Origin of the sequence: Endozoicomonas sp. ALC013 (assembly GCF_049310205.1) — a bacterium.
Taxonomy (GTDB): domain Bacteria; phylum Pseudomonadota; class Gammaproteobacteria; order Pseudomonadales; family Endozoicomonadaceae; genus Endozoicomonas.
The window spans coordinates 1-112,616 of sequence record NZ_JBLYNS010000002.1 but is presented as its reverse complement, the minus strand read 5'-3'; the positions used below and the strand labels follow the sequence as shown (position 1 = coordinate 112,616).

Below are 112,616 nucleotides of genomic sequence, written 5' to 3'. Positions count from 1 at the left end.
ATGCCTGACTCTTCACTGAATATTTTCACCACGTTCAGAAGGGCCAATCGTCTGTTCAGATGATAAACGGCATCGGATTAATAATCTGGAAAATAACAGCTTGAATCTTACCGTGACAGATCAACGTCGTTTGTTTCTGATCATTCCGGTCATTAAATTTATAATATTTTCGTCGTAAAAAAGCTCTCGGAATTTTTCTTTACCAGCAACAGCTATTTATATTGAATTATTGTTTATTCTTTTTCCCCAGGCTTTTTCCACCATTTACCAATACGGCTGTTTTATGAATCCCGTTGGCTGTTACTCTTATCCTGTATCTACTGATACTTCAGGGTCATTCAGTGATGATGAGTGTTCCATTTGCAAAGAGGATTTCCATGGCCGTAGTGTGGTACCCGTTATCGTCAAAACCAAATGCGGGCACAGGTTTGATCTGGACTGTATTTCGAGATGGCTCGGTTCCGGATTCGGGCAAGGGACCTGTTGCATTTGTCGCCAGGCAGTGTTACCGCTGGTACGGGAGGCCGGTGCCTGTGTTTATGAGGACTCACCCTTCTGCGAAGCCCTTCCACTGCAAGCCTGTCGTAATGGTGATGTCGAGAAATTAGCCGCGCTTTTGAGGCTGGATCCCGGCATTGCCCGGAAAACGTTCAGGTCTGCTATTACAGGGCGGCCAGTTGATCTAATGATCGTCGCTGCCCAGAACAATAACGCCGCCTGCCTGAAAGCCCTGATGGCTGCGGGGGCGGATCCCAACACGGTCCGGTCTGCGGATGGTGCCACCCCTCTGTTAATCGCTGCCCAGGATAATGACACCGCCTGCCTGCAAGCCCTGATGGCTGGGGGGGCGGATATCAACGCCACCTTGGCTTCGGGTGCCACAGCACTGTTCATCGCTGCCTGTCACAATAGCATCGCTTGCCTGCGCCTCCTGATCACTGCCGGGGCGAAACTCAATGCCGCTCAGGGTCCGGAGGGTGCCACCCCGCTGTACATTGCTGCCCAGAAAAATAACATCGCCTGCCTGCAAGCCCTGATCACTGATGGGGCGGATCTCAATGCTGCCCTGAATACAGGTGTTACCCCGCTGTTCATCGCTGCCCAGAAGAATCACATCGCCTGCCTGCGAGCCCTGATTACTGCCGGGGCAGAGCTTGATGTCGCCAGAACTTCAGATGGTATCACCCCGTTGTTGATTGCTGCCCAGCAGAATAGCATCGCCTGCCTGAGAGCCCTGATCACCGCAGGGGCAAAGCTCAATGCCGCCATGACTTCGGGTGCCACCTCGCTATTCACCGCTGCCCAGCATAATTACATCGCCTGCCTGCAAGCCCTGATCGATGCCGGGGCCGATCTCAACGCCGCCCGGGCTTCGAATACCACACCGCTGTTTATCGCTGCCGAGAACAATCACATCACCTGCCTGCAAGCCCTGATCCTTGCCGGGGCGGATCTCAATGCCGCCCGGACTTCGGGGGCCACCCCACTGTTCATCGCTGTCCAGAAAAATAGCATCGCCTGTCTGCAAGCCCTGATCACTGCCGGGGCAGATTTCAACGCCGCCCTGAATTCGGGCACCACCCCGCTGTTCATTGCTGCCCAGGACAATCACATCGCCTGCCTGAAAGCCCTGATCACTGCCGGGGCGAAGCTGAACACCGCCCGAAATACCGATGGTGCTACCCCGCTGTACATTGCTGCCCAGCACAATAACGTCAACTGCCTGCTAGTCCTGCTCATTGCCGGGGCAGATCCCAACATTGCCTGCACGGATGATGGGGCGACCCCACTTTACATCGCGGCCCAGGACAATAACATCACCTGCCTGCAAGCCCTGATCTCAGGAGGGGCGGATCCCAACATTGCCTGCACGGATGATGGGAGTACTCCGCTGATGGTCGCTGCCGAGGCCAATCACATCGCCTGCCTGCAAGCCCTGATTGCGGCAGGGGCAGATCTCAACGCCCGGACTACGGATGGTGCCACTGCGCTCTCCATCGCTGCCGAAAACAATAATATCGCCTGCCTGCAAGCCCTGAGCGCAGCCCTGGCCAGGAAGGAAGACTGAGAGTAGGCTCCCGGAGGCAGCATCAAGCCAGCCTGTGTTCCCAGCGCCTTTAAACAGTTGTTATTGCATTGAATTTTTTTGTTTATTGTTCATCTAACCCTGTCACTGATTAACACATGCGGGTGTTTGCTCTATGGATGTCACTCCCGATTATTCATCCTCCGTTCCCATGGAGGTCTCCGGGTCGTCGGATGAGGTTTCTGGTGCCAATGGACATGGGGCTTTTCATGGCCGTGACGCAGTACCCGTGTTCGTAAATACCCGGTGCGGGCACCGCTTTGACCTGGATCGTGTTTCCAGGGATTTTGCCAGAGAACTGGTCGGGACACGTAAGTGCGCGGCTTGTCAGAAGAATCCGATGCCTCTGGTGAATGAGCATACCGGTGAATATTACCGGGACGAACACTTCCCTGATCCGATATTTTTTTACGCCTGTATTCGTGGGGATCAGTCTTTGATTCGTTCCCGGTTGCTCCAGGGGGTTAATGTTAATGTTCCTATGGAGCATGACTTAACCGCCCTGATATGGGCATCCCAGAACGGGCACCTTGAGATTGCAAGGCTGCTGATCGACAGCGGTGCTGACGTCAATGCCGTTACGGACAAAGGCATCACAGCCCTGATGTCGGCATCCCTGATCGGGTGCCGGGAGATCGCCAACCTGCTGATCAACAACAGAGCTGACATCAATGCCGTTACCAACAAAGGCTCCACTGCCCTGATGCTGGCAGCCAGCAGGGGGCACCGGGAGATCATCGTACTGCTGATGGACAGGGGAGCTGAGCTCAATGTCTGCCGGAGCAATGCCGACAATCTCAATGGCTGGACAGCCCTGATGTCGGCATCCGATAACGGGCACGTGGAAGCTGCCAGGCTAATGATCAATAGGGGGGCTAAGGTTAATGCCGTTATGGAAAATGGCTCCACAGCCCTGATGTTGGCATCCGGAAACGGGCATTGCGAGACCGCTGAGTTGCTGATCGACAATGGTTCCGAGGTCAATGCCGTTATGGATGATGGTTCAACAGCCCTGAAGCTGGCAGCCAATAACGGCTACCGTAAGGTTGCCAGGCTGCTGATCGGCAACGGCGCAGACGTCAATGCCTGTGCAGACAATGGCTTGACTGTCCTGATGTCGGCATCCCTGTACGGCAAGCCTGATGTCGCTGAACTGCTGATTGACCACGATGCTGAGGTCAATGCTGTCAGTGAAGATGGCTTGACTGCCCTGATGTTGGCATCCCGGTATGGGCATCTGGAGATTGCCCGGCTGCTGATCGGCAGGTTCGCTGATGTTAAAGCCAGGATGGATGATGGTACCAATGCCGTGATATTTGCAGCCAGTAACCGACATTGGGAGATCGTTAAACTGCTGGTCAACAGCGGTGCTGAGGTCAACGACAGTACGGACAATGGCTTGACTGTCCTGATGTCGGCATCCTGGTGCGGACAGTGGGAGGTCGCCGCGCTGCTGATCCACAAAGGTGCAGATGTCAGTGCCAGGGTGGATAATGGCTTGACTGCTCTGATGTCGGCATCCCAGAGTGGACACCGGGATGTCGCCGTGCTGTTGATTGGCAGCGGTGCTGATGTCAATGCCACTATGACAGATGGTTCCACTGCTTTGATGTTGGCAGCAGAGAGCGGGTGGAGTGAGGTCGCGGAGTTGTTGATCGAAAGTGGCGCTGAGGTCGATGCCGTAACTGACAATGGCTTGACTGCCCTGATGTCGGCATCGGAGAACGGGCAGCGGGAGGTCGCCAGGCTGTTGATTGTCAGGGGAGCTGAGGTTAATGCCAGTATGACTGATGGCATCAATGCCTTGATGTTGGCAGCCATGAAAGGGCAGTTGGGCACCACAGAACTGCTGATCAGCAGGGGTGCCGAAGTCAACGCCAGTAACGACGATGACTTAACAGCCCTGATGATTGCGGCCCGGAGCGGCTTCAGTGACATTGTCTGGTTGCTGATCGACAAGGGCGCGTCTGTCAATGTCTGTATGCCCGACGGTTTCACTTCTCTGATGTTGGCATCCCGGAATGGGCATCTGGAGGTTGCCCGGCTGCTGATTGCTAACAACTCTGAAATCGATGTTGCCATGGATGATGGTTCCACTGCCCTGATGTTTGCCTGCGAGAAAGGACACCGGGAGGTTGCCAGGTTGCTGATTGACCGGGGCGCTGACGTCAATGTCGTTATGGACACTGGCCTCACTGCCCTGATGTTTGCATCTCAGAATGGACACGTGGAGATTGTCAGGCTGTTGATCGACAGGGGGGCTGAGGTCGATGTTGTGTTAAAAAATGGTACCACCGCCCTTATGTTGGCGTCCCTGCACGGGCGGCGTGAGGTCGTCGAGCTGCTGATCGACATCGGCACTGAGGTCAATGTTGCCAGGAACGATGGTTTTACTGCCTTGATGTCGGCATGCGAGAGAGGCTATCGGGATGTTGCCGGGCTGTTGATCGACAGTGACGCCAAGGTCAATGTCCGCATGGGAAATGGTGCCACTGCCCTGATGTTTGCATCCCGGAATGGACACGTGGAGACTGTCAGGCTGTTGCTCGACAAGGGCGCTGAGCTCAATGCCAGTACCGACAATGGCGTCACTGCCCTGATTTTGGCAGCACAGAACAGGCAGCGGGAGGTTGTCGAACTGCTGATCAAAGTCTTGATACGGGAGGGGATAGGATAAAATACGATTTCATTCGGTCAGCTACTCGCCGGGCGACTCACCCTCATTTTCCTGCTCTTTAATTTCCTGTACCCAGCGGAATACTTCGGCAACGGGCTCAATCAGCTCGCCGGGAATAAAATCGGCAATGTTTAAATGAAACAGGGCATGCGCCAGTGGTACGTTTTCAAGAACAGGGATGCCTTCTTTTTCAGCAATTTTGATAATAAACCGGGCATGACCACCACGACCTTTAACCGTGACAACAGGCAGTGGCGTCTTACCCTGGCGGTACTGCAAACCAATGGCCAGATGGGTCGGGTTTTTAATAACAACGTCTGATTTGCCGGTGTTTTCTGCCTGGTTGAGTATTTCCTGATGAATTTCCTTCCGCTTGCCTTTAATTTCCGGGCTACCTTCACTCTCTTTATGTTCCCGTTTGACTTCATCCTTGCTCATCCGGTTCTGCTTCATAAAGTTGTAGCGCTCAAACATATAGTCGAGAATCGCAATAATCACGAAAGCAACCATGGCGTAGAGCAGCAGCTTTTTTATCAGATGGGCAGCGACCGGTAAAATGCATGAAGTGCCGCAATAGGGCATGTCAACCATGTCGCCCACACTGCTGTAAATGACGTAATACACAACAAATGACAGAAACAGGATTTTGATCACCGACTTGAAAAACTCCATAAGGTTTTTCATGGCGAAAATCTTTTTCAAGCCGCCAACCGGGCTGATTTTTCCAATATCCGGTTTAATGCCTTCAGGCGCAAACAGCAGGCCAAACTGCATGACGTTGCCGATAATGGCAGAAAACATGGAGACGGCGACCAGGGGAATCAGCAGGTCCATGGTTAAACTGAGAATACCGTGGGTAACGATTTTGAAAGAGACTTCAAAGGGTTCGTTGTAGCTCAACGTGGGAAACACCACCATCTGCTTGATCTTGTCAATAAAGGTGTCACTCATGTACCAGAGTGTTGCCAGTACCGCGATAAGGTTAAAGGTGCCGGATACTTCTTTACTTTTGGCGACCTGGCCCTTTTGCCGTGCATCACGGAGTTTTTTGGGGGTGGGCTGTTCGGTTTTTTCTGCACTCATTTCCAGATCACTCCCAATGATTCAAACATCTCAGGGATTCCCATCATGTGCTTTTGGGATAATTCCAGAATGGTTCCGATGTAAACCACCAGGATAGCAAGGGCAACACCGGATTTAATGGGCATGGCCAGGATGAACACGTTCAGCTGGGGAGCCGCCCGGCTGATCAGGGCAATGCCAAATTCGGTGATGAACATGCAGATGATGACCGGCGCAGAGAGCCACATGGACAGTTTGATAATCAGGTCAAACTGGCCAAGGAAAAACGTCACCGCTTCCTGATTGATATTTGGGAAGTAGCTGAATACCGGCCAGACCTGATAGGTGAGCATCATGCTTTCCAGCATCAATAGAAACAGCCCACTGGTCATGATCATGGCAATAAAGGCCTGGCTGAACAGGATGCCCATCGGGGAGGTTTCTGCGCCGGAAAACGGGTTGAGGGTACTGGCCATGGAAGCACCCCGCTGGTTATCAATAAAAAAACCGGCGGCTTCCATTGCCCAGAATGGGATCGCCAGGACGAAACCCATGATGGCACCGATAAAGACTTCTTTGATCACGATGCCACCGGTGTCGTAGATTGTCAGTGTTTCGTCGGGTTTGGTCTCAGACAGCATGGGGTGCATGAACAGCACCAGGCTCATGCAGATGCCGTTGCGAATCATGGACCCACCAAGGTTCCGCTTGTGCAGCATAGGCAGAACGGTAAACATGGCAACGATGCGAGGCATCCCCATTGACAGGATGTAAAACCACTCTTTCAGATCATCAATGGGCAGGATCATGGTCAGAGCCTTTCGAACATATCCATCACGGCCACTGAGAAGTTATAAACCTCGATGCCCATCCAGCGGGATGTCAGGAAGATACTGATAATGACCGCGACGAGTTTGAAGGCAAATGGCAGTGTCTGTTCCTGAATCTGGGTCAGTGCCTGAATCAAACTGATCAGCAGGCCAACCGCCGATGCCGCGATAATAGGAGGCATGGACAGTAACAGTGTCAGCCAGAGTGCCTGGGCTGTGAGTGTCAGTATATGCGGGTCATGCATAACTTAGCACCAGTCCGTGGATTAGCCGGGTCCAGCCATCCAGCAGTACGAACAGCAAGAGCTTGAAGGGCAGGGATATGGTCATGGGTGACACCATCATCATACCCATAGCGAGAAGGATGTTAGAGACGATCAGGTCAATAACGATAAACGGCAAATAGAGCAGAAAGCCAATCTCGAAGGCCTTGGTCAGTTCAGTGATACAGTAGGATGGCATCAGAACTATCAGGTCATCTGCGCTCAGTTGTGCCTGGTACGCCTTTGGCCACAATATTCTTGCGGTTTTCAGAAAGAAGTTTCTTTCCCGCTCCGTGGTATTTTTTTTCAGGAAGTCCCGATAGGGGGCTATCAGCAGCTCGATGTTATTCATCAGCTCTCTACTGTCTTCACCCTGAAAGCTGATGTTCTCCTCTTGCGCGATATCCCATGCCTCAAAACCTACCGGTGCCATGATGTAAAGCGTCAGGATAATGGCCAGGGCATTCATGGCGATATTGGGAGGAATCTGCTGCAGACCGGTAGCGTTTCTGAGAATGGAAAATACCACCACCAGTTTCAGGAAGGATGTACCCATCACCGCAAGAAAGGGCACCAGCGCCATCAGCGCCAGTGGGATCATCAGATAAAATGGACTGGTGAGAGTTATTGCGCCGCTTTCCATAGTCGCCTTTTCCAGTCTCAGAGTATGAACAAGAGACTTTATTGTTTAGGTAGTCAGTCAGTCGACAATTCTGGTAATACGTGCACCCAGTCGATTATTTATTTGTACCAGCTGGCACTCGGCAATCAATTTGCCGCCGGCACGAACCTTAACCGGTTGTTCGATGGGACGATCCAGCTCAAACACATGGCCAGGCTGAAGAGACTGGACTTCCTGTGCGGTGAACTGCTGTCGCCCCACTTCGAATACCAGGTCAATCTCAATATCTGACAGGTCGATAGGCTCCTGTTCATGATGCATTTGATCGTCTTCCATTGAGTCCATCCTGTGCTTGATGGTGATGTGAGAACCCTCTGCTTCCCCGATGAAAGCCGTATCCGGGTTCACTCTGATAATCAGCTGCTGCCCGGTGACGTGGTAATTAAAAAATACAATGTCACCGACACCCAGGGCGCTGGTTTCCTCTTTAGACAGTTTTGCCCGTCCAAGTTCAAGACCTGCCCAGATAGGTATATCGGTGGATTGCTCCCGGATATGAGTGGGCAGCAGTTTGAGCAGCTCAAAAACAATGGGCGTGCTTTCCAGGTAAATGGGGTACTGCGTACCGCCTATCCGGATATTCATCGCCAGTTCTGCATGCTTTGATTTATCTTTATTCGGTGCCAGGTCAGTAAACTGGATGGCAATACCAAGCCCCTGCATCAGATGCTCCAGCAGGGTTTGCAGCCTGTTTCCCAGAGCGGCCAGCATCAAGTCTTTTGGCAGTTTCAGCAGTATCTTGCTGTTCAGATTGTCCGGCATGATCAGGTCAATGAAGGCACTGCCGGTGTACAGAGAAACGGGCTGGTGATTGATTTCCAGCTGCATGCAGATAGCAGGCATGGTTTCCGGGGCAATACTGCCCAGGGATATGTCCCACCTGTCCTCATTAACCGGCAGTGCAAGCTCTGTCTGGCGGTTGCTGAGGATTTGGCCAAGCAGCAGCTGCGACGGTGAGACAGAGGGTAGATCAAGAGTTTCTGCTGCCATGGTTCAACCTATGCCCGGTCGTTTCTGGAAGAGTTCTGGTCGTTATCATCTTCTGCCGCATACTGGTTACGGGAGCGACCATCACTGTCCTGGTTATCGCCACCTGACATATTGATATTTACCTGAACCTTGTCGTTGGAGAATCGCTCAGCCAGCATTTTCTGCAGGTTGGCTTCATGCTGGGCCAGAAAGTTTCCGGCTTCTGCTGATGTGGTGTTCATGGTGACTGTCAACTCGCCACCGTGTCTCTGGATTCTGATCTCGGTACCCGGCAGCACATTGTCTTTCAGGGAAATGCGAACCTCTGCCCCATTCACCGCATCCTTGGCAGACACCTGTATTTGATCGGCCATCTTCTGAAGTGCAGCTTCAACTTCTTTCACGCTGCTGGCCTGCTGGATCTCACGAATCTGGGTCTGAAGCTGGGTATCGGCTTTAATTGGGTTCTGGGCGTTATTGACCATGACCTGCTCAGAGGCGTCTTCGCGGGTATTCTTGAACATATTCTCATTGTTTTTCTCTTCCTGAGAACCTTCGCGAGAACCTTTTTCCTGGCGTCCCCTGATGGCATTCTTAGAGTTTTTGTTCCGCTCGGCCAGCAGGCTTTCCAGACTTTCCAGGCTTTGCTCCTTATCGCCACCCGTTTTTTTCTCTTTGCCACGCTTTTCTTTTGCCATGCGATCCGCAAAGTCGTTAGCCTGCTTATCGGATACATTGCGACTTTGCTGGTTAGCATCATTCTGTTGCGGGGGTGGAGTTGGCTGAGTGTTGGTTTGATTCACGCCGTGTGTTGACATGATGGTTAACTCCTATTCCTTGGATTTGACGGTAAATTCTTCCATTTCCAGATCTTCAAGACGTTTGGCTTCTTTCTCAGCCTCTTCATCCTGTACCTTGCAGAACTCCTCAAACTTCTCCACAGCCATCTTGGCTTTAAAGTGAGCCTGTCTCGCTTCTTCCAGGACCTGCTCCGCTTTGACTACCTGTTGTTGTGCTTCTACCACCCGTTTTTCTGCATCGGCAATGGCCTGTTCCAGGGAGGCATCTTTCTCCCGTAACATGGCAACTTTCTGCTTCAACAGATCCAGATCATGCTGCTGAACACTTGTGTTCATAATGTTATCGTATAGCCGCTGTTCTTCTTGACTGCGCCATACAACATACTCTTCCAGATCCTTTTGACGTTGTGCCACTTCCTGCTTGCGTTGTTCGACCTCCTGATGGGCGAGATCCAGCTCATGCTGACAGCGCTTCACCTCCCGTTCAGCCGATTCCTCCCGTATATTTTTAACCTTCAGCAGATCATGCAGCATCTTCTCAGTAACCTACGATTTGCTGTAGTTGGGCAATTGTCTGGTCGAGGGGCATCAGTTCATCCGTTCTCTGCTTGAGAAAAGAGCGGATGGTTTCAATTTTCTGAATCGCCTCGTCGGCCAGTGGGTCAGCCCCCTGTTTGTATTCCCCGACTTTTACCAGTAATTCAATATCTTCATATTTGGACATCAGGGCTCTTGCCCGACTGACCGCCGCCCGGTGGTCTTCGGTAGTAATGGCATTCATCACACGGCTGGCACTGGCCAGCACATCAATGGCCGGGTAGTGCCCGGATGCGGCCAGCTTTCGGGAGAGAATGATATGACCATCAAGAATCGAGCGTGTTTCATCCGCTACCGGCTCGGTCATGTCATCCCCTTCAACCAGCACGGTATAGAGTGCCGTAATAGAGCCTACATCTGACATCCCGGTGCGCTCCATCAGCTTGGGAAGGGTGGCAAATACCGAAGGCGGGAAACCCCGACGGGTCGGTGGTTCTCCGGCGGCCAGTCCGATCTCACGCTGGGCACGGGCAAAACGGGTGACAGAGTCCATAAGCAGAAGAACCCGTTTGCCTTTATCACGAAAAAACTCAGCAACGGCTGTTGCAGTGTAAGCGGCTTTGGAACGCTCCATGGAGGACTTGTCGGAGGTCGCCACAATAATAACCGATTTCTTAACCCCCTCCGGGCCAAGGTCGTGCTCGATAAACTCCCGCAGCTCCCGCCCCCGTTCACCGATCAGGGCCAGTACGGTGACATCCACTTCCGCTCCCTTGACCAGCATGGACAACAGGGTACTCTTACCACCACCGGCCGCTGCAAAGATCCCCATTCTCTGCCCTTCACCACAGGTTAGAACGCCATCAATGGCTTTAACGCCCAGGGGAATGGGGTGGTCAATAATTCTTCGGGTCATGGGGTCGGGGGCATCGGTATAAACCGGGTAATGAGCTTCAGGCTCAATGCCATCAAATGCGTCAGGGTTTAATGGGTTGCCCATACCGTCCAGCACATGCCCCAGCAGGTGAGGGCCAACGGCTACGTGGTGTACTTTGCCGGTTGGAATAACTTCAGTGGTGGAGGAGATCCCCATAATTTCACCCAGGGGGGATAGTACCGTCTCATGTCCCTGGAAACCGACCACTTCGGCGTATGAGTTCCGGTCGCTGTCATCAGGGTTATTGGGGGATACCAGCTCACAGAGCTCACCGATTTTGACACCAGGCACCGCCGCTTTGATGATCATGCCCTGAACTTCAGTAACACGGCCACGAATATCAATCAGCCTGCCGCTTTCCACGGTGCTTTGCAGCGCATTGGTGAGATAGTTAAAAGTTTGAGCCAACTTGATGCCTCCATTATTTTTCTTGCTATGGATATGCTGCTATCGAGATCCTTCTGCTTTCCATGCTCGGTAAATGCAGCATTACCTGCCCTGACAGCATGGAGTTATTATCCAGACGCGGCAGAGTATAGTTGCTCTACTCAATACGTGGCTGAAAAACCGGATAAAGGATTCCCGAATCCATTACAGGCTGCTATTTTTCTTTTCGGCCTGATGATTTCGAGCTGAAATGGTGTTGGTAAAATAAATGCAGCGAAATAAAAGAAGGGCTGTGAAAGCCCTTCATGGTATTGGGTATTTTGGGAGTTACACCATCATTCCCATATCGCCGGGGCCTCCGGGGGCTCCTCCGGGACCACTCTGGGGGCGGGGAGGGGTGGATGTTGAAGAAGTCTGGTCCTGCTTGGACTCATCCAGTTCACTGACACACCATTCCAGAGTGTTGACGAACTTTTCCAGGGTGGACTCGAATAAACCGTAATCGCAGGAAGCCTGCAGGGAGCGAATCAGCAGTACTTCAGTTTTGTCATGGTTCAAGGCCAGAAAGGCACCCTGCATACTATGGTGCTGGAGGTTCAGTGAACACATTTTTTCCAGCAGTGTGGTTTTCTCCGGACTGTCATGGGTAATCATGGGTCGAACAGAAGCAACAAATACCAGCGCCTCATCATCTTCCAGATACTCCATGTTCACGATCAGGGTGTCGTCAAAACACAACCCGCAGGCATCGTGTTCGTTTAATTTGAGTTCTCCCAGGCCGATGCTCTGGGCAAAGTGTTGTAGATGCTGTTCTACATTCTGCTTGAAAGACATCAGGCCCTTCCCTCCAGTGATTTATTTTTCATAATTGAGCAATTTATTTTTGATAGGCTATTTATAGCTTAGACACTATATATAGCTCAGACATTCGCCATGGGAAAAAATTCCATAGATTTAATCGGCGGATTGTCACATTTCATAAAAAGCTGAAATAAATTCGCCAATCAAGGGATGAAAAGCCTGCCGTTTTACTTCATGATGCAAAATCGCTCAAGATTGTCAGGTTTGGTAGATAGTTTGTGATTGATGACACCATTTGGATGAAAGAAGCCCTGCTGGAAGCTGATAAAGGCCGTACCCTGGGCGAGGTGCCCGTCGGTGCTGTCGTGGTTAAGGAGGGTCAGATCATCGCCCGGGCGTGTAATCAACCTATTTCATCCTGTAATCCCGTTGCTCATGCTGAAATTCTGGTACTTCAGTCAGCGGCTGCAGCCATTGGCAACTACCGTCTGCTGGATTGTGATCTCTATGTTACGCTGGAGCCCTGCACCATGTGTGCAGGTGCGATTGTCCACAGTCGGATTCGTCGCCTGATCTACGGTGCAACAGAACCCAAGGCCGGTGCCATTGTCAGTGCCGCAAGGGTTCTTGAACAGCCTCAGATGAACCACCGGGTAGAGGTTACCGGAGGTGTCCTTCAAGATGAATGCAGTGGGATGATCAGCGAGTTTTTTCGTTTTCGCCGTCAGCAAATTCGTGAACAGCGGGGAAAGCAGCCTTTTGTTGATAAATAGCCTGTGACTGCTGGTTTCCGAAGGCTGGTTTCGATTATTATAGGCAGCCTTTGAATATCCCCCTGAGTTGAGAGGCTAAAGCATAAGGGCTGGCTGTAATCCAATCAGGAAGTGGCCACTCATCCGGGCTTCCTGATGTTTATTATTAGCTCACCCAGGCTGTAGCTCCTCACTAGCTGTTAATTGGCCCGAGGACAGACCAGAACATGCTGATACTGCGTGGCACCCCTGCACTTTCCCAGTTCCGCCGTCAAAAGTTGCTTGCTCAGCTGCAGAGCCGAGTGCCAGAGATCTCCTGTGTTGTTGCTGAATTCCAGCATTATGTGAAAATCCAGTCGTCCTGTGCACAAGGTCTGAGTGAGAGGCAGTCTGATATTCTGGCCAGACTATTGACTTACGGCCCAAAGATTCAACAGATAGAACCTGACAGCTTTTCTTCCTGGGCAGAATTTCTGGTGGTTCCCCGTCCGGGCACGATTTCCCCCTGGTCCAGTAAAGCATCCGATATTGCTCACAATTGTGGCCTCGGTATGATCCAGCGAATCGAGCGAGGCGTTCGGTTTTTGGTGTTTGCGGATACCCGTTTATCAGAAGATCAGGAAGCACGGATTGCAGATTTGCTCCATGACCGGATGACCCAGGCTGTCTTCCGTGATGAGGGTGAAATTACCAAACTGTTTGCTGTGGCCGAGCCAGCCCCGATGACTACTGTGTCCATTCTGGAAGGCGGCAGAGAGGCACTGGCTGCGGCTAATCTTTCCCTGGGCCTGGCTCTGGCTGAGGATGAAATCGACTATCTGATAGAGAGCTATCAAAAACTCGAACGGGATCCTACGGATGTTGAGTTGATGATGTTTGCCCAGGCGAACTCGGAACACTGTCGGCATAAAATTTTTAATGCTTCCTGGAGTATTGATGGTGAAGAGCAGGACCTTTCCCTGTTCAAGATGATCCGAAATACTCACGCCCTGCACAGTGAAGGGGTGCTGTCAGCTTATAAAGATAACGCCTCGGTTATTGAAGGTTTTCACGCAAAACGGTTTTACCCGGAATCTGATAGCCGTGAATATGGTTTCAATGAGGACGATATTCATATCCTCATGAAGGTAGAAACCCACAACCACCCGACGGCCATCGCACCCTGGGCGGGAGCCGCCACCGGTTCTGGTGGTGAAATTCGTGATGAAGGTGCCACCGGTAAGGGATCCAGGCCCAAGGCCGGTCTGACCGGATTCACCGTATCTAACCTGAACATTCCAGGCTATCAACAGCCCTGGGAACAGGATTATGGCAAGCCAGGCCGCATTGTCTCGCCGCTGGAAATCATGATCGAAGGCCCATTAGGCGGTGCCGGTTTTAATAATGAGTTTGGTCGTCCAAACCTGTGTGGCTATTTTCGTACCTTTGAGGCCAGCGTCAAAGGCGTTGCAGGCTATGAGGTTCGTGGCTATCACAAGCCCATTATGCTGGCCGGTGGTCTTGGCAATATCAAAGCTGAACACGTTGAAAAAGGGGAGATCCCGGTGGGTGCCAGGCTGATTGTCCTGGGCGGTCCTGCCATGCAGATTGGCCTGGGTGGTGGCGCGGCCTCTTCCATGACATCGGGTGAAGGTCAGGAAGACCTGGACTTTGCCAGTGTGCAACGAGACAACCCGGAAATGGAGCGTCGATGCCAGGAGGTGATCGACCGTTGCTGGCAGCAGGGGGACAGGAACCCCATCGCATTTATTCACGATGTGGGGGCCGGTGGTCTCTCCAACGCACTGCCTGAACTCGTCAGTGATGGTGGCCGGGGCGGTCACTTCCAGTTGCGTGCCATTCATAATGATGAACCGGGCATGTCGCCGCTGGCGCTCTGGTGTAATGAGTCCCAGGAACGTTATGTGATGGCGGTGGCTGCAGAAGACCTTCCCCGCTTCGAGGAGGTCTGTCAGCAGGAGCGTTGCCCTTATGCCGTGGTAGGTGAGGCGACCCAAGAGCAGCGGCTGCTGCTGGATGACAGCCACTTCAATAATCACCCGGTGGATATGCCGCTGGATGTGCTGCTGGGTAAACCACCCAGGATGCACCGTGAGATTCAACGTCAGTCCTTCGAGCGTGATCCCCTGGACCTGACCGACATCAAGCTGCTGGAAGCGATGGAGCGGGTATTAAAACTGCCATCCGTTGCCAGCAAGAACTTCCTGATCACCATTGGCGACCGAACCATTACCGGTCTGGTTAATCGTGACCAGATGGTGGGCCCCTGGCAGGTGCCTGTGGCAGACTGCGCGGTGACCGCAACGGCTTTTCAGGGCTATACCGGCGAAGCCATGTCCATGGGGGAACGCACACCGCTTGCCCTGATCAATGCTCCTGCTTCCGGGCGCATGGCGATTGGCGAGGCGATCACCAATATCTCTGCTGCCCGTATTGGTAAAATCGGCGATATCAAACTGTCGGCCAACTGGATGGCCGCAGCAGGTCATCCCGGTGAAGATGAAAACCTGTTTGATACGGTTAAGGCCGTGGGTATGGAGCTTTGCCCGGCACTGGGTATTGCTATTCCGGTGGGTAAAGACTCCATGTCCATGAGCACCCAATGGCAGGAAAATGGGGAAGATAAGCGTGTCACTTCACCACTGTCGCTGGTTATCTCGGCATTCGCCCCGGTTCGGGATATTCGCAAGACGGTGACGCCTCAACTGAGGACGGATCAGGGTAATACTGATCTGCTGTTGATTGACCTTGGCCGTGATCACAACCGACTGGGTGGTTCAGCACTGGCCCAGGTCTATGGTCAGTTAGGTGACTCGGCACCGGATGTTAACTCTCCGGAAGATCTGAAAGGATTCTTTAATGCCATTCAGGAACTGATGGATAAAGACCTGCTGCTGGCCTACCACGACCGCTCCGACGGTGGCCTGTTTACCACCCTGATTGAGATGGCGTTTGCTGGCCATACCGGTATTGCGGTTGATCTGGATAAGCTGGCTGGCAACAAGTCCATGGTTCTGCCAGCTCTGTTTAATGAAGAGCTGGGTGCGGTTATCCAGGTGCGCCACCGCGAGAAAGGCCTTGTTAAGGATATCCTGGCTCAGCATGGTCTTGCTGCCTGTTCTCACGCCATCGGTACCCTGGCTGCTGGCCAGCGGGTATCGTTCCGGTTCAATGGAGCCGAGCTGGTCAGTGAAAGCCGGATCAAGTTCCAGCGCTGGTGGGCAGAAACCAGTTATCGCATTCAGGCGCTGCGGGACAATGCCGAGTGTGCACGACAGGAGTTCGATAACCTGCTGGATGATCATGATGACGGGCTTCATGCCTCCCTGCCTTACGATATCTCTCTGGATGTGGCGGCTCCCTATATCAACACCGGTGTTCGTCCAGCCATGGCCATTTTGCGGGAGCAGGGTGTCAATGGTCAGGTAGAAATGGCGGCGGCCTTTGACCGGGCTGGTTTCAAAACAGTTGATGTGCACATGAGTGATATCCTGTCCGGTCGACGTACTCTGGATGAATTTACAGGTCTGGTGGCCTGTGGTGGCTTCTCTTATGGGGATGTTCTGGGAGCCGGAGAAGGCTGGGCCAAGTCGATTCTCTTTAATGAACAGGCCCGTGATCAGTTTGCCCGCTTCTTCGATCGTCGCGACAGTTTTGCCTTGGGTGTATGCAACGGCTGTCAGATGCTCTCCAATCTGCATGACCTGATTCCCGGTGCTGACTACTGGCCTCACTTTGTCCGCAACCAGTCTGAGCAGTTTGAGGCCCGGGTGGCGATGGTTAAGGTTCAGAAGAGCCACTCAATCCTCTTCCGGGGGATGGAGGGTGCCCGTATGCCAATTGCTGTCGCTCATGGGGAAGGGCATGCCGAGTTTGCCGATCCGTCTCACCTGGAGCGGCTGGCGAACAGTGGTCAGGTGTCTTTGCAGTTTGTGGATAACCAGGGCAGGCCCACCACACGTTATCCCTACAACCCCAACGGCTCGGTGCAGGGAATTACTGGCCTGACCTCTGCCGATGGTCGGGTTACCATTATGATGCCCCATCCTGAGCGGGTATTCCGTACAGTTCAAAACAGCTGGCACCCAGAACACTGGGGTGAAGATGCACCGTTGATGAGAATGTTCCGCAACGCACGGGTCTGGGTCGGTTAACAGGAAAGGTCTTTCCTGTTTTCCCAAAAGGAGTTAACGACATGAATTTGAGACGCTATTGGGCCATATTGCCCCTCACTTTTGCCGCTCTGCTGTCAGGGTGTATGACGGACAGCACAGGGACAACCTATTCAAGCAGTGAGGCCCGGAGAATCCAGCAGGTCAGTTTTGGCACTGTTTCCGAGCTGCAATATGTAACACTGGAAGGCACTGAAGGTGCTGTGGGTACTGTGGCCGGTGCGGCCATTGGTGGTATTGCAGGATCCAGTGTTGGCGGTGGCAGAGGCAGTGATATTGCCGCTATCCTGGGCGGAGTTGCCGGTGGTGTGCTGGGGAGCAGGGCTGAAAAACAGCTGACCACACAGCAGGGTATTGAGATGACCATTCGGCTTGATAGTGGAAAATATATTTCAGTGGTTCAGGAGGTTGACTCAAAAGCGCCTATGCAGGTGGGTGATGCGGTGAAGATTTTGACGCAGGGTAACACGACTCGGGTTGTTCGAATGCGATAGTTTGATGGAGCGGGGCTCGTCTCCGCTCTTGAATAAGTTTTGGAGGCTTTCCGGCTATGGGTGAGGATGGGCATGAGTAACAAGACAATTGCAGTAGTGCTGGCGGCTCTTCTGGCTCTGGGTGTGACTGGCTGGTTTTTGCTGGCTAAAAAGGATGAGCCTGAACCATTGCCCGTAACGGAAGTCATTCCGATACAGCAGGAGGTCATAGACACGCCGGTGGAAGAGCCTGCTTACTCTCCGGGCATCGAATTTGACGAGTCTTCCGAAGAAACCCGAATCATCCTGAAAACGCCGGATAACGGAGAGTTGAGCAACCTGCTTTCGGAAAAAGTGCTTCGTGACGACAAGGTAGTGGACAAGCCTGCAACCGGAAAATGATGAAAGTGTGAGACATATCTCACATTTTTTCGCGTAATCACTGCTATTGCCATCACGAGTGTATTGATAACGTAAACCTTGCATGGATGCACTTGTCACACGGATGTGACCCCGCCAGCTCTGCTGGTGGGTTTTATTTCTCTTCTTAACTTCCCTTTCCTCCGAACTATTCCTCCCTTCGAACCACGGTTATCAGGACTGGTTGCAAAGCCACTGTCATTTTTTTACTGTGTGGCAAGAAAAGTAAACCTTCATAAATGTTTCATAGTGGTGTGTTAGCTGCACTGGGCTCCGCCTCGGTTAGCAGCCAGACAGAGGTAAGTGATGCCTTTATTAATAGAGCCGGAGATGCTGGCTACCCTGTTGAACGACCAACATCTGCTGGTTCTGGATGCTCGATTCAGTCTCGCCGACCCGAAACAGGGACGGGTGATGTATCACCAGGGACATATTCCGGGAGCGCTCCATGCTGATCTTGAAGCAGATCTCTCCGGTTTGATTATTCCCGGTAAAACTGGCAGGCATCCACTGCCCGAGTCGGCAGACTGGCAGGCAACACTCCGTCGTTGGGGAATGGATAAGCACTCTCAGGTCGTTGTTTATGATGATGGCGGTCATGCCATGGCCGCCAGGGCCTGGTGGCTGTTACGTTGGGCGGGTATCTCTCAGGCTATGATTCTGCATGGCGGCATGAAAGCCTGGCAGGCGGGCCGTTATCCTGTGACTAACGATGTGTCTGAAGTGGCAGAAACTCAGGCTGATTTTACCACGGGACATATGCCAACGGTTTCAGCGCAGGATCTTATGGCGCAGATAGAAACTGAAGATAGCCTTAGTTATAAACTGATTGATGCCAGGGCTTATGAGCGATTCCGTGGAGAAGAAGAAACCCTGGACTCGCAGGCTGGGCACATTCCCGGGGCGGTATGCCATCCATTCGCCAAAAACCTGGATGAAGATGGCCGCTTTCTTTCAGCGGATCACTTGCGGGAGCTATTTACTGCACTGGTTGGCGACGACTCCCGGCCTGTCTTCTACTGTGGCTCCGGTGTTACCGCCTGTCACAATATTTTTGCCATGGAGCTTGCGGGTTTGTCGGGTGCCACACTGTACCCCGGCTCATGGAGCGAATGGATAACAGACCCCCTGCATCCTGTCGCCAGAGGCCAATAGCTTCGTGTCATTCAGAGTAACCCACGGGATTTTATCGGGCTCAGCTCACGGATGTGTTTCTGCTGAGCCAGCCTGCCAACAATCTGATGCTGACTGGTAAAACCGGAAACGCACATCTTGATTTCATACTGATCTTTTTTGCTGTTCAGCTCAGCAACAAAACTTTTCAGGTGTAACCCGTTCTCGCTGCTGCACTGGAGAATTTGTTCAAGGCTGCCGGGATCACTGGTGGTGATCAGTCGAAGGTTCAACTCGTTCACGCTGTCATTTCCTGTCAGTGGCAAATGGTCATAAAAAAGCCCCCGGACCGGTTAGGGTGCGGGGGCTCGTTTCTGCTTTTCAGCTATCCACGATAACCCCCCCGGAGCATCATAATGGTGCCGGGTTTCATGGTAATCATGGCAAGCAGTGAAGAATTCATAGCGATAAGTAAGTATGCGTATTGTTGTTCGGTCAAAACTTATAACAAACCAGATAGGGTTTGTAAAGTCTTAAGTTCGGCTAATCAGCGATAATTCTTGATATATCTTCCATAATTATTCATGGGAAAACCTCTCAGCCTTGATGATGTATTCAGGTAGAATGACTGTTTTTAGCGAGTGTGAAAGAGCTGGTGACTTAATGAATTCATGGACTGTTGATAGCTGGAGACATATGCCGTTGCTCCAGCTGCCGGAATATCCCGACCAGGAAAAATTGAGCCGGGTTGAACAGGAGCTGGCTGCCATGCCACCGCTGGTTTTTGCGGGTGAAGTGAATGAGTTGAGAAACCGTCTGGCAGAAGCGACCGAAGGCAGAGCATTTCTGCTGCAGGGGGGAGACTGTGCAGAAAGCTTCCTGGAGTTCTCGGCTAATAACATCCGTGACACGTTTAAAGTCATGATGCAGATGGCGGTGGTGCTCACCTTTGGTGCTGCCTGCCCGGTGATCAAGGTAGGGCGTTTGGCCGGCCAATTTGCCAAGCCAAGAACTTCTGGCACTGAAACCATCAATGGTGTTGAATTGCCGATCTATCGCGGTGATATCATTAACGGCACCGAGTTTACCCCGGCGGCTCGTAATCCGGACCCCCAGAGAATGCTGCAGGCCTATCACCAGGCTGCTTCCACCCTGAACCTGCTGCGAGCTTTTGCCCAGGGTGGCCTGGCCTCTCTGGAACAGGTGCATGCCTGGAATCTGGACTTTGTTGCAAACAGCCCACAGACTGATCAATACCGCAACATGGCTGACCGAATTGATGAATCGCTGGATTTCATGAGAGCCTGTGGCATCTCAGCAGAGCATTCGTCCACCATCCGAGAAACCGCATTTTATACCTCCCATGAAGCGTTGTTGCTGCCTTACGAACAGGCGCTGACCCGCCGTGATAGCCTGTCCGGTAACTGGTATGACTGCTCAGCCCATATGCTCTGGGTGGGTGACCGAACCCGTCAGGTCGATGGTGGTCATGTTGAGTTTGTCCGTGGTATTCAAAACCCGATTGGTTTGAAAGCAGGCCCAACCCTGCCACCGGATGACCTGATTCGACTGATTGACCGGATCAACCCGGAGAATATTCCCGGCAAATTGAACATCATTGTCCGCATGGGGGCTGACAACCTGGAGAAAGGCCTGCCGCCACTGCTGAAAGCGGTTCAGCGTGAAGGGCGCAATGTGCTCTGGAGCTGTGATCCAATGCACGGGAATACCTACAAGGCCAGCAATGGTTATAAAACCCGCGAAGTATCAAAAATTCTCTCAGAAGTTGAGCAGTTCTTCGCGGCCCATCGCGCCGAGGGAACCTATGCCGGTGGCGTTCACTTTGAAATGACCGGTCAGAATGTGACGGAGTGTGTCGGTGGTGCCAATGCCGTGACGGAAGATCATCTGGGCAATCGTTATCATACCCACTGTGATCCTCGCCTGAATGCCGATCAGGCGCTGGAGCTGGCATTTCTGATTGCTGATACCTTGAAAAAGTGCCGTAAATTGAGAGATAGTGCATAGCTGAGGCTCAATCACGAAAGACCGCATTAGCATCATCCGGTGATATTACGACATTAGCTCTGGATGCCACTGTTAATGCGGCTAACATATTCCGTTTAACCAGCAAGTTTAAAAAATAGACATGGTTTACTGATAGCTGTTGACTTATCGTTCAAAAACAATATGATAGGTTTCATCTGACGGGGTATAGCGCAGTCTGGTAGCGCGCCTGCTTTGGGAGCAGGATGTCGGGAGTTCGAATCTCTCTACCCCGACCATATTTCCTTTCCTTACTTCTCTTCTTAAAGCTTCATTGAATTCTTCTCTGCTGCCATTGACAGTTTCGTCTGCATGTCTAGAATAGCTCTGGCTTCGGCGTGTAGCGCAGCCTGGTAGCGCATTTCGTTCGGGACGAAAGGGTCGGAGGTTCGAATCCTCTCACGCCGACCAGTGAAACCAAGGGCTTACAGCACTTAAATATAAAAATATGTTTATGCGAGGCGGGTTTGAGAACAAAAATGAGAACAAAACAAGTGTTTTACTGGGCCAGTGTAGCTTATTTCGACCCTTTGATTTTCGGTGCTTTGCGGATATAAACTTTTCTTCCTTCCTCGGTCTTGTGACCAGAAAACTGTCCTTCGTGATCTGAAACTCCTTTGGCTTTCATGTCGTGAAAAGTAAAACGTTCTTCAGGTGTGATTTTGCCAGCTGCAACGCGACGACGCATGCAGTCTTTAAAGCGACCGGCAAATTTTTGCGGCTCAATGGGTGAACCGTCAGGCTCATGAAAAAGATACTGACTGTTTTTATTAGTGCAGATGGATTTCACCATGGCTACGGCCGTTCGGAGTCTGCGATTCCAGAGTGTGATTTCTGAGATACTGCCTTTTGCTCTTTTGAGGTATACACCTTCTTTAAGCAGGTCGTCATAAGTCAGGGCAAAAATTTCTATTTCCCTTGCCCGACACTGATAGGCTATTTCCATGGCTGCTCTATAAAGAGGCTTCATAGTGCGACGAACTTTTCTGTAGAGCTCGTCTGTAATGTAGAAAGTCCTGGGCTCTTCCTCAAAATTTGGAACTTCTTTAGCGGGATTTTGCCGGGGGGCATCTTCGTACTCCAATACTCCCCATGACCAGGCCGCACTTATAAATGTTTTGATCTGATTGCGGGTCGGATTGCCTTTGAAGGTTTTCAAAAGGCGTAACAGCATGGCTGGAGTTATATTGTTCAGGAGAATATCACCAAACCGGGCGCCATTGTTTGGCCCTCGTCTGTCAATAATTTTTGGGTAGTAAACTTCTTTCCGATTGTGGCGGGTCGATTTGCCCAGTTTTTTGAATTTTTCGCTATCCATATAGGCAGAGAGTAACCATTCAATCGTTTTGGCGCGGGCCTCTTTAATCTGATTCAGTAGCTGATAAATCTTACCCTCAGGCATATCTGGGGAGCCAAGAATAAGACGTTTGCCTCTTTTTGGCTTACCGTTAATGCAACCCAAGTACGGCCAATATACCAATTTGTTGCGATAGACATAGACGTCTGTTGGGTAGCGCCTTTTTTTAGTGCTACTCATCCCCAAGCCTGCCCGTTCTGGTTGTTATTATGCAGGCAATGGTTGATTGCGTTCAGGGTTGTGCAAATGCTCCCCCCACGGCCACGGAAATAGACAATATTGTTGATCTGCAAAAAGTTCAGCAGATCTGCCTGACGTTTAAATTTGCTCCAGAGCATAAGCTGCTCTTCGGTGATGAGTTCACTTGAAGGCAGGTTGGGGCTGTTACCCGTTACAGCTACTGCTGTGTCACTCATATGAACCTCCATGTTCATGTTTTATAGAAATAGGAGGCGCAAAAACAGAATCTAGTCTCTTCCAGAGTCTTTTGATAACATCCTTCAGAGGCTTACTGTTTGCATCTTTATTGGTGCGCCTCAGCCCTTGGAACTGGTGGTTTCTCGGGGCGTCTGAGAGTTTGTTGGTTTAGTCCTGTGTAAACAAACCTGAAAAAATCCCTTGCCATTGGTTTTTCCGATTTTAAGGGTTTTATTGCTTCCTTGGTCTCTATTATCCCTTTTTTTTAGGGTTATGTCAAGTATTTGAGGGGAATTCTGTCTTGTGAGCGACTATTATCCTACGTATAGGAGGTTTCCTGACTTCTTCAGCTTCAAGTCACGTCTTGAGTACGTCCTTGGTGGCCGTAGACTTTATCCTTGGGCATCGGCCATTGGTGTTTCAAAGGGCGCAGCAGAGAAAATGCAAAAGGATGTTGTTCCCGGGTCAGAGATACTGCGTGTCGTTCATCTCCGCGAAGGTGTAGAGCTGACTTGGCTGGTTACTGGAAGTGGAAGACCTTTTTGTATAAATACAGCGTTGGATACTGATGACCTGAACAAAATGGTCAATTTAAATTTGCTGAAAAATTTGAACAAAAGCATTGTTCATCTTTGTCATGATGGACTACAGATAGTTGTGGCAGTGGGAACTCGCAGTAGTTATATCTATAAAGAGAACACAATAAAGTACAGGCGCTGGGAGATGTATTCCGGTCGTTTTTCCCGGAAGTTGGCTGAAACATTAATTTATCATTTTTCCAGTGATGAGGCGGATAGCAAAGAAAATGGTTGGTTTTGCTCACATATTCCAAGCGATAAGCTAACAAGTATTATCAGGGGTGAGCAAGGTGCGTTACACCTCTTCGGTGATAATGATAAACTTAAGCCTTCACTTCAAATTCAGCCGATTGATGATATGGAGCTGATGCTGGGTTCGTTGCTCAGCCAGCTGTCTGAGCAGCGTTCCTCATCAAACGAAAAAAACATCTATGGTGACTTATTGAAGCAAGTGATGATTTGTGTGGATGATTATTGTCGAGAAGACTCAATTCATTTGGATATTGATCAGCAAGCAAAAATTTACACATCAATCTATAACCACTGCCAGCGTACCGGTGAATCCCCGTATTCGGTGGGTTTAAACCTTCTGCCAACACTTTTGGATATTGTGTAGATGCATAACTCCAGACCTGATCTGACAGTGATCGAAATTTCAAAATGGATCTTGTCATCAAGCAAAAAGAATATAAGGCTTAGTACGTGACGTTCTGGAATGAATGCTTGGTTTTGCTTGCCCAAATGACAAATATTGCAGTTGACAATTTGTAGAGGCATATTCTGAATAGTCATTACGCAACGCAGTCATCTGTAATCTTCTTAAGAGGTGAGCGGTGAAGCTTGATGATAAATGCAGTAAGCATTTTATTTATCGCTCGCTCATTGAGTGCGGTGAAACCTGTCAGTCTTTGGGTATTTCCAATCTGCCGTTAGATAGTGCCAGTTGGGATGCACTTGCCGCATTGGCGCGAGAGTTATTGGATCCAGTCGTCGAACGCTTTGGTGAAATCACGCTCACCTATGGTTTCTGTTCTCCTGAGTTGGCTATAGTAAGAAAACGATTGGCAAGCGCCAATCATCAAATAGCCGCTATTTACCCGAGTCTTGATCAACATGCCTGCTATGAACTCAATCAAAAAAAGGAAAGGGTTTGTACTCGCGGTGGCGCTGCCTGTGATTTTCTTGTTCCGGATATCTCATCTCTGGAGATAAGTTTGTGGATTGCAGAACACCTGCCATTTGATCGCCTCTATTTTTATGCCCCAGACAGGCCCATACACTTGAGCTATAACAGCAGTGGAGGTTGCCAGCAGGTTTCAGTGATGCAGCCCAGGAAGGCGGGGCGTGGTTATGTTCCCGCTACAATGACTGCAACGAGGTTTCTGGAGCGCTTTGGTAATGAATCATGAGCAATGGTTGTCATCAATTCAGGAGCTGAGTGTTGGTAAGGTTTTACCAAAGGCAGTCTATATTCACTATGACGCATTGGCCGAGGCATCGCCAGCACTTGCAACATTCATTAGCCGTCAAGCGTCACTGGTTGGCCTTAATGAAGATGACTGGAATATTGTTCGTCTCCACAAGGATGCTTTTAAAGTCACTCTGCTTAGCTACCCTGCATTTATTGATGATGCCTACCCCTGCTTGCATAAAAGTACCGGTATCAATCTGGCCGGAGATCAAATAAAAAGCACCGATTTCTCCAGATCCCTCAATCCGCCGATTTTGCACAGAAAAGAGAACATGGTGCTAACTTCCCACCCGGACTATGAGGATTTCTGTGAGATCACGCGCGAGGGAGAAGAGGCTGGATTGTATGAAAACACCAGAATAATCGGTTTCAAACAGGGCTGGGAGACATTAATTCGGGAGAAGGGTTATGCATTAGTCGATGGTCGTTTGTTTCGCCAAGCATCAGTCGATGCTAGTGAGAGTCCCCCCCATAAGGTTGATCGTCACAAAACAGCGTTGAGTCGGGATGCATTCTCTGCTCCGATGAAAATGCTGGCCAGGCACGGCTTTTTAAACGGTGAGTATTCTGTTTTTGACTATGGGTGTGGCCATGGTGATGATCTCACTGAACTATCGGCCCACGGGATAACATGCTCTGGCTGGGATCCTAACTGGCGGCCTGATGGTACCAGGAAAGCGGGAGACTTGGTTAATCTGGGTTATGTTATCAATGTCATTGAAAATTTGCAGGAGCGGGTAGAGGCTGTTCAGGGAGCATGGCAGTTAACGAAAAAATTACTGGTTGCTTCGGCAATGATTGCCAGTGAAAGGCATATCAATAAATTCAAACCATTTAAAGACGGTGTACTCACTTCCCGCAACACCTTTCAAAAATATTACAGCCAGAATGAACTCCAGATCTTCCTTGAGCAAATTCTGGATGAAGAACCTATTGCTGTAGCTCCCGGAATCTTCTTTATATTTAAGGATAAAGATGAAGAGCAGTTATATCTGTCAAACAGGCAGCGACGCCAGAGCCGTTGGAAGCAGCTGGTACATAAAAGTGTTCGTATCCCTAAGAGACAACAGCTTCTTGAGGCGAACAGGACGTTATTTGAGAGCTTTTGGCAGTGTACTCTTGAGCTGGGTCGCTTGCCTGTTGCCGAGGAGTTTGCAGAAAGTGAACAGCTGGTAGCCGTGATCGGTTCCCCGAAAAAGGCGTTTAAGTTTCTTAGGGAGGAATTTAATACCGACGAGTTGCTGCAAGCTGAAAGAGAGCGTAAAGAGGATCTGAGAGTTTATTTTGCTTTGCAACAGTTCAATAAAAAACGGGTATACAGGCATATGCCTGATCAGTTGAAGAGAGATATCAAGGCTTTCTTTGGGGATTATAAGCGTGCGCAGGAAGAATCCAGAGAATTACTCTTTTCTATCGCACAACCGGAGCTGATTTATAATGCCTGTATTCTGGCGCATCAAGAGTTACCCGCCTCGCTTTATGAAGAGAACCACTCACTGACATTACACAGTAAATTTATTAATCATTTGCCGTCTGTTTTACGAGTCTATGTTGGCTGTGCTGCCCAGCTGTTTGCTGACACGGATGGGGTCGATCTGGTAAAGATTCATATCCGCTCCGGAAAACTCTCCCTGATGGTTTACGAAGGCTTTGACTCTCAGCCATTACCAATGCTAATGGAGCGTATCAAAATAAATTTGCGATCTCGACATGTGGACTTTTTTGACTACGGGTACAGTGAGTATGAACCTCAGCCATTGTATTGGAAGTCTTATCTTATCGATGAATCCTTTACCGATTACAGTAGGCAGAAAAGTTTTGATCAGCGGTTGGCCCGCCTTAATTTACCGGGTATGGATGGTTATGGACTCTCCACAGATGACCTACGAGAAGTTTTGCTCCATGGGTTTGGTTTGAAGGTGCAAGGATATCGTTTCTTTAAAGTCTCGTAATTTATAGCCGATTGAGAGCTGCACTCCTGATTCACTCAGAAGTGCAGGGCAGCTTTCTACAGCAACTGTAACCCCGATATAGTGCGCAAAATTTGCGCTTTGCTTGTATCAATAATGTCGGGATTGGTTTTAATGGACAGGAGGTGTTTTTCTTTCTCTCCAAGGAAGTATGAAATTCGCTCTGCATTAGCCCCTGAGGGATGTGGCATGCCTGATAGTAGCTGTTGTTCTCTTAAAACTTCCCGTTTTACCAGGTACCGCAGCACTTCTTCGACCTTTGAACCCAGTGGAATAAACAGAGTTTCAGGGCTAAGCTGCTGCACTTCGTTAGCAAGGCAGTCGTCGACCATTTGCTTCAATATTGGTGTCTTCAGCATGCTTGGGGTGCCGCTGTAATTTTTACCATTAACGAATATCGGATAGCGCAGTGCTGAGGTGTAATGGACCAGATCTTTTCGAGAGCCGAAAAGATCTGCAGCGCTTTGGATTCCCAGTTTTTCAGGTAATCCAATGTTATCAAGCATGCGGATCAGGTTGGCTCTCATTGGGCCGCCAAAACTAGCCGTCTCTTTAGCGGCAAGCTTTGCATTCGTCAGTGAGTGACCGTTATTAAGTTTTGCCTTGGCTTCTTCCAGAGCCAGTACAGCTTGTTGCATTCCGGGGGTGATACCACAGATAACAACCTTCGCCTGTTTGTTGATGTAATCAAAAGGCGCGTAATAGCTGCTTAATTTACCGGTATCAAACAATTTCAGGCTTTCTGGAAGGGTCCCTTTTTTTTCGATATTGATATTTTTTAACGTGTTAGAAAACTGTTCAAAATTGATATCGTACATATATCTTTCCTGATTTTAATTTATTGCTGATCAGTTAATAAGTGGTTTTCAATGGTCTTGTTTTATGTCCAGCTGTAATGACGTAATCATGTACGCCTCTGACACAATAGGTATTGCTTGCCTTGCTGAGTATTTTTAACAGTTTTTTGGTTTTTTTAATCAACCTGTCCAGCTCTTTATGAGGGATTTGTTGTATGTATGTTCCCCCATGTTGGTGGCCTTCCATAGCCACCATATCCATAATATCCAGCAACTCTGCCCTGATAGCCCGCTGTTGCATTCTTTTTTGAGCGTGAGTGGTTATCATGGTTCTCCCTACCATTGACTCCGGGTTTACGATTTGAGTGCTTTCAAGACATCCTGCAAATCGCCATAAGTATGGATTTCAACTTTATAGAGATCTTCATAGGCCAGTTCTTGGTACTTCTTTAAACCACTGTGTCGCCCATACTTGCCAGACTGATCCAAGTCTTTTTTCAAATACCGTTTTTTGGGTAAAGACAGGTGTTCACCGGCTATTACCGGAAGCCAGAAATACTGGGTTTTCAGATTATGTTCATGGGTGAACGTATATTTCCCTGATGTATAACCATTCATTTTTGCATTTTGTTTCCCTTGCTGAAGGGCGTGACTTTCAATCCAGTCACACTCTTGAATAGTTTTTGTTATCAGCTCTGCTGTGGCGGGCAATTCAGCACTCACGGGCTCTTTTTTGCGCAACTTTTCGAACTCCTCGTCCTCTGGTAGCTCAGTTAAAAGGCAACGAGACAATTGATTGATTAGCCAGTCCGGTTTTATGTCCAGTAACAACGCCAGATTGAGTGCATTTTGAGACGAGAACCAGGCAAGCAGCGTGTCTTCATCTGGACTTTTCCAAAACAGGTCAAATGCTGTCTGACGATTTGTTGTAATCGTTTCCCGGAGCTGGTCAAAAGTAACCAGAGGGCTGCTATGAGGATTGGCAAACGCTTGCAGCCATAATTTGAACTGAAGACCTGTTGATGGGTCTTCCCGACAAGGATCGCCCCGACGAAACTGAGTGGCCTTAAACGTCCCCATCGCTTTTTGCCAGTGAATGACATCATCAACTCTATAGAGGTTATCTTTAAACGGTTTGAGCCGTGCCCTACCCTCGGCATACATAGCGTTACGAATGGTGTCTTCTTTCTTATTTTCCAGTAATGCTACCTGGCGACGGTTTAACACACCTTCACTGGCATGGGGAAGAAACTTCCAATGAACATTAACTTCTATATCCCCTGCCGCTTCATCAATAACCAGACGCGCATGGATCAATTCATACAGGCTTTGTAATTTGAGAAATTTATCCTTGCTATGTGTATAGGTATAACAGCACTGTAGGTAGAGGGGCACTTCCATCTCGCACATATCGATAAACAGGGGAATCTTTTCATCCATATCCCCTCCCAGCCACACTGCATCAGTCGCATACGCATAAAGGTCATTTATAAGGCAGTGGTCTGACTCTTCGTACAGAAGCTGTTTCATCTTCTGCACATTTTCATGATTGGTGTTTAGCCACATCTGATCCAGCAATAGATCATTGAGCTCACGGGTGATATCCATAGCCTCATCACGGCCAATTAATGTAGGCATAGCTTAACTCTCTGAATTATATTTCGCCATAATGCATGCATATTGTCGTGCCATAATGCAAAAAAGTAAAGCGCATTTTTAATGCATCGTTTCTGTGAGTAAGGTTGCGAATAAATTTCACTCTATTCAAACGGCTCAAGCATGCCGATAGATCATTTTTCGAATATAAAATGAGATGAAGTATGAACAGTAGCTACTCCGAACTTTCTGCGCAGGAAGTCAGCAGGCTGCAACGTATTAGCCAGATAAATCTATTGATGAACTGAGAGTACTCCACAATGTTATGAAAAAACTCGAGGTTCCATCATCAAGGAATATGGCTGCCACTATCCTTGATGCAGTGGGGAATGAGCTTGAACACCGTAATATTCCGGGAATGATTGCGACCTTTGAAAAACGCAACCCCGGTGGCCTTTTATGGGGACTGTCAGGCTGAAGAAGAACGTAACCATAAGGTTCATGCTTGTGAGCAATTTCAGGCATTGTTAGGAAGGTCTGGGTATGAGCAATTGCTCAGCTCTGGAGAGTATACGGAGCTGTTCCATCGAATAGCCCAGTTAGTAGGTCTGACCAATTTTATTCAAGGCAATTTTGAGAAGCCTGTCTTTCTGGACACTATAAAAGAAAACTCACCTGTATTTTCGCTTGAGTTGTACCATTTTTTATGGGGGGAAATGCCTGTCACAGCGCTTTGATCATTTTGTATCAATTCTTAAAACACAGAACATAAGAAAATGGTCATATACGACATATCTTCTGTTTCTATCTGACCCTGAAAACCAGATGTTTGTTTAGCCAGAGATGATAAAAAAATGTCTTGATATATCAGGTTACCCAGTCCGTTATGATGCAACTCCTTCTTATGAGCTTTACGAAAAAATTCTGGATTTCAGTCAATGGCTCAAAAGCAAAATAAGCCCGCTGAGACCACGAGATATGATAGATGTTCATTCATTTATGTGGCATATGGCGCCAACGGGAAAGTATAGCGAAGAATAAATACCCAACTGGAGAGGCCGGAAGCAGGCTTACTCAAGTAAAAACTTTCGTTCTTCTCCAGTTCTCAAGTCTATAAGTATCACTTGTTGGTTGTTATACGCCTTAAAAATTCCGGAAACACCTCGAAATTGAACGGCCTTACCGATCCATGTAGCGGAGTTAGTCTTTATCTGTTGCTCGCTCAGCCCAGCTACCGATTGATACTGTTGGCGTTCTTTAGAAAGAAAGCGAATTTTCCTGAACGTATCTTCGGCACAGTCACCCTCAGAAAGTGTTAGCACCAGTCTCGCTTTTGCCCGACTGAGGGCAACGTTAATCAGTGATTTCTGGAATTGAAAGAAGTTATGCCGCCCATCAACCGGATCAAAAAGAACTGTGTCGTATTCAGCCCCTTGGGAACGGTGAATCGTACTGACATTCACTGTGCCCAAATTCTCTTTCTTCAGAACATTTTTGATCAAGGCCCGCTGGGCTCTGAAAGGCGTTAGCACAACACAGTTCTTTCGCTCTTCAGGCAATAAGGATTTCAAATAGTCACACAGAGTCAAGGCTGACTCGTGACGAATCGGGCCGTTGTACTTTTGTGACCATTTAAAGTCTTGAGATACCTCAAGAATGGTGACAGGGGATTCACCGGCAACCTTGTCCCGTGCCGCTTGCCACTCACGGTTAGCTTTGGCGTCATCGGCAACTCGCAGTACGCCGTCATAAAATATTTGGGAGATCAGCTGGCTGATGGGCTCGGCCATTCGCGACTGCTCATCCAACAGGCAGCAGCATTCTGCACTTTTCCGATAATACTTAAACATGGATTGGCCAAGCCACTCTCTGGCCAGTTGCGCCTTGGAAATACAGATAGGAGACAGCTGTTTGTAGTCTCCGGCAAAAAGACAATGTTTGCCTAATGGCATCAGGGCCAGTGCGTAAGGAATCCCGACTTGGCTGGCTTCGTCAAAAACGATCAAGTCGTATTCTATCTGCTGAAGCTCTTCAAAAGTAAACGCGGCACGGGTAGTGGTTTGAGCCGCCAGCTGGTTATTTTTCAGCAACAGCAATGAGTGTGCCTTAATCTTTTTTCTTAATGCATCCCGGGCTTGTCGCCAGAAAGCATAATCTTTAACGTTTTCCTTTGGTGGTTCTTCCAGTTCCAGCTGCCTGAGTTCATCCAGAAGTTTCTTGTCAGCAGCGGGTATCAGATGCTCCCTGTTTTTAAAATGTCCGGCCCTGAAATTGTTACCCAGGCGAATTGTACGATTTCGTGCAATATTGGCAGCGGCAGCATAAGGCGATTTTTCGGAGGTTAGCTGAGCCAAAGCGTTATCAACGGAAACCAGGGCAAGGTCAACAGCTGTATTGGTGGAGCTGAGCAGCAGAACCTTTTTCTCCGGGTGCTGAACCATAAAGCTGGCCAGCAGTGCACCCAGAGTATAGGTCTTACCGGAACCGGGCGGTCCCCATAAAAAGGAAATGGGCCAGCCGAGCTGCTGGAATATTGCTTTCTGCCCTTTTCGTAATAAAGGAAAGGCAGCAGGGGAAACATCGATAGTTTCTGACTTTGCTTCTGGTGTACGGGCCTGTTTCAGCCAAAGGATACAACGTTCTGCCCAGCTGCTTTTCCAGATATCAATAATGGCATCGATATATCTGGGGAGATAAATAAAGATCGCTTCCTCTTTTTCTGGTGGTGGGGCGGTACAGAAACGAAGGTGGATTTGTTGCTCCTCCGGAAGTACTGCCAGGATATCGGCCTGGCCATTGGCGCCACCTTTCACTGGCCACCAGACTTTCGCGCCTTCAAGGCTCTCATCGATAGTTGTGTTGATAGAGTCATTGGGCTTGATGGTTAATACCCAGAATACATCCACTTTCTCCCGCTTCAGAATCTGGAAACGAATCTTTTTGGGGATGGCTTCTGCCTCTAATCTTAGAGCCTCACGAATGCCAGCAACGGTTGGCAGTGCTGCTGACGGAGTGGAATTACCTTCACTGGCCGTAACATTCTGCCGCTGTTGGTGTTTTACTTGCCGCTCCTTGCGTAGCTTTTCCCTCAGACTAATATCTGACCCGAACTCTCTTGTTGTTGGTGCTGTAGCGTCTTTCACTTCAGGGATGTTTCTAACATCTGAGGGTTCTTCAGCCAGTCCCCATAAACCGCTGGCAAGTACAAAATCATCAGAATTACTTAGAAACAAGGCCAGCTGTTTACGCTTCAAACCCGTGGCAAGGGCCAGGTCCTTAAGATCCTTTGGTCCTGCCTGTAATGCCTTTTTAATAATACTTGCATCCATGAGCGTAGAGATCCGTCAGCAATGTGTTCAGTGGTTACCGGGCGATGGAAACTTCCAGGTTTGCGGCAGTACGGGACAGGCGTGAGCCGCTGTACTGTTTCTGTGTAGCCTGACGATTGATGACATTCTTGCGAGCGCCACCGATAGATACAGCCAACTGGTTATACTCCTGGGCCAGAAGGTCGCTTTCGTCTTCTATCCATTGCGGAACATGGGGGGTAGGCGAAGATCTGTTCAGCGAAATACCGTGAATATAAACCTGTCCTCTGGTTAACTCCTGCAGCATAGGCATATTGGCCCCACCTCCGGTAATAGTGACGCTGATGGATCCTTGCTGGCTATCCGTCAGCCAGGATGGATCAATCGAATCGAGAACGCGCATAAAGGTATCTTGCAGGTCCTTGGCAAAAGCACGGATTTCTGGCAGGTTGATAAAGCTCTCAAGAGAAATATCACCGGCGGAGCCATCAAAAAGATAATATTCCAGCGTTTTCTCTTTGAAGAGCCGCTCCTTCATGCTACGGATTTTCAGCTTCATGTCATGAACAATCGCTTTATAGTCCGGATGGCTGACGGTAATGCTGGCCTGCTTGAGTAGGGTGGACATCAAAACCTGGTCGACATAATCTCCCGCCTTATTAAGGCTAATGGCAGAACCGTCCACTTCTATTGCCTGATAACGCTGTTGTTTAGCATCTACATTCATTTGGAACAGCGTAAAGTCGGTAGTGCCCGCACCCACATCAATCACAACCATCAGGGCTTTACTGGTAACGGAAGAGTCTGGACTTATCCGACTGGAGATAACGGCCAGCGGTTCGGTAACAGAGCCATCAACCAGAAAACGTGGTAATTGAGGCAGTTTCAGAATTTGTTGCCAGGCGGAAGTCGCTTTATTGACAGGAATACCTTCATACCACTCGTCACTAAAGGTATCGCCGAGAATCTGTGCGCGAGCCAGATAGGTGGCAAGCTCTTTTTCAACCCAGGCCTTACGGCTATCAGGGAAGCAAGGCATGGCATAACGGCGCAAGGTGTAAGGGAGCAGGTCGTATTCCGCCATCGCCGTTTGATCGATCAGGTCAGTAACATAGGCTAAATAAAATGAGATCAGTGCACCAACGGAGAAACTGACGCCAGCAGGGCAGAATGGTTCAGCAATAACTGTATCCAGGCACTCCTCTTCCGGATGGCTCATCATATAAGATTTCAGGGAGTCAAAACGGGCATGTGCAGCCGTACCTCTCTCTTCCAGACTGCGGTCAATGGCTTTCTGGCCAAAGTAAATGCGGTCGTCCAATCCTATGTAAACAGAAGAAACGACAGGGAACATATAATTTTCCTGCCCGGCTTCTTTACCCAGGGGTAATGGTTGAACCTCTTCATAACCATCATCCCTGGTGACCATACAGGCTTTGGAAAGTGCAGTACCAAAGTCGATGCACAGGTAGGTTGTGCCATTGTCGGCAGTATCAATAAGCGTGCTTTGCAGTTCCAGCTTTACTGAGTTGTCACCGTCTTCTTGTAGGACGATTGCTTCTTCAGGCTTTTCTTCCGGAGCAATGGTGCTTTCAACCTCAGAGTCTTCACCAAAATTGAAGTCAAAGTGGTATTCTTCAATTGCGCTTTGCTGATGTTCATGCTCAATAGTGGCTGGCTGATGTGGTGACTCTTGTGGCGTGGAACCGTTTTCAAATTGTTCAAGGCTGCCTTGCAAGGCAGCATACTCGGCATTGGTGATAATGCCGGGCAATCGCTTCTGGCCGGTAACACCATCAATCTCAATACGGGCGATCAAATTGCTGATTAACAGCTGCCAATCCTGATGGCTCATAAGTCTTCTCCTGATTCCATCGCTTCAACCAGTGCCTTGCGCACAATGGCAGTTTTCTGTCCATCCTTTCGTTCAACGGCAGGACGCAGGACCCGTACTTTTCGAGTGCCGGCTTTATGACCGCCAGTAACCTCATGCTCCGCTGCCTGATACTCCAGAACATCATTGATCTGACCTTTTGCCTTGAGATTCCGGGTTGTCACCAGTTGGCGCACAGTCATCAAGATCTCTTTATTAGCATTCAGCAGGTATTTAACCTGACCCGCAGCCCCGGGATTGAACATTTGCAAGGTAGGCAGGGCATCGTCTGAAAACACTTTCAAACGGGGTGAAAGCAGACCCGCCTGTAGTAATAAATCAGCCGTCAGGTTATCGGTCTGCTGTTCAATACTTCGGTTTTTCAGGTCTTCTGTTTTGCTATTCTGAGCTTTTACCACGCCGGCCCTGGTCAGCCACTCGTGGAGATCAGAAGGGATATCCGGGTGCTGTTCAACCACACGGCTTAACGATTTCTGGGCATTATCGCGGTTACCCTGAATCTGAATAAAACAATCCATCATATCCCGATCAGCACGGCCAAAGCGGGCCAGCAGAATTAACGCTTCTTCTATATCGTTATTCAGCAGCCTGGCCGCGTTGGACTCGCTGCAATAACTTAACCAGTCTTCGGCTTTAAACCAGCTTTTTATCTTGGTCAGTGAGGCATAGCTGGTGGCTTCAACCACCACAGAAAAGTGTGATCGCAGATACGTTTGCAGCAGGGAAATAGCCGCATCCGCAGCAGGCCAGCGATCGGTCGTCTGGCTGGCTGTCAGATGACTGAATGTTTTGCCAATAAATCGGGAGAGTGTTACACCGGCAGCATTCCCGGCTGGCAGTGAACGCTGTTTTAGAATGTCATCAACACAGTTAAACAGTCGTCGAAACCGGTTGCTGAGTGAAGACTCCGAAAGCAGCCTGGTGCTACCATCCTTCTGGCACTCTTCAATGAACGCCTGGCAGCCCTGATACAGTGTTGCAAATGCTGCTTTCAGGTTATTGGAGTAATTGAAAATCAGCCCAACCAGCTCTGTTCTGACACGCTCTCCGGTCTCTTCACGGATCGCTTCATAGGCGGCAAAGGGTAGAAATTCCTCCGGTTCAAACCACTCCAGTGATTTGGCGACATAGAAACGCTGATCTGCATCACTCAGTGTGGAAAGAGACCCTTCTAATGGAATTTGCAGTTTCTGCAGCATTTTCCCGATGATAGGGCTGACAGACTTGGTAACACTGGCAACCTTGGCAAGACTGCTGAGGGTTATCAATCGGTCGGTGGATGACGTTTGCTTTTGAAAATCCAGCAGCAAACCATGAATAATGCTCTGCAGTGTATTTTTATCCAGCGGCTTGTCGCTGCGCTCACGAATCATATCCGTGAGAATCTGCGCTTTTTCTTCCGGTGAGTGCCCAGTGTTGAACATTACTCTACATCTCAAAAAATGGTGAAAGCATTGCTGATCGATAGATGATTAAGGACCGTTATTGATCCAGGCGAACCAGTCGGTTGCCCTCAATCCAGCAGGGCTGCTCCTGAAGATTATTGGCGAAATAGATCAGTAACTTAAGCTGATGGGCGGGTAGGTGGGTTACCTCCCCTGCAGCTTCCAGTGTGGAATCCCCATCGGTGGCATCAAGATGCTGGTTTAGCGCGGTTATAAAACTTTCCAGCATCGGTTGGTTGCTCTGGCTCACTTTATTCAGCAACATCTGCTCTCTTTTTCGTACATCCCGGCGCGACATATTCAGGCGCTGACCCAGCTGGTCGTATTGCAGCTCCTGCACCCCACGGCCCATGATGATCTGAAAGTCGCTGACGGGCAGTGTTTTTCGGATTCTGTTAGCGAGCGTCGTGTATTCAGGTAAGGGGACACTGGTTTCCCCGGGATTATCCTCAGGTGTGCTGGCACAGGCTGGAGCTGTCTCTGGCGATAAAACTGAGTTATCCCGGTGCTGTTCGTCAGGCAGGATATCTTCCGTTGGGGTTGTCCAGTGGCGGTTCAGAAAGGAGTGCATATTCACTGGTGAAGGTTTTTCTGCTACTTCCTCAGTGCTGCCACTCTCCTCCTTCTGGTTACTCAGAGATTGTGGTGCCAGAGATATCAGGTAGTCACGAATGCGTTCAAAGCGTTTATCGCCAATACCTGGAACGCTGCACAAGTCTCGCCCGCCATCGGGTGACGTATAAAAGTCGCCAATGGTTTTGTATTTGAGTTTGCCCTGTGTTTTCCAATAGTTAATGGCGCTCTTGGTTCTTGAAGGGAGGTCACTTTTTTCAATGGCAGCACTGAGGGACTGGGCATAAAAACGTTTGCATTCTATCGGATTCTCAATGGGGTAGAGATGGGCCAGGCTGTTAACGCTGTGAGCCGTTCTTTCCTGATGGGTTGAAGTGGTCGCTTCATTCGGGCCTGGAACATTTTTTAATGCTGCCTGAACCTTTTGCAGTAGTTTTTTGGCCCCCGTTGTCTGCCTGGCTTCCAGTTCAATTTGCAAGTTAAGAAGGACATCTTCTGATGAGCTGTTGGTATTAAATAACTGCTCAAGGCTCTCAAGAGATTTAAAGAAATAAGGGCGAAAAGGTTTTGACTGCGATTTCTGTGCAGTATCTGTTTGGGAGGAATACCTTTTATCTGCTTCAGGGCCGGCTTGCTGTTCTGTGACCGATGGCTCTGCAGAGGGGGCCTCCGAGGGGGTGGTTTCCAGAGAGGAAGCTGTATTCGGAAGCTCAATAGTCAGAAGGTAACTTTGCTTGCCCTGTAGCTGAAGCGCTCGGTTCTCTGCAAGGAACTGCTTTTTTATTGCAATATGGGTAAACAGAACAATATGGTCACGGGTAAACAGGAATGAACCTTTCAGGCTGCTCTGGCGTATCAGAATATCATTTCTATTAGGGATCGTTTTTGGGAGAACCAGTGTATTCTCATGCTGCGTACTGTCCCAAAGCCTTTTAAACAATTGCTCATCATCGCTGAGGTGATCAGTAACAGGGCTTGAGTCTGAAGGTTGTTTTTCTTTGTTAATGAACTCGGCCAGGGACATGCGTTTTTTATGTACATCTTCCAGGTCTGGGGAAAAATATCCGTAAGCGTACCAGGCGAGAAAGTAGCTTTCGTGTGCTCCAAGCCCCCTCAACTTTAATGTTGTGGAAAAATCTTCAAATTGGGTATGCCCTGCTCGTAGCAGAGTAATCACCAGTTCAAGAGGGGCGCAGGGAGGTACAGCAGAGGGTTTGGTACCGGGTGTGTAGGCGAAACTGTTGAACAGTGCAATCGTACCGTTCAGGCTATCATCCTGCAGCTTCAGGTATTGTTGCTCTGCTTCTTTTGAACTGAACAGGACAACCTTCTCTTTCCCATCAATAAAGGGCAGGTCGTCCATGCTGTGGTAACTCAGGCAGGTACCCCAGCCAAGTTCAGTTTTTGGAATCACCAGCGTATTCTTGTCGTTCTTTGGGCTGGTTAGCTCCGTGTAAAGTGAGCGGATATGGGCAAGTGTTGACACGTCTTCAGTTACTTCTACTGCTGTCCTTGGCCGGTGGGGTTTTTGTCCTTTTGGCTGGAGCACATGATTTCTAAAAGTGCGAGTATGTCACAAGACAGACTGAAAAAAACTGCACTCAGTCAGTTACAAGGTCGATTTTCTTCTTTCTATTGTGGATGGGCTTCAGTACAGCTCAGATATCTATACCGAACAAATTACGAACAAAACTATGAGTTCGTAAAAATAAAGATACCTCGTTTACTTGTATGTTATAGTTGCTCATTAATTACGCTTTTGTATGTTAAATTATTTCGAACAGGTGGAGTGATGAGCCGCCAACAAGTGAGCGAGTATTACCACCAATTTCCCGCCGTCAGGGGGATACAGGCAGGGCGACCATGCTATATCGCCATGTGTCCAATGAGGTTGATACCCAAAATCTTTGTTTTTGATGAAGAGGAAGTTCCTCCTGAACTCCGGGCGCAAAGGATTTTGAATAAATCGCGATTGCCTGCCCTAGCGTCTTACTTACTGGATAATGTGGATGATTACACATTGTCTGCTATTACAGCCTCAATCAATGATCAGGTTAATTTTGAACCCTTTGCGGATACTGGTGTTGCAGCAAACCTTGGTTTGCTTTCGGTGCCTATGGATGCACAAATTCTGATCAATGATGGTCAGCATCGTCGGGCAGCGATTGAGTCGGCGTTAAAAGAAAATAGTGAGCTTGGGCATGATAATATTCCCGTGCTTTTCTTCATTGATGAAGGGCTGAAACGCAGTCAGCAGATGTTTGCTGATTTGAATAAACATGCTGTACGCCCCAGTGATTCACTCAGCACGTTGTACGACCATCGCGACCCGTCATCAACCATGGCACGATACATTGTTGATAATGTCCCATGTTTTAAGAAGCTGACGGAGATGGAAAAGTCCAGTATTTCTAACCGCAGCATCAAATTATTTGCTCTCAGTAGCATCAAGCTGGCCAGCCGAAGTTTGTTGCGCAAGCGCGCAAAAGACTCAATTTCCGATGAAGAGATGGAGTTGGCGGCTAGGTATTGGGACTTGGTGAGTAAGTCGATGCCGGACTGGCAAGCTGCAGAAAAGCGAGAAATCCAGTCTGCAGAATTGCGGCAGAATTATGTACACTCACACGGGGTAGCTCTCCACGCTTTGGGGTGTGCTGGTGCTGATCTTTTAAGTCAATATCCGGCAGAGTGGGAAGAATATATACCCAAACTGGGAACGATAGACTGGTCCCGTGCGAACTCGGATCTATGGGAAGGCCGGGCCCTGCATCATGGTCGATTGAGTAAGGCTCGTACCAGTGTAACTCTTACTGCAAATGTTATTCGGAAAACCCTCGGTGTACGGCTAAACCCTGAGGATGAAGCCCTCGAAGAGTCTCTTGATCAATGACCACTGAAAACATGCTGTACGGCAGCATAGACGAAATGCTGGCAGATGATATGTCTGTTTATGCAGGTCGTCCTTTGAAAAATTTACTCCACGAGATTCAGGAACTTTATCTGCATGATGATAAGCCCTGGGTTATCGGTTTTTCTGGCGGTAAAGACTCAACGACAATCCTGTCGCTGATATATACGGCCCTGCTTTATCTTGAGTCAGACCAGCTCCACAAACACATCTATGTCGTGTCATCCGATACGCTGGTTGAAACACCGGTTGTCGTGGATCAGATCAAACATGTTATTGATGCCATAAATACTGGGGCCAAAGCGCAAGGGCTACCAATTAGCGCCCATCAGGTTTTTCCTAAGACTAATGAGACTTTTTGGGTAAACCTTCTGGGCAAAGGTTATCCTGCTCCAACCACATCTTTCCGGTGGTGTACTGAACGGATGAAGATTGATCCGGTCAGTGAGTTTATCATGGATAAAGTAGCCCGGTTTGGTGAGGTTATTGTTGTTCTTGGTTCACGAAGCCAGGAAAGTTCCTCCCGAGCCCAGGTGATAGCCAAGCATAAAATTGATGGAAGCCTGTTATCCCGGCATTCGTCATTGCCAGGCGCCTTTACCTACATGCCTATCGAGAGCTGGACGCACGATGAGGTGTGGATGTATCTGTTGTCAACGTATGCACCTTGGGGCGGCACCAACCGTGAGCTGTTTGATCTTTATAAAGGGTCGAACTCTGGTGAATGTCCACTGGTGATTGATACCAGTACCCCGTCTTGTGGTAACTCCCGTTTCGGTTGCTGGACTTGTACGGTGGTAACTAAAGATAAGGCTATTGAAGGTCTTATCGAAAATGGTGCTACCTGGATGGATAAGTTACTGGTTTTTCGTCAGAAGCTTTGGGATAGCACGAAGCCAGAAAATAAAGAGGAGTTGCGTAACAAGCGGCGACGTGATGGTCGGATCAGTTATGTCCGTAGCCGTAATGTTAATGAAGATGGCTCTCGTGATATTAAGCGGGCTTTTGGTCCATACAAAATGATTGTTCGCCAGGAGTGGCTGGAAGAACTGTTAACGATTGAAAGGGATTTGCGTGCAAACGGTCATGATATTGAGTTGATAACTCGGTCGGAGCTTCATGCTATCCGTATTGAGTGGCTTCATGATCCTTTGGATCCTGACTGGACAGACCATCTGCCCGCTATTTACCGAAGGGTTTATGGTGAAGATCTGGACTGGGTAGAGAATGATGCGGGGGCTTTTACCAAGCCAGATGCTGATTTATTGAAAGAGCTGGAAGAGCAGCACCAGGTTCCGGCTGAACTCATTATGAAACTGATTGAGCTTGAACTTTCTATGGAAGGTTTGAGTGTGAGGCGTGGTTTACTCAGGAAAATGGAAAGTCTGTTAGAGCAGGATTGGGATGCCGACAATAGTCATGACTACCGAATAGAGAGCCTCAGAAAGCTTGATAGTTACGACAAAGAGATGAATGAATTGCGAACTATGTACGAGGAACTGACGAAAAAAGAGGAACTGGCATGATCCTGGAAGAGTTAAAAATTTGTGACTTCCGGGTAATCAAGGGTGAAGAAAAAATCTCACTGGCTCCCCGTACTCGCAATAATCGCAAGCGCCCCATTATTCTGTTTGGTGGTTTGAATGGTGCGGGTAAAACCACCACGCTGACTGCCATTCGATTAGTTCTGTATGGTCGTCATAGCCTGGGCAGTAACGTATCAAATAAGCAGTATCATGCCTATCTGCGAGAGTCTATCCATAAAAGCAGGAACTCTTTGGTGCAGGCGAACGCTGCCCGTATCCATCTGGCGTTTAGCTATGCGACCCGTGGTGAAGTATCCCGTTATACCGTTAAGCGTGAGTGGACTGTTGATGCAGGAAGTTCCGATGAGACAGTGTCTGAAATCTTAAAAATTGAAAAAGATGGTGTGCTGCTTGAAGAGCTGAGTGAACAGCAATGCCAGGGCTTTCTTAATGAGCTGGTACCCATAGGTGTGTCAGACCTCTTCTTTTTCGATGGGGAAAAGATTGCAGAGCTGGCAGATGATACTTCCGGTAAAGCTTTGGGAGCGGCAATTAGAAAATTGCTGGGGCTGGATGTGATTAACCGTATGCGGGATGACCTTGCCATTTATATACGGGAAAAAAATACTGCTGCAATGCCCGAAGCACATCAAAAGGAAATGGCTGGTCTCAAGGTTGCTTATGAGTCTTCCTATGCTTTATATAAAAAAGCGATGGATAACTATAGCGAAGCCATAAGACAGGTGAAGGGGCTCGATAGTAAAATTAAGAAGTCTGAGGGCTATATCTCAAGCAAGGGTGGAGAGTGGGCCCGTTCCCGGTCACAAGAGCAGGAGCGTGTTGATGCTTTGCTGGCAGGAAAGAAACAGCTTGAAGCGCAGCTGCGAGACTGTATGGGATCGACCTTTCCGTTGGTTCTCAGTATGGGGCGGGTAGAGGAATTACTTGCTCAGCTTGAACGTGAGCAAGATTATAAAAAGCAGCAATTGTTAAAAGTGACGATGACGAAGAAGCTTAACCTTCTGAAAAAGTCACTGGAAAACACTCTCAAGGATAAACAGGCGGTAGAGTCCGCTGTAGAGCAGGCATTCGCAGATATTTTTGCTGATGTACAGGCGGTAGATGTGATTCATGACTGTTCTGAGCGACAGTTTTCCAGTATCCGCCACCTGGTTAAAGAGGTCTTACCGACTGTCCGTCGTCAGATGTTAGAGCTGGGTGATAATTTGGCTGATATTCAACATCAGTTAGATAATGCCAGTAAAAACCTTGAACGAGCGCCAGATGAGGCTTTTTTAGAGGATGAACTGGAACAGCTTCGTAAGTTTAATGACGAAAAAGCTAAACTCACTGGGCAAGCTCAATTAGCCCGAGAAGAAGCGCGTAAGGCACTCCGTGAAGCGATGGACCTGATGCGTAAAATGCAGAAGAAAGAGCAGGAATTCAGCTCTAAGTCCTCCAGCACTCGAGCCTATCAGATAGCCAAGCGGTCTCGTGAACTGCTAAATGACTTTGCCAGTCAGGCAACGGAGAATAAAGTTGCTCAATTAGAGCAGGAGTTTGCCAACTCCTTCCAGAAGCTGGCTCGTAAAGATGATATCAGCCTGCAGGCCAAGATTGATCCGAAGACATTTGATGTTCGCCTGCTAAACAAGAACGGTGACGAGATCAGCAAACAGCAGCTCTCTGCCGGTGAAAAACAGATTTTTGCTATAGCGATACTTGAAGCACTGGCACGAACTTCAGGCCGTAAATTACCGGTGATTATTGATACCCCGCTTGGTCGATTGGACAGCAAGCATCGGGGTAAGCTGGTTGAGAACTACTTCCCAACAGCCAGTCATCAGGTGGTGATCCTGTCCACAGATACGGAGATTGATCAGGCTTATTTCAAGACGTTGCAGCCTCATATTTCACATATCTATGAGGTTGAGTATTTTCCGGAAGAAGGGCACTCTGAATTCTTGGAACGTAAGTATTTTGGGCAAAGCCTGGTAGAAGAATCTGTTGTAAAGGAGTGTATCCCTGATGTTGCCTAATCGCATTAAATTGTCAAAGAAGGCTGAGGACACACTTGGCATTATCCAAGGGCGGACAGGCCTTAGACCAAATGCACTTGCACGATTGGCAATTGCCCATGCTCTTGAAATAGGTTCTTTAAAAAATGGGGTTAGTTCTAAGCAGGATGGTGTTAAAGACGCACTAGCAACATCAACACTACTTGGTGATGATGCTGAAGTATATGCAATGTTAATTCGGCAACAAGTTAAAGAGCACGATCTTGGAAAAGTAGTAGCTCAGTTGGTGGATGATGGTTTAGGTTTATTCTCTGGAGTGAATCATCTGAGGGATCTATTTGTGAAGTGTAAAGGGAAGGTGGCGTGAGCCACCTTATCTGTTATGTATGCTATACGTTCAGAGACCAAATAATGGGAGCATACTCTGTAGCAAACTGGTTTTGTCTTGCTTTAATTGCTTCAAGGCTCCACTCATGGTTTTGTGACCATTTTAAGTGTTGATCTACAATCTGACGATTCAAGCTAATCTCCGTATTAGCGTAGCTAGATTCTATACTTGGGTTTAGCTTGTCTGCAAAGCTAGATGACTTGATATGTTTCTTCATGTCTATCGGAATGATCGTGAGGTTGCCATATTGTAGCGAAATTGTTTGGAAGTTTGGCTCGTTTTCTATGCCTTTCCAAATCGAGGATGGCTTTTTAGGTACTATGTAATCTAAGCAAAATGATTCATTTATATCGTTGACTCTGATTTTATTTGATGGGTTTATATGCTTTTCTATTTTATTAAGTACATAGAATCCTTGCTTCTGATTTTTAGGTGTGGCTGTTCTAAATAACTCTATGAATTTGTCGTCAGGACTCTTTCTTTTAAATATGTCTGAAGTTTCCTCTATACTCTTTGTATGTCTGAGTGTTTGGGCTGCTAAAGAAAAGGTTGACTGTAAAGTCAAAACTGAATCTTTAACTATGGTTCCCTGTCTGAAAAGGTAATTTTCGCAGAGTTTAATACAATTTTCAATTTTTTTGATATTTCCTTCACATACTTCAATTGTTGCCATGATGAACGGAGTACAGTGTTCCTTCCAATTGATGTCAATAATTGAGTGGTACGATTTAGTCAGTTCTTCACTCCAGTCGGGGATATTTTTTAAGTAAAAATCTTTCCAGTTTATAGAGTCTATCTTTAGTTGGTGGCTCAGTTGGTAAGGTTCTATTATATTGTTATTTAATTTTTCAGATATGGTTTCATAAATTTTTTCTTTGTTGAGTTTTTTGTATCGTGAGCTGTAGGAGTATTGGATTATTTGTGGTAGATCTAATCTGCTATCATCTAATTCCTCATATGCATCCAAAAGCTCATCCCAATTGTTCTTTACTTCTTCTGAGGAATCCTTGGAAGCATCTTTTGAGTGATCTAATAAAACATTCTTAATAAGATCGGCTTTAGATAGCGTTAGCCCTCTATCATTAAGTGTTTCAAATAGACTGTAAGCCATCCACTCTTTTTCAGTTTTTACTAGAAGTAGATAAAAGTCGTTGGTAATTGTCTCAGTAAGAATTCTAATCTTGTCATCCCTATCTCCATTTTTTATATAATTGTCAATTTTTTCAAAAAAAAATAAAAATGTATCTTTTATATTTTGTCGTACTGAGTTTTCGGGAAGCATTTGGCTTTGTAAAAAAAGTATTTTATCTTCTTTAGTTTCCTTTTCAAGGATGCATTTTCTGTAAAAATCATCTCCTCTGTTTAATTTAATTCGCTGAATGTCCTCATCTTTAGATCTTAAAGAAACAACGCAATCATCAAGGTAGTTCTCTAAAGTACGTCGTATTTTTCTATCAGAGACATCTTCGATGTAGCAACGCAGACATTCTGAAAGGATTGTTGTTGTAGTTAATCGCTGTTGACCATCAATGATCTTGTATCGAGTATTCTCATTCGAAGATTCCCCTCCAATTATTACTACAGCCCCAAGAAAGTGTCCTTGTAGGTAATCATTGTTATTGTCATCTTTTTTCTCGCTTTTTTCGATTGTGGAAAGCAAGTCATCCCATAGTCTTTGTCTATTTTCATCTTTCCAGCTGTAAACTCTCTGGTTAGCGGGTACTTCATAATAGCTGGTTTTGAAAACATCTCGAATACTGCATGTTTTGGTTACGAGCTGGCGTCCAGGATCTACAATCATGTGATTATTCCTTATAGATGATTTTTGTGAAGATCGAAATCTAAAAGATCATTTTTTTCGATGTGGTCAAAAATATTTTTCTCTGATAGAAGTGATCTTTTGATAAAGTTTCTTTGTGTTGCAGAGTGATAAAATAAAATCAATAGCTCGAAATTAGTAAGTTGAGCTCTTATGATATGCCAGTATCTCAATGTTTCTTTTTCTATTGTTTCTTTTGTCTTGTCACTATTTAGAATTTCTTCTTCTGATGTGTCGTGAATGAACACAAATATTTGGTTTAAAGTTCTTATATAATGGCCAATGGTATTTTGATTTTTTGCATAAAATGTATTGTAAGCTTTCTTTAGTATTTTGGATTCATCTTCTTCATTTAATGATTTATCTTTTTCTAAAGCGTAATAGTATTCTAGGTTTTTGTATACTTCTTTGAATATTTCTCTTCCTTGAATGTTTTTTTCTTCGATCTTTATTGTTTTTATGTTTTCATTGTTTAAGTTTATCATTGAAAAGAAAGTGGCTTCAAATGACTGTTTTTTTATTTGCTTACTTTGATCCTTGAATGCTTCTGTTGACTCTGAAAGTTCTCTAGATTGTATGATTAATGTCCATAAAATGGCTAGTAATGAGAATAAACTAAATATAGGGTTTAGTGTGCCTCCAAAAAAGTCACCGAATTGCCCCCATTTTTCATGATCGGCTATAACTGATCCTGGGAAAAATAATCGATACTTTAAAGCTGCTATTGCTGCACATAAAAGTGCAATTCCTGCTATGGCTATAACTCCTTTTTTTACTTTTCCATAGTCATTTAATCTTCTGTTTTCAATCATGGCTTTTACCTGAAAAAATGTTTTTTCTATGCCATTCCAAATACAGGGTTGATGGCTTTTGAATGTTTTTGATGGGGGTTAGGATGCTTTTGTTTTCATAGTTTGTGATTTGTGCTGTGAAAGCATCCCCACCGTAAGCATGATCGCTAATAATAACTTTAAATGAGCTATCAATTGAAATAACCCCTCTGTCAAAAACTTTATGGTGCAAGGAACACAGTGATATTCCATTATCAATAGATGATGGACCGTTACTCTGATGCCACTTGATATGCGCTGCTTCAAGTCCGATAGAATCACGTCCTAATCTACAATCAAATCCACAAATTGCACATTTATAACAATAAGCTGTTAGTACTTTATGCCGAAAGCTTGGATCCCGTTTATGTGGTTTATTCAGGTACTCCTGAATATCCAGCTTTTCAATAATGTCATCATGAATCGTAACAGGGAAAAACTGTTCCAGAAGTGCACCAATAGTTCGAGCCAACTTGTCTTGATTGTTGACGATGTCATCAAACTCTTTCTGAGTAAGTCCACCGGCAACATTGTATTTCAGAAGTTCTGTCTTTTTTACGTCCGTATTACTAGCACGAGGTTGGGCTTTTTCATGATTTTTTAGCTCCCAAAAACCATCATTCTTTAATCTCCAGAATGGGTATTCAGGATGATGAGCTTTTCGATAAGGTCCAAATTCAATCAATAAATCCCTGAGCGGTTCATCAATTTCTTTAAAGGTGAAAAAACGATCATGCCCTTTTTGATATTGTGAAAGCACATACAAGAGCAGGAGCGGTTTATGAACCGCTCGCTGATCTCCGCGCTTCCATACATTAAGATTAAGCTCCATTATTTACTTACCAACTCCCAAAACGCTTTATCCTTAATAGTCCGAACCCTATCCCCACCCCCAAGATACAGCGACGTATGTTTATCCAACCCCTGTATTTGCTCAATGATCTTATCGTCATCCGCCTTACTGCTGGTTTTAAACACCATACGCACATCCTGAGCCTTAATCTCATTCACTTTATGTACCACCCAGCTCAGTACATAACTTGCATAGTTATTTTCACTGGTTTTAAAGTGGCTAAGCTCCTGGGTGGAGAGAATGGTGCCCACCCCAAACTCCCGGCCTTCCTTCATTATCATGCGCAGACTGGGGAAGTTTTGCTTCATAAAGTTGTCTGCCTCATCCACCAAAACAAACTTGGAGAGCTGACGATAAGGCGATTCAAACTTTGAGCTGCCCTGCAGGTGCATCTGGTTGTAGAAAATATCCAGCGTCATGGCGACCACCAGGTTCTGGATTTGGGAGTCGTAACCCGAGAGGTTAATCACCGTCACGCCGTCCACCAGGTCGTAGAGCGACTGGGTCTGGCTTGGGTCCGGCTGAAAAATCTGAAAGCTGATCAGGTCCGACAAGGCTGCATAAAGAGAATCCTCTTCTACCTTTTCCTGATCCATAAACAGGTCCCACACTTGCTGAACCGTTGGGGATGGACGGTTCCAGGTGGTTGGGTCCTGAGGTTTAATGCCTGCTCTTTCGTAAGCATCCAGCACCAGTGTGCGAATCTTGTTTTGCTGCTTGTTACCCAAGTTAAACGCCGTGGCCAGTGTGGTGCGGAACAGGTTAGCAGTGTGTACCGGCAGCATCGGTTTTTTGCCAAACAGTGCCAGAGGATTAAAAGGCAGGTTAAACAGGTCAAAAACTTTGGCGTTGGTGGCCTCAACAAAGTCCTGCTTAATGTAGTCTGCCTTGTAGTCAAAAATCAGAATACCGATGGGCTTGCCATCGACATTTTGACCCTGATTTTGCACAAGCTGGGTAATCACACTTTTAGTAAACTGGGTTTTCCCTGTTCCCATAGTGCCAATAATGGCGGTATTGGGGTTAAACAGCTTGTTGGTATTGGTAGGCTCCCAGTTAATGGGCAAGCCGGTAACCAGCTCTGTACCGAACAGTACCTGCAGGGGCTTATCCTCTGTCTGTGCAGGTTGCATAGTTGCAGATTGTTGTTCCGGTGTCGTTAATTGACTGGCCGTTTCCTCAATGCCCTCTGTAGGTAGTGCTTCTTGCTCTGTACTACCGGTTTCCGGATTTGTATTTTCGGAGTCAAAATCCTGATCAAGAATGCGACTGAGTTCATCAAATAACTCATTCTGGTCAAGCTCTGGCTCTTCACCCTCGAGTTCTTCATTCTCAGAGCTTTGCCATCCATCAGCAGTGGCAAGTGGTGAAACTCTCTTACTCTCCAGCCCCGCAGGCATAAATGCAGAAGCAGGAATACCCAGCTGATTGGTGGTGGGGAGCAGATTTTGCAGCTCTGCCAATGGGCTTCCCACCAGTGTGTCCAGATAGGCGTAGGGAATTTCCAGTTGCAGGATATTGTCAATTACCTGGGCCGTTGTGCGGCTACAGTTGTCGTCTTCCCGGTGCACAACCACTAGCCCGGCAGGGTAGTCTGGCAAGCTGGCCAGATGGTAGTCGCCTTTCAGCCATTCCTCACGTTGAGTGAGCAGGTCGTTAAAGTGACTCTCATTGAAGACCTGATAGAGCTGATACTTTTCAATCTGCATCAGCACCTGGCGCATAAACAGGCCACGGTAGAGTCGGCCTTCCAGCGTTCTGGGAGCCAGCAGCCCGTCCACCATGTAGTCCCGCAATGCCAGGGCCTGGGTGCGGGCACCCTCCAGGGCGCTATGGCCGGAGCCGTAATGGCCGGTTTTTACTTCCACCGGCAGTAGAATCAGTTCGCCATTTTTGAAACCGGCAAAAAGAATGTCGTCGGAGATCTTGCCCTGGAATTTTTCGCCTTTGTGGTAGCGGGAAAAATCACCTTCGCTCATTTTCAGGCCCACATTGCCAGAGACCCGAATCATCTCCGCAACTGAGAGGGGAATCCAGGTAATACCGGATTCTGCCAGCAGGGCACTGATCAGTTTCCAGCTGCCAATAATGCCCTGTTTCCCTTTTCGCTCAGTGTCTTTATCGGTCACGGTTTTCAGCAGCCATTCACCGTTGAAAGCGTTGTATTCGCTGATCAGGTTGTTGCCGCTTTCGTTCAGGATCTTTTTATAGAGCTCGGTCTGGCGAGTGACCGTAATGGCATCGTAACCGGCGGAGTTGGTGTACTGGTCTGAGTAGTGAATCAGGATCAGGTTCTGGCTGCTATGGAAAAATTCCAGTGTTACCTTGGGATCAATCACGGTGGTCCAGATGGAGCTATCGTAGGAGCGGTCCAGTGCGGCACGGAACTCATCACTGACTGCCAGCGCGATAGCGCTGTTTTCGGTATACAGGGTGTTGGACTGCCGGGCCGGTTTCAGTAGTCGATTAATCAGCAGGGCCAGCCTGAGGTGCGGCTGGTTTTGCCACTGGCTATTCTCAAGCCCGAAAGCGGTGTAATAGCTGCCATGCTGGCTACGTGAAGACTCACCATTAAGCAAACCTTCGCAGGCCTGGCCGGAGATATGTTGTTCCGAGTTTTTATCGACACAGTCGATCTTCTGGTTGTTCTTGAAGAAGCTGAGATGGGCGTAGCCCTGTTCGTTATCCTTATGACGGAATTTACTGAACGAGAGGCGGGTGCGCAGCAGGTCAATAATGGTATCGGCATTTTCCCTGGCACTGCCTTTATCCAGCTTATAGGTCTGTTTGATCTGGTCGTAGGAACCCATCTCTGCGAAACGATCGAACTCAGTTTCTGTCAGGCTGCTATCGTAGAGATTAATGTGAATACAACGGCTGTTGAGTAGATGGCTTCGGTAATAGCTCAACAGTCCCTGGAATACTTCGCTGTTTTTACCATTATTAATCGAGTTAATAATCAGTGGGGCAGAGTCTACCTGCCGGAATAGCTCCCGGAAGGTTTTCATAAACTCCTCGATTTTCTCCTTCACCAGTTTGCCAACAAATTGATAGTTGGTTTGCTGCTGGGGAACAATCTCCAGCCAAAAGCTATTATCTTCCACTATCTGGGTGTAGCAGTACTCGTACTGCTTTGAGTATACGTAGGGCAGCAGGCCTCGCGGGTTCAGGCGCTTGCGTGTCACGGGTGGCAGATTATTGAATGAGTGAGCGTCGTTGTCGCTGGTAATATTATCGGCAAGATAGAGATAGTAAGCGACAACCAGTGGATGCAGCGGTGAGATCAGCTCACGCTCATCCTGTTCAATAAAGCCGACCTTTAGCAGGGTTCTGGTATCGTTATCCAGGCTCATATTGAGGGGAATGCTGTCCAGAAATTCCAGATAGGTTGAAACATAGTCTCTGGCGCGATCCCTTAATTCATCTCCCCAGGAGCAGAGCGATAGCAGGGTATGCCGGCCTTTCAGGTAGTCCAGCAAATCGTTGCAGGCATTGGCAAAGTCTGGCGCTATACGGCTGATATCTTCACAGGTGATATCGGTCTCGCCATTAGCGGACAGGAACAGGGTTCGTTCTGTTACCAGCCGGTATTCAAGTTCCAGCAGTTTCTGGCGTGGACCAACGGTTTTGTTTTCCTGGTTATCCAGAATTACTTTGCCTTTGGCCGGTATAAACTGCCCGTTATATTGATCGTTAAACAGGCGGTTAAAGCGGTGTTCGTCCAGTAATAGAGGCAAGGTCAGAGAGTCACTGCTGACTTCTCCTTCGACCTGAAAAGTCAGTCGGCCGAGTCCGGCGGTTACATCAAATAATACGACTTCCGACTGCTCGTAGGGCTCCTGATAATTGATAATCCCATACTCATCGGTGGGTACACATTCTTCGTTATCCGAGAGCAGCTTTTTATCTGACAGGTCCGGATTGATAATCAGCTCGTGTTCATCGGTCTGCAGGACAATACAGGATTTTTTCGGGTTTACCAGAAACCTGTTCTCAAAGGCCTCAATATGAAAAGTGCCTTCCTCCACGATCAGTATATGGAACTGATGGCGCTCATTGTTTTTCGGCCGGTTTAAGAGCAGGGTCAGGTAAGTGGGAGAACCGCTCCATGGGAGGTCACAGGTCAGGAAGTACTTGCCTTTGCCGGTTGTACCTTTAAGAGGCAGATGCTTGAAAGCCTCATTGTTGAGGATATCAAACTGTTCCCGCTTCAGGTCATTGCCGTGGAAAACCACTTTCAGTTTGACTTCGCCTGTTTCTCGGGGGGCTTCGATAATCAGATGTTTTTTGCGTTTTCCGGCAGCAGAATTACTCTCGTTTCTGGGGCCGGTGAGTTTGCAGTTTTCATTGGCTTCGAGGGAATGGAAGGCCAGGGCGAACTGCTTTTGTTCATCCATTTCGTTCCAGAAATTCTGTACGTCAACAGATGTGTAGTCCGCATCAGCCCTGGTAATATTTTCCCGGATAAATTTATCGCCCAGATCAGGTAATCGCTCATTTATCTCTTCAGGAAAATGCTCGACGACATCGGCGATCTCTTGTTTTAAACGGCGATTGTCTTCAAGCCGCTTCAGGATCTGCTTGTCGCTCCAGTTACCGGTATTGATGGCCGCATCGGGTAGCAGACCAAGGTTACGGAGGTCAGGGGAGCCACCGGAAGCAATGGTAGTAAAAAGTGGCTCAAAGCCAAACATGCTGCCGCCTTCTTCACGGATCAGCGATGTTTGCCAGGCCAGCAGGTTTTTGATCAGGCGCTGGCCACTCACCTGGCTGTCGGCGTATTCAACCAGGTTGGCTTCTACTTTTTCCGGTGCCCATACTGAGCCCGGGCTGGCCAGGTCGTCGGCACTGTTGATAAGCGTATCCAGAAGGCTGTTATGGAGTACCAGCAGGGCACAGTCATCGAGGGGGGCTGACTGGCCGGCAATGGTGTCCCGCAACATGGAGATATAGTTTTCACTGAAACCGGCCTTCAGCTGTTGGTTGGCATCGGCGTGGGCTACACAGACCAGTCGAACATTGTTGATTTGAATATAGGGAAGCGCAGTATCTTCCAATACAATGGTGCCGTTGGCTTTGCTTTTCAGCTCATGGAAAAGCGTTTTGGTATTTTTCGCATCCGGAGACTGGAACTGATACCGGGAGCCGATGTTGATCACATCGCTCAACCACAGGATCAGCCGGTTTACCAGGAATTGTTCAAATGGTGCTGCGCACATAGACGGCGTCTCCACTGTCACTCAAACGATCAACATTTCCAACACGGTCATAGAACGCAAGGAGGCTTTGTTCGGATTGCTTATCAAACCAGAAACCACGATCCTGGAAGCCTTTCAGAAGTTCCTGGAAGTGCAGTTTATGGTCTCTGCCAATGACAAGATTGGTCAGTAATAACAGGTAGTCCTGGCTAAGTACCAGTACCCGACCGGTCCGGCCCCGGGATTGAACAAAGTGACGGCAGACCTGTTTTTCAAACTCTTTCTGGTAGGCGGCTCTGATTTCATGACGGGTTGTTGCGACAACGTCAAACTGATCCTGTGCGTAATCAAACAGTACTTCCAGTGCACGGGTGGCAATGTTGTCGGATGAGCCTTGCTTCGGTTTCAACTGGTTATGGGTCTGGAAATTTTCGGCCCATTGTTCCACGGCATGAGCAACCGATGTCTGTGTCGATAAGTCAGCCTGTTGTAATGACTGACGGAACATCCAGAGTGGATACTTTTTGTCACCACCTTTATTAAGACGATCCAGCATGGAGAGAATTGGGAACACCGCTTTTGAAGCGCTGTAGAGTTGGCGGAAGCCGTTACGATGTATTTCTGTCCGCTCTTGTCCCGCTCTTTCATTATCCAGAATAAAGTAGAGCGGTTTGCTGGTGGGCTCTCCCGATTTCCACCCTTTGATATTCAGGGCCATTTGTGAGCAGTAGATAAAGTTGTATAGCTCAAGAAACTGGTCACAATATTGAAGCAGGTAGTCTGTTTTCCGGCACAGGAATGAGAGGTCTTTTACAAAGTTGTTGGCCACAAATGGCAGGTAAGGATATTGGCCATCATCAGGCGCTTTTTCTTTTAAATGACCACGTAATTGCTTGAGTATAATGCTCTCAATAAAGTTAGGATGGCTGTCGAGGGTGGCCTCAACCTGGCTAAACGCCATGAAGCTCTCAAAAATCGTACTCAGGTGTTTACTGGCGCTGGGTGGTTTTTCACTTTGACGCAGTAGCAGGAAATCGGGAGCAACGCTTTGCAGAGCGTTATCCTCGAAATACATTTTGTCTAAATGCTTGATAAAGCTCTCTTCACTGAGCTTGCTGGCAATTTCATCCAGGCACTTGGCTTGGAAGCGTTCAAACCTGAAAGAAGGTTTTAGCTCTTTACCAATGATCAAACCGAGGGTATGGCCAGCCGTTATGGCGTAATCAAACCGGTTACCCTTGTTGCGGTAGGGCAGGTATGTATGCAGGTAGTTTTTCTGCTTATGGTCTGAGTGACCCAGGCCCTTAATAATCTGTTCTGGTAAAGTCATATCAACGCTCCACCCTGATCTCGTCTTCATCGATATCATTAACCAGCGACCAGTTTTCTGAGCCTTTGGTGATATGAATGCGGTCTTTGTGCCTTACTTGCGCGGTAATACTTTCGATAACCTCTTCCAGCAGGACAATGACGTTTTTATCATGCCGGTTTGGACGATAGCCCCGGTTGATTTTGCGAATAAGATCCAGAAAATTCACGGAAACTGGCAGTGCTGGAAGCTCATGGTCGTCCAGTTTCAGGTAAGCATTAAAATAACCCAGGCGTGCAGGACGTTCATTTTGTACTTGCTTGAGGCTGGCGCGAATATCAACATGGGCTGATACCTGGTAGCCATTAAGGTCATTCAGGAAAATTTGGCTCTTGTCACTTAACTGCGGAGCAAAACGGTTGGCGTAGCGCAGCAGGGCTTTGATCAGCTCTTTACTGTAAAAAGCTCTCAGGGCATTTCTCTGGTCTGCATCACCCTGGAAGTTGCTATGGAGAAGCCATATTCTTGTATATTCTTCGATCAGCTCATTATTAAAGTCTGTACGGAATTTTAGATGATACTGATCCTGTGGGGGCAGGTCGGTAAACTCAATGTCCTTAAATAAATAGAACAGCCGTAGCCAGCTGCCTGACTGGTTCTTAATTTCCTCAGGATCAATCCATTTCCTCATGTATTCCCTGAAGGTGATAAATTCCTCGTCATCAAAAGTGAGAGAACTCTGTATCAGGAACAGGTCAATATCTTTTGAGCGAATAGTGCATGGGTCAAATTGATGGAGGTTGCGAAACAGATCTGTTTTTTCCGAGGCAAACAGGTTGTCGAACAGATAGTTTGGACCGGTAAGCAGCTGGTGGATTACATCAAGAATAGAGCGTGCGGTCAGAAAGTAATCGTTCTTTAATCGCAGCTTCAGTAGGGTTTGCACAATCAGCTGCTGAACCGGTTTCTGCTGCAACATGGCGAAGTTGCTGTAAAGAACAGGGTCATCTTCTCTGGCCATTGTCTGCCAGGCCAGGTAAAAATCATTCTCGCTGTTGTTGTCAGTCAGCTTATGGAGAATATCCGCAATAAACGGTGAAAGGATTTCATCGCCGATGGGGACGTATTTGGGAAAGTCCTCGAAATTCAGGAAGGTATGATTAGGGGCAACACTCTGACTTTTTAAACCGGAAAGATAGGCTTTGATCGAGTTCCTGATATCCAGATGCGCTTCTGAGCCGCTATCGCTGTAATTAAATAACATGCCCGTATTAATGCCTACCACTAATGGCAGGTCGGATGCTTTATGGCTGGCAAAGAGATCATCCAGAGTGGCGATGGCATCCTTGTCTGGCTGGAAGCTATGGGTGGCATCTAAATGGAAGGTGATCTTTTTATGGTGTTTATCATAGGACCGGGTCAGGATTTCTGATTTACCATCCCCTGAGCTGCCGCAGAGAAAGATTATCTCATCAGCACTCTCAATGTTCTTAATGGCTTTCTTAAATGCCTTTTCGACATCAGTCTCGATGTAAAGGTATTCTTTGACACGGTTATTGCGGTTACCAAGCGTCGAGACGGCATGAGCCGATGACCGCGAAAGGATGTCGAGCAGCTTGCGAAGGGTCATGGAAATACTCGATATTTGTCGAATGTTGCCCGTCAGACTGTTGCCGGTTGCCTTTTACTGCAATGGGATAGGGGTATGGGAACGTCTGATTATAAATAGAGGACTATCAGCCTTGGGTGGTCTTTGGTGGGGATAAGTGTCATCTATTTCCCCCCACGCTACCGCTCGTGGGTTGTGCTACGGCCTTTTATTGACAGTAGGGAGCATGGGCCCAGATAGCTCAGGTTTGGTGATTTTGATAAGTTGACAGATAGTACTAGAAACCGTTGGTTATCAGCCAGTAGTACAACCACGGTGATATAAAAAAGTATTTTCAAGTTGGTTTTTTGGTGCTGGTTGATGTTGCAACCAGTCAGCTAGTTTATCAGTAGCGTTTAAGGGCAGTGCCTATAACTGGCAGGGACACGGCCTTAAAATCAAGTCTGTGTGGACCGCGCCTTAGAGCTATAGGGTTGTACGATATTAAATATTCATAAGGAGTTATTAGGTAATGAATAATAATCAAAATGCCATAGCTACAGAGTACTGGCTCTATAGCTTGGCGCAACAGAAGGCACTGGCAGAAGATATCGACCAGAAATTATTTGATAAACATAACGCAAAAGGACGGGAGTTATACGATAAAGCAGGCAATCTCAGGCAGCTGGAGAAAGCAAAAAAGCATTTCCAAAGGGCGCTTAAGGCCACAGGTAGAAACGCTTATGCAAAATCCGCTGTGCACCATAATATGGGTATTCTGCATAACACTCATTATGCCCGATTACCCGGAGGTAATGTTGAGAACCTGAATAATGCCCGTAAATATCTTGAAACAGCCCTGGCATGCAAAGAGAGGCAGCGATTCCATGATCGATATGCTTATACACTCACTCAACTGGCTGTGACCTGGCGAAAAGCGGCAGCCGAGCCTCTTTGGCCAGATGATGCAAGTGTTTGTCTCAAAAAAGCAGAGCAGTTTAATTATGAGGCGCTGGAGTATTTGCAACAAACCAAATCACTGGTTGCTCAGTTAGTTGGGAATGCTCAGGTCCTTTTGAACTTATCATCTGTGCTTTGTGATGCAGCGAGAGAAAGCGAGGCTTGTGACGCAGTTTACAGGGCTTTTTGCAGTTATATGAAAGCCTGCGACCTGATTCATCCTATGCCTTTGTGGACTGAACTCGAAATGCCTCAACTTCTAGGGATCACTTTTTCCCGACTGTACCGTCTGGGAAAGGGGCAAAAGCATTATGAAGAGGTGTGTGATGAAATTCTCAGACTGGCTCCTCAGTATGGTATTTCAGAAGAGCAACTTTATATGACTGCTCCTAATTTGGATGCCAATAATCTGGAAGTTGAATGTTTAGTTTTGATAAAGAGCCTTGGGGATCAGCCCAGTTTAGAAAAGATAAAGAAAGCAAAAGAAAAAGCTGTTCAGCTTCTTCATAAAAGATACTCCGCTACAACTGACCAGGCTGCAGATGATTTGGCGCGATATATACAGATGTTGGTTTCTGGTGTGGCAAGAGGGTTGTGTCAACATGATATGGCATTAGAAGCCTTTGTTGAGCTGGAACATGTCAGCTCTATGCGTTTCACTGAAGCACAAAGCGTTAACTGGTTTAGCTCGGAAAACAAACTATCTCTAGCCCTCTATCAGATAAAACGCCAGCTTGGATCTATCCACTACGCTCTGAATGAGGCAACCCTGTTTTACCAGTTTCATGATAGGTATGGCTCTCGAGACTCTTTTTTCCAGCATAGCTTGGAAGCATTTGCCAGATTGTATGATGGACGTACTGTTTTAGATGGAACTGGAGTGGTATTTGACTCAACCAGATATCCGGAAATATTCAGAGAGGCTGGGGATAGTGCAGACCCGGAAGCCATATTTCAGCAGCACGCCAAAGCAGTTCTCTCAGATTTTAAAAAAGTTGAGAGCAAGCTCCTTGCTCTTGAACCCAGTTTTAAAAGTTATCTTGATGATCTATTTTCAATATCGCACGCCCATATTGAACAGGTTTTTCAGCTATACCCTGAGCTGACCCTTATAAAAATCGATATGGAGCGTGAGCATGATGACCTTCTCTTGATTGTTATTTACCTTGAAAAGGGAGTTGTTTGTAGCAAAAAGTACATTGCTCCTGCTCCCAGCTCATTAGTAAATGACATGAGCGACACTGCAGCTGCTTCGAAAGAGCCCTCTAAAGACGGGTGGGCATTGGATTTTGTGGACTGGACTGAGTTTCTGCCGATCGGAAAGAAGCAGGTTGGTATTTTGCCCTCATATTTTGCCTCTCATATCCCATGGGCTGCGACAGGTTTACCCGGAAAGCGGTTGTTGGATCTTGTTGATGAAGTTGTCTGGCTGCCCTCCATATTGAGCTTATGTCACAAGGCAAAGCACTATAAATCAAGAAAATCTACGGTCAGGATTTCTGGGGGCGGGACACTCTTCTCAGATTACGCACATACAGATGTTGAATATATTGATGCCACTCAAAATACCACTGAACATAGTGTTCTGAAACGAATTGGTTCATCTGATGTGTTTAGCTTCTATGGTCATGCGGAACATATACACCCGGACAGGCCAAAATTACTCTTGGATCAGTTCGCATTAAATGATGGTCAGATAGGTCGGCAAGTTTGTGGTATGAGTAGGGTAGAGTTATGGGCATGCCAGAGTGGCAGTAATATGCCATTGATGTTTATGGGCAGCCCGGTTAACGAAGCTTTTGGTATGGACATGAATATGCTGGAATTTGGAGCAGACACGGCCATCGGTACCCTTTGGGCCGTCCCTGAACTGGTAACCACGCACCTGAAACGCTATTACGACTTATTGGTCTCTAATGGTGAAAAAGCCTCCAGAGCTCTGCTACAGGCGCAGAGGTGGTGGATAAACACCGGTGCTGACCAGCAGTTAACTGTGATCAAAAAAATAGGCACTCAGGAATATCTGCTTGGCCTTGGTTATACCGGGGCTGGCGATAAGATGACAACAGCCTTAATGGGACCGGTGCTGGCAAAAAATTCTACTGATGATCTTGAAGGGCTGGAGCAAAGCTTTAAGCATCCATCTGCCTGGGCTGGATTGCGTTTTTGTGGTTTGCCTGAGAACAAGAGTCTTTATGTTCCTGAAGAGCAAGTTAAACTCCAGCTTGAGGATAAGGTTGAGCTTGAACGTATCTTAAATAGTCTGGATCTCACCTCGGAGTTTGTGTGATGTGGAATGGCGATTTACCCATAGGTGACTGGTCTTATGATGGTAGAAAACATTATGTGGATAGTTATCGGGATCGAATCGAATTGGTCATCGAAGCTGCTTTTGAAACATTTGATGCAGAAAAGATTTCAACAGTATTTTCATCTCAGAAGGCTGGAGTAGAGCAAATTATAACCCGTTTTTTAGTGCCTGACCTTGACCCTGAGAAATTACCTTGCAGAGATATTCGGCTGTTTTCTGAAATTGGTTTCTGGATCGAGCATAAAACGAGGGGCAGGGTATCCTCAAGAACCAAAACTCATGGCCGTCATGAACTGACTGAACAAGTTGGTAGGGAGTCATTCGAGGTTGAAGTAGAAAACGCTTTGGACCAATTGGCTCATGGATTGCGCAGATTAAACAGTCATGTAGCCTCTGATCTGGTTTACTATTGGCTCTTGGCTAATAAAAAATTGCTGGATGAAATAGGCTGTCTTGAAAAATGGTATGAAATCGCTCAAGAGCCGGAACAGAAAGGTTCAGCCACAAAAGCTACCCGTTACAAGGCTGATGCTTGCTTCAGGTACCTTTATCTATTTTTTGAAATGGGTAAACGAATTGATGATAGAGAAGCTGCTTGCTCATACGAACGTAAGTATTTGGTTAAGGGGGAGAATAAGCCGCAATATACTTCCCCTGGAGTAGAAGAACATTCAGAAAAAGCCAAAGTAAGGCGAGTTATCAGAAAAATTATTGATCAATTTTTGTCTATCAAGCCAAAGCTCACACCCCTTCAGCAATGCTTATATAAGGCCATGGCAAAAAAGTCATTAGTTGACCTCTATGAGTTTGAAGAAGTGTACAGGGAAGAGTATCGAAATAAGATTACCCTGCTTAAATTGTATAAATCGTCTGAGGAGTCAGTAGCATGAAATTGGATCAGCTGACACTGGACGCAATGGTATGTGGCACAGAGCAAGATCCTGAAGCATGGAAATCGCTGCTTATTGATCCTGATAGAGAAAAAAAATGGCATGAAGCCGTTGTGCGGAGGGAGCAGTTGGATCGTTTCTGCTCATTTGCGGCAAATTGGCCAACTCTGGCAAAGAGTTATCGTCAGCTTAAAAAAACAGCAAAAGCAGCGTTGAGTCCTCCCAGGTTGTCCTGCGTGCCCGATACATCTTTCCAGGTAGGCTCTCCCTTTGCGGCTGTAATGAGTAGTGCATCGAAGAAGAAGGATGATGATCTTTTAATATTATCTGAGTTGCCATGGGGAGAGCAGCGCATAATGGCAGTCACTGCTCCACAAAGCATTGCTTTTAAGTGTGATTCGGATATTGATATTTACTTTGAGTACAGCAATGGTAAGGGATGGATTTCTTCTAAAGACACTTGGAGTCTTGAGAAAGCTGAAGGAGCCGTTGTGTTGACTTTCTGTCATGTTTCGGAAAGGTTGAGCGATGACAGAGATACAGTGATTCAGCAGTCTGAGTCTGTAGCAACCATCGTTTTTTTACCGGGCTGAAATAAAAAGCGAAAAAAAATCATTTTCTCTGCGTATAGGGGTATCAATCCAGAAAAGGTACCCCGAAATGAGCAACGCTACACCGCTATCATGCACTTCTGCAGCGAACATATGGTCGAACCTTCCGTCCGTATATCAGAAGAAAGTCCAAGAAATTGCTAATGAGCTGTCTTCAGGTACGCCATTTCAACTTCTTGGCGGGAAAAAAATTCGATGTAATAAGTCGCTGGTAAGGTTTCGCGTGGGCCGCAACCACAGATTAATACTCAAGACGGGTGCTGGTGGCAGAGAGCTACAGCTGCTTAACAGGCAGTGCTACGAGAAAGCCTTTGAACGAAGGTGCTAGTTATTTTTCTAGCCAGTCATCAATCTAAATATCTGTGGAGAAAACGATGAGTAATTCCAAAATAAAACCTGCTGACAATGCAGCAAATATGCAAAACCCTAATAAAGGGCAATCAGGCACAAACCTGCAATATGACCAGAATCAGGGGAACCGGGGGAAACAGAAAAACCCCAATCAGAAGAAAAAATAGCCGTCACTTTCACTTGGCTTAAGAGTTCCTGTCGGATCAGTAATGATTCGGCAGGATAGTAAATAAACAAGAAATAATGGATTTACCAATGCAGTTGAAAGAAAAAATCGAGAAGCTGGTTCAGGAACTTGGCCGTGGGCTCCATGAGCGTGAAGAAATTGTTGCTGTGGCTCTGCTGGGCGCTCTCTCGGGTCAAAACACCTTTCTTTATGGTCCCCCGGGAACGGCCAAGAGTTTAATATCACGACGTATAGCCTGTGCATTTAAAGATGCCCGCTATTTTGAGTGTTTAATGAATCGCTTTAGTACACCAGACGAAGTGTTTGGTCCGGTTTCGATTAAAGCACTGAAGCAAGATAAATACACTCGCAAAACGGATGGATACTTACCCAGCGCAGACTTTGCATTTCTGGATGAAATATGGAAATCCAGCACTGCTGTATTGAATACGCTACTGACCTTAACCAATGAACGTATTTTTCGTAATGGTGAAGAAATTAAGAAAGCGCCTCTGAAGGCTCTTGTTGCAGCCTCTAACGAAACACCTGCAGAGGGGCAGGGGCTTGAGGCACTGTATGACCGTTTCATCATTCGTATGATGGTTCCCCCTATGCAGAATCGCGAGAAATTTGAAACCTTGCTGCAAAGCAATTCTGTCCAGGCAGAAATAACTATTCCTGATGCTTTAAAAATAAGCAGTAAAAACTGGGAGGATAATTTGAGAGGGCTCCATGAGGTCTCGTTGTCTCAAGAAACGCTCACGATTATTTCTTTGATCTGGATAGCTCTTGCTGAAAAAAGTGAGGAGATGAATGTCTATGTATCAGACCGCCGCTGGAAAAAAGCTGCTCTGTTAATGAAAGCTGCTGCAATGTTCTGCGGTCGAAAGGAAACCAATCACTCTGATGCATTATTACTTCGTCATTGTTTGTGGACAACAGAAGATAATCGTCAAGCTGTTATTAATATTGTCGAAAATGCTGTCAGGGAATGCGGCTATGTTACATCTGTAAATCTGGTAGAAATAGATGAAGAAAAGGAGCGGCTTGATCAGGAGATAAATAATGAGTTGTTTTATAGTCGGGATGTCTATAAGACGACAAAAATGAATGGACGTGATTATTTTAAGGTGCAGAGAACTGCAACCGGTCGCCATTACGGTCACTCTGATAAGAAGTTACAATTTTATATAGAGTTCAGTAAGATGAAGTCAACTGATGAGTTTAACCCTGTTGATAGTAATGGTAATGAAATTGCTGATTTGACTTGCTGTTTTGATAAACAAGGGAGCTGTTCAGTTGATTATGATCGATATTATCAAGTGAAAGAGTTTGTTCCTAAAATACAATTCCATAAGGGCGATAAAAAGGAAGATGTAAATGAACGTCTTATATCTTCATTGCATGACGCAGCTAATGACTTAAAGAAATCTATCTCGGAAGCATTGAATCAGGTTAAAGATAAAAAAGCTACCCATGAATCAGCATTGCATACCCCATTTTTATCCAAAGAAATTCAGGCTATTTCGGTAGATGGGATTCAGAAACAGATTGAAGATCTAAACCTCAGGTTTGCGGATTGTGAGCGATTGATTTCGCTCTGTAAATGAGGTCGTCATGAAGAAGATTTTATTGCGTTTGCAAGATGAGTTCAGTGATGATAGTGCTGCTTTTCTTAAAATTCATCCTGAGATCAACACGACGGTATCCTCCCAGCTAAAAAGCTGGGAAGAGAGCCTGAAAACAGAAGTACAGGGTGGTTTTCCATTTTCTGAGGACGAGAGGCTATGTTCACAGGCGGAATATGAACTGAGCTCAGGAAAGGCTGATGTGATTCATATTGAGGATGACCTCAAGCATTTTTCTTCTTTTCTTTGCTCGGCAAAGATGCCCAGAGATATTTCTTTTTGGGAGAGAAAGATTGCACATACCAGGTGTGAGCCTGATGAAGCCCTGAAGGAACAAGAAGAATCGCAGCATACTTGTATGCTGCAAAGGGAGAAACAGAGCGAGCCAGATGTTCGGTCTGATTTGTGTACTCTGAGGCGGTTATTGCAGCATGAATGGCGTAAGCGATTAAGCCAGAAAAGGGCTGAATGGGAATTAGAGACGGTGTCCAGGTATCGGGTAAAATATTTGCAGCAACTCGAAGAGTGGTTGGAAAGACTCAAGGATATCGTTAAATACATAGAGAAACTCGGATTAGAACCCGGTTATTTTCTGGATTTTTCTGAAGGTAAATTATCATTATCTGATATAGAGCAACTCAAGAAATGGGCTGAATATTTATCGGGTGACCAAGGTGTAAAAGATCTTTGTGACTTGCTCGGTAAACTCAGGCAAATAAGTCGCTCTGAAAAGATTGAGATGGCGAAAACAGTGGTGTCTTTACCAGTTTTCATTCCTGATGTCAGTTCGAGAGAAGAGATTATCGGAATAAAACTGGGCAAAGATATTGAGCATGCTTTACCTTCAGAGCTGGCTCTTTTATCAGATCCTGAGACCGCTATTCTGTTCGACCTTAAATATGTGGAGTCCCGTTTGATGTGCTTCGAAATGGAGGGATTTCAGGCTGATATTAAAGACACAGAGGTTGAACAGGAGCAGCAGGTTTCCGAAGAAGATAAAATGGGACCCGTTGTTATTTGTGTTGATACCAGTGGCTCCATGCATGGTCATCCGGAAACCATAGCCAAGGCTGTAACGCTCTATCTGACGACTATGGCAAAGCAGCAGAACCGAAACTGTTATCTCATTAATTTTTCTACAGGGATAGAAACACTGGATTTATCCGAAGGCTATACCTTGAAGAAGCTGCTTTCCTTTCTACAGAAATCATTTTACGGAGGAACCGATGTAGCTCCCGCTATTCAGCATGGTTTGGGCATTATGCTGAAAGATGACTATCAAAATGCTGATATGTTGATTATCTCTGATTTTGTAATGGCATCACTTCCTGATGAGATGCTGGAAGCAGTGGAGCACCAGAGAGAAAGTGGTAACCGTTTTTATTCCCTGTGCATAGGCAACGAGTTTATGTCCAACAGACTAAAAACGCATTTTGACAGGGAGTGGATCTATAATCCCGCTAGTTCCAGTATTAAGGAACTGATTGGGTTTGGTAACGGGATTCTGGGCACGGGGGGATTGTAGATAATCATTGTCTGTGAACATGTTGCTGGGAGTCGCTCGGGGCATTATGCCCGGAGCGATAACCATACAACTAAAGCCATGCACGTGACTGAAATATTCAAGAAATCGGGCTCGCAGGCTTACACCTCACAGCAACAGGCAAACCCTCCCTCAGCTGGATCTGTCAAAATTATGAAGTCCTGAAGAGGCAGCTGATGACTCGTAATCAGCGTGCCGGGATGTTTCCGGCATACCTGCCCGGGTGGGTGTTGCTCTGTGTTTATTGTGCTTCAGATGATTTTTGATCGCTCGCTTCTGAAGCGACTCCAGTAGTTTTACAATAATGTCGACGGAGTGACTGAGCTGGTTATTTTTCTGTTGCTGGCTTCTCATTTCAGCGTTTGCAGCTCTGATGATTGCTCTGATGAACTCTTTCAGGTATTCAGGATAATTAACTGGAAATTCTGGAGTGACCATAAGAGCACTGCTGGATGCAGTAGTTGCTTTGGTTGTTTGAGTGGAAATTTTTCTGGTTGGGCTTTGAGTATTGTCGATGATCTGAGAAGCATATTCTTTACCCCCATCTTCATGATTGATCCACTCCCTGGCTCGATGATCAGACACTTTGAGTAAGTGGGTGTTGAAGTTGGTATTTTTATCAAAGTCAACAGCCAGGGCTAATTTACTCCAGCTATAGTTTTTGCCGAGAGCTGAGGCTTTAATGCCGCCTTTCGAAAAAATCCCATAATGCAGTCGGAGCCCGACTACGCGGCCTGTGGTTTGAAGGTTTGCTGTGATACCAATATTTTGAGACTGCAGAGAAGTGATAAATCGAGCAAATTTTTCTGCAGGATGAGCTGACTTGCTATCATCAATGGCTTGATCCAGAAGCTGTCGCAATTGCTGTTTACAGGATGGCCCTTCAGTTCGCTGGATCATCCTGAATTCGCATTTTGCCGGGTTAGTACCGTCAGGTGCTCGTGATGGGTCATGGTATGCACAGGCTGTCCGTTTTTCTACTCTATAAAGATCGTATTTGATCTCCAGACTCTGCATTGCCTGCTCCCAGATGCGGTAGTCCTGGTGGGGATTGTGAATTTTTCCTGTCTCATCAACGGTTGCATAGAGCATGTGAACATGGAGGTGTTCGGTGTCTCCATGGACAACATAGAGCGTTGGTCGCTCTCCAGAAGTTACAATGTTTAGGGACTCTCTGGCTATTCTACATGCCGTTTGTGCATTCAGTTTTTTGCTGTCGTCTGGATGAAAGCTGACCACACGATGCTCCCAATGGGATTTTGGCATTTTCTTTCCGGGGCGGTTTCTTTTGTTCCAGTTCGTGACCTGGCTGATGAATGACTGCGCTGATGCTTTGGGAGATCCGTTTATCAGAACCGGCTGGGCATGATCTCTCTCTATATGCAGTATTCGTTCATTACCGCCTCCCTTTTGCATATTTTTGACATCGGCATCATCAATTTTTGCATCAGGATTCAGCATATAGTGAGCGACTATGATGCCTTTAGCCACACTGCCGTTTAGCTTGGCATCAGCGATCATTTTTTCTGCTCATGATACTTTATAAAACAACTTATGGCTTCAATAACGAGCTGGATTTCAAACGAGTCCGGGATGGTTCCTGATCGAACGATAGATAAAAGTTCATTAATCATGTTCCCGACTTTAGCTATCTCTGTGAGTTGCTGTCGTTCAATTTCTGATGGGGGCGGTGGCAGGTCTTTATTATGATGCTGTGACAGGATGTATTCTGACACGTTTAAGTTCAGCGACTTTGCTTTTGCCTTGATTTCAGATTTTTCTTGCACGCTGACTCTGATTTGAATCTGGGTTGTTTTGTTGTTCTCCATAATGGCATCCTTATTGATGCGTGTAGGATACAGTGATTTAAGGCGGGAAAACGTTAATAGATATTTTGTTCGCTATGGGTATGTAATTTGCGGCAAGATGATTGATGATTTTTTAACTTTTCAGATATGAGCTAAAACTATAACCACTGGAGAGGATTGTCGCATTCGGCACAGGCTTTGCTTTATTCCGCACGGGGATTGTCGTATCCGACAATGGCCTGTTCTATCTGGCAGACTGCTCTCTGCGCTGGATTGTTATGATTTCTTGCTTTTCCTGTGGCGGAGTGGAACGACGCCGCACTCACTCAGTGCGAGTGCACACTGAGTCAGTCGCAAAGTAATGTCATGACATTACTTTGCCCTTGCTTGCATCCCCAGGATTTAACAGATCCCAAAGCGTGTCATTACAGGATCGGAATCATTGGAACCATGAATCTGGAGATGAAAAGGAGACCCTATTCATCAACTTTCTGCAGTAACTCTCCAGGAGTGCAGTCAAAATATGAGCATAATCCGTCAATGACATCAAGCGTTACGTTGTAACCTGGTGAGTTTGCTACTCGAGTGATAGTGGCCCGACCAATTCCAGCTTCATCAGCTACCTGGGCAAGAGTGATTTTTCGTTTTTCCCGGAAAGCTTTATCGTCAAGAAATTGTCGAAAAAGGATTCGAATCATCAGTGTTCCCTGGCTAACGAGTGTGATTAATTTTAATCATAACTGTATATCTGCTGATATTGACAGTAATCTTAATTAAACTAAATTAAACATATATGAGTAGAAAATTCAAATTAAGTTGTTAACTTGATAGATCTGACTTATAAGCCTCATATTTGAGTGCGAGCAAATATTTATTGAACCTGAATCATCAGGAGGATATATGCCAGGGAAGAGTTCACGAAAAAGAATGCGCAGGCTGGATAAAGGCGCTCAAGATTTTATTCAAGGGCTTAGTGTTAAAAAATCCCACTTAGAGGCTGTTGCTAAACTACGGGAGTATTTCGACTCTGATAATATAATCACTGGCAGAGCCTGTTATCAGAAGTTACTAAAACTAATAAGAAAAGGAGGGCAATTACGTCGGCTTAGCTATTACAGTTTTTCCAGTCAAGACGAAAGAACAAAGCTTCTATATGGGCTTGCGAAACACATCATTCAGCAGAGGGATAACCCTAAAAACAAACGTAAAAAGTGGTTAATGCCTGACGGTAGCTCGTTAAACTCAATGGAGGTAAGAACCAGGGCTGAGAAAGCGTTTCCGAACTTGGCAAAGAAACTAAAAACACCACAGAACTTTGATCGAGCACTTGAACAAATTAAAGTCAGTAGTGATGGGTTGATAGACTCTGAAACAAATGAAATTACAGACTTTATTAAAGTGTTAGAGCGTGTGACAGGAGTTAAAATCACAAAAGTCCCCGCCTCCCATAAGCCAGACTACATACCAAACCCAGAATCACTCAAGGATGCGGTATTCCGAGCGGAAACCGGTGAAATAACTGCCGACGTTGCTTGGGGAGTCTATATGCTCACAGATAAAGAGACAGGTAAGGTTTATGTAGGTATCACCCGGCGCTCGTTTGCAGAAAGGTTTTCCTGGCACATCGTTGAGTCAAAAGTAAAAGGGTATACTGAGGGCAGCCTGGCAGAAAGACTTAGAGAAATAGTCGAGCTTGATAAAGATCCAAGGAGTATTTTCTCTATCAAGACTCTGAAAAAACACAGGGTTATGAGTAATGATGACGCTAGGATATTAGAGAAAGAGTGTATTAAGAATCATCCTGAATGCATGAAGCCAAATGGTTACAACATTAAAGACGGCGGGTCATTAGGTAACTCGGGTAATGGATTGCCATTTAGCATGTCTGTAGGAAATGGAAAATGGTATTTCGATAGCTTGTCTCAAATGATTATCTGGTTTCAGCTCAATTACCCTCAGCTGGAAATAACATCTGGCAAAGTCCGAAAAAGGCTCGAGTCTGGTTCATCAATCTATGAAGCATTGAATATCGATAAATTTTATGGAAAAAAAGGGCGTCGGCCAGATTTCTTTATCTATAACGGTAAAAAATATAACCAGATCAGAGAAGCGGCTGAGGAAAATGGCATCAGACAAGCCAGCCTCAAATCACGATTGCACAGATCCATAATTAGTGGCGAACCATATCGTGACTTGAAATGGGAAAAGTCTCCTGAAAACTCGCCAAAATATTATGAAATACCACATCCAGACTCGGCTATTGGAGGCTATGTTTCTTTAGCAGAGTTTGCGAATCTCACGGGACTTAAAAAATCGACGGTAACCACTCGATATCGATCTTTGCGCCAAAAAAGACTCTTGGAAGGTATGTCAGAGGCAGAATTGATTGAATGCCTGTCAGCTCCAGCAAATGACAGGTCAAAAAATCTTCGTGTAGTTCTACCAAATAAAGATGTTTTGGAAGGTGGGCAAAATCGAATTACAAACGATGTCTGTTCATTGCAATATGAATCCATGAGATTACCAAAATACGGTGTGTCCAGGGCTCGCAGGGAGCTAAGAAGCCTGTTAGATCGTAATCCCCTCCCTAAAAATGAAGAGTTGTTGGAGGCATTGGGATTTAAAGTCAATTTATAAACTATAAACTCTGCTGGGGATTGTCTGGTTCTGCATAGGCATTGTCTTATTCCGCAATCACTCAACTCAGTGCGAGTGCACACCACACTGAGTCAGTAGCAAAGTCATGACATGACTTTGCTTGTATCCCCGGATTTTTCAGAATGCGTTGTTACACCGAGAAAGGGCTGATCATTCTGTCCTGTTTCTTTTGGACAGGCTGTCGAATTAGAATACTTTGTATCTTACGGACGATACATTATGACCAGCAGCCAGTCTGATACCTCCGGCTCTTCAACGCCTGACTTCGATAATGACATCAATAATAAAGAGCGCCATCAAAAAGAAGTCGCTGTGTTTAACAGTCCAGAATTACAGGCTTTGCTTGCGGAGATTATTGCCCTTGATCTGGAAACCACAGGCCAGGGGGGCTATCCGCCATATCGGGGCTTATCATAATCCGGTTACCGGTCACCCTGAAACTCCGGTCATCAGTGATCGGATACAGCAGTTTGAGTACTAGGGAGGCAAGGGAAAAGAGGTGATTGCTGCCTTGCAGGGGCTGGATACCTTTTGTCAGCCTTGCCGTTTTGTCAGCGGCCATAATCTGATCGGTCATGATTTGCCGGTGCTGCAATCCCTTCAGCCCGGTTTGCAGCTATTGTCCAAACCGGTGATTGATACCTTATTCCTGTCTCCCTGGCTTTCCCCCGTAATCCTTATCACCACTTGGTGAAAGATTATAAATTGGTCAAAGATGCCATTAATGATCCGGTGGCGGATGCCCAGCTGGCACTGTCCATCTTTGTCGAGCAATATCAGAGTTTTTCGGAGACTGCACAGAACGAGCCTGACCTGATCCGGCTCTATCATTTCTGTTTTGCCACAGGCCATCCAGAGAATGAGCCTTATGGGCAACCCGGTGATGAACAGCCGGAGGTAATCGAGACATCATTCGAGGGGCTGGCTGCAATTTTCCAGACATTAATTGATCGGCCGTTTACCACTGGCCCGGAAGTGTTACAGGCACTGGTGCGGTTATGCGAAGGTCTGGTCTGCCCAAAGCAGATCCGTCGTGTGGCCATACGGCACTTGCCCGAAACCCGGATGCGAGTGCTGTTACCCTATTGTGTCGCCTGGTTGAAAGTATCCGGAGGCAATTCGGTGATACCGGGCTGGGTCCGTCATCGTTTTCCGGAGATACCCAATCTCCTCAAGCAGCTTCGGGGCCAGCACTGTGGCGATGAGTCGTGCAGTTACTGTGCAGAAAATCATGACCCGGTGCGGCAGCTCCAGCGCTACTTTAATTATCCGGATTACCGCAAGACCAAAGAAGGGCAACCGCTGCAGCGGGATATTGTGCTTGAGGGCATGAATGACCAGCCATTGCTGGGCATTTTGCCCACTGGCGGAGGTAAATCCATTTGCTTTCAGATTCCCGGCCTGGTGCGTTATTACCGCCGTGGTTTGCTGACGGTGATTATTTCACCATTGCAGGCATTGATGAAAGACCAGGTGGAGAACCTGAAAAAGAAAACCGGCTCCATGGCCGTGGCTGCTATTTACGGCATGTTAACGCCTCCAGAGCGCGGGGCTATTCTGGAACAGGTGCGCCTTGGCGATATTGGCCTGCTCTATCTGTCGCCGGAACAGCTGCGGAATAAGTCGGTGATTAATACCCTTAGCCAGCGGGAAATTGGCTGCTGGGTATTTGATGAAGCCCATTGCCTGTCAAAGTGGGGCATGACTTCCGGCCGGATTATCTTTATGCCGGCCGATTTATTCGGGAGCAGTCGCTTAACAGTAAACAGCCACTGCCTCCGGTGGCCTGCTATACCGCAACCGCGAAACACGATGTGATAGACGATATCCGTGACCATTTTTCCAGCCATCTGGGGCAGTCCCTGACCCTGTTTCAGGGGGGCGTTGAGCGTTCCAACCTTGCTTATGAAGTGCACCTGGTTACCCATGCGGCTAAATATGGCCGGGTGTCGGAACTGATTATGGAGCGCCTGCCGGAGAATGGCTGTTGTGTTGTTTATTGTGCCACCCGCAAGAATACCGAGGAGCTGGCACAGTTTCTGTCGAAGGCACTTAATCAGTACTTTGAAGAAATGCAAAGGTCGCTGACCGTTAGTCATTTTCATGGTGGCTTGGACGTTCCCGCCAAAAAAGCGATTCTGGAAGGTTTTATCCTTGGGGGGATCGACATTATCTGTGCCACCAACGCCTTTGGCATGGGGGTGGATAAAGATAATGTGCGGCTGGTGATTCATGCGGATATTCCCGGATCCTTGGAAAACTATCTGCAAGAGGCGGGGCGTGCCGGTCGTGATGAGCAACCTGCCGAGTGTATATTGCTGTTTGACCATCAGGATATTGAAACCCAGTTCAAGTTGGGGGCTCTGTCTGAAGTCCATCTGAATGATATTCAACAGATTTTGCGTGGATTGAGGCGACTGGAAAAACGACCGGGGAAGGATATTGTGATTACGTCCGGTGAGCTATTACGTTCCGATGCCGTGGATACTTCTTTTGACCTGGATGACCGATCAGCAGATACCAAGGTAAAAACGGCCATTGCCTGGCTGGAGCGTGGTGGTTACCTGGAAAGAAATGAAAATTCCAACCTGGTATTTCAGGGCAAACCCCTGTTCAACACCCTGGAAGAGGCAGAAGAAAAACTGGATACCTTACAGCTGTCCGACACTAACCGGAAAAAGTGGCTAATGGTACTCTCGGCCCTGATTAATGCTGATCCGGATGAGGGGGTGAGTGCGGACCGGCTGGCGGAGGATATTGGTCGTCATCTGAAAGCGCAGGATAAAGCTACCCCGCTGAATACCACCGATATTATGGCCATCCTCAGTCAGATGGCGGATGTGGGGCTGGTCTCCAACGGGTTATTGATGACCGCTTTTCTCCGGCCCAAGGGGCGAAATAATGCCCGGGATGTCTACCAGAAATTGTGCCGGTTAGAAAAGGCCATGCTGGATAGCCTCCGGGAAGCACATCCCGATGACCATGAAAAAGAACCCTTTCCATTGGATTTGCGCTAATTGAATCAGGTGCTGGTGGACCAGGGGCTGGATTATGCCAATCCTGACCTGTTGAGAAATCTGCTGAAAAGCCTGGCCGAAGATGGCAAAGGGCTGGCGTCGTCAATAGGCAGCGTAGAATTCAGGTATATCTATAAAGACCATTACAGTCTCAGGCTCTGCCGTAGCTGGGCCAACATTCTGGCAACCATGGAAAAACGACACGCCTTGTCCCAGCATATCCTGACAGCACTGATCCGGGCGATTAAAGACTCTGAACAGTCTTCCCGGAGTGAGGTGCTGGTTGAGTTTTCCCTGGAATCGCTGATGGACAGTGTCAAACAGGATATGACGCTGGATATTCGTGAAGGCAAAGAGCTGGCGGCGTTGGAGCGGGGTTTGCTATTTCTGCATGAGCAGGGTGCCATTATTCTTCAGCAGGGGCTGGCTGTTTTCCGCCAGGCCATGACGCTGAAGATGAACAATGAAGCCCGTAGCCGACGCTATAACAAAGGGGATTACGATCCACTGTTCCGCCATTACAAGGCCCGAATTTCCCAGGTTCATGTGATGAATGAGTATGTGAAGCTGGGGTTGGAGAAAATGGCTTCGGCGCTGCGTCTGGTTCAGGACTATTTTCAGCAGGATAATGCCAGCTTTCTGAACCGCTACTTTAAGGACCGCAAAAAGTTGCTGGAGCTGGCCACCAGCGAGCAGTCTCTGAAAGACATTGTTGAATCACTGGGGAATCCGCAGCAACAGGCGATTGTTCAGGCTCCGGTGGGGCAGAATATGCTGGTGCTGGCGGGGCCTGGTTCCGGAAAGACAAGGGTTGTCGTGCATCGTTGTGCTTATCTGATGAGGGTTCAGCGGGTTCGGCCCTACAGTATCTTGGTGCTTTGTTATAACCACAGTGCCGCAGTGACGTTGCGAAGGCGGCTTTATCAATTACTGGCTCGAGAAGCCCGGGAAGTGACGGTGCAGACCTTTAATGGCCTGGCTATGCGTCTGACCGGAACCAGCTTTCAGGTCCCGGATGTTGGCGGAAATCGCAGTCCGTCTGCCGGCAAACCGCAGAATAATGTCTTTAATTTTGATGAGCTGATTCCTGGGGCAACAGCATTGCTGAAAGGTGAAACCCTGATGCCGGGCATTATGGGGGATCAGGCCCGGGAGCGCCTGCTGGCAGGTTTTGAACATATTCTGGCGGATGAATATCAGGATATTGATGTTCAGCAGTATGAGATGATCTCGGCCATTGCCGGGCTCACCCTGGAACAGGGTGAGCAGAAATTGAGCATAATGGCCGTGGGTGATGATGATCAGAGTATTTATGGTTTTCGTCAGGCCAGCGTCGAATACATACGACAGTTTGAACAGGATTATCAGGCGCAACGACATTACCTGGTGCAGAACTATCGATCTTCCGGTCATATTATCAGCGCTGCCAATGGCGTAATTGGCCATAATAAAAATCGTATGAAAACCCATCAGGAGATCCGTATTAATGATGCACGGCAACACTTGCCGGAGGGCGGCAGTCTCGACAGCCTGGACCCTGTAGCCAGGGGGCGGGTGCAGATACTCGCCTGTGCCGGTATTCGCCAGCAGACCCTGGCGGTGGTTCAGGAGTTGCAGCGTCTGAAAGAACGGATGCCTGACCTGGAGTGGAGTCAATGTGCAATACTGGCCCGTCACGGTATTGCCAAAAAAGAGCTGACCCATATTCGTAGTGCCCTGGAACAGGCGGGGTTTCCTGTCAGCCTGCCGCTGGAGAGTGGTCAGAATCTACCACTTTTCCGGATTCGTGAATTTGACGAAACGCTTCGCTGCCTGAATGAGCACCGTGACAGTGTGGCGGATTGCCATGGTATACGACGCTGGCTGGAAGAACTGTCACTGCCTCCGGCACCCTGGCAGCAGAAAGTCATGGCACTGCTGGATAGCTGGGAGGAGGAAACCGGCGGGGCAGAATTACCGGTCAGTGCGCTGGTGGCTCATATGGTGGACTACCTTCGGGAAACACGGCGGGAACAGAGACTGGGAAATGGTGTCCATCTGGGTACGGTGCATGGTGCCAAGGGCATGGAATTCCCGGTGGTGGTTATGCTGGATGGTGGATGGTTGTCTTATCATTCCAGAGAGTCAGGAACAGCCATTATCCCTGTTGATATCATAGAAGAAGAACGTCGGCTTTTTTACGTGGGCATGACCCGGTCAATGTAGCAGTTGGTGATCTGCCAGCGCCAGGATGTGAACAATCCATTGTAGCTCTTTTGAAAAGCGAACTGGGTGATGGGTGTCTGACTCGTGCAGTGGAACCCTCTGGTGATTACCCACAGCAGCAATTCTATCTGATGGGGTTGGCTGACCTCTATTTGAGTTACGCTGGCTCAATGCCGGAAGCACACCCCATTCATGGGGTACTTGCCGGGTTGAATGCGGGTTTTACAGTAACCCTGAAAAGGGATAAGGACGCCATCCTGTTGTTGGCCGATGGTCAGGCCGTGGCAGCGCTGTCCAAAACCATGATCCGGAATAATTCATCCCTTGTGCATCAGCTTGATCAGGGCAATGGTTCCTCTTTACAGGGGAGTGTGATTGCCATGGTTCGAAGGCGTCTGGAGGATTCTGAGGAAGCTTTCCGGGGCATGCATAAATGCTCGCAATGGGAGGTGCCGGTTGTGGAGTTGGTATTGAGCAGTGAAAACCGGGGCGGTTATTAAAAGGATTCTTTCTTGTTTAATGGATTTCTATAAAATTGAAACTATAATTCCATTTAATTGGCTTATATGAAGGTTTAGTTTCATGTCTTCTCGCTCTGCTGTTGTTTTTCCCAAGGATCTGCGGCTGTTGAAAACACTGGGCGAGAATATTGCCCTGGCGATGAAACGCCGGAAGATCACCCAAACCCGATTGTCTGAGCGTACAGGTCTGTCTATGCCGACCCTTCGTAATATCACCCGAGGTGAACCCGGTGTTTCCATTGGCCACTATCTGGTAGTGCTATCAGCATTAGGGTTGGCTGAAGATTTAGCAAAAGTGGCATTGGATGATGAGTTTGGCCGTAAGTTACAGGATATTGAGCTGCTAACATCCCGGCGCAAAAATAACGAACGTAATTCAGATTCCTTTTAAAGGGAAGGTGCCAGTTATGAGCAAGTCTGTTTGGGTTTACGCCCATTGGCATTCGATGGAACAGCCCGAACTGGTAGGCATATTAGAGGTTGATCTGGTTCGGGGTGCAGAAGTTTACCGGTTTGCTTATGCCGAAAGCTGGTTAAGTTCACCGTTTGCGGTACAGATAGATCCCCAACTGAAGCTGTTCTCCGGTGATCAGTTCAATAATGATGTGCGAAATTTTCGGGTCTTTCTGGATTCGTGTCCGGACCGCTGGGGGCGTTTACTGATGCAAAGGCGTGAAGCGGTTCTGGCCAGGCAGGAAGGGCGGCGTGTTCAGCGGCTCAATGAATCGGATTACCTGCTGGGTGTGCATGATATCTGTCGTATGGGGGCGCTGCGGTTTAAATTGTCCGACAGTGGTCCTTTTCTTGATAGTAATGAACGGTTGGCTGCCCCACCATTTTCAAGTCTGCGGGAACTTGAGTATGCGGTTAGTCAGATTGAGCTGAACCAGGATTTGGATAACCCGGATTATCTTAAGTGGCTGTTTATGCTGATTTCTTCTGGGTCGTCGTTAGGTGGCGCACGCCCCAAAGCCTGTGTAAGCGATGGCGATGAGCTTTGGCTGGCGAAATTTCCAAGCCATTATGATGGTTATGATGTGGGTGCCTGGGAGTATCTGGTTTATCGCATGGCAACAGATGCCGGTATTAACATGGCACCCTGTAAAATCGAGCGTTTTAATAGCTCACACCATACTTTTCTTACCCAGCGCTTTGATCGTTATGGGCAGGTGCGGCGTCACTTTTCATCAGCGATGACTCAGCTGGGTTACTATGATGGTGATGATGGAGCAAGCTATCTGGAGCTGGCACAGTTTCTTATTGAGCAAGGGGCAAACACACAGGCTGATCTTGCTCAGCTCTGGCGGCGGCTGGCGTTTAATATTCTGGTTTCCAACAGTGATGACCACCTTCGTAATCATGGGTTTATACTGGCGGACAATGCGAGTTCAGGCTGGTTGTTGTCACCGGCTTACGATATTAATGTGATTCAGGGTGCAACGGGTCTGCATCTCAATATTGATGACTATTCCAATGAGTTGAGTCTGGATCTGGCGCTGGAAGTAGCCCCTTATTTTCAATTGTCAGCGACACAGTCCAAAGAGATATTGACAGAGCTGCGTAGTGTGACCGACAACTGGCAACAATACGCGAATGAAATTGGCATTAATCGTCAGGAACAGCAGCTACTGGAATTAATACTATTTTGAAACTATATTTTCATTTTTGTTTTAATAAAGAACTTATAGTTTTATTTTATGCTTCTCTGTATTGCTGGATTTCCAGTCAGAAGTTCACTTCGATCAGCGTTTTAATCGAGTTAATCGAGCCTTGCAAAGCTTGATAATTCCAGATAAGTCGTCAGTAAAATCCATTTTAGTCCGACTATAAATCCATAATGGTCGATTTTATGATCCATATTAGTCTAAACTAAAATCCATATTAGTCATGACTGGATTGCTATGGACTACATACCAAGAGCCATTGAGCCTAATTTGCGGGAATGCCTGAAGGATACGCCGGTAGCTATTATCACCGGCCCCCGGCAATCTGGCAAAACGACCCTTGCGCGGCATCTGCTGGAGACGCTCAAGCCTGAGGGCTCCGGAAGTTATCTGACCCTGGATGATGAAAATATCCTGACGGTTGCCCGCAATGACCCTATTGGTTTGCTGCGTAATCAGCCGCGCCCGGTCATTATTGATGAAATACAGCGGGCTCCGGAATTGATTCGTACGATCAAACTGCTGGTCGACGAAGATCGTCAACCCGGGGCTTTTATCCTGACCGGCTCCGCCGATCTGATGACGCTGCCGACGTTGGCTGACTCACTGGCTGGTCGGGCAGAATTTATTACTCTGTACCCCTTCAGTCAGAGTGAGTTGATGCAGAGGCCTGCTGGCGCGCAGGGAGAGCATGATATTATCCGGCAGCTACTGTCTGTGGATTTTACTCCGCAGCACGGGGCGCTGCTGGAGCTTGATCAGGTGATTTCGGCCATAGCGTGTGGTGGTTATCCGGAAGCAATACAGCGTTCTGCCAATCGCAGGACACGCTGGTTCAGATCGTATGCCGATGCAATTATCCGGCGGGATATCAGAGAAGTTTTTCAGTTGCAAAAGCTGGATGAAATGGCGCAGCTACTTAAATCACTGTCTTCTATCTCTTCTGAGGCATTGAACTATGCAAGTCTTGGTAAAGCGATAAAGATGGATAGCAAGTCTGTTCAAAAATACGTTGCAGCTCTTGAAAACCTTTACCTGGTCAAGCGAATTCCCGGGTGGCATCGGAATGAGCTCAAACGGGCAATTAAGCAGGCAAAGGTTCATTTTGTGGACACTGGGCTGCTGTGTTCCCTGAGAGGTATAAATGAAGCGGCTATTAAAGCTGACAGAAATCTTATGGGATCGTTGATGGAAACTTGGGTCTGCTCCGAACTGCTGAAGTCTATCGCCATCAGTGATCAGGACTACCAGCTTTTCCACTATCGTGACAAGAGTCAGCGGGAAGTGGACTTTATTTTGTCAGGGCATAATGGCCAGGCCACAGGCATTGAGGTCAAGGCAGGCATGACGATCAAAAAAGAGATGTTCGCGACTCTGGAAATGCTAATTGCAACGGGCAGTATTCAGCGGGGGGTAATTGTTTACAATGGTGATAAGGTGCTGCCCTTTTCGGATAAACTGGTGGCTTTGCCGGTAGGGTGCATGTTTTGAATATAATTTGAATATAAGCTGTATGTCGTGCAAAAAACAGTGAGAACAAAATCATTTCGCAGAATAAAGAAATCAATGGATTACAGAACCTGGTGAGAACAAAAATAACCACTTAACCAATTGATTTTACTGGAATGCTCGTTTCGTTCGGGACGAAAGGGTCGGAGGTTCGAATCCTCTCACGCCGACCAGAAGCCTTTTCGCCACCTTCCTTTAAAGTCCGAAACCCCTTGATGTTACTGGCTTCTAGCCTATCTTTACTACCGCCACCATCGCACATAATTAATATCTCATCTTCATTTGGATAGTCTTTCTGTCCATGCTCAAGCCACCAGAGAGCAATGCACTCACAAGAAAATTCAGACGTGTATTTACTGGTATTTAAATGAACCACTGACTTGTTTTTGCCCAAGTCGTATATCCCATGTGGTATAACTTTGCCATTGCCCTGACTGGGGAAATCGTGATCATTGACAATCGTTGGCTCAATAGCATCCGTCACCCCTTCGCGATAGAAATTACCCAATGTCTCCTTCTTCTTGGTATCCATGCTAAGTACTGGCTTGCCTGCATCCAAATATTCCTGCTTCAATCTTTTAAGATTTCTGAATTGTGCGTCGCGATCTTTATTCTGCCCCATCGTTCTCTTTTTCTGAGGCTTACGACGACGGAAACCTTGTTCATAAAGCACCTTGGAGACGATATTCTTACTTGCCAGAGTGTCTGTCTTCTCAAGTTGTCGGGAAATATTTCGGCGGGATAGATTTGTCCATCGGACTTCCTGCCGCATAGGATCACCTGCGGTGTGATCGTGTAGAATACGGAGCACGTTCTCAACCAAACAGGGACATACCACCGTTAGTCTTCTTCTTCCCCCCCCTTTTTTACGAATCCGATTCGTAGTGAGCTGCTTTTTGGAATTAAGTTCAGTTATTCCGTGAGCAACAGTTTCCCGATGACAGCCCAGTAATCGAGATATGTACTCGATACCCTCATGACCTAACTTTACTGCTTCAATAGCAGCGTACCTTCGGCGATCTCTCTCATTGAGTGAGCAGAAAAAATCTACCATCTGAGTTTCAACTACTTCTGAATAATTACCCATGACCACTCGCATAGAAAAGATCATCAAAGAATATATTTATGACTCTTTGCTATAGGCGAAATGTAGAAATTATTTCAGGACAATTACTAAATTGGCGAGCTATCTGCCAAGTCTTGATCCGATCTTGCGACGACTGTCTGGGCTAAACAATCAACTAAGAGTTCGCCATCCTGATTCTTGATTACTGCAAATTACATCTGAATTTTCAGTAAGAATTAGCTTTTTATCTATTAAAAAATACATGATATTGTATTTTAATGTATGAAAAAGTATGAAAAGTCGATTATTCTTCTATAATAAACACAAAGTAACCGCTTTGGATGACTCTCGATACCCATGGACAGATTACTTATTACCCAGCTATTGAACTGGAAGAATCAGCCAAAGCGCAAACCTCTGCTTCTGGATGGTGCCCGCCAGGTGGGTAAGTCTTATCTGATCGAGGAGTGTTTTGGCAAAGACCACTTCCGTCGGGTTCTTAAGCTGGACTTTCTGGCTAACCCCAGCCTGGCAGGGCTGTTTGGAGCCAATCTGAATCCGCAAGACATACTTCTGAATATTGAGCTGGAACTGGGTGTTGATATTAACGCCAAACATGACCTTCTGTTTTTTGATGAAATTGGCGAGTGTCCTGCAGCGTTAAGTTCGTTGAAGTTCTTTGCTGAGCAACGCCCGGATCTTTACCTCTGCGCGTCTGGCTCAAATGTTGGTCTGCTGAACTCGTTTCCGGTTGGTAAGGTAGAAGCTCTGGAGCTGTTCCCTATGTCTTTTGAAGAGTTTGTCATGGCATCGGGAAACGAGAAAATTCTGGAAGCCTTCAGGCGAGGACTCCAGATTCAGGCCTCTCACAATAAACTGTGGGATTTGCTGCTGGATTATTATTTTGTCGGCGGCATGCCTGAAGCAGTAGAAACCTGGTTTGCTGACGGGGGAAAGTTCAGTGGCATTAATGAGCGATGCAGCCGGATACAAAACATCCACCGGAGTCTATTATCCGGCTATCTTCGTGACTTTGGTAAATATGGCGGCAAGGTCAATGCACAGCATATAGAAAGGGTCTTTCGTAATGTGCCGTTGCAACTATCCAAAAACATGGATGCATCGGTTAAACGTTATCGGTTTAGCGGTGTGATCGAACGTAAACGCAGTTATCTGGATTTAAGCGGCCCTATTGAATGGTTGGAGAAAACCAAATTGGTGTCGCGCTGTTACCCTATTGACTGCAAACCGCAATCGCCCTTATCTGCCTATCGGAAAGACAATTTATTTAAACTGTTTCTGTTCGATATTGGGGTATTAGGACATATGCTGGATATCAGTTATCAGGAGCATCTTCAGCAAAGTTATGAGTATAAAGGTTATCTGGCTGAGAATTTTGTTCAGAATGAGTTAATAGCCGCCGGCTGTTATCCGACCTATTCCTGGGACTTCAGGCAAGCTGAGATTGAGTTTCTTTTCAAAACCAATAATGGCGAGATCATCCCGGTGGAAGTGAAATCTGGCAAGCGCACACGGGCAAAGAGCCTGAAGACTTATATAGAACGTTACAAACCTGCTCGAACGGTCAAATTAATTGGCTCAGCAGGAGGGACTGAGCAGCCCGGGCAGAACATAGCCTGGCCTTTATATTATGCAGGCAGGTTAAAGACTTTGTAGAAAATTGATCCATGGGGTTCACTTTTGAGGATGGAAGATAAAAAGTACGTATGATCCTTTGCGGATGCAAATCTTCCTGCCAGTCTCGGTTTTCTGTCCTGAGTATCGCCCTTCATGATCGGGTACACCTTTGGCTTTCATATCATGAAAAAATCTGGAGTTTTCTGAATCGTCATCTAGAGTGACTGGAACAGGTTCCTCTTCAGGTGCTCTGGAACTGACCAATTCAGCGTGCTACACGGCAAAACGGGATAAATAGTCTTTTTCAATCCAGCGCGGACGTTCCAGTTGAAAATGTTCTTCCAGCATCAGTTCGGTGCTGGTCAATGCGCCCTCCACCCAGCCTTGCAGATCGGAATAAGAGTCACCGCAAATGTGAATGGGTAAACCGGGCAGGTGGCGCATACGCTTTTGAGTAGTCAGGCTCTTTTGTCCGGGCTTCCACAAACTGTATCCTCCCCCATAGGGGTCTTGAGACCAATCCATGTAGGCCGCAGTATAAGGTTTCGGAATGTATTTCAAGTCATGAAGCGCCTTGAGTTCCTTTTGGGCTTGCACAACCTGGTTATTGGTGGCCCGGCTCTCGTTGGGAAGAGGGCTCTGTCCCACCGGAACAAAGGGGTTCTCTGCTCCGGCAAACTCATTCCCTCTGGCCAGAGGATGCCAGTAATCCAGCACCCGGCCATCAGTATAGGCTGCCAGCAACAGGGCGTTGGTGTTGCCAGCTTTACCGGCAGGTCGATCCTCTTCTGTACCAAAATAATAGGACTGTTTGATCTGAAGGTCAGTCACCGACTTACCCCCTCTGATCCCGAGCACCTTCCACCAAGGGTAAGGGTAGCCAAGATAAAGTTTAATGGCCGGTTTTGAAATGACTGAGTCAATGTCCGACCGTATTTCGGGGGTGCGTAAATGAACTGAATCCTGATCCAGTAGCTCCAGTGAGCGTTTTGGTAACCCTAAAATGGCGTGCCGGGCATTAACCACCATTCTGGTACCCCGGGCATTCTCGAACACGAGTTTAACCCGGGTCTGTCCCTGCTGTTTAAATGGGGTTATGGCGCATAGCCTGTGACGGGAGTGGTACCGGCCTCCTTGATTAATAAATCCTTGCACCAGGGCTTCGGGTAATGATTGAAAGCCGGTTGCAATCATCCTTGAGGGAACATCCCAGCCCGGTGCATTATTTCTGAAGACATCCATCGCCACGGCGGCATTCCAATTGCGAAAAGGAGCGTCGTAACCCCCGGCATCATTGATCAGTTCAATCGCTTCTCTGGACAGTACCCAGTCCATCAGACTCCACCATCCGTACTCATAGAGCCTTTTTCCTTCCAGGGTATGGGATTGTCGGAAAGCTCTCCACTCATCAGGGGATGCACGGACGCTTTGAGGAACCAGTGTATCGATCACATATTGGATCAGTTCGCCAGGTGTTTTACCCCGCTCATTGAAACTCAGCCGGTAGGGGACTTTATCCGGATCACGAAAGTCCAGGTCACGGAGATGGTGGTTGCGCACAAAAGAAATATTGCCCTGTGTGCCACTGCCCGGAAAGTCAAGAGTGGGTAAGCCCAAAGCGTTGACCAGTTCCCGGGTCACTGCATGACTGGAAAAGTAGCGCATGCCCCCCAGTTCTGCCGGTACGTTGGGCATTCCGGGCATCTTGAGGGAGTAAAGACGGCCGCCAATCCGGTCACTCATTTCAAACAGGTCAATTTTCTGGTGTTCAGGAGCCGAAATTTTATCCCTTAAGCGCCATGCTGAATAAGCGCCGCCCACTCCTGCCCCAACAATCGCAATATCTGTCTCGTAGGCTTCCTGATTCATTATTTTTGGATATCCTGATCAATTGAGCCCGGTTGGTTGTTATGAAATCATGGGAGGAACCGGTTTGTTATCCATGATGCCAGCACGGGGAGCAACAGTGATGACCTTTCTGAAACAACGAAGTGATCCTGATTCATTCCAGAGTGCATATCTGACTGAAAAAGGGCATCACCAAAGGGGATATCGGCAGGGAAAAATAGTCATTAATGTAAATGATAGGCAGAAAATTGAGGATAAAAATTTGGTTTTGTGAGGTGAATAGCGGGGCTATTTGCCGAACAAAAGAGGATTTTTAGATCAATTTGCTGTCGCCGCACGACTGCATGGATGCAGGAGCTAGAGCAACGCAGGAGCAGTTGCCGTGTAGGGCAGTCTATTCTCGGTCAGCCTCCTGGAGGCGGATTTATGCCTGGTCGATACATTCTCGTACACCGGGGGGGGAGGGCGTTGTTGGCCAGGGGCAGGTTGTTTTCCAGTGTTTACCATGAAGTTGCTGCCCCCTTTTGCCATACTCGCTTGCTTGACCCCCATCGGTTCGTAAAGGCTATCGATGGATTCATCCTCGTTCAGTTCATCCGGACGGTCAGGGCGTTGTTGGCCAGGGTCAGGTTGTTTTCCAGTGTTTACCATGAAGTTGCTGCCCCCTTTTGCCATACCCGCCTGCCTGACCCCCATCGGTTCGTAAAGGCTATAGATGGATTCATCCTCGTTCAGTACATCCGGACGGTCAGGGCGTTGTTGGTCTGATTCTTTTCCAGCGTTCGCCATGGCGCTGCTGCATCCTGTTGCCGTGTTCTCCGGTCTGACTAACAGCAGATCGCAATGGTTCTGAGGAGGAGCAGGCAGTGGTCTACCAGTCATGGATCTGTCGTCGGGTTGCCACGGCATGGGGTGGTTACGGCCAGCCCTGGCCGATGATCTTTGGTTGCAATAGCGGTAGGTGTACACACCGATCAGCACAACAAACAACGCGCCCAGGGTGATACAGGCTAAAACGACAGTATTTAGATTTAGTGATTGCACTAACGGTGTTGATTTGGCAAAAGTGGCAGAATCCGGGGAGGAAAAGGTCATGCCTGGTGTCGTGGCCCCAGTTGTTGGGGGCGTTGTAAGTGTGATAGAACCCGGGCTGGAAACGTTCATGGTGGTGCCTGGCACCGTGGCCAGCGTCTCTGTGACAGGAGATGATGGAAGGGCATTAGTACCATTTGATGTATCAATACCAGTATTAACAGCTTGGCAATCCCGCGTTACCAATCGGCGGTCAAGATCTTCACAGAATAGAGTATTATTTAGCCAATGAATACACGCTTGGCGGTTGTATGTTTGCTTTATACCATTAATACTGACATTACAAATAACTGGGTTATCTCCTCCATTGATCTCCGGGGAGGGAGCATTATCAGTACTGTTAACGAAGCTGTTAATCACCGTAGTGTTGGCAGTACTTCCTTTTCCCTGAATGGATCCTGCGCCAATACCAGCATTTGCCTCTTTGCCTGAGGTTATCACCGTGCAGTTCACCGCTGTCGTGTCGATAACATTTGCTTTATTCTTCCTTGCTCCCACCCCAATACCGGCATTCGCCTTTTCACCTATCACCCAGCAGTTCACCGCTGTCGTTTTTATAACATTTCCCTCTATATCATTTCCGCCTGCCAGATATCCCGCCCCAATACCGGCATTCGTCTCTTTAATACCGGCATTCGCCTCTTTACTTGAACCTGAGGTTTTCACCGTGCAATTCACCGCTGCCGTTTCGATAACATTTCCTTTTCTCTGATGTCCCGCCCCAATACCAGCATTCGCCTTTTTGCCTGAGGCTCTCACCCGGCAGTTCAACGCTGTCGTGTTGGTAACAGTTGCAAGGTACGATCTTCCCGCCCCAATACCAGCATTTGAATACTCTCCGGAAGCTGACACCGTGCAGTCCACCGCCGTCGTGTCGGTAACAGTTGCATGGGACCTTCCCGCCCCAATACCGGCATTTGCATCCTCACCAGAGGTTGTCACCGTGCAGTTCAACGCTGTCGTGTTGGTAACAGTTCCTGTTAACTGATATCCCGCCCCAATACCGGCATCTGTTTTATTACCGGAGGTTTCCACCCTGCAGTTTGCTGCTGTTGTGTTGGTAACTGTTCCTTTGTTAATTTTGCCCACAGCAACAGCTGCGGTTGCATTTTCACCCCTGGTAGCAACGCAAGCACGTTCAACGTGAATATTGCTGATCCTGGCGTCGCCTGACATTTCACAAGCCGCTACCCCGGCCGGAGCTGTTGAATTTATATTGGCATCAATAAGACTCAGGTTCTCGATACTGCCCTCAGCGGAGAGGTGTTCTACCAGGCACCGGAAAAGGTTGCCAATGGTATGGCCATTGCCGTCCAACTTGCCGGTAAACGGATGGGTTTTATTACCAATGGGTTGGGTTAACTGGCTACCATCAATATCTTTAGTCAGTTGATATTTATTGCCGCATGATTCCACATCATGGCAGACCCTGCTCAGAGTCTCGGCATCCGCCACCTTAACCCAGGGGGCGGTGTCAGAGGTGGCTGCTGGTGCTGATCCGCCGACCGAGGAAAGGCTGGCCAGAGCTCCCAGTGCCAGGGACGTTTTTGGTAACTGGCCAGCCCGGTGTGTTGTGGTAACGGGTTTACCGGGCTGTTGTCGTGGGTTCTTTGAGGTTTTTCTGGTGTTGTTTTTAGTGTTTTCCGGGGGGGCGTCCGGTGTATTTTCCCTGTGCGTGCCAGGTTCGGGTACCAAACCGGCGTGGGCAGTGACCGAGTTAAACTGATCGCTGGCAAACTGCCCCGCGACCGCAAGGTTGACAAGATAGCCCAGCGCATTATTGATTGTCGGAGGCAGGTTGGCACAGGCTGCTATCGCCCGTCCTGCCAGTGTGATGAACTGCAGGTAATCACTGGTCTGGCCATCACGGCCCGGGAAATCAATGCCAGCAGCAGAGTCAGCAACATCCGGTACTGGCGGCCGGGAATTGGTTGGGTCATAGTGGGGGTTTAGCGACTGAACAAATGCACTGACTGCGGATTGGGCCACCCCAAACCCTCTCCATTGGCCCTCTGGTTGTGTGGTCGGGGTTGTCACCGGTTGCGGGTCAATGGTAGTGCCTGCCGAGGGTACGCCTGGTGGCCGTATCAAAACCAATACCTCATAACAAAGTTGTTTACGGCGATATCGATCCACTGTCTTGCAGAGTAAATACCCGGAGGAGCGAAACAGGTGGACCTTTAACGTTTAACTGCTTTTGACGTGTAATACTGACGCTGTACGTACGCTACTCGAGAAGAAATAATAGCCAGTGCTATAGCAGTGGTGAGAATTGTTTGAATCACATACGCCTTTTTTTACTATGAAAATGCAGATATCTGTTGATTAAATCGGGGCTCCAGCGCTGGACATATATTATCCTTCAGATTGTTGGCCGAGGTCATGTTCTTTTCCGGTGTTCGGCGTTGAGTTGCCCGCTGTTGCCATATTCGCCTGCTCGACCAACACCGGTTCAGCGGATTGATACTCGGTCAGTACCTGGTACACAAGGCTGTCAGAAAAAACTGTGTCATTATGAATCTTGAATGTGTTCAAAAAGAAAGTCCTGACACCAGCTCCCCTCTAAAGGGGATATCGGCAGGGAAAAATAGTCATTAATGTAGATGATAGTGAGGACAAAACCATTTGCCTTCAGCTGCTCAGTGCAACTTGCTGGCAATATAACGGTTCAAACTTACACCGGATTCTGCCGCCTGAATAACCAGATGTCGATGAGTTTCCGGTGGTACTCTTAGCAACACTTTGCCGCTGTAGTCCCTGATGGAAAAAGGCTCCGGGATTGTCTCGTTAGCCGCTTGCATATCCGCCACGGTGTCTGATACCAGTTTCCGAATACCGTTCAGCGCTGCTATCTGGTCTTGTTCCAGCCAGCTCAGGCCGGGAAACTCAGAACACAAGCCCACATATTCCTGATCTTCTTCAGACCAGGTGACCCGATAGGTGTATTTGTCGGTGGATTTATTCATTGCTTTCTTGCTCCATACGTTCTATTGCCTGCAACACTTGTCTTACCTGATAAGGTTTTGCCTTGCCCTTGCTGTCCTGAATATTCACCCTTGGATCCCCTTGCCAGGGAGTTCTGTAAACCCGATGGCTTGAACCTGTTTGTCGGGGAGCCCCAAAGTATGCATCGCAGACTTTACATAAATCCTTGAATCTGATGCCCTTGGGGTTTTTGCTCATCAGTTCGAGAATATCAGATATACTTGCCATTAATTGATAGTAGCACTATTGATACTGATTTCAATACCCCTAACAAGTCAAAAAAGTCAAAAGGAACTTAATGTTTCGGATAACCAGTAATATCCCGAATGGATTTATACAGCGGCTGCAGGCGTTTATAGATCTTTTTATAAACCTCATTGTACAAACGGTCATACAGCTGCATGGTTGGCAGGTCCGGCTCAAACACATCGCCTACCCGGGTCATTTTATCAATGGCTTCGTTATAGTCTTTATGAATGCCAAGGCCGACACAGCAGTTAATGGCTGCCCCAAGGCCGGAAGCTTCGTAGGTGTGTGGCCGTTCTGCCTCCATGCCAAAAATATTGGCCGTCAGTTGCATGGCGGCATCACTCTGGGATCCACCACCGGAGACCCGTAGCCGGGTGATCGGTGTGCCACTGCGTTTTTCAATCTGCTCTTTACCAGATCGCAGTTCGTAAGCCAGTCCTTCCAGAATCGCACGGTAAATATGCGCCCGTTTATGAACATCGCCAAAGCCAATAAAAGCGCCTTTGCCTTCAGGGCCGGGTTGACGTACGCCCGGGGACCAGTAAGGTTGCATCATCAAGCCCATTGAGCCCGGTGGTACCTGGGTTAACAGGGCATCGAAAAGCTGCTCGGGCTCTACACCCAACTCTTTTGCTTTACGCTGCTCGGCCTGGGCCAGCTCATTTTTAAACCAGCTGACCATCCAAAAGCCCCGATAAATCATCACCTCAGTGTTGTAACGCTTAGGCATCGCCGCTGTGTAGGGTGGAATAAAGGGAACTGTTTCAAAATATCGGGACGTTGTCGTACTGATGGTGGCTGTAGTGCCAAAACTCAAACAGCCAATATGAGGGTCAACACCGCCTGCGCCCAGCACTTCGCAGGCCTTGTCGGATGAGGCTGCGATCATTGGTAACCCCGCAGGCAGACCGGTATGCTCCGCAGCTTCAGCCGTAATATGACCTAACCGCTCGCCGGGTTGTACCAGTTCCGGCAACATGTGTCGTCTGGCGGCCAGCAGTTGCCATTTCAGATCGTGCTTGCCAGCCCATTTCTGACGGCGATAGTCATAGGGCAGATAACCGGCCACTGAACCACAGGCGTCTTTCATTTCGCCAGTCAGCTGATAGGTCAGGTAGCCGGATAAATTTACATAGTAACGGGTCTTCTGCCAGATATCGGGCTGATGTTGTATGATCCAGTTATCACGGGCTTTGGCGCGCAGATCTTCGATCAGGCTGGTCAGGCCGATGGTCTTGATTAACAGTCCCCAGAGGCCGCCAACGGGCTTTTCCGGTTCGGCTTTACGCTGATCCATCCAGACAATGGCGGGTCTCAAAGGCTTTATATCTTCATCCAGGTTAATCATGGTGTAGCGCTGTGTGGTCAGTGCCATACCTTTGATCTGCCCGGGCGATACAATGCCCTCGTCCCATAACGCTTTACAGGCTTTTCCAAGCTGTTGCCAATAGTAGTCAGGGTGCTGTTCTGCCCAGCCGGGGTGTTGTGAAAAATAGGCCTCCAGCGCAACTTTGCTTTTGGCGATCTCATTGCCGACACTGTCAAATACCAGGGCCCGAATGCTCTGTGTGCCATTGTCGATGGCCAGCACATAGTCTGAATCACTCACTACACACTCACTTCTTGTTTCTTATTATCGAGTATCAGCGTTCTTGCGCCGTTTCGGAATACTGTAATAAGTGTTCCAGATGGATTGATAACGGGTGACTTCCTGTTGCCACTGCTGCTCGCTCCAATCCAGTTCTTCCTGGCAGATGGCCTTGATTCTGTCGGCAAAAATCAGGCCTCCCTGTTCCAGCAGCAAGCCCAGGCGGGTACGGCGGAGTAGAAGATCATCCAGGTGCACAACGGCTTCGTTGCCGGCCGACCAGCGCAACTCGGCCCAGAGGGCACGGGCACCGGGAATAACGTCCTGTTCATCGGGTTGGATCTGTGCCAGTAAACGATCAGCGTCCATGCCGTAATGGCCCCGGATACGTTTCTTTAAATAGTCCGGCAGCTTGTTAAACAGAGAACTGTCAGGCTCGTATTGAGTAAACATCTCCGCGCCAGTATCACTGAAATCAACGCCGGGCAGGTACTCTTCAGCTGCTTTTAATACATCCAGGGCAATCAGCCGGAAGGTGGTCAGCTTGCCGCCACTGATGGTCACCAGTCCGTTATCGTTCCAGATACTGTGGTCACGTTTTTCTTTTGACGGGTTCAGTGTCCCGGAGCTGACCAGTGGGCGTACACCGGCCCATGAAGAGATAATATCCTGTTCGGTTAACCCGGCTTTCGGGAACTGGGAACAGGCGGCTTTCATCAGGTATTCCAGTTCATCACGGGTCATGGCTACTTCATGGTTGCCAATAGTGCCGTTGTCCAGGTCGGTTGTCCCGACCACGGTTCTGCCTTCCCAGGGGTAAATAAATATGGGTCGTTTATCATCCGGGTGCATGGCGGTGTATGACTGAGCCACCGGCAGTCGCCAGCCAGGTACGACAATATGGCTGCCACGGGCAGGGCGAATATGCTGCTCTGAGGTCATCTCACCCCGAAGTTGATCACCCCAGGCACCTGTGGCATTGATCACCACTTTGGCTTTCACCGGCATTACCTGACCGGTTTCGGTATCCTTCAGTTGAGCACCCGTCACCTGACCATTGTGTTTAATCAGCGCATCGACACCAACATAATTTATTACCGTAGCACCGTCTTTCTGAGCTTCGCGCAAAACCCGGATAACCAGGCGTGAGTCGTCGGTAATGGCATCGGCAAACTGGGTGGCACCGAGCAGCTTGTGCGCATTAATGAGTGGGCTCAGGTTTTCAACGTCGTGTGATTTATGAAATTTACGGTAACGCTTACCGGCAAAAAAATCATAAATACGCAGCAGAATATTGAAGACCAGCGGCCCTGGAAACCCACCTTTGTAATGGGCCATCAGATAGCCCATTTGATCAACAAGGCCGGGAGCCTCTTTCATCAGGCGTTCCCGTTCGGAAACTGAGTGCATGGTGGTTTTGATATCGCCGGAAGCGATGTAGCGTAGGCCGCCATGGATCATTTTTGATGAACGGCTGGAGGTTCCCCAGGCGAAATCCTGACGATCAACCAGCAGCACCTTCAGGCCCCGGCGTGCCGCTTCACGGGCAATGCCAGCACCGGTGATGCCGCCACCGGCCACAACGATATCCCATTCTTTGTCAGTATTGTTTTTTAACGCTTCCAGTAACTGATTCCGGTTACCTGTCTGCCAGGATTTCTGCCACATGGGTTGGGTACCTGATTAATTCAACTTATTCGCTGTCCCGGAGTAACACGCCGGGGTTCAGTCGTTTGTCCGGGTCAAAGTCATGCACCAGGGTGGCAATCATCCGCATCCCCAGCTCACCTTTTTCTGTCGGCATATAAGGCGCGTGGTCACGGCCAGTGCCATGCTGGTGGGAAATGGTGGCATAGCCTTGGGCAATCACTTCAGAGGTTTTGGCCTTCAGTTTTTTCCAGCGTGCCAGAGTGGCTTCGTAGCTGTCAGCGCAGCGGAAGAAATAGGTGGTATAGATACTCGACCCCTGACCGTAGATATGGGAGAGGTGAGTGAATGCCATGACATTTTCCCCTTCATCCTTTAAGGCGTTTTCCAGGCTCGCTTCCATCTGATGCATCAGGCTGTCCACATTCTCCCAATCGGTGGAGGTCTCCAGTGTATCGACTGCTATGCCCCGTGCCCAGGTGGTTTCCCGCAGATAAGGGAATTTGAAACGGCCATGTGCCCAGATGGTGCCCATGATATTGGCCAGTGCACCACCAACACCGCCATGTTTTTTCAGAATCTTGCCCAGCTGTTTCAGGGCTACTTTATTTTGGTATTCAGAGCCGGTCACGCCAAAGGTCAGCATGCAGCGATTGTCGTCCAGCCCGCGAAAACGCAGATAGCCATCCAGCAGTTTGAACTGTGTCAGTGAGGTACCAAGATGAGCGTGGGCGCGGGCCTCTTTAGCGTTGCTGACCCGCATCATGGAGAGCGGGATCTTCTGCTGTGCAACTTCCCGGGCGACGGCTTTACCTGCCTGCCAGTTTGGCATAAAGCAGACCATAAAATTTTCTTCTTCTGCTGCACGTTGTACGCGTACTTTCACTTCGGTAAAGATACCCAGGCGGCCTTCGGTGCCCATGGTGAGCTCACGAATGTCCGGCCCTGCGGAAGAGGCGGGAATCGAAGGAATATCCAGTGTGCCCTGCAGGGTTTCCATACGGCCACCGGCAAACATCTGTTCAATACGGCCGTAACGGAGTGACTGTTGGCCTGAAGAGCGGGAGGCGATCCAGCCGCCAATGGTGGACAGTTCCCAGGATTGGGGATAGTGCCCAAGGGTATAACCCCGTGCCTGCAGCTGTGCTTCAACCTGTGGTCCGGGAGTCCCTGCACCAAAGGTGGCAATCTGGCTCTCTTCATTCAGATCCATTAACTGGTTCATGTGACCCATATCAATGGTCAAAATGGCTCTGGTATTTTTCTGTGGCGTGATGTGTCCGGCAACGGATGTTCCACCGCCATAGGGAATCACAATAAAATCGTGCCGGACCGCAAGGGCAAGAAGTTCGCGAACCTGTGCACTGGTTTCCGGATAGGCGACACCGTCCGGAAAAACCCCAAAATCACCACTGCGCATGGCCAGCCAGTCCGGAAAGCTCTGGCCACGGGCATGGCGAACCCGATCTTCTGCAGCAGTGACAATCAGTGGATGTTCAGGCAGACGGGACGCTGGTACCCTGGCTACCACACTCTCCAGGGTGGCATCTTTCAAGGGGGTCGGTTCGCCGATAATACGGCGAATCAATGCATCCCCATGGTCGGAGACTTCCTTAACGTAACTCTCATCACCCCAGCCATTCCAACGGCGCATGGTCTACCCCTGTTCTTTTTATTCTGCTAATGCGCATAACTGCCATATAGAGCCAGGAAGCAGCTAACGCTTATAAACTGACGACGGTGTCTGTTTTTAGAGTTGCTAATGTAGCAAGTTGGGTTGTTATATTTCAACAATCAGTAAGGAACAAACCATACAATATCGTTAATGACAAAGACTCCAATGTTTATGATTGAGTGGAGGGGTAAGCTTAACACCAGGCCTTAAACAGGAATGTTAAGTGCCATCAACCCCAACGCCCATTGGCCGATGACCTGTTACAACCTCTAACTCAGGGCCATCCAATGAATGAACTGATTACTTCACTTCAGGCAACTCCCCCTTCAACCTGGCAAATCCTCTCTTTGTGTGCCCTGGCTTTTGCCCTGTTTATGTCATTGATACCTGGCAAATGGGACCCCACCCGTTTTATCAATGATAAGGTGAAACATGTGCTCACCTTTATGGTGCTCTCTCTGCTGATCGATCTGGCATTTCCAGCGGCCAGCGTCTGCTGGTGGAAACCGGCAGGGCTGATGGCGTTTGGCGTGTTTATCGAGGTCTGTCAGCACATGACCCGTTATCGCCGTTTCAGTTTTGGCGATATTATTGCCAATGGGGTGGGTATCGGGCTTTATATGGGGATCAGTCTCGGTATCCCTGCATTGGTCGCCTCTGAAGGTGGCTGCCAGCCCTGGCCTGAATGTATGAGTGTGTTGTTTAACCTTTAGCCATTGAAAAAGTGAACCTGGTCCTTGAGCAGGGCCAGCCACCTGTTTCTGTGACCATAAGCTGACAAGGCTTGGTCAGCATGGATTTGCCATTGTTTTCCTGGTCTAAAGTCTGCAAAATCACCGGGCATCGGTTTAAATGAATCAACAATAAAAATGCACAACGGCTATTTTGATGTTTGAACTTATTGGATTGGTAAGCACCGTTTTATGTTGTCTATTGCTTCTTTCTATCGCAATCTGCCAGGGCGTCCATTTAAAAAGAAGTGCACTTCGCCTGCCCGAGGCCAGTGGTAAACGGCTGCAGGCCAGAGGCTCGGATTTTTCAATTGTTCATGTGGGTGAAAGCCCTGTCGCCGGGGTGGGGGTGGCAGAGATAAGACAGGGGCTGACCCACCAGGTTATCAGGAACCTGACTCAGGATCGGGGTGTGGAGTTTGATTGGGAAATACTGGCAAAAAATGGTGCCAGAGTGTTCGACTCATTAACCTTTGAGGCGACCATTAAAGAACCGGATCTGTTGATCATCAGCTTTGGCGTCAATGATACGACCAGATTTACCTCAGGCTCGGAATTCAATAAACATATGCAGGCGTGTGTCCATCGCTTTGCTTCCGACAATACCAGGGTATTTATCACATCAATTCCAAAGATCAACCGGTTTCCCCTGATTCCAGCCCCATTAAGCTGGTTGTTGGGAGCAAAGGCCTACTTGCTGGACAGACAGTTGCAGAAGCTTTGCCAGCAGGAGGATTGGACGTATATCCACAGTGGCACGAATCCTGACGCTTCGTTGATGGCGGAAGATGGTTATCACCCTAATGAGTCAGGGTGTCAGGTCTGGGCAGGAATCATTGCGGACAAGATAATAGATACCGGAAGCCACAGGGTTTAACGACTAATTAATTGCCAGGTATTGATACGTATCAATATGCGTATTGATAATTTGTCTAATAATCAGCCTGTTGATTGGTCATTGACTGTCACGATTCTGTCATCTTTTCAGTGTTAATCTGCCCTTGTTGATGGCATTAACAACACCAATAAAAGTGATCGTGCACAGTCAAAATTAAGAACGGAAACTATCATCAGCAATGTTGAGAATTGAGAAATATACGCTCAGAGATGGGCAGGCAGGTTGGCAGGCGCATCTGGTAAAACCTGATTGTTCGAAAATACACGAAACTCGTCGTTTTAGCTATTCAGACTACGGCGACCTTGCATTTCAGGAAGCATTAGACTGGCTTGAGCGTCAGTACTATCAGCCCGTTGCCAATGATTCCAGTGATCAATGCCCGGTGCTGGCCAGAAACGAATCACACTGAGTTTTTTATCTTCAGGGAATGGAGTGTTTGCTATGGATGGCAACTTTTACCGGGAGAAAGAAAAAGCATTTCGCCACAAATCTTCAGCTCTTGCCTTGCATTGCTAATTTTTACCAGTCAGGTAGAGTTGGAAGCGCGTATAAGCAAATATATATTGCCTGAAAAAAAGGGGGTAGCGACATGTCCCGGACAATAAAAGGCTTGATAACGGCTATTATGGCAACAGTATTGTTGCAGACCAATACTGCGGCTGCAGCCCAGAATGATAACCATGTCTACGCCGGGTTGGGCTGGACCGTAAAGCATGGCTGGATACCCTCAGCCATTATCGGAGTTCGTAGCGTCGATGTGGATGGTATTAAGGATGTAACCGGTGTTGATCTTTCCCTCTCTTATCACTTCACCGATGGCTTTGATAAGTTCCTCCTGAAAGGTGTTCGGGGTGAGATTGACTGGCAGGCGGAATTAGGCGCTGGCTATGATTTTCAGGGACAGTCTCTGCTGGTGATCGGTGGTGTGCAGGGTCGTCTGGTTAATTATTCTGTGGATGTCTCTCTGAATGGTGATATTGATGCTGGCCTGACAATCAATAGCATTGATAAATATGACTGGGAGCCATAGTTATTAAATTGACCATAAAAACCTCAATGGCAGTTGACGGCGTTCGGAAAATAGGGATAATACGCATCCACTGGCTCAGCGCAACGTCGGTTGCAGTAGCGGTGAGTTAACGGGGTATAGCGCAGTCTGGTAGCGCGCCTGCTTTGGGAGCAGGATGTCGGGAGTTCGAATCTCTCTACCCCGACCAGATCAGGTAAAGCCCATGCTCTTGAGTATGGGCTTTTTTGTTGCCTGAAGTATATTCCGCAGCTAATTTGCGGAAATCACCACTGTAAAAAGATGGGTGGTTTGCTAAAGTATCAACCGTTCCGGTATGGCGGTGTTTCAGGAAGTATCACTGTCCATGATGTCCGGAACACTGTTTTTATTCATAACCTGGTTATGAATTTCGGGGTATAGCGCAGTCTGGTAGCGCGCCTGCTTTGGGAGCAGGATGTCGGGAGTTCGAATCTCTCTACCCCGACCAGATTTGTTTTTTTATTGGCCAGCATCATGCTGGCTTTTTTTTTTTATTTTCAGAGATGTCGCCTGAATTTTAAGCCATCAGTTGTTCTATCATATTCACTTCATCATCCGTCAGTGGCGTCTGCAAACAATTCAGATCCTGTTGCATGTGTTTTGTATCACTGGTGCCTGTTAAGACAATCATCCCCATTTTTAATGCTGCCTGAAAAATGACCTGTGGTCCGGTTAATCCTGTCCTCTTCATAATGGTCTGACATTCAGGCATTGCCAACAGTTGGGTGTTGGCTGTCAGTAACGAAAACCCCTGGTAAAGAATGTTATGTCGATGGCATAGCGCACGGATATTGGCGTCCCATCCGGTTCTGGCAAAGCAGCGGTTCTGCACCAGCATGGGCTTGATCGCCGCATGGTGGTTCAGGAGCTCCAGCTGTTGGTGATTTACATTGCTGACCCCCAGAAGTTTGATTTGGCCGGACCGATAGAAGCCTTCCATTGCTTCCCAGACGGCAAAGTCCCGGTCACTGAGTCCATGTGACCGGGATGGACCATGCAGCAGATAAGCATCAAGGTAATCCGTGTTCAAGTGCTCCAATGATGAGAGAAGGGACTGCTCAACCTGAGTTTTGGTATCGGCTTCAGGATGGTAGGGCAGACGGTTGTCCTGTCCTTCAGCGTAGGTAAATTTCGTTTGCAGGAAGAGGTCTTCACGGCACTTGCCACTGGTTTGGTAAAAGTTCTGCAGAGCTTCCCCAACCCCTTGCTCAAAATAATGTTTGCGCTGATTGGCGGTGTCTATGGCTGTGAAACCGTTATTCAGGGCTTTCAGTGTCAGCTCGGAGGTGGCCTGTTCTTTCCAGGCCGTGCCATAGATAAAACGGGGAACACGGGTATCGTGCAGCGTAAACGGATGGGTTTCCTGTTGTTCGGTCATCTCCTTGCCTCCCCTGGAAATTATTGGCGATATTATGACTTGTCTGGATTCGGTTCAAGCCGCTTCCCTAATACGGGTGAAATGACGTTATAAATATCCCTTGCTACACTGTAAAAAAAGGAGTTTTTTGCATGTACAGGGAGCGTAGTTTTGCCCAAGATATCTTCTGCTGTAAAAATACCAAGGGTGCCTGAGCCGGTAGAAGGAATTCAGGTCAATTGCTGCCAGAACCCCATCTGCAAAAACTTCCAGATTCCCCCATCCATCCCCGACCCCGAAAAAGTACGTCGAAACACTGATGACCAATACCGGGTAAGTGGCTCAGCAATGGTGAAGAAGTCGGCGTAACCTGCTGTACCACAAACCACGAATAGCCCAACTGCTGCCGATGCTCCGCCCGCTGCCCAATCACCACACGCCACGGTTCCGCGTAGGCAGAGTTCAAATAATAATGAGCAACTTGTGCGGCAAGCAGCCTGGTGCGCACATGCCGGGTTTGTTTGGCGGTATTTCCGTCAGTCAGCACCAACATGGCAGCAGTAGCAGAAAAAATAACCAAAGCCACCATCACTTCCATCAGCGTGAGCCCTTTGTGCTTACTCCATGATAGCAACATCAGATAAACCGTCGCTGCCTATAGTGATACGCTTGGCATCACCAGAGCCTGAGATACTTAATTGAAAAGGCGTCACCTGTCGGTCACGAAAGAAAACCAGATCAGGGATAACGGCTTCGCCAGTGTTAACTGGCTCCTGGAAATGGCTCACGCTCAAACGGACCAACAGATTTTCCGGTAGGCGGTATGGCTGAAAAGAGGGTTCTGCAACAGGCTGCCAGCGCATACGATTGTCATTAAGCTGCCACCACATAAAGATTCCCATCGTCAATCGACAACCCCAGCTCACGGTTTTGCGCCACCGCTTGATCCCTGGCGCTGGTCATCATCACGATCAGCCGCTGCGCCTGGGCAGCGGGTAAATTTTCATGGTGGTTCTGAAGCCGATTGATTAAGGTAAGGCTGAGTAAGACACCCGTAATCACAACCACACCAGTAGCTCGATGAGAGTGAATCCTTTCTGGCCTGTTGATTCTGAACAGCCCGGTATCATAGTGACATCTTTACGTTATTATCATTACTTTGTAGCAGTTATGGTAATGCATCCTGCATGCGGGTAACACCGGCAAATTCACTCTCCATAGCAAACACTGAAGTTCTGAGACTCAATACTCAGCACTGGCAGCCTGCCAACCAATGAAAAAGCGACCCAATGAAACTTCACAACCCTGAACACCAAATCGAATATGGTCTATAATCAGTCTATTAATAGACCATTAAAGGAAAAGTCCATGGAAACCCAGACGTTAAGCTACCTGAAGCAAAATGCCGCCAAACTCAATGTGGATGATGGCCCGCTGAGAATCACCCAGCATGGCTTGCCGGTTTATCGAATCTACTCCGAACAGGAAGCCAAAATGCGGGATGAAGCCATTGCCCTGCTTAAGCTGGTCAATCGGGCAGAACGAGACATACGCCAGGGCGAAACCCTATCCACGGAAGAGGCGATCCAGAGATTACGTAATGAATGAGCCGGTCATCGTAACAATCACTGAAACCGGTTTTCAAACCCTCAGTCTGTTAAAAGGCTATATGAGTGCTTTTTTTGAGGAAGAAGAGTTAAACGCACTGTTGACTGAGCTACTTATCAACACAGAACAGCGGATAAAAGAAGTTGCTATACGCCCGGTATGCCCGGAACTGGCACTGATTGGCATCCACGACTACTGGCAACTGAACCTGATGCAGAACTACAAAGTGATTTATCGTTTTGATGAATCAACAGGGACGGCATTCATCATTGCTTTCATGAGGCAAAAACAAAGTGCTGAAAAACTATTGGTGGATCTGGCGTTGATGTGAAGGAAGAAAGGCTTCCATGCCGAATATGGAAGCGATACTCAGGGTGCTTTATTTCATCTCTAAAGGCACAACTTTTTCTAGCTCGTAACTGTCACTGGAGTCAACAATTACAGTAACTAGTGCCCCCCCCTTGAACCAATAAGGTGGAACGTATATTTCTCATACGCAGATTTTTCAGGAGATGCATGTACACTAATTTTTTCTTTTAATTTAGCCGCCGCATTTTCACCAACCAGGCGCATAACCTCTTGTTTGCTGAGCACCCACAGCTGGATACTTTCTCTCTTTGGATCATTATCAAGCGAGTATCTAACCAAAGCTTGAAAGCCAGCGACTAGCAAGAATAAAACAATAACAATTTTTACTTTGCCAGTAATAACAGGTAATTTTACCAATTTGAGTAACTCCCAATTTCTACACCTGCAGATACGCCCAGCCGTGCACCAAGTCCCATGGTATTGTTACCATCAATTCCGCCCCAATCAGACCTTTGCGTGAACCACCCTCCAACTGGTGTTGTAATAGCATTCCCACTGGTAGCTGACGCAGTAACACCTCGGCTCACAGGCCCATATCCAACTCCAGCAGAAGCAGTAAAAGAAGTTCTTGCAATATAGCCAGAACCACATGCTTCAGAATGTGGCGAAGGTGTGCCATATGGATCAATAGAGGCTCCTCCTCCAATACCTACTCCAAGCCTTCCTGTAACTTCCAGAGTTCCACCAGAGTAGGCAACATTAACGCCACCTCCAATGCCTAAATAGGCCTCAACACCAAAGGACCACAAGCCATATAAATCCACTTGTGAAATCGGGTTTGCTAATCCATAAACAAATAAATTCACACCACCCAGTAACCCAATCGGATCACTCTGCACATACCGCCCACTGCCCGGCGCATAATCCCTGAACCGGTTGTAATACAACCCACTCTCACCATCCGCATACTGGCCGGGGAAGCGGATATTGAACCCAAGGCTTTCACCACGGGTGATATCTGCCACGCCATAAGGTGAGAGGCTGGTTGCCCGGGCGGTGCTGCCTGCCTGATCGGTCATGGCTCTGGGAGTGGACAGCTGGTCTGCATGCACATCATACACACCCTCCGTCGTTTTGTACTGCAATGGTGCAAAACCCAGGGCATAACGGTACTGTTTGGTCAGTGTATCGTTACTGTCGTATTCCGCAACAATACTGTTACCCTGCCACTGGAAGCGAGTCGCTGTGCCGTTAACGGTTTTCAGCACCCGGCGGCCTAACGCATCGTGAGCGTATTCAGCGATGGTGGCTGGCGTAGTGGCACCGGCAGCGAAGGCTTCAAACCGCACCAGACGACCACGGTGGTTGTAGCCAAAGGTTTCGTAGCGGTTGTCCGCCTTGCTGATTTTCTTCACCAGGTTGCCAGCGGCGTCGTACTGATAGGTATGGGTGCTGTCTTCCAGTAATTTGTTGAAGGCGTCGTATTGTTGTCCGGCTTCCTGCCGGTTGCCTAATGCATCGTACTGGTAGTTATAGGTTTCTGCACCGTGGGTTGCGCTGACCAGCCGGTCGATGGCGTCGTACTGGTAAGACCACTGGGCACCGTCGCCAGTTCGCTGAGTAAGCAGGCCGTTACTGTTGTATTCATAGCCGTAGTCGATACCGGCCACATCGGTGTAGTTCTGGCGGGTCAGCTGGCCTGCGGCGTCGTAATCCCAGTTGCTGGTGCGACCATTGGGGTAATTGATGCCTTTCATCTGACCAATGGCGTCCCAGTTAAAGGTGTGGGTACCATCGGGGCTGGTCATGCCCGCTATCAAGCCACGTTTGTCCCAGGCATAGCTGAGGGTTTCCCCGGCGATGGTTTGTTCCACCGGTTCGCTCTCGGCATTGTATTGCAGGGCAATGGTTCTGCCGTCGGCGGTTTCCTGAAGGGTATGCCCGGCCTTGTCGTAGCTCCAGCTCAGCTGGCTTTCGGGGTTGGTGGCGCTGAGCATGCGACCGTTGGCATCGTAGGTGTATTGGGTGATTTCTCCCTGAGCATCGATCCGGATCAGTCGCTTGGCCGCGTCGTATTGATAGGTGGTTTCAATACCCCGTGGGTCGGTGCTGCTGGCTAGCAGGTTGTCCGCCCGGTAGGTGTGGGTGATGGCGCTGCCATCGGGGCGGGTTTCGCTGATCTGCCTGCCGTACTGGTCATACTGGAATGCAGTAACACCCCCGGCGGCATCCGTAACGGTAAGCAGGCGGCCTGCGGCATCGTAGCTGAACTTTGTCGTCTGGTTGAGTGCGTCAGTAGCGGCAACGACCCGGTCCAGTTCGTCGTAAACGACGGTGGATGACTGGCCATCGGGGCGCAGGGTTTTCACCGGCCTGCCCAGATCATCGTACTGAATACGAGTGGTGCGGCCCAGTGGGTCGGTGGCACTGAGCATTAATCCCCGTGCATTCCATGCCATGGTGGCGGTGTTGCCGAGGGCGTCTTTGAGTAGGATAGCCGGTATCAGACCACTTCATTTGCGTCACCGCTCCAGATGAGTCTGTCATCGTTATCAGGTTACCTGAATCATCATAGGTAAAAAGAGAGGCCCTGCCGCTGGGGGAGGTTACCTTCACAGGCCACGGCTTATCGCCTTTATACTCAAGCTGCGTCGTTTGCTCATATGGATTGACAGCACTGAGCTTTCTGCCTAATGCATCAAACTGGCTTGACCAGTGGTTACCAGCAGCGTCGGTGAGCTTCTGCTGATAGCCATTGCTGTTGTATTCGCGGAGTACAGATTGCCCCATAGGGTTGGTATCAGTGACAATTTGACCATGGCTATCGTACACAAAAGTCCAGGCACTTTTCAGGCTATCAGTTTTGGTGACACGACTGCTCCTGCCATCATAGTTATACGAGTATCGGTTTGCACCCTCAGTATAGGAGCTTACCTTATGCCCATTATAAGTAACCTCTGTGACAACTACACCGCTGGCATCGGTGATCCGGGTAAGCTGGTGCCATTTCTGCGGATCAGTCGAAATCAGGTAATCCTTGTAATCGTACTTTCTTACACCGCCGACGGGATCAGTGACTGACACCAGGTTACCGATGGCATCATAGTCATATACCCATTGTCGTCCAGAGTGATCACCCACGGTGGCGACTCGCCCATTTAACCCATAGGTTAAGTTGAGGCTCCGGCCATGGGTATCGCCAATTTGAGTCAGACGATCTTCATCATCATAGCGGTACAGTACTTCTTTTTTATTGGCATCCCGTCTGGCGACAAGCCTTCCGACCGGGTCAAATTCGGCACTGCTGCCGTCCAGTTTTACCAGGCTGGCATTGCCATTTTCAAGCACTTCGATGGTGTCGAACTTTCCGGCTGGAGGCTGATAAATACCCTCGTCGCTGAGCTGCTGATTGGTTACAAAAAAACGATGAAATTCCCTCAAAACCAGTGTTTTTGTACGCAAAACAGTGCTTTTATTTCAAACTCCTTGAGAAAGGTCTCCGCCCCATCCTGGTAACCAATTGAAATATATGATGATTTTAGCAGCACAAAAATCCAGCATGATCAGCGACAATTGCCGCTTTCCACACTGATAAGCGCAGCGGCTAGGGATTCGGTTGAGATTTACTTTAGCCCAGAGCGGGGCTCATGACATAATGTCGGCTTGAGCAAAAACTTTCCGAGGGCCAGGAGGCTGCTTCAGTTTTTTTGCAAGCAACGTTACTTTCCAGAGGTGGCGCTTTCATCTATGAGCATGTTCACGACAGAGCTTTTTAAAAGCAAACCCTATCGGTTGGGCCTGACCCTGTCCGGTGGTGGGGCAAAATGCATGGCTCAGATTGGCTTACTGCAGTACCTGAACGAGCATGGAATCGAGCCGGATATTATTTCCGGTGCCAGCGGTGGTGCGATGGTCGGTGCTCTGCACAGTGCCGGATATGCACCGGCAGAGATTCTGGACTTCTTTGTCTCGACCCGAATGTTCAGCTTTAGAAACCTGTCGTTCAATGCACTCGGATTGATTGACTCAGAGAAGATCGCGAAAAATTTTCAGGCTTATTTCCCGGAAGATAGTTTTGAATCATTGAAAAAACCTCTGTATGTGGTTGCTACTGATTTGAACAGAGCGCAGCAGACGGTATTTAACAGTGGTCCACTGATTAATGCTTTAACGGCATCGTCCGCTTATCCGGGCATGTTTACCCCGGTTAAATGGCAGGGGACCGTCTATGCGGATGGCGGGATTATCAATAACTATCCTTCAGACCTGATTAACGACCAGTGTCGCCATCATATCGGGATGTATCTTGCTCCGGTTATGTCCAGGCCCTGTGAGCATTTCGCCAACACCTTTGATGTACTGGACAGGGTATTTCAGATTTACAGTTCTGCCCGGCAGTTTTCCAATATCAACTTGCCGGAGGTGTCATTGGCACCGGAGGGTATCGAGGACTGCAGCGCTTTTATGGTGAAGCCGGATCAGCTACGGTCTATCTATGACATGGGCTATCATTCCAGCAGAAAATACTTCGAGAACGAAGGAGCCCAATGGCTGAAGACCATGAAAGGAGGAACGCAAAAGCGTTCCTCATGGTTTAAATTGCCGATAGGCTCTGATACTCCGTAAGTACGAAGTAGTCTGTCATGCCACCCACATAGTCCAGAATCAGTCTCGTCCGGAAATACCATTCAAGATCGTTCTGTTCAGCGGGAGAATGCTGTTCCTGACGCATTTGATGCACAGCCCGAACATAGGCTGCTTTATACTTCCGGGACAGTCGGTGATTGAGTCGATGCTCGATAAAGTGTTCGCTATCATCCAGATTATCGAGGTTTGCGAATGCGGTGCCGGGGAGTTCCAGAATGGGGCGATAGATATCGAGCAAGCCCATCAGGGCCGCATATCCGCGCAGTTCCGGTGTTTCTTTTTCCTGACTACTGAACACATGTCGTATGGCGACGGTTTTCAGTGTTTTCAGTGCCAGATGCTGGTCTGAGCCGCCATCAATTAATGGTTCATCCAGCGTCCCATGAAAAACTTCCTTATGCTTCTGCAGGTATCGGTTGGCAGCATAGCTGACCAGATCCCGGACCAGCTGTGAGCGTAAATGGCGAATAAAGTTCTGTGGGTTGTCTTTGGCAACATTTTCTGCGGTTTTAATGATATCCGGCAGGTATTGGCTCTTTTCGCCGGTGAACTCCTGCCACACTTCTTTCAGCCAGAAGCTCAGGCCCCTGAATGACAGAATGCCCTTATCAACAGCATCTTCCAGATCGGCAATGCAGTAAGAGATATCGTCTGCTGCCTCCATGATGTAGACCAGTGGAAAGCGACAGTTCTCCTGTATCTCAAGATGTTTCCAGATGTCCTGGATAAGGCGCTGTTCTGAGTAGTAGAAGCCGGGCTTTTTCTGACGGTAAGCAAATCCGCTTGTCGGATTCTGATAAGGTGCCCGGGTGTATTTGATGGTGGCGGCCAGCTGTGACCAGGTCAGGTTGAGTGTCTGCAGGCTGTGAATGATGCGCAGCCCCTGGGCGTTGCCTTCAAAGACGGACAAATCCGGTAACAGTACCTGGTAGAAAAGCTCTGAGTGACCGGTTTGGCCATTGACGGCGGATTGTCTGGCCATTGCCTTGTGATGGCAGGCTTCGCCATGATCCTGAACCCAGCGGCTGAACGCGGCTTCCCCAAAATGGCCAAAAGGTGGGTTACCTACGTCGTGTAGCAGGCAGGACATTTCTACCAGATTGGTAAAGGCCGTTTCGATACCTTCCAGACCAAGTTTTGCCAGCTCCCCATGTTGTTTTAGTTGATCCAGAATGGTTTTGGCCAGATAGCGGCCAGTTTGCTGAACTTCCAGTGAGTGGGTAAGACGACTGCGGACGGCTGCATTGGTTTCCAGTGGGTAGACCTGGGTTTTCTGCTGAAGCCTGCGCAGGGCCGCTGATTGAATAATACGACCCCGGTTACTCTCGGTCTCGGTAATCAGATCCTCTGGCCGGGCGCAGGTGACCGGCTCAGGGCGATCGCAGGTGAGTTTCTTGAGGTAATCCAGAGGTGCCATAGGCTTGGTAACCGGGAGTTTGGAGGTATTCAGATTACCATATCTTTCGGCTGATCGGTGAGTAGCATGATTTGCCACGTTGATCAGTGACCGGGCAATATCCGGATGAAAGCCTGCTGATTGGCTTTTTACTTTTTTTGTTTTCAATTTTGTCTTGACGGTTCATTGCTTTGCTATAACTACTGCTCCCTGATAAGTCTTTGTTTGAACCTGGAGTTAAATTGTGGAAGAGAAACTAATGATAATGTTATTTGTGTTTCTTTCTTTCTTACTCTTTCCGGGTGAAAAAGTTGAAGCCTATGATCTCTATTCTTATATTCCTTTTCTCTACAAAGTTCCCGAGGGAAACGTGGGGGTATTCAGGAATGGAAACCAATTTTATGAGGATGTCTATCCTGCCGGCGTTTATCCAGTCTGGCCTTCTGATGAAGGGTTTGTTATCAGCATTGTGCCTGAGACGGCGGCTGTGACGGACATTCTCTGTATTACTGCCGATGGGATAATCATCACCTTTCCCCAAATCACCGTTCGTTATCAGGTACATGAACAACATGTATTGAGTCTGGTTAAAAGCTATGGGCTTGATTTTGTCAAACCCGTTATTGAAGATCCTGTGAAACTCGGGGTTGCTCATTTATGCAGGGCGCTGAACGCTGAAGCGGTTTACTTTGATGAATTTATACCATTTAAGGCGATTCTGGGCCGTTATCTGGCAGAGAGGCAGAGGGATAAAGGTACTGGAATATCGATTTGTCATCTTGACATTGAATACCCCCGGGTTCCGGATGTCATTATTGACAATCATGTTGGTCATACAGATCACAAGCCCCAAACCCCGATAACTTGCGAACCACCTTATGAGATTTTCTACACACTGGAAAATGAGCAAGAAGCCATCAATCGCCTCTGTGGCTTTGTCAGACAGCCTGATGATGAACCTTACCCGGAGCCTGTTTCGGAAGAGGATTCAGCCATAGTTCTGGAGCCCTCTGTTTCAGTTGTTGAAGACGAGATTGCCGGTGTACTCAGCCCCGCAGAGGAAGTAAACACCGATGACACCGGACAGAGAGATTATGAGGTACTTCAGGAAGATCTGTCATTTTCGTGGGCTGAGGAGCCATTTATTAATGGTCAGGACTCTGGTGGTGAAGATGCCCGGCCTTCAGAACACAGTCGGGATTCCAGTTCAGAACCTATGGCGGAGGTGGGTGATAATACTGTGCCAGTGCACAGTGTTGATGCTGTAACAGAGATTAACCAGAACCTGCCATCAGGATTGGTTGATCAGGTGCCTGATCAGGAAAGGAGTAAGGAAAAGCTTTATCAACAGATGCAAGACTCGAAACACCTTTGGAAAAATAACAACAGCCGACTCTACCTGGGCTGGTAAGAAAACGGATGAATGCTCGCTAAATGGTGAATTATGCTGTATAAAAAAACAGTATTTTAGTCATTGTCAGCCGGACTGTTTTTGAATGCGGTTATTTATCGCCGAAAAGCCCAGCCTTGGGCGAGCCATTGCCGATGTTTTGAAAAAGCCCCTGAAAAAACAGGAAGGCTATATCGAGTCTGCGTCAGGAGATGTGGTGACCTGGTGCATAGGTCACCTGCTTGAGCAGGAGGAGCCGGATGCCTATGATCCGGCCTTCAAAACATGGAAGCTTGAGCACCTGCCTATTGTTCCCATGCAATGGAAATTGAGACCCAGAAAGGGAGGGCGTGGGCAGTTATCAGTGATCAATAAGCTGCTCAAACGGGCTGATATTATTGTCAATGCCGGTGACCCTGATCGTGAAGGCCAGTTGCTGGTGGATGAAGTGCTGGATTATCTGAAGCTCTCTGCCCAGCGTAAAAAAGATGTTCGTCGTTTATTAATCAGCGATCTGAACCCTTCTGCCGTTTCCCAGGCCCTTGGGCGGATGCGATCCAACCAGGAGTTTGTACCGCTGGCGGTTTCTGCCCTGGCTCGTTCCCGGGCAGACTGGCTTTACGGTATTAACCTGACCCGTGCCTGCACATTGCTTGGCCGGAAGGTTGGCTTTAATGGGCTGCTCTCCATCGGCCGGGTGCAAACACCGATTCTGGGTCTTGTCGCCCGACGTGATGCCGAAATTGAACACTTTCAGCCTAAGCCGTACTTTGAGGTTTTTGCCACTTTGTTAACGGCAAAAGAGGAAACCTTCAAAGCCAAATGGCTACCCAGCGAAGCCTGCCAGAACTGGATGGATGAGGAAGGGCGAGTGCTGGATCGGCGTCTGGCGCAGAATGTGGTGGACCGTATTACCGGCAAGCAGGGGACAGTAAAACGCGTCGAAGATAAGCGTGGCAAAGAACCCCCGCCATTACCCTACTCGTTGTCGGCACTGCAGATAGATGCTGCCAGGCAGCTGCGTATGGATGCCAAGACGGTGCTTGATAGCTGTCAGCGTCTTTATGAGCAGAAACTGATTACTTACCCCCGTTCAGACTGTCGCTATCTGCCCGAAGAGCATTTATCCCAGGCACCTGAAGTGTTGGCAACGATTCGCCACAATGTCTCTTCGCTGGGGAAGGCGGTGGATCAGGCGTTGCCGGAAAGGAAAACCAGTGCCTGGAATGATAAAAAAGTTGGGGCGCATCACGGTATTATTCCTACCTCTCTGAGAACGGACCTTGAACGATTGTCTGAACTGGATCGCAAGTTGTATGGATTAATTGCCAGACAATATGTTGCGCAGTTTTATCCTGATCATACTTTCAGAAAAAGAGTCGTCGATATCGACATAGAAAAAGGCCTTTTCCGGGCCGGGAGCCGCCAGACTGTCGAGGAAGGGTGGAAGGTTCTGATGAATTCAGGCAAAAGTCATCAGCGTTCCGTCGGTGATGAAAATAATGAAGAGAGTGCTTTTTTACCTGAGCTGGCCAAAGGCGATGTGCTTGATTGTCCTGAAGCCGAGCTGAAGGAAAAAATGACACAGCCCCCCAAACCATTTAATGATGCAACACTCCTTTCGGCCATGACGGGCATCGCCCGATTTGTTCAGGATAAAGACATTCGCAAGATTCTCCGTGAAACCGACGGCCTGGGAACCGAGGCAACCCGGGCCAGCATTATTGAACTCTTGTTCAAGCGCCAGTTCCTGGAGCGCAAAGGCCGAAATATTCATGCAACAGCCACTGGCAGAGCCCTGGTCAACGCATTACCGGAAAGAGTGACCACGCCTGATATGACCGCACGCTGGGAAGCCTCTCTGAATGACATTGTTGAGCGAAAAGGCAGCTACGGTGCCTTTATGGGCGGGCTTGATCAGGAGCTGAGAGCGTTATTGATGCAAACCATGAACGATGGCTTGCCCTCTGTTGCCGGATTGCCTGCCCCTTCGAACCAGCCGTTTAAACGAAAAGGCAAAGCAAAGAGTGCTGGAAGTCGTCGGAAGAAGCGGAGTTCAGCATAGAATATTGCCCTGAGAATCAAATCAGAGTCGAGCCAATTGCTTGTAACTTGAACTGACAAAACTATCAAACTGACAGACAGCTACATTACGAAGGTTGAACTCGCAGGTTACAACCAGCTGACCAAACTTGCTGAAACCGATCCTGAAGCTTACAAAGCAGAATACGCAAAGCTGCCAGAAGCTGAGAAAAAAGAATTTGACGCGTTCCTGAATACGTCTTCCGAGATGACGAAACAGTCTCTTGGTCTGTTAGTTGAAGCTTACAAGCTGCAGAAGAGTGTCCAGCAAATTGATATCAAAGCTCTGGTGTCCAATCCTATGAAATTGCCTTCCGCAATGAAGGGTGCAAGCCTTGCCGGTGACCAGATCTCATTTACCGTTGATGCACTCTCCATGCTGAAGAAATACCACGGTATTTACAACAACGCCATCAGTTACGCTGGCCGATAAAGTATAAAAGAGCAGCTATTTAGCTGCTCTTTTTTTCCTCCTTCATATTCACGAGATTATTATGTCTTTTGGCATCAAACATTTCTGTGTCTGCGCACTTTCAGCTGCCATTCTGACAGGGTGTGCAGGAATGCAGGGCAAAGTGCAGATTGACCCTTCACTCCATACTGTGAGTAAGGCCGATTATGAGTCCAGCAAAAAGGCCATTGAACTTCCACAGAACTATTCAACCAAGAACTACAAGCGTCTTGTGGTTGCTACAAACTTTTTTGCAAATAAAGATGCCAGCAGCTACTCAGACCTTCCACTGGAAACGGTTTCTACCATGATGGAGACAGAGATCAGCAAGCTGAAACGCTTCACGATCGTATCCCGCCATCTCGGCCAGAAAGGCAAAGCAGCTGAGAAACGTTTTCAGGATATGGGCACAACTGATGCCTTGTCGCGCATGCGCTTTGGTAAAGGCCTGAATGCCGATTACGGGCTGGTAGCCGGTGTTTCTGCTGTGAAGGAAGAGTATAACCGCGTTGACCATAACGAAGTCCTGTACATAATCCGCGTTGATTATCAGCTGATTGATTTCCAGACAGATGAAATTATTGAAGCGGATTCCGCAGAAGGCCGTGCCATTCGCACCCTGTTCCGCTTGCCAAGCGGTAAGGTGATTGGTGGTTTCGATCAAGAACAAGAGCAGGATGCACTGAACCAGGCATCCATTAACGCTCTTAAAATCGTTGCAAATAAAATCGGTAATAAACTGCCAATTGGAGGACAGGTCGTTGGTTTTAGAGGCAGTAATTTCCAAATCGATAAAGGCTATGAAAGCGGTTTCATGGGCAAACAGATCGTAACTCTTTACATGTCTGATATGGGGGTGGATCTGCCATTGGCTATTGCTGAAGTCACTCCTGGGGCCGATGCCAGTCGCGGTAAAATTATACGCTGGTCTAATGATCCTGATGTTCAGGACCTGGTCGCTGAAATCAAAGCTGATCCACTCTTCTTCAAAAAGAACGAGCTGTTTGCCGTATCCAACGGTATGCCGCTACCTCCAGAATGGGAAGATAACTACAAGGACTGAGCAGTATGCGCAGTACGAAAATCCTTACTGCCCTGGTAATGGTCTTTGCTCTGTCTGGTACTCCGGGGGTAGCAGCTTCGGCTGTTACTCTTGGTCAGTCACATACGTTATATTTTGACAAGTATGCGGCCAGCAAAACAGGCATTATCGTCGACTCCGGCATAGTTTTTTCTACGGTGATTCTTCCGTATGGAAGAGATACATCCAGAAATTCGGCTAAAGCCAAAGCGATGATTTCTGCATGGCAGCAGATCACAGAGCATTACCAGCTACAAGCCCTCTCATCTTCAACAGGTAGCTCCTCTCTTGACCAGGCTCTGATCAGACAGCGCGACATCCGGCTGAAAAAGCTTCCATCCCGTATTCTGGTGAACCGCCCGGAAGGAGAGAGCTACCGCTATGTTCTGGCAGCTAATGAAGAAGATATCAAAAGGTTGATCACGGCCAGCAAAAATGAAGACATAAGCACGGAAGATATCACCACACTATTACATCAGCTGGATGCCGGTCAGCATTACCACTATCTGGGGAAGATCTTTTCGGAATTTGGGTTGCAGGAGATTGCACTGCAGTGGGAAAAGAAAGAACTGTTAAAAAAATACTGCCTGGCAAACTATTACCAGCCATCGCAGCAGCCTTTTCTCGAAAGGCAGAGACTGTTGGCATTGCAGGCTGACAACTCACCTGCGTTGGATTGGCTCTGCAAACTTCCCGCCAGCGCCTATGTCATTGATAACCACCTGAAACAAAAATCTCTACCTGAGACAACCATTCTTGCTTTTGAGAGTACAGCCTTGCCTGCACGCGCACCAAATGCTATTGCACAGATTAAGGAAAACCAGCAAAAGAATCCCCTTGCCTACCTGCACAAACTACCTGGCCAACTGAATCTTGCCAGCCCTTATTCGGCCGCTCTGAGCCTGCCCGGACATATTCTGTTCAGTAACACATTCAGTGATCAGCCAGCCCAGGCCTTTAGCGATGCCAAAGTCCTTTTTGAACAGGGTAGAGAACTGGACACAATCATCTCTCTGCTAAAAGAAAGCATCAATAGCTCACCTCGTCATCAGGAGAGCTGGCAGTATCTGGGAGCTGCCTTAATCGCAAGGCAAAATTGGCCGGAAGCTGCTGCTGTTTATTTACAGTGGATCGCTCTTGAACCCAGCAACCTGGAAGCTATTTCACGTTACACAGAATCTCTTCACCGCATGGGATTAAAGCAGGAAGCATCCCGGTTCATTTCTTATCTGCAACTGTATGCCGCAATAAATAAATTTGCTTATAACACTATCCAAATTATTGAGAACAAACCATGAGATATCTCTTTAAAGCCACACTACTGGCACTGGCTGTCTCTTCAGCAGTACACGCTGTAGAGTTTAAACCCGAAGCGGCTTCGCCAGAAGTCACTGCTGTTTCTGTCCAGCCACAAATCGTCGAAACACCTGCCACAGCCGTTACCACTCAGCTGCAAACCATGCCTGCACAGTCCGCTGCTGCTGTTGATGCGATGGATCTTGCTTATCAATTTCTGGATAAAGGTGGGGTGCTTGAGGGGTGGAACAGCGATAAAAGAGTATATGTCGCTCTAAGTGAAGCTATTTTTGACTCGGAAGATCCATCTTATGATGACAGTTTCATCATTAAGCGTTCTCTGAAATCCATGGAAGCATCTCTGGATGCGAAACGATCCATTATTCAGTACATATATACTGATATGTCTGCAGCAGATCGTGTCAGCACTCCGGGTACAGACCTTAATGTTGAGTTCAAAGACAAACTTGAAAATTTGGAAAGAAAAGCTGCTGCTCAGAGGGGGCGAGTAGCCAAACTGTTGGAAGTTATGGATGCCAAAGAAGCACAAATGCTCCGAGGTGTCACCTTTGGTGATAGAGCCGATGCATTGATGGAAGCTGCTATCAAAAAGCTGGATGGGCACTTCGATAAGGGTGAAATCGCTGCTGATAAGCAAGCCCAATATGAGCAGGCTAAAGCCAATTATCAGGAAGCCATGTCTGAACATGAAAGCACCATGAACGAGCTGGACCAGCTGGCAGGCAGTGTCACAGGTGAAGCCTATAGTATGGCTGAAGCCGTTTCCAAAATGCCTCTGTATGGTGCCATTACTGCCGCTCAGTTTGAATCATGGGATGACATTAAGCAACAGTATAAAGTTGCCATGGTGACCGTCTGGTCTCCAAAACAAGAGGAGATGATACGGGCTCTGCTTTCAGGTGCAGCAATGACGCTTCCCAAAGGGAAACAAGATCTGGCTGATTATATACGCAGCCAGGACTGGTCTACCGCTACAGGGGGGCGCAAGTTCCGCGATAGTTCTGGTAATTTCCATATTCTTGGCATAGCTGCCAGCCCTGTTGGCAGTAGCTCTTCTTCTGAACGAAAAGCCCGTGGTATCGCTGAACTGATGGCGCGTAAACAAGTGGCTACAGCCCTTTATGCGGACGTTGCTGCCTATGAAAAAGCCGAGCAGGCAATGACGACCCTGAGTAGTAGTGGTGGAAAGGACGTCAGCATTGCTGCGGAAAGCTTTACCAGCGAGCTCAGCCAGAGCATCGAAAATCGTGCTGTCCAAGGTCTATCCAAGCGTTTTGGCAGGCGTGTGACCCACCCGCTTTCTGGCCAGGATATTTACGTCAGCATTTACTCCATTGATACATCCAGTGTTGTTAATGCCAGGCTTATGCAGGCCAGCCAGTACCAAACCAAAGTACTGGACGTTCAATCACAGCAGCAACTCAAAGGCACTAAAGACGGTTTGGACCAATCTGTTCGCATTGCTGAAAGCAACAAGACTGTTTATAACCAAGCCGAGAGAGAAGCTGCCAGCAGCAATCGTGTCGTTCCTCCAGTAGCGACACAGCAACCTGTGAAGCAGCAGGTTCCCGTTCAAAACACACAAGGTACGGCTACCTCCGGCACTTATACCGGAGGCGGCAATGCCGATGCAGAAGACGCATTTGGTTGGTAAGGAGGGCCGTTAACTAATGAAACGTTGGGCTCTCATTCTGGCAGCACTTCTAATGTTGCCAGCATTAGCCAATGCTTCTCTTGAGAAAACTGTGTCCACAATGCTGGCTAATAACCAGTATATGGGCATGGTGAATGACAATGAGCTTGGACGTACCGTGATCGCAATTGGTCTCGGTATGCACCGTAAAGCCAATGTTGCTCAAGAGATAGCACGGCAGGATGCCATGAAATCTCTGACGGCTTATCTTAAAGGGGAACGGATTTCCTCTGTAGAGCGGGCCAGTCAATCCTGGAAAGGTGATACAGTACTCGAAGAGTACTACACCTCATTGACCAGCAATGTTGAAGGCACTCTGAAAGCCGCATGGAGTTTTAATACCGGTGAGCATGATGGTATGACCTATAACGTAATGGTCATTTCAGAACGTAGCCGTGATTTCTCTGAACTGTTTGAAAAGCAAGATAGCATTGTTGAAGCCCGTGGTGTTGCGTCTTTGTCATCAGGTGTGGAAGCTGCACGCACGACAGCGTTGAATAATGCTTTGCGCAGTGCTGTCGAACAGTATGGCGGGGTGCAAATGGCCTCCAAAACAACGATTGAAAACGCAGAAGCCTTGAGAGCAAAACTTTCAACGGTTTCCTCTGGCCATGTGCAGCGCTATACGGTGATCAAGGAGTACCAGGAAGGAAACAACTACTTCATCATCATCAGTGCCGAGGTAAGTGACTCTCCTCCTGACGGTCAGCAGCAGATTCTCGCTATTCAGGAAAATATGGGGCGACCATCCTTTGCAATTCAAACGGACAGACCTGAGGTTGATCGCCTGATGCGCGAACTTCTGGCGACCAGTGGTTTTGAGGTTTCGTCCTCGCCCAATAGTGCTCGATACACCATCAAGACTGACATCAGCAAGTATGAGTATAAGGCAATGGGAGGTATGACCGGACTGCAGACGACCATTAAAGTCCGTATTACTGACCGCTTCAGTAGCGATGATTTGATTAACGTATCCAGTGATCCAAACAATAGCGTTGAAATTTCTGACTCGGCCACTATTCGGGAACAAAACTCTCTGAGTTATGCCATGGAAGATTTGCAGCCAAAGCTCACCAGTGCAATAAAGAAGCAGTTTATCAGCCAGTTCAACAACGGAAGCAAAATTCAGGTAACACTGAAAAATTTCGATCGTATGCGGGATGTTGATGAACTACGGGCTTGTCTGGAAAGCCTGCCTCTTACCAAATCTGTGAGTGTTCAGCCCATACAGAATCGCAGTGCCAACTATGAGGTTATATATCTGGGTGATCCTGCCAGCCTTCAGCTGGACATTCTCAAACAGTCCCGTTCTTTCAGCTTGAGAGGGCTCAAGGCCAAAAATACGGATACCAGGGCCGTTGTTCTGTCTTTTTAGCTGTCTTGTTAACTTTATTTAAGCCCCGCAGCAGGCAGCGGGGCATCCAAATGGTTCAGATTCTGGTGGGAATGAGGACACATTGCCGAATTCAGTGATCACTCAGAAGAAGAGTTTCACAAAAAACTGGGTGGTGTACTGATCAGAATTGCCGCGATAATTCAGGCCAAATGACCACTCATTATCCACTTGATATTCTGCTCCGGCAGTGAAGAAGCCGGTATTGTCATCTTCGTCCCGGTCATAGTATTGCTGAATATAGCCGGAATTCAGCCAGAGGCCTTGTTCCAGGTGATAACGGGCGCTGACCGACGCTGTGTAGGCTGTGACTTTATCCTTTACCTCATCCGCATCCACAGACAGGCCGTTTCTGAGTCGGCCACTGGTGACCGATGGAATGACATGGAATCTGTCCGTTGGCTTTAATAACAGGCTGGCTCCGGCAAAGTAGGAGCTGCCATCAATCTCGACATTACTGGCAACATCATCTTTATCAATGCGGCCGTAGGCGTATCCTGCGTTCAGGATGACGGGTATGGATGGGACTTTATAGGCACCATTGACGAACCAGGTGGTTCCATCGAAGTTTTGCGTGCCCTGATTCTGATTATTGTAACCAAAGCCGGTATTAATAAATGTATAGTTATAGTCATTACCTGCGAATGCCATAGCTGAAGTGGAAAACAGTAATGAAATTAACAATATGCGAAAGGTCATCGGTTTAATCCCTGGTTTGCCGGGAGAGTTGTCAGT

Annotated in this window: 95 protein-coding genes, 4 tRNA genes and 1 pseudogene; 53 read left to right on the top strand and 47 right to left on the bottom strand. The window is 48.0% G+C overall.

The features are described 5' to 3' along the window. Positions 1-283 precede the first annotated feature (283 nt). The 3 genes and pseudogenes from ACO6V1_RS01120 to ACO6V1_RS01110 all read left to right on the top strand — a co-directional run. A pseudogene (locus ACO6V1_RS01120) lies at positions 284-484 on the top strand (RING finger domain-containing protein); the annotation flags it as partial. Positions 485-502: 18 nt separating this feature from the next. Further along, positions 503-2,068, top strand: a complete 1,566-nt coding sequence (locus ACO6V1_RS01115) for an ankyrin repeat domain-containing protein (protein WP_422459439.1) — start codon at positions 503-505, stop codon at positions 2,066-2,068. A 133-nt stretch (positions 2,069-2,201) separates the two neighbouring features. Continuing rightward, the gene (locus ACO6V1_RS01110) at positions 2,202-4,763 is read left to right on the top strand and encodes an ankyrin repeat domain-containing protein (protein ID WP_422465455.1); all 2,562 of its coding nucleotides are present in this window, start codon (positions 2,202-2,204) and stop codon (positions 4,761-4,763) included. A 21-nt stretch (positions 4,764-4,784) separates the two neighbouring features. Here the strand turns inward: ACO6V1_RS01110 and sctU are convergent, their stop codons facing one another. The 8 genes from sctU to sctN are packed head-to-tail and all read right to left on the bottom strand — an operon-like array spanning position 4,785 to position 11,251. After that, positions 4,785-5,846 (bottom strand): type III secretion system export apparatus subunit SctU, encoded by a 1,062-nt coding sequence (sctU, locus tag ACO6V1_RS01105; protein ID WP_101748638.1) that lies wholly within the window; start codon positions 5,844-5,846, stop codon positions 4,785-4,787. Further along, the gene (gene sctT, locus ACO6V1_RS01100) at positions 5,843-6,634 is read right to left on the bottom strand and encodes a type III secretion system export apparatus subunit SctT (protein ID WP_422465453.1); all 792 of its coding nucleotides are present in this window, start codon (positions 6,632-6,634) and stop codon (positions 5,843-5,845) included. The genes sctU and sctT overlap by 4 nt, the downstream gene beginning before the upstream one ends. Before the next feature lie 2 nt (positions 6,635-6,636). Continuing rightward, positions 6,637-6,900, bottom strand: coding sequence for a type III secretion system export apparatus subunit SctS (gene sctS, locus ACO6V1_RS01095; protein ID WP_101748640.1), 264 nt, complete (start codon positions 6,898-6,900; stop codon positions 6,637-6,639). Then, positions 6,893-7,561 carry a type III secretion system export apparatus subunit SctR gene (sctR, locus tag ACO6V1_RS01090; RefSeq protein ID WP_422465451.1) on the bottom strand — a complete coding sequence of 223 codons (669 nt, stop codon included), beginning with the start codon at positions 7,559-7,561 and terminating at the stop codon, positions 6,893-6,895. Before sctR ends, sctS begins: the two co-directional genes overlap by 8 nt. Before the next feature lie 57 nt (positions 7,562-7,618). Beyond that, positions 7,619-8,590 carry a type III secretion system cytoplasmic ring protein SctQ gene (sctQ, locus tag ACO6V1_RS01085; protein ID WP_422465449.1) on the bottom strand — a complete coding sequence of 324 codons (972 nt, stop codon included), beginning with the start codon at positions 8,588-8,590 and terminating at the stop codon, positions 7,619-7,621. A gap of 8 nt (positions 8,591-8,598) precedes the next feature. Then, the gene (locus ACO6V1_RS01080; RefSeq protein ID WP_422449162.1) at positions 8,599-9,387 is read right to left on the bottom strand and encodes a type III secretion HpaP family protein; all 789 of its coding nucleotides are present in this window, start codon (positions 9,385-9,387) and stop codon (positions 8,599-8,601) included. 12 nt (positions 9,388-9,399) lie between these two features. Further along, positions 9,400-9,903: a type III secretion system stalk subunit SctO gene (gene sctO, locus ACO6V1_RS01075; RefSeq protein ID WP_422449160.1), complete on the bottom strand. Its 504-nt coding sequence runs from the start codon at positions 9,901-9,903 to the stop codon at positions 9,400-9,402. 4 nt (positions 9,904-9,907) lie between these two features. After that, positions 9,908-11,251, bottom strand: a complete 1,344-nt coding sequence (sctN, locus tag ACO6V1_RS01070; protein ID WP_422449158.1) for a type III secretion system ATPase SctN — start codon at positions 11,249-11,251, stop codon at positions 9,908-9,910. On the opposite strand from sctN, the gene ACO6V1_RS01065 reads away from it, so the two are divergent. Then, positions 11,243-11,479, top strand: coding sequence for a hypothetical protein (locus ACO6V1_RS01065; RefSeq protein ID WP_422449156.1), 237 nt, complete (start codon positions 11,243-11,245; stop codon positions 11,477-11,479). The genes sctN and ACO6V1_RS01065 overlap by 9 nt on opposite strands. Positions 11,480-11,557: 78 nt before the next feature. On the opposite strand, the gene ACO6V1_RS01060 is transcribed toward ACO6V1_RS01065, so the two are convergent. Next, positions 11,558-12,064 carry a type III secretion system chaperone gene (locus ACO6V1_RS01060; RefSeq protein WP_101748737.1) on the bottom strand — a complete coding sequence of 169 codons (507 nt, stop codon included), beginning with the start codon at positions 12,062-12,064 and terminating at the stop codon, positions 11,558-11,560. Positions 12,065-12,309: 245 nt separating this feature from the next. Here ACO6V1_RS01060 and tadA point away from each other — a divergent pair, with 245 nt between their 5' ends. The 5 genes from tadA to ACO6V1_RS01035 all read left to right on the top strand — a co-directional run bounded on the left by tadA (position 12,310) and on the right by ACO6V1_RS01035 (position 19,003). Next, positions 12,310-12,804 (top strand): tRNA adenosine(34) deaminase TadA, encoded by a 495-nt coding sequence (gene tadA / locus ACO6V1_RS01055; protein WP_422449154.1) that lies wholly within the window; start codon positions 12,310-12,312, stop codon positions 12,802-12,804. A gap of 206 nt (positions 12,805-13,010) precedes the next feature. Beyond that, positions 13,011-16,937, top strand: coding sequence for a phosphoribosylformylglycinamidine synthase (gene purL, locus ACO6V1_RS01050; protein WP_422465447.1), 3,927 nt, complete (start codon positions 13,011-13,013; stop codon positions 16,935-16,937). A 41-nt stretch (positions 16,938-16,978) separates the two neighbouring features. Further along, the gene (locus ACO6V1_RS01045; protein WP_422449150.1) at positions 16,979-17,449 is read left to right on the top strand and encodes a glycine zipper 2TM domain-containing protein; all 471 of its coding nucleotides are present in this window, start codon (positions 16,979-16,981) and stop codon (positions 17,447-17,449) included. 72 nt (positions 17,450-17,521) lie between these two features. Continuing rightward, positions 17,522-17,830: a hypothetical protein gene (locus tag ACO6V1_RS01040; protein WP_422449148.1), complete on the top strand. Its 309-nt coding sequence runs from the start codon at positions 17,522-17,524 to the stop codon at positions 17,828-17,830. A gap of 324 nt (positions 17,831-18,154) precedes the next feature. Next, the gene (locus tag ACO6V1_RS01035; RefSeq protein WP_422459414.1) at positions 18,155-19,003 is read left to right on the top strand and encodes a sulfurtransferase; all 849 of its coding nucleotides are present in this window, start codon (positions 18,155-18,157) and stop codon (positions 19,001-19,003) included. 11 nt (positions 19,004-19,014) lie between these two features. Here the strand turns inward: ACO6V1_RS01035 and ACO6V1_RS01030 are convergent, their stop codons facing one another. Then, positions 19,015-19,263, bottom strand: coding sequence for a hypothetical protein (locus ACO6V1_RS01030; RefSeq protein ID WP_209275299.1), 249 nt, complete (start codon positions 19,261-19,263; stop codon positions 19,015-19,017). Positions 19,264-19,624: 361 nt separating this feature from the next. Between ACO6V1_RS01030 and ACO6V1_RS01025 the strand changes: the two genes are divergently transcribed. The 3 genes from ACO6V1_RS01025 (at position 19,625) to ACO6V1_RS01015 (ending at position 21,418) form a co-directional block, all read left to right on the top strand. Then, a complete protein-coding gene (locus ACO6V1_RS01025) occupies positions 19,625-20,989 on the top strand; it encodes a class II 3-deoxy-7-phosphoheptulonate synthase (RefSeq protein WP_422465445.1) in 1,365 nt (454 codons plus the stop codon). Positions 20,990-21,169: 180 nt separating this feature from the next. After that, positions 21,170-21,246 (top strand) — tRNA-Pro (locus ACO6V1_RS01020). Positions 21,247-21,341: 95 nt separating this feature from the next. Continuing rightward, a tRNA-Pro gene (locus tag ACO6V1_RS01015) sits at positions 21,342-21,418 on the top strand. Between the two features lie 106 nt (positions 21,419-21,524). Here ACO6V1_RS01015 and ACO6V1_RS01010 read toward each other — a convergent pair. Together ACO6V1_RS01010 and ACO6V1_RS01005 are read right to left on the bottom strand one after the other, a co-directional pair. Continuing rightward, positions 21,525-22,544 carry a tyrosine-type recombinase/integrase gene (locus ACO6V1_RS01010; protein ID WP_422449142.1) on the bottom strand — a complete coding sequence of 340 codons (1,020 nt, stop codon included), beginning with the start codon at positions 22,542-22,544 and terminating at the stop codon, positions 21,525-21,527. Continuing rightward, positions 22,541-22,780: a hypothetical protein gene (locus ACO6V1_RS01005; RefSeq protein WP_422449140.1), complete on the bottom strand. Its 240-nt coding sequence runs from the start codon at positions 22,778-22,780 to the stop codon at positions 22,541-22,543. Before ACO6V1_RS01005 ends, ACO6V1_RS01010 begins: the two co-directional genes overlap by 4 nt. A 304-nt stretch (positions 22,781-23,084) precedes the next feature. On the opposite strand from ACO6V1_RS01005, the gene ACO6V1_RS01000 reads away from it, so the two are divergent. The 3 genes from ACO6V1_RS01000 to ACO6V1_RS00990 all read left to right on the top strand — a co-directional run bounded on the left by ACO6V1_RS01000 (position 23,085) and on the right by ACO6V1_RS00990 (position 26,782). Further along, on the top strand, positions 23,085-23,975 hold the full coding sequence (locus ACO6V1_RS01000; RefSeq protein WP_422449138.1) for a hypothetical protein: 891 nt from the start codon (positions 23,085-23,087) through the stop codon (positions 23,973-23,975). 217 nt (positions 23,976-24,192) lie between these two features. Then, complete coding sequence (locus tag ACO6V1_RS00995; protein WP_422449136.1) at positions 24,193-24,768, top strand: hypothetical protein; 576 nt, start codon at positions 24,193-24,195, stop codon at positions 24,766-24,768. Continuing rightward, positions 24,758-26,782, top strand: coding sequence for a DNA phosphorothioation-associated putative methyltransferase (locus ACO6V1_RS00990; protein WP_422449134.1), 2,025 nt, complete (start codon positions 24,758-24,760; stop codon positions 26,780-26,782). Before ACO6V1_RS00995 ends, ACO6V1_RS00990 begins: the two co-directional genes overlap by 11 nt. A 56-nt stretch (positions 26,783-26,838) precedes the next feature. Here the strand turns inward: ACO6V1_RS00990 and ACO6V1_RS00985 are convergent, their stop codons facing one another. From ACO6V1_RS00985 to ACO6V1_RS00975, 3 genes are read right to left on the bottom strand one after another with little or no spacing between them, the layout of a single operon-like run. After that, positions 26,839-27,618, bottom strand: a complete 780-nt coding sequence (locus ACO6V1_RS00985; RefSeq protein ID WP_422449132.1) for a hypothetical protein — start codon at positions 27,616-27,618, stop codon at positions 26,839-26,841. Positions 27,619-27,652: 34 nt separating this feature from the next. Next, a complete protein-coding gene (locus tag ACO6V1_RS00980; RefSeq protein ID WP_422449130.1) occupies positions 27,653-27,925 on the bottom strand; it encodes a hypothetical protein in 273 nt (90 codons plus the stop codon). Between the two features lie 26 nt (positions 27,926-27,951). Beyond that, positions 27,952-29,205: a hypothetical protein gene (locus ACO6V1_RS00975; protein WP_422465443.1), complete on the bottom strand. Its 1,254-nt coding sequence runs from the start codon at positions 29,203-29,205 to the stop codon at positions 27,952-27,954. A gap of 419 nt (positions 29,206-29,624) precedes the next feature. On the opposite strand from ACO6V1_RS00975, the gene ACO6V1_RS00970 reads away from it, so the two are divergent. Further along, positions 29,625-29,930 (top strand): hypothetical protein, encoded by a 306-nt coding sequence (locus ACO6V1_RS00970; RefSeq protein WP_422449126.1) that lies wholly within the window; start codon positions 29,625-29,627, stop codon positions 29,928-29,930. A gap of 333 nt (positions 29,931-30,263) precedes the next feature. Here ACO6V1_RS00970 and ACO6V1_RS00965 read toward each other — a convergent pair whose 3' ends face one another. The 4 genes from ACO6V1_RS00965 to ACO6V1_RS00950 are packed head-to-tail and all read right to left on the bottom strand — an operon-like array spanning position 30,264 to position 37,899. Continuing rightward, positions 30,264-32,522: a DEAD/DEAH box helicase gene (locus ACO6V1_RS00965; RefSeq protein WP_422449124.1), complete on the bottom strand. Its 2,259-nt coding sequence runs from the start codon at positions 32,520-32,522 to the stop codon at positions 30,264-30,266. A 34-nt stretch (positions 32,523-32,556) separates the two neighbouring features. Beyond that, entirely contained in the window at positions 32,557-34,356 is a 1,800-nt protein-coding gene (locus ACO6V1_RS00960) for a hypothetical protein (protein ID WP_422449122.1), read from the bottom strand. Continuing rightward, the gene (locus ACO6V1_RS00955) at positions 34,353-35,819 is read right to left on the bottom strand and encodes a hypothetical protein (protein ID WP_422449120.1); all 1,467 of its coding nucleotides are present in this window, start codon (positions 35,817-35,819) and stop codon (positions 34,353-34,355) included. The genes ACO6V1_RS00960 and ACO6V1_RS00955 overlap by 4 nt, the downstream gene beginning before the upstream one ends. 58 nt (positions 35,820-35,877) lie before the next feature. After that, on the bottom strand, positions 35,878-37,899 hold the full coding sequence (locus tag ACO6V1_RS00950) for a hypothetical protein (protein ID WP_422449118.1): 2,022 nt from the start codon (positions 37,897-37,899) through the stop codon (positions 35,878-35,880). A gap of 63 nt (positions 37,900-37,962) precedes the next feature. On the opposite strand from ACO6V1_RS00950, the gene dndB reads away from it, so the two are divergent. From dndB to ACO6V1_RS00930, 4 genes are read left to right on the top strand one after another with little or no spacing between them, the layout of a single operon-like run. After that, positions 37,963-39,303 (top strand): DNA sulfur modification protein DndB, encoded by a 1,341-nt coding sequence (gene dndB, locus ACO6V1_RS00945; protein ID WP_422449116.1) that lies wholly within the window; start codon positions 37,963-37,965, stop codon positions 39,301-39,303. Beyond that, a complete protein-coding gene (gene dndC / locus ACO6V1_RS00940) occupies positions 39,300-40,847 on the top strand; it encodes a DNA phosphorothioation system sulfurtransferase DndC (RefSeq protein WP_422449114.1) in 1,548 nt (515 codons plus the stop codon). The genes dndB and dndC overlap by 4 nt, the downstream gene beginning before the upstream one ends. After that, positions 40,844-42,886: a DNA sulfur modification protein DndD gene (dndD, locus tag ACO6V1_RS00935; protein WP_422449112.1), complete on the top strand. Its 2,043-nt coding sequence runs from the start codon at positions 40,844-40,846 to the stop codon at positions 42,884-42,886. Before dndC ends, dndD begins: the two co-directional genes overlap by 4 nt. Then, positions 42,876-43,232, top strand: coding sequence for a DndE family protein (locus ACO6V1_RS00930; protein ID WP_422449110.1), 357 nt, complete (start codon positions 42,876-42,878; stop codon positions 43,230-43,232). The genes dndD and ACO6V1_RS00930 overlap by 11 nt, the downstream gene beginning before the upstream one ends. 22 nt (positions 43,233-43,254) lie before the next feature. On the opposite strand, the gene ACO6V1_RS00925 is transcribed toward ACO6V1_RS00930, so the two are convergent. From ACO6V1_RS00925 to dptF, 6 genes are read right to left on the bottom strand one after another with little or no spacing between them, the layout of a single operon-like run. Continuing rightward, the gene (locus ACO6V1_RS00925) at positions 43,255-45,054 is read right to left on the bottom strand and encodes a DUF262 domain-containing protein (protein ID WP_422449108.1); all 1,800 of its coding nucleotides are present in this window, start codon (positions 45,052-45,054) and stop codon (positions 43,255-43,257) included. Positions 45,055-45,065: 11 nt separating this feature from the next. Continuing rightward, complete coding sequence (locus tag ACO6V1_RS00920; RefSeq protein ID WP_422449106.1) at positions 45,066-45,884, bottom strand: putative phage abortive infection protein; 819 nt, start codon at positions 45,882-45,884, stop codon at positions 45,066-45,068. Then, entirely contained in the window at positions 45,877-46,734 is an 858-nt protein-coding gene (locus tag ACO6V1_RS00915; RefSeq protein ID WP_422449104.1) for a phosphorothioated DNA-binding restriction endonuclease, read from the bottom strand. The genes ACO6V1_RS00920 and ACO6V1_RS00915 overlap by 8 nt, the downstream gene beginning before the upstream one ends. Further along, positions 46,734-51,974: a DNA phosphorothioation-dependent restriction protein DptH gene (gene dptH, locus ACO6V1_RS00910; protein WP_422449102.1), complete on the bottom strand. Its 5,241-nt coding sequence runs from the start codon at positions 51,972-51,974 to the stop codon at positions 46,734-46,736. The genes ACO6V1_RS00915 and dptH overlap by 1 nt, the downstream gene beginning before the upstream one ends. Further along, on the bottom strand, positions 51,955-53,283 hold the full coding sequence (gene dptG, locus ACO6V1_RS00905; protein WP_422449100.1) for a DNA phosphorothioation-dependent restriction protein DptG: 1,329 nt from the start codon (positions 53,281-53,283) through the stop codon (positions 51,955-51,957). Before dptG ends, dptH begins: the two co-directional genes overlap by 20 nt. A gap of 1 nt (position 53,284) precedes the next feature. Then, the gene (dptF, locus tag ACO6V1_RS00900; RefSeq protein ID WP_422449098.1) at positions 53,285-54,892 is read right to left on the bottom strand and encodes a DNA phosphorothioation-dependent restriction protein DptF; all 1,608 of its coding nucleotides are present in this window, start codon (positions 54,890-54,892) and stop codon (positions 53,285-53,287) included. Between the two features lie 490 nt (positions 54,893-55,382). Here dptF and ACO6V1_RS00895 point away from each other — a divergent pair, with 490 nt between their 5' ends. From ACO6V1_RS00895 to ACO6V1_RS00870, 6 genes are all read left to right on the top strand, one after another. Beyond that, positions 55,383-58,100, top strand: coding sequence for a CHAT domain-containing protein (locus tag ACO6V1_RS00895; RefSeq protein ID WP_422449096.1), 2,718 nt, complete (start codon positions 55,383-55,385; stop codon positions 58,098-58,100). Then, a complete protein-coding gene (locus ACO6V1_RS00890) occupies positions 58,100-59,011 on the top strand; it encodes a hypothetical protein (RefSeq protein ID WP_422449094.1) in 912 nt (303 codons plus the stop codon). The genes ACO6V1_RS00895 and ACO6V1_RS00890 overlap by 1 nt, the downstream gene beginning before the upstream one ends. Continuing rightward, entirely contained in the window at positions 59,008-59,604 is a 597-nt protein-coding gene (locus ACO6V1_RS00885) for a hypothetical protein (protein WP_422465442.1), read from the top strand. Before ACO6V1_RS00890 ends, ACO6V1_RS00885 begins: the two co-directional genes overlap by 4 nt. A gap of 67 nt (positions 59,605-59,671) precedes the next feature. Beyond that, positions 59,672-59,950: a hypothetical protein gene (locus ACO6V1_RS00880; RefSeq protein WP_422449088.1), complete on the top strand. Its 279-nt coding sequence runs from the start codon at positions 59,672-59,674 to the stop codon at positions 59,948-59,950. 278 nt (positions 59,951-60,228) lie between these two features. Continuing rightward, positions 60,229-61,749: an AAA family ATPase gene (locus ACO6V1_RS00875; RefSeq protein ID WP_422449084.1), complete on the top strand. Its 1,521-nt coding sequence runs from the start codon at positions 60,229-60,231 to the stop codon at positions 61,747-61,749. Between the two features lie 7 nt (positions 61,750-61,756). After that, positions 61,757-63,292 carry a VWA domain-containing protein gene (locus tag ACO6V1_RS00870; RefSeq protein WP_422449082.1) on the top strand — a complete coding sequence of 512 codons (1,536 nt, stop codon included), beginning with the start codon at positions 61,757-61,759 and terminating at the stop codon, positions 63,290-63,292. Between the two features lie 150 nt (positions 63,293-63,442). On the opposite strand, the gene ACO6V1_RS00865 is transcribed toward ACO6V1_RS00870, so the two are convergent. The 3 genes from ACO6V1_RS00865 to ACO6V1_RS00855 all read right to left on the bottom strand — a co-directional run bounded on the left by ACO6V1_RS00865 (position 63,443) and on the right by ACO6V1_RS00855 (position 65,816). After that, on the bottom strand, positions 63,443-64,831 hold the full coding sequence (locus ACO6V1_RS00865; protein WP_422449080.1) for a relaxase/mobilization nuclease domain-containing protein: 1,389 nt from the start codon (positions 64,829-64,831) through the stop codon (positions 63,443-63,445). After that, positions 64,828-65,139, bottom strand: coding sequence for a plasmid mobilization protein (locus ACO6V1_RS00860; protein ID WP_422449078.1), 312 nt, complete (start codon positions 65,137-65,139; stop codon positions 64,828-64,830). Before ACO6V1_RS00860 ends, ACO6V1_RS00865 begins: the two co-directional genes overlap by 4 nt. A gap of 455 nt (positions 65,140-65,594) precedes the next feature. Continuing rightward, the gene (locus tag ACO6V1_RS00855; RefSeq protein ID WP_422449076.1) at positions 65,595-65,816 is read right to left on the bottom strand and encodes a helix-turn-helix domain-containing protein; all 222 of its coding nucleotides are present in this window, start codon (positions 65,814-65,816) and stop codon (positions 65,595-65,597) included. A gap of 202 nt (positions 65,817-66,018) precedes the next feature. Here ACO6V1_RS00855 and ACO6V1_RS00850 point away from each other — a divergent pair, with 202 nt between their 5' ends. The 10 genes from ACO6V1_RS00850 (at position 66,019) to ACO6V1_RS00805 (ending at position 76,674) form a co-directional block, all read left to right on the top strand. Then, the gene (locus tag ACO6V1_RS00850; RefSeq protein WP_422449074.1) at positions 66,019-67,755 is read left to right on the top strand and encodes a GIY-YIG nuclease family protein; all 1,737 of its coding nucleotides are present in this window, start codon (positions 66,019-66,021) and stop codon (positions 67,753-67,755) included. A gap of 240 nt (positions 67,756-67,995) precedes the next feature. Continuing rightward, positions 67,996-68,193 (top strand): hypothetical protein, encoded by a 198-nt coding sequence (locus tag ACO6V1_RS00845; RefSeq protein ID WP_422465440.1) that lies wholly within the window; start codon positions 67,996-67,998, stop codon positions 68,191-68,193. 82 nt (positions 68,194-68,275) lie between these two features. Then, positions 68,276-68,470, top strand: coding sequence for a hypothetical protein (locus ACO6V1_RS00840; protein WP_422449070.1), 195 nt, complete (start codon positions 68,276-68,278; stop codon positions 68,468-68,470). Further along, positions 68,467-69,594, top strand: coding sequence for a DEAD/DEAH box helicase (locus ACO6V1_RS00835; protein ID WP_422449068.1), 1,128 nt, complete (start codon positions 68,467-68,469; stop codon positions 69,592-69,594). The genes ACO6V1_RS00840 and ACO6V1_RS00835 overlap by 4 nt, the downstream gene beginning before the upstream one ends. Continuing rightward, entirely contained in the window at positions 69,558-70,793 is a 1,236-nt protein-coding gene (locus ACO6V1_RS00830; RefSeq protein WP_422449567.1) for a helicase-related protein, read from the top strand. The genes ACO6V1_RS00835 and ACO6V1_RS00830 overlap by 37 nt, the downstream gene beginning before the upstream one ends. 9 nt (positions 70,794-70,802) lie before the next feature. Beyond that, on the top strand, positions 70,803-72,998 hold the full coding sequence (locus ACO6V1_RS00825; RefSeq protein WP_422449566.1) for an ATP-dependent helicase: 2,196 nt from the start codon (positions 70,803-70,805) through the stop codon (positions 72,996-72,998). Positions 72,999-73,048: 50 nt separating this feature from the next. After that, the gene (locus ACO6V1_RS00820; RefSeq protein ID WP_422449066.1) at positions 73,049-73,498 is read left to right on the top strand and encodes a hypothetical protein; all 450 of its coding nucleotides are present in this window, start codon (positions 73,049-73,051) and stop codon (positions 73,496-73,498) included. An 82-nt stretch (positions 73,499-73,580) separates the two neighbouring features. Next, complete coding sequence (locus ACO6V1_RS00815) at positions 73,581-73,910, top strand: helix-turn-helix domain-containing protein (protein WP_422449064.1); 330 nt, start codon at positions 73,581-73,583, stop codon at positions 73,908-73,910. 16 nt (positions 73,911-73,926) lie between these two features. After that, a complete protein-coding gene (locus tag ACO6V1_RS00810) occupies positions 73,927-75,168 on the top strand; it encodes a type II toxin-antitoxin system HipA family toxin (RefSeq protein WP_422449062.1) in 1,242 nt (413 codons plus the stop codon). A 252-nt stretch (positions 75,169-75,420) separates the two neighbouring features. Further along, a complete protein-coding gene (locus tag ACO6V1_RS00805; RefSeq protein ID WP_422449060.1) occupies positions 75,421-76,674 on the top strand; it encodes an ATP-binding protein in 1,254 nt (417 codons plus the stop codon). Positions 76,675-76,786: 112 nt separating this feature from the next. Here the strand turns inward: ACO6V1_RS00805 and ACO6V1_RS00800 are convergent, their stop codons facing one another. Further along, on the bottom strand, positions 76,787-77,803 hold the full coding sequence (locus ACO6V1_RS00800) for an ISAzo13 family transposase (RefSeq protein ID WP_422449058.1): 1,017 nt from the start codon (positions 77,801-77,803) through the stop codon (positions 76,787-76,789). A 312-nt stretch (positions 77,804-78,115) separates the two neighbouring features. Between ACO6V1_RS00800 and ACO6V1_RS00795 the strand changes: the two genes are divergently transcribed. Continuing rightward, complete coding sequence (locus ACO6V1_RS00795; protein ID WP_422449056.1) at positions 78,116-79,435, top strand: ATP-binding protein; 1,320 nt, start codon at positions 78,116-78,118, stop codon at positions 79,433-79,435. Between the two features lie 234 nt (positions 79,436-79,669). Here ACO6V1_RS00795 and ACO6V1_RS00790 read toward each other — a convergent pair whose 3' ends face one another. From ACO6V1_RS00790 to ACO6V1_RS00755, 8 genes are all read right to left on the bottom strand, one after another. Next, complete coding sequence (locus ACO6V1_RS00790) at positions 79,670-81,265, bottom strand: flavin monoamine oxidase family protein (RefSeq protein WP_422459416.1); 1,596 nt, start codon at positions 81,263-81,265, stop codon at positions 79,670-79,672. A 336-nt stretch (positions 81,266-81,601) separates the two neighbouring features. Further along, positions 81,602-84,427 carry a hypothetical protein gene (locus ACO6V1_RS00785; protein WP_422449052.1) on the bottom strand — a complete coding sequence of 942 codons (2,826 nt, stop codon included), beginning with the start codon at positions 84,425-84,427 and terminating at the stop codon, positions 81,602-81,604. Positions 84,428-84,691: 264 nt separating this feature from the next. Further along, complete coding sequence (locus ACO6V1_RS00780; RefSeq protein ID WP_422465438.1) at positions 84,692-84,871, bottom strand: hypothetical protein; 180 nt, start codon at positions 84,869-84,871, stop codon at positions 84,692-84,694. A gap of 104 nt (positions 84,872-84,975) precedes the next feature. Then, the gene (locus ACO6V1_RS00775; protein WP_101748750.1) at positions 84,976-85,302 is read right to left on the bottom strand and encodes a type II toxin-antitoxin system HicB family antitoxin; all 327 of its coding nucleotides are present in this window, start codon (positions 85,300-85,302) and stop codon (positions 84,976-84,978) included. After that, positions 85,295-85,549 carry a toxin HicA gene (locus ACO6V1_RS00770; protein WP_422465437.1) on the bottom strand — a complete coding sequence of 85 codons (255 nt, stop codon included), beginning with the start codon at positions 85,547-85,549 and terminating at the stop codon, positions 85,295-85,297. Before ACO6V1_RS00770 ends, ACO6V1_RS00775 begins: the two co-directional genes overlap by 8 nt. Positions 85,550-85,616: 67 nt before the next feature. Next, positions 85,617-87,179: an FGGY-family carbohydrate kinase gene (locus ACO6V1_RS00765; RefSeq protein ID WP_422459420.1), complete on the bottom strand. Its 1,563-nt coding sequence runs from the start codon at positions 87,177-87,179 to the stop codon at positions 85,617-85,619. Between the two features lie 24 nt (positions 87,180-87,203). Next, entirely contained in the window at positions 87,204-88,826 is a 1,623-nt protein-coding gene (locus tag ACO6V1_RS00760) for a glycerol-3-phosphate dehydrogenase/oxidase (RefSeq protein WP_422459422.1), read from the bottom strand. A gap of 25 nt (positions 88,827-88,851) precedes the next feature. After that, positions 88,852-90,459: an FAD-binding oxidoreductase gene (locus ACO6V1_RS00755; protein ID WP_422465435.1), complete on the bottom strand. Its 1,608-nt coding sequence runs from the start codon at positions 90,457-90,459 to the stop codon at positions 88,852-88,854. A gap of 308 nt (positions 90,460-90,767) precedes the next feature. On the opposite strand from ACO6V1_RS00755, the gene ACO6V1_RS00750 reads away from it, so the two are divergent. The 6 genes from ACO6V1_RS00750 (at position 90,768) to ACO6V1_RS00725 (ending at position 93,605) form a co-directional block, all read left to right on the top strand. Beyond that, the gene (locus tag ACO6V1_RS00750; RefSeq protein WP_422449039.1) at positions 90,768-91,193 is read left to right on the top strand and encodes a VanZ family protein; all 426 of its coding nucleotides are present in this window, start codon (positions 90,768-90,770) and stop codon (positions 91,191-91,193) included. A 175-nt stretch (positions 91,194-91,368) separates the two neighbouring features. Beyond that, complete coding sequence (locus tag ACO6V1_RS00745; protein WP_422465433.1) at positions 91,369-92,088, top strand: SGNH/GDSL hydrolase family protein; 720 nt, start codon at positions 91,369-91,371, stop codon at positions 92,086-92,088. 199 nt (positions 92,089-92,287) lie between these two features. Beyond that, a complete protein-coding gene (locus ACO6V1_RS00740) occupies positions 92,288-92,518 on the top strand; it encodes a hypothetical protein (RefSeq protein ID WP_422449035.1) in 231 nt (76 codons plus the stop codon). Positions 92,519-92,698: 180 nt separating this feature from the next. Next, positions 92,699-93,139 (top strand): hypothetical protein, encoded by a 441-nt coding sequence (locus ACO6V1_RS00735; protein WP_422449033.1) that lies wholly within the window; start codon positions 92,699-92,701, stop codon positions 93,137-93,139. A gap of 110 nt (positions 93,140-93,249) precedes the next feature. Continuing rightward, positions 93,250-93,326: transfer RNA gene (locus ACO6V1_RS00730), tRNA-Pro, on the top strand. A gap of 202 nt (positions 93,327-93,528) precedes the next feature. Further along, a tRNA-Pro gene (locus ACO6V1_RS00725) sits at positions 93,529-93,605 on the top strand. Between the two features lie 69 nt (positions 93,606-93,674). On the opposite strand, the gene ACO6V1_RS00720 is transcribed toward ACO6V1_RS00725, so the two are convergent. The 5 genes from ACO6V1_RS00720 to ACO6V1_RS00700 all read right to left on the bottom strand — a co-directional run bounded on the left by ACO6V1_RS00720 (position 93,675) and on the right by ACO6V1_RS00700 (position 95,644). Beyond that, positions 93,675-94,535, bottom strand: coding sequence for an aldo/keto reductase family protein (locus tag ACO6V1_RS00720; RefSeq protein ID WP_422459426.1), 861 nt, complete (start codon positions 94,533-94,535; stop codon positions 93,675-93,677). Between the two features lie 214 nt (positions 94,536-94,749). Continuing rightward, positions 94,750-95,151 (bottom strand): type II secretion system protein, encoded by a 402-nt coding sequence (locus ACO6V1_RS00715; protein WP_422465431.1) that lies wholly within the window; start codon positions 95,149-95,151, stop codon positions 94,750-94,752. Beyond that, positions 95,132-95,404 (bottom strand): hypothetical protein, encoded by a 273-nt coding sequence (locus ACO6V1_RS00710; RefSeq protein ID WP_422465429.1) that lies wholly within the window; start codon positions 95,402-95,404, stop codon positions 95,132-95,134. Before ACO6V1_RS00710 ends, ACO6V1_RS00715 begins: the two co-directional genes overlap by 20 nt. Then, positions 95,388-95,576, bottom strand: coding sequence for a hypothetical protein (locus ACO6V1_RS00705; RefSeq protein ID WP_422465427.1), 189 nt, complete (start codon positions 95,574-95,576; stop codon positions 95,388-95,390). The genes ACO6V1_RS00710 and ACO6V1_RS00705 overlap by 17 nt, the downstream gene beginning before the upstream one ends. Then, complete coding sequence (locus tag ACO6V1_RS00700) at positions 95,573-95,644, bottom strand: type II secretion system protein (RefSeq protein ID WP_422449565.1); 72 nt, start codon at positions 95,642-95,644, stop codon at positions 95,573-95,575. The genes ACO6V1_RS00705 and ACO6V1_RS00700 overlap by 4 nt, the downstream gene beginning before the upstream one ends. Before the next feature lie 238 nt (positions 95,645-95,882). On the opposite strand from ACO6V1_RS00700, the gene ACO6V1_RS00695 reads away from it, so the two are divergent. Both ACO6V1_RS00695 and ACO6V1_RS00690 read left to right on the top strand, forming a co-directional pair. Continuing rightward, on the top strand, positions 95,883-96,122 hold the full coding sequence (locus ACO6V1_RS00695; protein WP_422449025.1) for a hypothetical protein: 240 nt from the start codon (positions 95,883-95,885) through the stop codon (positions 96,120-96,122). Continuing rightward, positions 96,115-96,453, top strand: coding sequence for a hypothetical protein (locus tag ACO6V1_RS00690; RefSeq protein WP_422449023.1), 339 nt, complete (start codon positions 96,115-96,117; stop codon positions 96,451-96,453). Before ACO6V1_RS00695 ends, ACO6V1_RS00690 begins: the two co-directional genes overlap by 8 nt. A 116-nt stretch (positions 96,454-96,569) precedes the next feature. Here the strand turns inward: ACO6V1_RS00690 and ACO6V1_RS00685 are convergent, their stop codons facing one another. From ACO6V1_RS00685 to ACO6V1_RS00675, 3 genes are read right to left on the bottom strand one after another with little or no spacing between them, the layout of a single operon-like run. Next, positions 96,570-96,848, bottom strand: coding sequence for a hypothetical protein (locus tag ACO6V1_RS00685; protein ID WP_422465425.1), 279 nt, complete (start codon positions 96,846-96,848; stop codon positions 96,570-96,572). Further along, positions 96,842-98,890 carry an RHS repeat-associated core domain-containing protein gene (locus ACO6V1_RS00680; protein ID WP_422465423.1) on the bottom strand — a complete coding sequence of 683 codons (2,049 nt, stop codon included), beginning with the start codon at positions 98,888-98,890 and terminating at the stop codon, positions 96,842-96,844. Before ACO6V1_RS00680 ends, ACO6V1_RS00685 begins: the two co-directional genes overlap by 7 nt. Beyond that, complete coding sequence (locus tag ACO6V1_RS00675) at positions 98,814-99,893, bottom strand: hypothetical protein (RefSeq protein WP_422449017.1); 1,080 nt, start codon at positions 99,891-99,893, stop codon at positions 98,814-98,816. The genes ACO6V1_RS00680 and ACO6V1_RS00675 overlap by 77 nt, the downstream gene beginning before the upstream one ends. 285 nt (positions 99,894-100,178) lie before the next feature. Between ACO6V1_RS00675 and ACO6V1_RS00670 the strand changes: the two genes are divergently transcribed. After that, complete coding sequence (locus tag ACO6V1_RS00670) at positions 100,179-101,057, top strand: patatin-like phospholipase family protein (protein ID WP_422449015.1); 879 nt, start codon at positions 100,179-100,181, stop codon at positions 101,055-101,057. Here the strand turns inward: ACO6V1_RS00670 and dgt are convergent. Continuing rightward, a complete protein-coding gene (gene dgt, locus ACO6V1_RS00665; RefSeq protein ID WP_422465421.1) occupies positions 101,026-102,642 on the bottom strand; it encodes a dGTPase in 1,617 nt (538 codons plus the stop codon). The two genes, ACO6V1_RS00670 and dgt, sit on opposite strands and share 32 nt — an antisense overlap. A 97-nt stretch (positions 102,643-102,739) precedes the next feature. On the opposite strand from dgt, the gene ACO6V1_RS00660 reads away from it, so the two are divergent. From ACO6V1_RS00660 to ACO6V1_RS00630, 7 genes are all read left to right on the top strand, one after another. Beyond that, on the top strand, positions 102,740-103,885 hold the full coding sequence (locus tag ACO6V1_RS00660; RefSeq protein ID WP_422465420.1) for an SPFH domain-containing protein: 1,146 nt from the start codon (positions 102,740-102,742) through the stop codon (positions 103,883-103,885). An 85-nt stretch (positions 103,886-103,970) separates the two neighbouring features. Next, the gene (locus ACO6V1_RS00655; protein WP_422449009.1) at positions 103,971-105,929 is read left to right on the top strand and encodes a DNA topoisomerase III; all 1,959 of its coding nucleotides are present in this window, start codon (positions 103,971-103,973) and stop codon (positions 105,927-105,929) included. 225 nt (positions 105,930-106,154) lie between these two features. Then, positions 106,155-106,379, top strand: a complete 225-nt coding sequence (locus ACO6V1_RS00650; protein ID WP_422449007.1) for a hypothetical protein — start codon at positions 106,155-106,157, stop codon at positions 106,377-106,379. Positions 106,380-106,440: 61 nt separating this feature from the next. After that, entirely contained in the window at positions 106,441-107,460 is a 1,020-nt protein-coding gene (locus tag ACO6V1_RS00645) for a hypothetical protein (RefSeq protein ID WP_422449005.1), read from the top strand. A 5-nt stretch (positions 107,461-107,465) separates the two neighbouring features. After that, the gene (locus ACO6V1_RS00640) at positions 107,466-108,776 is read left to right on the top strand and encodes a hypothetical protein (protein ID WP_422465418.1); all 1,311 of its coding nucleotides are present in this window, start codon (positions 107,466-107,468) and stop codon (positions 108,774-108,776) included. Beyond that, complete coding sequence (locus tag ACO6V1_RS00635) at positions 108,773-110,449, top strand: hypothetical protein (RefSeq protein ID WP_422465416.1); 1,677 nt, start codon at positions 108,773-108,775, stop codon at positions 110,447-110,449. Before ACO6V1_RS00640 ends, ACO6V1_RS00635 begins: the two co-directional genes overlap by 4 nt. Positions 110,450-110,465: 16 nt before the next feature. Beyond that, complete coding sequence (locus ACO6V1_RS00630; RefSeq protein WP_422463382.1) at positions 110,466-111,863, top strand: flagellar assembly protein T N-terminal domain-containing protein; 1,398 nt, start codon at positions 110,466-110,468, stop codon at positions 111,861-111,863. A 102-nt stretch (positions 111,864-111,965) separates the two neighbouring features. Here ACO6V1_RS00630 and ACO6V1_RS00625 read toward each other — a convergent pair. Next, on the bottom strand, positions 111,966-112,616 hold a 651-nt coding region (locus ACO6V1_RS00625; RefSeq protein WP_422465414.1), incomplete at its 5' end, for a hypothetical protein.

Bases quoted from the DNA above. Each gene is read 5' to 3' on its own strand.
- ACO6V1_RS01110 (WP_422465455.1), top strand. From the start codon at position 2,202: ATGGATGTCACTCCCGATTATTCATCCTCCGTTCCCATGGAGGTCTCC.
- sctU (WP_101748638.1), bottom strand. From the start codon at position 5,846: ATGAGTGCAGAAAAAACCGAACAGCCCACCCCCAAAAAACTCCGTGAT.
- sctT (WP_422465453.1), bottom strand. From the start codon at position 6,634: ATGATCCTGCCCATTGATGATCTGAAAGAGTGGTTTTACATCCTGTCA.
- sctS (WP_101748640.1), bottom strand. From the start codon at position 6,900: ATGCATGACCCGCATATACTGACACTCACAGCCCAGGCACTCTGGCTG.
- sctR (WP_422465451.1), bottom strand. From the start codon at position 7,561: ATGGAAAGCGGCGCAATAACTCTCACCAGTCCATTTTATCTGATGATC.
- sctQ (WP_422465449.1), bottom strand. From the start codon at position 8,590: ATGGCAGCAGAAACTCTTGATCTACCCTCTGTCTCACCGTCGCAGCTG.
- ACO6V1_RS01080 (WP_422449162.1), bottom strand. From the start codon at position 9,387: ATGTCAACACACGGCGTGAATCAAACCAACACTCAGCCAACTCCACCC.
- sctO (WP_422449160.1), bottom strand. From the start codon at position 9,903: ATGCTGCATGATCTGCTGAAGGTTAAAAATATACGGGAGGAATCGGCT.
- ACO6V1_RS01060 (WP_101748737.1), bottom strand. From the start codon at position 12,064: ATGTCTTTCAAGCAGAATGTAGAACAGCATCTACAACACTTTGCCCAG.
- purL (WP_422465447.1), top strand. From the start codon at position 13,011: ATGCTGATACTGCGTGGCACCCCTGCACTTTCCCAGTTCCGCCGTCAA.
- ACO6V1_RS01045 (WP_422449150.1), top strand. From the start codon at position 16,979: ATGAATTTGAGACGCTATTGGGCCATATTGCCCCTCACTTTTGCCGCT.
- ACO6V1_RS01040 (WP_422449148.1), top strand. From the start codon at position 17,522: ATGAGTAACAAGACAATTGCAGTAGTGCTGGCGGCTCTTCTGGCTCTG.
- ACO6V1_RS01035 (WP_422459414.1), top strand. From the start codon at position 18,155: ATGCCTTTATTAATAGAGCCGGAGATGCTGGCTACCCTGTTGAACGAC.
- ACO6V1_RS01025 (WP_422465445.1), top strand. From the start codon at position 19,625: ATGAATTCATGGACTGTTGATAGCTGGAGACATATGCCGTTGCTCCAG.
- ACO6V1_RS01010 (WP_422449142.1), bottom strand. From the start codon at position 22,544: ATGAGTAGCACTAAAAAAAGGCGCTACCCAACAGACGTCTATGTCTAT.
- ACO6V1_RS01005 (WP_422449140.1), bottom strand. From the start codon at position 22,780: ATGAGTGACACAGCAGTAGCTGTAACGGGTAACAGCCCCAACCTGCCT.
- ACO6V1_RS00990 (WP_422449134.1), top strand. From the start codon at position 24,758: ATGAATCATGAGCAATGGTTGTCATCAATTCAGGAGCTGAGTGTTGGT.
- ACO6V1_RS00985 (WP_422449132.1), bottom strand. From the start codon at position 27,618: ATGTACGATATCAATTTTGAACAGTTTTCTAACACGTTAAAAAATATC.
- ACO6V1_RS00980 (WP_422449130.1), bottom strand. From the start codon at position 27,925: ATGATAACCACTCACGCTCAAAAAAGAATGCAACAGCGGGCTATCAGG.
- ACO6V1_RS00975 (WP_422465443.1), bottom strand. From the start codon at position 29,205: ATGGATATCACCCGTGAGCTCAATGATCTATTGCTGGATCAGATGTGG.
- ACO6V1_RS00965 (WP_422449124.1), bottom strand. From the start codon at position 32,522: ATGGATGCAAGTATTATTAAAAAGGCATTACAGGCAGGACCAAAGGAT.
- ACO6V1_RS00960 (WP_422449122.1), bottom strand. From the start codon at position 34,356: ATGAGCCATCAGGATTGGCAGCTGTTAATCAGCAATTTGATCGCCCGT.
- ACO6V1_RS00955 (WP_422449120.1), bottom strand. From the start codon at position 35,819: ATGTTCAACACTGGGCACTCACCGGAAGAAAAAGCGCAGATTCTCACG.
- dndB (WP_422449116.1), top strand. From the start codon at position 37,963: ATGATTTCTAAAAGTGCGAGTATGTCACAAGACAGACTGAAAAAAACT.
- dndC (WP_422449114.1), top strand. From the start codon at position 39,300: ATGACCACTGAAAACATGCTGTACGGCAGCATAGACGAAATGCTGGCA.
- dndD (WP_422449112.1), top strand. From the start codon at position 40,844: ATGATCCTGGAAGAGTTAAAAATTTGTGACTTCCGGGTAATCAAGGGT.
- ACO6V1_RS00930 (WP_422449110.1), top strand. From the start codon at position 42,876: ATGTTGCCTAATCGCATTAAATTGTCAAAGAAGGCTGAGGACACACTT.
- ACO6V1_RS00925 (WP_422449108.1), bottom strand. From the start codon at position 45,054: ATGATTGTAGATCCTGGACGCCAGCTCGTAACCAAAACATGCAGTATT.
- ACO6V1_RS00920 (WP_422449106.1), bottom strand. From the start codon at position 45,884: ATGATTGAAAACAGAAGATTAAATGACTATGGAAAAGTAAAAAAAGGA.
- ACO6V1_RS00915 (WP_422449104.1), bottom strand. From the start codon at position 46,734: ATGGAGCTTAATCTTAATGTATGGAAGCGCGGAGATCAGCGAGCGGTT.
- dptH (WP_422449102.1), bottom strand. From the start codon at position 51,974: ATGTGCGCAGCACCATTTGAACAATTCCTGGTAAACCGGCTGATCCTG.
- dptG (WP_422449100.1), bottom strand. From the start codon at position 53,283: ATGACTTTACCAGAACAGATTATTAAGGGCCTGGGTCACTCAGACCAT.
- dptF (WP_422449098.1), bottom strand. From the start codon at position 54,892: ATGACCCTTCGCAAGCTGCTCGACATCCTTTCGCGGTCATCGGCTCAT.
- ACO6V1_RS00895 (WP_422449096.1), top strand. From the start codon at position 55,383: ATGAATAATAATCAAAATGCCATAGCTACAGAGTACTGGCTCTATAGC.
- ACO6V1_RS00890 (WP_422449094.1), top strand. From the start codon at position 58,100: ATGTGGAATGGCGATTTACCCATAGGTGACTGGTCTTATGATGGTAGA.
- ACO6V1_RS00885 (WP_422465442.1), top strand. From the start codon at position 59,008: ATGAAATTGGATCAGCTGACACTGGACGCAATGGTATGTGGCACAGAG.
- ACO6V1_RS00880 (WP_422449088.1), top strand. From the start codon at position 59,672: ATGAGCAACGCTACACCGCTATCATGCACTTCTGCAGCGAACATATGG.
- ACO6V1_RS00875 (WP_422449084.1), top strand. From the start codon at position 60,229: ATGCAGTTGAAAGAAAAAATCGAGAAGCTGGTTCAGGAACTTGGCCGT.
- ACO6V1_RS00870 (WP_422449082.1), top strand. From the start codon at position 61,757: ATGAAGAAGATTTTATTGCGTTTGCAAGATGAGTTCAGTGATGATAGT.
- ACO6V1_RS00865 (WP_422449080.1), bottom strand. From the start codon at position 64,831: ATGATCGCTGATGCCAAGCTAAACGGCAGTGTGGCTAAAGGCATCATA.
- ACO6V1_RS00860 (WP_422449078.1), bottom strand. From the start codon at position 65,139: ATGGAGAACAACAAAACAACCCAGATTCAAATCAGAGTCAGCGTGCAA.
- ACO6V1_RS00855 (WP_422449076.1), bottom strand. From the start codon at position 65,816: ATGATTCGAATCCTTTTTCGACAATTTCTTGACGATAAAGCTTTCCGG.
- ACO6V1_RS00850 (WP_422449074.1), top strand. From the start codon at position 66,019: ATGCCAGGGAAGAGTTCACGAAAAAGAATGCGCAGGCTGGATAAAGGC.
- ACO6V1_RS00845 (WP_422465440.1), top strand. From the start codon at position 67,996: ATGACCAGCAGCCAGTCTGATACCTCCGGCTCTTCAACGCCTGACTTC.
- ACO6V1_RS00815 (WP_422449064.1), top strand. From the start codon at position 73,581: ATGTCTTCTCGCTCTGCTGTTGTTTTTCCCAAGGATCTGCGGCTGTTG.
- ACO6V1_RS00810 (WP_422449062.1), top strand. From the start codon at position 73,927: ATGAGCAAGTCTGTTTGGGTTTACGCCCATTGGCATTCGATGGAACAG.
- ACO6V1_RS00805 (WP_422449060.1), top strand. From the start codon at position 75,421: ATGGACTACATACCAAGAGCCATTGAGCCTAATTTGCGGGAATGCCTG.
- ACO6V1_RS00800 (WP_422449058.1), bottom strand. From the start codon at position 77,803: ATGATCTTTTCTATGCGAGTGGTCATGGGTAATTATTCAGAAGTAGTT.
- ACO6V1_RS00795 (WP_422449056.1), top strand. From the start codon at position 78,116: ATGGACAGATTACTTATTACCCAGCTATTGAACTGGAAGAATCAGCCA.
- ACO6V1_RS00790 (WP_422459416.1), bottom strand. From the start codon at position 81,265: ATGAATCAGGAAGCCTACGAGACAGATATTGCGATTGTTGGGGCAGGA.
- ACO6V1_RS00775 (WP_101748750.1), bottom strand. From the start codon at position 85,302: ATGAATAAATCCACCGACAAATACACCTATCGGGTCACCTGGTCTGAA.
- ACO6V1_RS00770 (WP_422465437.1), bottom strand. From the start codon at position 85,549: ATGGCAAGTATATCTGATATTCTCGAACTGATGAGCAAAAACCCCAAG.
- ACO6V1_RS00760 (WP_422459422.1), bottom strand. From the start codon at position 88,826: ATGTGGCAGAAATCCTGGCAGACAGGTAACCGGAATCAGTTACTGGAA.
- ACO6V1_RS00755 (WP_422465435.1), bottom strand. From the start codon at position 90,459: ATGCGCCGTTGGAATGGCTGGGGTGATGAGAGTTACGTTAAGGAAGTC.
- ACO6V1_RS00750 (WP_422449039.1), top strand. From the start codon at position 90,768: ATGAATGAACTGATTACTTCACTTCAGGCAACTCCCCCTTCAACCTGG.
- ACO6V1_RS00745 (WP_422465433.1), top strand. From the start codon at position 91,369: ATGTTTGAACTTATTGGATTGGTAAGCACCGTTTTATGTTGTCTATTG.
- ACO6V1_RS00740 (WP_422449035.1), top strand. From the start codon at position 92,288: ATGTTGAGAATTGAGAAATATACGCTCAGAGATGGGCAGGCAGGTTGG.
- ACO6V1_RS00735 (WP_422449033.1), top strand. From the start codon at position 92,699: ATGTCCCGGACAATAAAAGGCTTGATAACGGCTATTATGGCAACAGTA.
- ACO6V1_RS00720 (WP_422459426.1), bottom strand. From the start codon at position 94,535: ATGACCGAACAACAGGAAACCCATCCGTTTACGCTGCACGATACCCGT.
- ACO6V1_RS00715 (WP_422465431.1), bottom strand. From the start codon at position 95,151: ATGTTGCTATCATGGAGTAAGCACAAAGGGCTCACGCTGATGGAAGTG.
- ACO6V1_RS00710 (WP_422465429.1), bottom strand. From the start codon at position 95,404: ATGTGGTGGCAGCTTAATGACAATCGTATGCGCTGGCAGCCTGTTGCA.
- ACO6V1_RS00695 (WP_422449025.1), top strand. From the start codon at position 95,883: ATGGAAACCCAGACGTTAAGCTACCTGAAGCAAAATGCCGCCAAACTC.
- ACO6V1_RS00690 (WP_422449023.1), top strand. From the start codon at position 96,115: ATGAATGAGCCGGTCATCGTAACAATCACTGAAACCGGTTTTCAAACC.
- ACO6V1_RS00680 (WP_422465423.1), bottom strand. From the start codon at position 98,890: ATGGCATGGAATGCACGGGGATTAATGCTCAGTGCCACCGACCCACTG.
- ACO6V1_RS00670 (WP_422449015.1), top strand. From the start codon at position 100,179: ATGAGCATGTTCACGACAGAGCTTTTTAAAAGCAAACCCTATCGGTTG.
- ACO6V1_RS00660 (WP_422465420.1), top strand. From the start codon at position 102,740: ATGTTATTTGTGTTTCTTTCTTTCTTACTCTTTCCGGGTGAAAAAGTT.
- ACO6V1_RS00655 (WP_422449009.1), top strand. From the start codon at position 103,971: ATGCGGTTATTTATCGCCGAAAAGCCCAGCCTTGGGCGAGCCATTGCC.
- ACO6V1_RS00650 (WP_422449007.1), top strand. From the start codon at position 106,155: ATGACGAAACAGTCTCTTGGTCTGTTAGTTGAAGCTTACAAGCTGCAG.
- ACO6V1_RS00645 (WP_422449005.1), top strand. From the start codon at position 106,441: ATGTCTTTTGGCATCAAACATTTCTGTGTCTGCGCACTTTCAGCTGCC.
- ACO6V1_RS00640 (WP_422465418.1), top strand. From the start codon at position 107,466: ATGCGCAGTACGAAAATCCTTACTGCCCTGGTAATGGTCTTTGCTCTG.
- ACO6V1_RS00635 (WP_422465416.1), top strand. From the start codon at position 108,773: ATGAGATATCTCTTTAAAGCCACACTACTGGCACTGGCTGTCTCTTCA.
- ACO6V1_RS00630 (WP_422463382.1), top strand. From the start codon at position 110,466: ATGAAACGTTGGGCTCTCATTCTGGCAGCACTTCTAATGTTGCCAGCA.